Source organism: Pseudomonas sp. OV226, from assembly GCF_003148705.1.
Taxonomy (GTDB): domain Bacteria; phylum Pseudomonadota; class Gammaproteobacteria; order Pseudomonadales; family Pseudomonadaceae; genus Aquipseudomonas.
This window is the reverse complement of the sequence record NZ_QGGS01000008.1, coordinates 1-113267: the sequence shown is the minus strand read 5'-3', so window position 1 is coordinate 113267 and position 113267 is coordinate 1. Positions and strand designations below refer to the sequence as shown.

At 58.7% G+C, this 113267-nt stretch carries 105 protein-coding genes and 4 tRNA genes (1 of these 109 running past the window's edge); 59 read left to right on the top strand and 50 right to left on the bottom strand.

The window, feature by feature from the left end:
• Positions 1–101, top strand: the end of a protein-coding gene (locus C7534_RS15675) for a ferredoxin--NADP reductase (protein WP_046028606.1). The gene continues 676 nt to the left of window position 1, outside the view; only the last 101 of its 777 coding nucleotides appear in the window; its start codon lies off the left edge, out of view; it ends in the stop codon at positions 99–101.
• A gap of 46 nt (positions 102–147) precedes the next feature.
• Here the strand turns inward: C7534_RS15675 and mscL are convergent, their stop codons facing one another.
• On the bottom strand, positions 148–561 hold the full coding sequence (gene mscL, locus C7534_RS15670; RefSeq protein ID WP_077431233.1) for a large-conductance mechanosensitive channel protein MscL: 414 nt from the start codon (positions 559–561) through the stop codon (positions 148–150).
• Positions 562–846: 285 nt separating this feature from the next.
• Here mscL and katB point away from each other — a divergent pair, with 285 nt between their 5' ends.
• The 3 genes from katB to radA are packed head-to-tail and all read left to right on the top strand — an operon-like array spanning position 847 to position 4403.
• Positions 847–2388, top strand: coding sequence for a catalase KatB (katB, locus tag C7534_RS15665; RefSeq protein ID WP_109786313.1), 1542 nt, complete (start codon positions 847–849; stop codon positions 2386–2388).
• A 59-nt stretch (positions 2389–2447) separates the two neighbouring features.
• The gene (locus C7534_RS15660) at positions 2448–2990 is read left to right on the top strand and encodes an ankyrin repeat domain-containing protein (protein WP_109786312.1); all 543 of its coding nucleotides are present in this window, start codon (positions 2448–2450) and stop codon (positions 2988–2990) included.
• A gap of 45 nt (positions 2991–3035) precedes the next feature.
• Positions 3036–4403: a DNA repair protein RadA gene (radA, locus tag C7534_RS15655; RefSeq protein WP_008028888.1), complete on the top strand. Its 1368-nt coding sequence runs from the start codon at positions 3036–3038 to the stop codon at positions 4401–4403.
• Positions 4404–4434: 31 nt separating this feature from the next.
• On the opposite strand, the gene C7534_RS15650 is transcribed toward radA, so the two are convergent.
• On the bottom strand, positions 4435–4803 hold the full coding sequence (locus C7534_RS15650; RefSeq protein WP_046028598.1) for a PilZ domain-containing protein: 369 nt from the start codon (positions 4801–4803) through the stop codon (positions 4435–4437).
• A 160-nt stretch (positions 4804–4963) separates the two neighbouring features.
• Here C7534_RS15650 and C7534_RS15645 point away from each other — a divergent pair, with 160 nt between their 5' ends.
• The 3 genes from C7534_RS15645 (at position 4964) to yjiA (ending at position 8377) form a co-directional block, all read left to right on the top strand.
• The gene (locus C7534_RS15645) at positions 4964–7030 is read left to right on the top strand and encodes a carbon starvation CstA family protein (protein ID WP_046028595.1); all 2067 of its coding nucleotides are present in this window, start codon (positions 4964–4966) and stop codon (positions 7028–7030) included.
• A gap of 15 nt (positions 7031–7045) precedes the next feature.
• Positions 7046–7243: a YbdD/YjiX family protein gene (locus C7534_RS15640; protein WP_003228401.1), complete on the top strand. Its 198-nt coding sequence runs from the start codon at positions 7046–7048 to the stop codon at positions 7241–7243.
• Positions 7244–7405: 162 nt separating this feature from the next.
• Positions 7406–8377 carry a GTPase gene (yjiA, locus tag C7534_RS15630; protein WP_109786311.1) on the top strand — a complete coding sequence of 324 codons (972 nt, stop codon included), beginning with the start codon at positions 7406–7408 and terminating at the stop codon, positions 8375–8377.
• A 128-nt stretch (positions 8378–8505) separates the two neighbouring features.
• On the opposite strand, the gene C7534_RS32340 is transcribed toward yjiA, so the two are convergent.
• The 4 genes from C7534_RS32340 to C7534_RS15610 form a co-directional block, all read right to left on the bottom strand.
• Positions 8506–9072 carry a hypothetical protein gene (locus C7534_RS32340; protein WP_146206174.1) on the bottom strand — a complete coding sequence of 189 codons (567 nt, stop codon included), beginning with the start codon at positions 9070–9072 and terminating at the stop codon, positions 8506–8508.
• 78 nt (positions 9073–9150) lie between these two features.
• Complete coding sequence (locus C7534_RS15620) at positions 9151–9681, bottom strand: hypothetical protein (RefSeq protein ID WP_109786309.1); 531 nt, start codon at positions 9679–9681, stop codon at positions 9151–9153.
• A 217-nt stretch (positions 9682–9898) separates the two neighbouring features.
• Positions 9899–11152 (bottom strand): serine hydroxymethyltransferase, encoded by a 1254-nt coding sequence (gene glyA / locus C7534_RS15615; RefSeq protein ID WP_109786308.1) that lies wholly within the window; start codon positions 11150–11152, stop codon positions 9899–9901.
• 249 nt (positions 11153–11401) lie between these two features.
• A complete protein-coding gene (locus C7534_RS15610; RefSeq protein WP_109786307.1) occupies positions 11402–15250 on the bottom strand; it encodes a sensor domain-containing protein in 3849 nt (1282 codons plus the stop codon).
• A gap of 285 nt (positions 15251–15535) precedes the next feature.
• On the opposite strand from C7534_RS15610, the gene ettA reads away from it, so the two are divergent.
• Complete coding sequence (gene ettA / locus C7534_RS15605) at positions 15536–17200, top strand: energy-dependent translational throttle protein EttA (protein WP_046028585.1); 1665 nt, start codon at positions 15536–15538, stop codon at positions 17198–17200.
• Between the two features lie 368 nt (positions 17201–17568).
• Complete coding sequence (gdhA, locus tag C7534_RS15600; protein ID WP_109786306.1) at positions 17569–18906, top strand: NADP-specific glutamate dehydrogenase; 1338 nt, start codon at positions 17569–17571, stop codon at positions 18904–18906.
• Here the strand turns inward: gdhA and C7534_RS15595 are convergent.
• From C7534_RS15595 to C7534_RS15585, 3 genes are all read right to left on the bottom strand, one after another.
• Entirely contained in the window at positions 18903–19397 is a 495-nt protein-coding gene (locus tag C7534_RS15595; RefSeq protein WP_109786305.1) for a GreA/GreB family elongation factor, read from the bottom strand. The genes gdhA and C7534_RS15595 overlap by 4 nt on opposite strands.
• Before the next feature lie 180 nt (positions 19398–19577).
• Positions 19578–21431, bottom strand: a complete 1854-nt coding sequence (locus C7534_RS15590) for an Lnb N-terminal periplasmic domain-containing protein (RefSeq protein WP_109786304.1) — start codon at positions 21429–21431, stop codon at positions 19578–19580.
• Between the two features lie 92 nt (positions 21432–21523).
• On the bottom strand, positions 21524–22012 hold the full coding sequence (locus C7534_RS15585) for a DUF3015 domain-containing protein (protein ID WP_109786303.1): 489 nt from the start codon (positions 22010–22012) through the stop codon (positions 21524–21526).
• A gap of 278 nt (positions 22013–22290) precedes the next feature.
• On the opposite strand from C7534_RS15585, the gene C7534_RS15580 reads away from it, so the two are divergent.
• Positions 22291–24729, top strand: a complete 2439-nt coding sequence (locus tag C7534_RS15580) for a Lon protease family protein (RefSeq protein ID WP_109786302.1) — start codon at positions 22291–22293, stop codon at positions 24727–24729.
• A 323-nt stretch (positions 24730–25052) separates the two neighbouring features.
• The gene (locus C7534_RS15575; protein WP_046028575.1) at positions 25053–25394 is read left to right on the top strand and encodes a PA4575 family protein; all 342 of its coding nucleotides are present in this window, start codon (positions 25053–25055) and stop codon (positions 25392–25394) included.
• A 5-nt stretch (positions 25395–25399) separates the two neighbouring features.
• On the opposite strand, the gene C7534_RS15570 is transcribed toward C7534_RS15575, so the two are convergent.
• The gene (locus C7534_RS15570) at positions 25400–27229 is read right to left on the bottom strand and encodes a hypothetical protein (protein ID WP_109786301.1); all 1830 of its coding nucleotides are present in this window, start codon (positions 27227–27229) and stop codon (positions 25400–25402) included.
• A gap of 170 nt (positions 27230–27399) precedes the next feature.
• Here C7534_RS15570 and C7534_RS15565 point away from each other — a divergent pair, with 170 nt between their 5' ends.
• The 3 genes from C7534_RS15565 (at position 27400) to C7534_RS15555 (ending at position 29148) form a co-directional block, all read left to right on the top strand.
• Positions 27400–27888, top strand: coding sequence for a TIGR00645 family protein (locus C7534_RS15565; protein ID WP_046028571.1), 489 nt, complete (start codon positions 27400–27402; stop codon positions 27886–27888).
• Positions 27889–28098: 210 nt separating this feature from the next.
• A complete protein-coding gene (locus C7534_RS15560) occupies positions 28099–28410 on the top strand; it encodes a DUF6482 family protein (protein WP_046028569.1) in 312 nt (103 codons plus the stop codon).
• A 120-nt stretch (positions 28411–28530) separates the two neighbouring features.
• Positions 28531–29148 carry an FKBP-type peptidyl-prolyl cis-trans isomerase gene (locus tag C7534_RS15555; protein WP_008028844.1) on the top strand — a complete coding sequence of 206 codons (618 nt, stop codon included), beginning with the start codon at positions 28531–28533 and terminating at the stop codon, positions 29146–29148.
• A 113-nt stretch (positions 29149–29261) separates the two neighbouring features.
• On the opposite strand, the gene C7534_RS15550 is transcribed toward C7534_RS15555, so the two are convergent.
• The 3 genes from C7534_RS15550 to C7534_RS15540 all read right to left on the bottom strand — a co-directional run bounded on the left by C7534_RS15550 (position 29262) and on the right by C7534_RS15540 (position 31226).
• Positions 29262–29519, bottom strand: coding sequence for a PA4570 family protein (locus tag C7534_RS15550; protein ID WP_046028565.1), 258 nt, complete (start codon positions 29517–29519; stop codon positions 29262–29264).
• Positions 29520–29724: 205 nt separating this feature from the next.
• On the bottom strand, positions 29725–30066 hold the full coding sequence (locus tag C7534_RS15545; protein WP_046028563.1) for a zinc ribbon domain-containing protein YjdM: 342 nt from the start codon (positions 30064–30066) through the stop codon (positions 29725–29727).
• A gap of 191 nt (positions 30067–30257) precedes the next feature.
• The gene (locus C7534_RS15540; RefSeq protein ID WP_046028560.1) at positions 30258–31226 is read right to left on the bottom strand and encodes a polyprenyl synthetase family protein; all 969 of its coding nucleotides are present in this window, start codon (positions 31224–31226) and stop codon (positions 30258–30260) included.
• A gap of 240 nt (positions 31227–31466) precedes the next feature.
• Between C7534_RS15540 and rplU the strand changes: the two genes are divergently transcribed.
• From rplU to C7534_RS15515, 5 genes are all read left to right on the top strand, one after another.
• Entirely contained in the window at positions 31467–31781 is a 315-nt protein-coding gene (gene rplU, locus C7534_RS15535) for a 50S ribosomal protein L21 (protein WP_003176051.1), read from the top strand.
• Positions 31782–31815: 34 nt separating this feature from the next.
• Positions 31816–32091 carry a 50S ribosomal protein L27 gene (gene rpmA / locus C7534_RS15530; RefSeq protein WP_007943982.1) on the top strand — a complete coding sequence of 92 codons (276 nt, stop codon included), beginning with the start codon at positions 31816–31818 and terminating at the stop codon, positions 32089–32091.
• Between the two features lie 194 nt (positions 32092–32285).
• Positions 32286–33509, top strand: coding sequence for an Obg family GTPase CgtA (gene cgtA, locus C7534_RS15525; RefSeq protein WP_027924200.1), 1224 nt, complete (start codon positions 32286–32288; stop codon positions 33507–33509).
• A 201-nt stretch (positions 33510–33710) separates the two neighbouring features.
• A complete protein-coding gene (gene proB / locus C7534_RS15520) occupies positions 33711–34829 on the top strand; it encodes a glutamate 5-kinase (protein ID WP_109786300.1) in 1119 nt (372 codons plus the stop codon).
• 12 nt (positions 34830–34841) lie between these two features.
• Positions 34842–35306 (top strand): CreA family protein, encoded by a 465-nt coding sequence (locus C7534_RS15515; protein WP_046028557.1) that lies wholly within the window; start codon positions 34842–34844, stop codon positions 35304–35306.
• Between the two features lie 183 nt (positions 35307–35489).
• On the opposite strand, the gene rpsT is transcribed toward C7534_RS15515, so the two are convergent.
• Positions 35490–35768 carry a 30S ribosomal protein S20 gene (gene rpsT, locus C7534_RS15510; RefSeq protein ID WP_007942340.1) on the bottom strand — a complete coding sequence of 93 codons (279 nt, stop codon included), beginning with the start codon at positions 35766–35768 and terminating at the stop codon, positions 35490–35492.
• Between the two features lie 252 nt (positions 35769–36020).
• Between rpsT and murJ the strand changes: the two genes are divergently transcribed.
• The 6 genes from murJ (at position 36021) to ispH (ending at position 43517) form a co-directional block, all read left to right on the top strand.
• Positions 36021–37559 carry a murein biosynthesis integral membrane protein MurJ gene (gene murJ / locus C7534_RS15500; RefSeq protein WP_046028555.1) on the top strand — a complete coding sequence of 513 codons (1539 nt, stop codon included), beginning with the start codon at positions 36021–36023 and terminating at the stop codon, positions 37557–37559.
• 128 nt (positions 37560–37687) lie between these two features.
• Positions 37688–38638 carry a bifunctional riboflavin kinase/FAD synthetase gene (gene ribF, locus C7534_RS15495; protein WP_046028554.1) on the top strand — a complete coding sequence of 317 codons (951 nt, stop codon included), beginning with the start codon at positions 37688–37690 and terminating at the stop codon, positions 38636–38638.
• Positions 38639–41470, top strand: a complete 2832-nt coding sequence (gene ileS / locus C7534_RS15490) for an isoleucine--tRNA ligase (protein WP_109786299.1) — start codon at positions 38639–38641, stop codon at positions 41468–41470.
• Complete coding sequence (lspA, locus tag C7534_RS15485) at positions 41463–41975, top strand: signal peptidase II (protein ID WP_046028552.1); 513 nt, start codon at positions 41463–41465, stop codon at positions 41973–41975. The genes ileS and lspA overlap by 8 nt, the downstream gene beginning before the upstream one ends.
• A gap of 7 nt (positions 41976–41982) precedes the next feature.
• Positions 41983–42420, top strand: coding sequence for an FKBP-type peptidyl-prolyl cis-trans isomerase (gene fkpB / locus C7534_RS15480; RefSeq protein WP_175649033.1), 438 nt, complete (start codon positions 41983–41985; stop codon positions 42418–42420).
• 149 nt (positions 42421–42569) lie between these two features.
• The gene (gene ispH, locus C7534_RS15475) at positions 42570–43517 is read left to right on the top strand and encodes a 4-hydroxy-3-methylbut-2-enyl diphosphate reductase (protein ID WP_046028548.1); all 948 of its coding nucleotides are present in this window, start codon (positions 42570–42572) and stop codon (positions 43515–43517) included.
• Here ispH and C7534_RS15470 read toward each other — a convergent pair.
• A complete protein-coding gene (locus C7534_RS15470) occupies positions 43486–44043 on the bottom strand; it encodes a GspH/FimT family pseudopilin (protein ID WP_109786298.1) in 558 nt (185 codons plus the stop codon). The genes ispH and C7534_RS15470 overlap by 32 nt on opposite strands.
• A 130-nt stretch (positions 44044–44173) precedes the next feature.
• Between C7534_RS15470 and C7534_RS15465 the strand changes: the two genes are divergently transcribed.
• From C7534_RS15465 to thiO, 7 genes are read left to right on the top strand one after another with little or no spacing between them, the layout of a single operon-like run.
• The gene (locus C7534_RS15465) at positions 44174–44647 is read left to right on the top strand and encodes a GspH/FimT family pseudopilin (protein ID WP_109786297.1); all 474 of its coding nucleotides are present in this window, start codon (positions 44174–44176) and stop codon (positions 44645–44647) included.
• Positions 44644–45093: a type IV pilus modification protein PilV gene (gene pilV / locus C7534_RS15460; protein ID WP_046028543.1), complete on the top strand. Its 450-nt coding sequence runs from the start codon at positions 44644–44646 to the stop codon at positions 45091–45093. Before C7534_RS15465 ends, pilV begins: the two co-directional genes overlap by 4 nt.
• Entirely contained in the window at positions 45090–45803 is a 714-nt protein-coding gene (locus tag C7534_RS15455) for a prepilin-type N-terminal cleavage/methylation domain-containing protein (RefSeq protein WP_109786296.1), read from the top strand. Before pilV ends, C7534_RS15455 begins: the two co-directional genes overlap by 4 nt.
• On the top strand, positions 45800–46270 hold the full coding sequence (locus C7534_RS15450; protein WP_109786295.1) for a pilus assembly PilX family protein: 471 nt from the start codon (positions 45800–45802) through the stop codon (positions 46268–46270). The genes C7534_RS15455 and C7534_RS15450 overlap by 4 nt, the downstream gene beginning before the upstream one ends.
• Complete coding sequence (locus C7534_RS15445; RefSeq protein WP_109786294.1) at positions 46257–49349, top strand: pilus assembly protein; 3093 nt, start codon at positions 46257–46259, stop codon at positions 49347–49349. Before C7534_RS15450 ends, C7534_RS15445 begins: the two co-directional genes overlap by 14 nt.
• A gap of 14 nt (positions 49350–49363) precedes the next feature.
• Complete coding sequence (locus tag C7534_RS15440; RefSeq protein ID WP_109786293.1) at positions 49364–49765, top strand: type IV pilin protein; 402 nt, start codon at positions 49364–49366, stop codon at positions 49763–49765.
• A gap of 56 nt (positions 49766–49821) precedes the next feature.
• Positions 49822–50922: a glycine oxidase ThiO gene (gene thiO / locus C7534_RS15435; protein ID WP_109786292.1), complete on the top strand. Its 1101-nt coding sequence runs from the start codon at positions 49822–49824 to the stop codon at positions 50920–50922.
• Positions 50923–50943: 21 nt separating this feature from the next.
• Here the strand turns inward: thiO and C7534_RS15430 are convergent, their stop codons facing one another.
• The 4 genes from C7534_RS15430 to C7534_RS15415 all read right to left on the bottom strand — a co-directional run bounded on the left by C7534_RS15430 (position 50944) and on the right by C7534_RS15415 (position 55243).
• A complete protein-coding gene (locus C7534_RS15430; RefSeq protein ID WP_109786291.1) occupies positions 50944–52284 on the bottom strand; it encodes a sigma-54-dependent transcriptional regulator in 1341 nt (446 codons plus the stop codon).
• A 2-nt stretch (positions 52285–52286) separates the two neighbouring features.
• Positions 52287–53876 (bottom strand): sensor histidine kinase, encoded by a 1590-nt coding sequence (locus C7534_RS15425; RefSeq protein ID WP_109786290.1) that lies wholly within the window; start codon positions 53874–53876, stop codon positions 52287–52289.
• Positions 53866–54099, bottom strand: coding sequence for a PP0621 family protein (locus C7534_RS15420; RefSeq protein ID WP_046028530.1), 234 nt, complete (start codon positions 54097–54099; stop codon positions 53866–53868). The genes C7534_RS15425 and C7534_RS15420 overlap by 11 nt, the downstream gene beginning before the upstream one ends.
• Before the next feature lie 121 nt (positions 54100–54220).
• The gene (locus C7534_RS15415) at positions 54221–55243 is read right to left on the bottom strand and encodes an outer membrane protein assembly factor BamD (protein WP_046028529.1); all 1023 of its coding nucleotides are present in this window, start codon (positions 55241–55243) and stop codon (positions 54221–54223) included.
• Positions 55244–55394: 151 nt separating this feature from the next.
• Between C7534_RS15415 and rluD the strand changes: the two genes are divergently transcribed.
• The 8 genes from rluD (at position 55395) to C7534_RS15375 (ending at position 62287) form a co-directional block, all read left to right on the top strand.
• Positions 55395–56357 (top strand): 23S rRNA pseudouridine(1911/1915/1917) synthase RluD, encoded by a 963-nt coding sequence (gene rluD / locus C7534_RS15410; protein ID WP_046028527.1) that lies wholly within the window; start codon positions 55395–55397, stop codon positions 56355–56357.
• Positions 56354–57079 (top strand): peptidoglycan editing factor PgeF, encoded by a 726-nt coding sequence (gene pgeF / locus C7534_RS15405; RefSeq protein WP_109786289.1) that lies wholly within the window; start codon positions 56354–56356, stop codon positions 57077–57079. The genes rluD and pgeF overlap by 4 nt, the downstream gene beginning before the upstream one ends.
• A gap of 130 nt (positions 57080–57209) precedes the next feature.
• Positions 57210–59774, top strand: coding sequence for an ATP-dependent chaperone ClpB (gene clpB, locus C7534_RS15400; protein ID WP_109786288.1), 2565 nt, complete (start codon positions 57210–57212; stop codon positions 59772–59774).
• 299 nt (positions 59775–60073) lie between these two features.
• Positions 60074–60149, top strand: a tRNA-Asn gene (locus tag C7534_RS15395).
• Positions 60150–60158: 9 nt separating this feature from the next.
• A tRNA-Pro gene (locus tag C7534_RS15390) sits at positions 60159–60235 on the top strand.
• A 5-nt stretch (positions 60236–60240) separates the two neighbouring features.
• Positions 60241–60316: transfer RNA gene (locus tag C7534_RS15385), tRNA-Lys, on the top strand.
• Positions 60317–60412: 96 nt separating this feature from the next.
• Positions 60413–60489, top strand: a tRNA-Pro gene (locus tag C7534_RS15380).
• A gap of 172 nt (positions 60490–60661) precedes the next feature.
• Complete coding sequence (locus C7534_RS15375) at positions 60662–62287, top strand: methyl-accepting chemotaxis protein (protein WP_109786287.1); 1626 nt, start codon at positions 60662–60664, stop codon at positions 62285–62287.
• A gap of 59 nt (positions 62288–62346) precedes the next feature.
• On the opposite strand, the gene C7534_RS15370 is transcribed toward C7534_RS15375, so the two are convergent.
• The 5 genes from C7534_RS15370 to C7534_RS15350 all read right to left on the bottom strand — a co-directional run bounded on the left by C7534_RS15370 (position 62347) and on the right by C7534_RS15350 (position 65806).
• Positions 62347–62745: an HvfA family oxazolone/thioamide-modified RiPP metallophore gene (locus C7534_RS15370; RefSeq protein WP_077431244.1), complete on the bottom strand. Its 399-nt coding sequence runs from the start codon at positions 62743–62745 to the stop codon at positions 62347–62349.
• A 327-nt stretch (positions 62746–63072) separates the two neighbouring features.
• A complete protein-coding gene (locus C7534_RS15365; protein WP_046028521.1) occupies positions 63073–64371 on the bottom strand; it encodes an NAD(P)/FAD-dependent oxidoreductase in 1299 nt (432 codons plus the stop codon).
• Between the two features lie 60 nt (positions 64372–64431).
• Positions 64432–64605, bottom strand: coding sequence for a DUF3094 domain-containing protein (locus C7534_RS15360; RefSeq protein WP_032830895.1), 174 nt, complete (start codon positions 64603–64605; stop codon positions 64432–64434).
• 50 nt (positions 64606–64655) lie between these two features.
• Positions 64656–65183, bottom strand: coding sequence for an MOSC domain-containing protein (locus C7534_RS15355; RefSeq protein WP_109786286.1), 528 nt, complete (start codon positions 65181–65183; stop codon positions 64656–64658).
• A complete protein-coding gene (locus C7534_RS15350) occupies positions 65180–65806 on the bottom strand; it encodes a DUF1780 domain-containing protein (RefSeq protein ID WP_109786285.1) in 627 nt (208 codons plus the stop codon). Before C7534_RS15350 ends, C7534_RS15355 begins: the two co-directional genes overlap by 4 nt.
• 129 nt (positions 65807–65935) lie before the next feature.
• Between C7534_RS15350 and C7534_RS15345 the strand changes: the two genes are divergently transcribed.
• The 3 genes from C7534_RS15345 (at position 65936) to C7534_RS15335 (ending at position 67374) form a co-directional block, all read left to right on the top strand.
• On the top strand, positions 65936–66409 hold the full coding sequence (locus tag C7534_RS15345) for an FAD/FMN-containing dehydrogenase (protein WP_077432188.1): 474 nt from the start codon (positions 65936–65938) through the stop codon (positions 66407–66409).
• Positions 66406–67095 (top strand): energy-coupling factor ABC transporter permease, encoded by a 690-nt coding sequence (locus tag C7534_RS15340; RefSeq protein WP_077431246.1) that lies wholly within the window; start codon positions 66406–66408, stop codon positions 67093–67095. Before C7534_RS15345 ends, C7534_RS15340 begins: the two co-directional genes overlap by 4 nt.
• Before the next feature lie 63 nt (positions 67096–67158).
• Positions 67159–67374: a hypothetical protein gene (locus tag C7534_RS15335; RefSeq protein WP_046028516.1), complete on the top strand. Its 216-nt coding sequence runs from the start codon at positions 67159–67161 to the stop codon at positions 67372–67374.
• A gap of 3 nt (positions 67375–67377) precedes the next feature.
• Here the strand turns inward: C7534_RS15335 and yacG are convergent, their stop codons facing one another.
• The 5 genes from yacG to pilB are packed head-to-tail and all read right to left on the bottom strand — an operon-like array spanning position 67378 to position 71989.
• A complete protein-coding gene (gene yacG, locus C7534_RS15330) occupies positions 67378–67578 on the bottom strand; it encodes a DNA gyrase inhibitor YacG (RefSeq protein WP_046028515.1) in 201 nt (66 codons plus the stop codon).
• Complete coding sequence (gene coaE / locus C7534_RS15325) at positions 67575–68198, bottom strand: dephospho-CoA kinase (protein ID WP_046028514.1); 624 nt, start codon at positions 68196–68198, stop codon at positions 67575–67577. The genes yacG and coaE overlap by 4 nt, the downstream gene beginning before the upstream one ends.
• Positions 68195–69067 carry a prepilin peptidase gene (locus C7534_RS15320; protein WP_109786284.1) on the bottom strand — a complete coding sequence of 291 codons (873 nt, stop codon included), beginning with the start codon at positions 69065–69067 and terminating at the stop codon, positions 68195–68197. Before C7534_RS15320 ends, coaE begins: the two co-directional genes overlap by 4 nt.
• A 1-nt stretch (position 69068) precedes the next feature.
• Positions 69069–70286: a type II secretion system F family protein gene (locus C7534_RS15315; protein ID WP_109786283.1), complete on the bottom strand. Its 1218-nt coding sequence runs from the start codon at positions 70284–70286 to the stop codon at positions 69069–69071.
• A gap of 2 nt (positions 70287–70288) precedes the next feature.
• Positions 70289–71989 carry a type IV-A pilus assembly ATPase PilB gene (pilB, locus tag C7534_RS15310; protein ID WP_046028511.1) on the bottom strand — a complete coding sequence of 567 codons (1701 nt, stop codon included), beginning with the start codon at positions 71987–71989 and terminating at the stop codon, positions 70289–70291.
• 225 nt (positions 71990–72214) lie between these two features.
• Between pilB and C7534_RS15305 the strand changes: the two genes are divergently transcribed.
• A complete protein-coding gene (locus tag C7534_RS15305) occupies positions 72215–72637 on the top strand; it encodes a pilin (RefSeq protein ID WP_109786282.1) in 423 nt (140 codons plus the stop codon).
• Between the two features lie 308 nt (positions 72638–72945).
• A complete protein-coding gene (locus C7534_RS15300; protein ID WP_109786281.1) occupies positions 72946–73299 on the top strand; it encodes a BON domain-containing protein in 354 nt (117 codons plus the stop codon).
• Positions 73300–73450: 151 nt separating this feature from the next.
• Here C7534_RS15300 and C7534_RS15295 read toward each other — a convergent pair whose 3' ends face one another.
• The 16 genes from C7534_RS15295 to dksA form a co-directional block, all read right to left on the bottom strand.
• The gene (locus C7534_RS15295; RefSeq protein ID WP_109786361.1) at positions 73451–73711 is read right to left on the bottom strand and encodes a DUF2845 domain-containing protein; all 261 of its coding nucleotides are present in this window, start codon (positions 73709–73711) and stop codon (positions 73451–73453) included.
• Between the two features lie 35 nt (positions 73712–73746).
• A complete protein-coding gene (locus C7534_RS15290) occupies positions 73747–76731 on the bottom strand; it encodes a DUF748 domain-containing protein (protein ID WP_109786280.1) in 2985 nt (994 codons plus the stop codon).
• Between the two features lie 60 nt (positions 76732–76791).
• Positions 76792–77808 (bottom strand): class I SAM-dependent rRNA methyltransferase, encoded by a 1017-nt coding sequence (locus C7534_RS15285; RefSeq protein ID WP_109786279.1) that lies wholly within the window; start codon positions 77806–77808, stop codon positions 76792–76794.
• A gap of 104 nt (positions 77809–77912) precedes the next feature.
• On the bottom strand, positions 77913–78785 hold the full coding sequence (locus C7534_RS15280; RefSeq protein ID WP_046028506.1) for an oxygenase MpaB family protein: 873 nt from the start codon (positions 78783–78785) through the stop codon (positions 77913–77915).
• A 65-nt stretch (positions 78786–78850) separates the two neighbouring features.
• Positions 78851–80788 carry an acetate--CoA ligase gene (gene acs / locus C7534_RS15275; RefSeq protein ID WP_109786278.1) on the bottom strand — a complete coding sequence of 646 codons (1938 nt, stop codon included), beginning with the start codon at positions 80786–80788 and terminating at the stop codon, positions 78851–78853.
• Between the two features lie 179 nt (positions 80789–80967).
• A complete protein-coding gene (gene pgi, locus C7534_RS15270) occupies positions 80968–82632 on the bottom strand; it encodes a glucose-6-phosphate isomerase (RefSeq protein WP_109786277.1) in 1665 nt (554 codons plus the stop codon).
• Positions 82633–82863: 231 nt separating this feature from the next.
• The gene (gene panD, locus C7534_RS15265) at positions 82864–83244 is read right to left on the bottom strand and encodes an aspartate 1-decarboxylase (RefSeq protein WP_003228271.1); all 381 of its coding nucleotides are present in this window, start codon (positions 83242–83244) and stop codon (positions 82864–82866) included.
• A 207-nt stretch (positions 83245–83451) separates the two neighbouring features.
• Positions 83452–84312, bottom strand: a complete 861-nt coding sequence (gene panC, locus C7534_RS15260) for a pantoate--beta-alanine ligase (protein ID WP_109786276.1) — start codon at positions 84310–84312, stop codon at positions 83452–83454.
• Positions 84309–85109 (bottom strand): 3-methyl-2-oxobutanoate hydroxymethyltransferase, encoded by an 801-nt coding sequence (panB, locus tag C7534_RS15255; RefSeq protein ID WP_109786275.1) that lies wholly within the window; start codon positions 85107–85109, stop codon positions 84309–84311. Before panB ends, panC begins: the two co-directional genes overlap by 4 nt.
• Positions 85110–85473: 364 nt before the next feature.
• Complete coding sequence (gene folK, locus C7534_RS15250) at positions 85474–85959, bottom strand: 2-amino-4-hydroxy-6-hydroxymethyldihydropteridine diphosphokinase (RefSeq protein ID WP_109786274.1); 486 nt, start codon at positions 85957–85959, stop codon at positions 85474–85476.
• Between the two features lie 4 nt (positions 85960–85963).
• A complete protein-coding gene (locus tag C7534_RS15245; protein WP_177412245.1) occupies positions 85964–87364 on the bottom strand; it encodes a polynucleotide adenylyltransferase PcnB in 1401 nt (466 codons plus the stop codon).
• Between the two features lie 852 nt (positions 87365–88216).
• Positions 88217–89653: a sigma-54-dependent transcriptional regulator gene (locus C7534_RS15235; protein ID WP_046028497.1), complete on the bottom strand. Its 1437-nt coding sequence runs from the start codon at positions 89651–89653 to the stop codon at positions 88217–88219.
• Positions 89654–89675: 22 nt separating this feature from the next.
• Complete coding sequence (locus tag C7534_RS15230) at positions 89676–92630, bottom strand: sensor histidine kinase (RefSeq protein ID WP_175648970.1); 2955 nt, start codon at positions 92628–92630, stop codon at positions 89676–89678.
• Positions 92614–92790, bottom strand: coding sequence for a hypothetical protein (locus tag C7534_RS15225; RefSeq protein ID WP_003176118.1), 177 nt, complete (start codon positions 92788–92790; stop codon positions 92614–92616). The genes C7534_RS15230 and C7534_RS15225 overlap by 17 nt, the downstream gene beginning before the upstream one ends.
• A 77-nt stretch (positions 92791–92867) precedes the next feature.
• Positions 92868–93764 (bottom strand): tRNA glutamyl-Q(34) synthetase GluQRS, encoded by an 897-nt coding sequence (gluQRS, locus tag C7534_RS15220; protein ID WP_109786271.1) that lies wholly within the window; start codon positions 93762–93764, stop codon positions 92868–92870.
• Between the two features lie 201 nt (positions 93765–93965).
• The gene (gene dksA / locus C7534_RS15215; RefSeq protein WP_046028491.1) at positions 93966–94409 is read right to left on the bottom strand and encodes an RNA polymerase-binding protein DksA; all 444 of its coding nucleotides are present in this window, start codon (positions 94407–94409) and stop codon (positions 93966–93968) included.
• Between the two features lie 335 nt (positions 94410–94744).
• Here dksA and C7534_RS15210 point away from each other — a divergent pair, with 335 nt between their 5' ends.
• Entirely contained in the window at positions 94745–95917 is a 1173-nt protein-coding gene (locus C7534_RS15210) for a pyridoxal phosphate-dependent aminotransferase (RefSeq protein ID WP_109786270.1), read from the top strand.
• Positions 95917–96630 carry a DNA/RNA nuclease SfsA gene (gene sfsA, locus C7534_RS15205; RefSeq protein ID WP_046028488.1) on the top strand — a complete coding sequence of 238 codons (714 nt, stop codon included), beginning with the start codon at positions 95917–95919 and terminating at the stop codon, positions 96628–96630. The genes C7534_RS15210 and sfsA overlap by 1 nt, the downstream gene beginning before the upstream one ends.
• Here sfsA and C7534_RS15200 read toward each other — a convergent pair.
• Positions 96627–96944 carry a Rieske (2Fe-2S) protein gene (locus tag C7534_RS15200; protein WP_109786269.1) on the bottom strand — a complete coding sequence of 106 codons (318 nt, stop codon included), beginning with the start codon at positions 96942–96944 and terminating at the stop codon, positions 96627–96629. The genes sfsA and C7534_RS15200 overlap by 4 nt on opposite strands.
• A 165-nt stretch (positions 96945–97109) precedes the next feature.
• On the opposite strand from C7534_RS15200, the gene C7534_RS15195 reads away from it, so the two are divergent.
• Genes C7534_RS15195 through C7534_RS15185 form a run of 3 tightly spaced genes read left to right on the top strand, consistent with a single transcriptional unit; the run spans position 97110 to position 99783 of the window.
• Positions 97110–97982, top strand: coding sequence for a heme/hemin ABC transporter substrate-binding protein (locus C7534_RS15195; RefSeq protein WP_109786268.1), 873 nt, complete (start codon positions 97110–97112; stop codon positions 97980–97982).
• A 50-nt stretch (positions 97983–98032) separates the two neighbouring features.
• A complete protein-coding gene (locus C7534_RS15190; RefSeq protein WP_175649034.1) occupies positions 98033–99016 on the top strand; it encodes a FecCD family ABC transporter permease in 984 nt (327 codons plus the stop codon).
• Entirely contained in the window at positions 99016–99783 is a 768-nt protein-coding gene (locus C7534_RS15185; RefSeq protein WP_109786267.1) for a heme ABC transporter ATP-binding protein, read from the top strand. The genes C7534_RS15190 and C7534_RS15185 overlap by 1 nt, the downstream gene beginning before the upstream one ends.
• Before the next feature lie 251 nt (positions 99784–100034).
• Here the strand turns inward: C7534_RS15185 and C7534_RS15180 are convergent, their stop codons facing one another.
• The 3 genes from C7534_RS15180 to C7534_RS15170 all read right to left on the bottom strand — a co-directional run bounded on the left by C7534_RS15180 (position 100035) and on the right by C7534_RS15170 (position 102542).
• Positions 100035–100307: a TfoX/Sxy family protein gene (locus C7534_RS15180; protein ID WP_007948654.1), complete on the bottom strand. Its 273-nt coding sequence runs from the start codon at positions 100305–100307 to the stop codon at positions 100035–100037.
• 243 nt (positions 100308–100550) lie between these two features.
• Positions 100551–100895 carry a pentapeptide repeat-containing protein gene (locus tag C7534_RS15175; protein ID WP_046028469.1) on the bottom strand — a complete coding sequence of 115 codons (345 nt, stop codon included), beginning with the start codon at positions 100893–100895 and terminating at the stop codon, positions 100551–100553.
• Between the two features lie 90 nt (positions 100896–100985).
• Positions 100986–102542 (bottom strand): bifunctional aminoglycoside phosphotransferase/ATP-binding protein, encoded by a 1557-nt coding sequence (locus tag C7534_RS15170; protein WP_109786266.1) that lies wholly within the window; start codon positions 102540–102542, stop codon positions 100986–100988.
• A 118-nt stretch (positions 102543–102660) separates the two neighbouring features.
• Between C7534_RS15170 and mrcB the strand changes: the two genes are divergently transcribed.
• Genes mrcB through C7534_RS15155 form a run of 3 tightly spaced genes read left to right on the top strand, consistent with a single transcriptional unit; the run spans position 102661 to position 106077 of the window.
• Entirely contained in the window at positions 102661–104985 is a 2325-nt protein-coding gene (mrcB, locus tag C7534_RS15165) for a penicillin-binding protein 1B (RefSeq protein WP_109786265.1), read from the top strand.
• A 16-nt stretch (positions 104986–105001) separates the two neighbouring features.
• Positions 105002–105742, top strand: a complete 741-nt coding sequence (locus C7534_RS15160; RefSeq protein ID WP_046028464.1) for a tetratricopeptide repeat protein — start codon at positions 105002–105004, stop codon at positions 105740–105742.
• Positions 105742–106077, top strand: coding sequence for a YqcC family protein (locus C7534_RS15155; protein WP_046028462.1), 336 nt, complete (start codon positions 105742–105744; stop codon positions 106075–106077). Before C7534_RS15160 ends, C7534_RS15155 begins: the two co-directional genes overlap by 1 nt.
• Positions 106078–106198: 121 nt before the next feature.
• Here the strand turns inward: C7534_RS15155 and C7534_RS15150 are convergent, their stop codons facing one another.
• Entirely contained in the window at positions 106199–106615 is a 417-nt protein-coding gene (locus C7534_RS15150) for a DUF4124 domain-containing protein (protein WP_109786264.1), read from the bottom strand.
• Positions 106616–107015: 400 nt separating this feature from the next.
• Here C7534_RS15150 and C7534_RS15145 point away from each other — a divergent pair, with 400 nt between their 5' ends.
• The 6 genes from C7534_RS15145 (at position 107016) to msrQ (ending at position 113000) form a co-directional block, all read left to right on the top strand.
• A complete protein-coding gene (locus C7534_RS15145; protein ID WP_109786360.1) occupies positions 107016–108740 on the top strand; it encodes an acetolactate synthase 3 large subunit in 1725 nt (574 codons plus the stop codon).
• A 2-nt stretch (positions 108741–108742) separates the two neighbouring features.
• Positions 108743–109234: an acetolactate synthase small subunit gene (ilvN, locus tag C7534_RS15140; protein ID WP_003176102.1), complete on the top strand. Its 492-nt coding sequence runs from the start codon at positions 108743–108745 to the stop codon at positions 109232–109234.
• A gap of 48 nt (positions 109235–109282) precedes the next feature.
• On the top strand, positions 109283–110299 hold the full coding sequence (gene ilvC, locus C7534_RS15135; protein WP_007948647.1) for a ketol-acid reductoisomerase: 1017 nt from the start codon (positions 109283–109285) through the stop codon (positions 110297–110299).
• Positions 110300–110445: 146 nt separating this feature from the next.
• Complete coding sequence (gene pssA / locus C7534_RS15130) at positions 110446–111303, top strand: CDP-diacylglycerol--serine O-phosphatidyltransferase (protein WP_007948646.1); 858 nt, start codon at positions 110446–110448, stop codon at positions 111301–111303.
• Between the two features lie 63 nt (positions 111304–111366).
• The gene (msrP, locus tag C7534_RS15125) at positions 111367–112380 is read left to right on the top strand and encodes a protein-methionine-sulfoxide reductase catalytic subunit MsrP (protein ID WP_109786263.1); all 1014 of its coding nucleotides are present in this window, start codon (positions 111367–111369) and stop codon (positions 112378–112380) included.
• Entirely contained in the window at positions 112380–113000 is a 621-nt protein-coding gene (gene msrQ / locus C7534_RS15120) for a protein-methionine-sulfoxide reductase heme-binding subunit MsrQ (RefSeq protein WP_109786262.1), read from the top strand. The genes msrP and msrQ overlap by 1 nt, the downstream gene beginning before the upstream one ends.
• The last annotated feature ends 267 nt before the right edge of the window (positions 113001–113267 follow it).

The following is a 113267-nucleotide window of genomic DNA, read 5'->3' as shown; positions in this document are numbered from 1 at the left end:
CGCAGATGATCGATGACACGCGTAAATTGCTCAAACAGCGTGACATGCACTTGAGCCTCAGTCGACGACCCGGCCAAGTGGCAGTGGAAAACTTCTGGTAAAAAAAACGGCGCCCCAAAGGCGCCGTTTCTTGTTGCAGCCAGCCTGTCAGGGCCGATTGTTCTGGGCTTTGAGAAGGTCGCGGATTTCGCTCAACAACTCTTCTTCCTTGCTCGGAACCGGCGGCAGTGTCGGGGCGGCGGCCTCTTCGCGCTTCAGTTGGTTGATCGCTTTGATCCCCATGAAAATCGCGAGCGCGACAATGACGAAGTCAATCATGCTCTGGATAAATTTGCCGTAGGCCATCACCACGGCCGGGGCGTTGCCTTCGGCGGCCTTAAGCGTAATGGCCAGATCACTGAAGTCGACCCCGCCGATCAACAGGCCAATGGGCGGCATGACCACGTCACCGACAAACGACGTAACGATCTTGCCGAAGGCCGCGCCGACGATGATACCGACCGCCATGTCGATCACATTACCTTTGACCGCGAAGGCCTTGAACTCACTTATCACGCCCATAGGTTATTTCCTTGTTACAGATGAGGTTGGTGAACGCAGTGTAAATCAGCAAAACGACTCGTGCTCGAAACACCTAATTACAATGCTCGATGTAATTGACCTGTTTGCCGGCAATTAAAAGGCAAAGTGCCAGCAATCGCGCGCAAAATACGCGTTAAGTAACTGATTGGCGACATAAAATTCTGAATCGTCACGTTGCGATATTTCTATTTAAGTTTTACCGCTTCGGTCCCTAGCCTCTGGTCCACGCACTGGGAGTGCGTCTTGAAAACAGAGGAACCTGATATGACTTCGACCATCGGCCTGGGGACTTTTTCCCATCGGCGTACCTTTGGCGTTTTAACCGCCACTCTACTGTCCTTCTCCGTCCATGCTGCAACACTGACCCGCGATAACGGTGCTGCCGTGGGGGATAACCAGAACTCACAAACCGCGGGTGCCACTGGCCCGGTGCTGTTGCAGGACGTGCAACTGATCCAGAAGCTGCAGCGCTTTGACCGTGAGCGCATTCCTGAGCGTGTGGTGCATGCTCGTGGCACCGGGGCCCATGGCACGTTCACCGTGACCAATGACCTGAGCGACCTGACCAAGGCGAAAGTGTTTGCTGGTGGCCAGAGCACACCGGTGTTCGTGCGTTTCTCCGCCGTTGTTCATGGCAACCATTCGCCGGAAACCCTGCGCGACCCTCGCGGTTTCGCCACCAAGTTCTACACCGCCGACGGCAACTGGGACCTGGTGGGCAACAATTTTCCGACCTTCTTCATCCGTGACGCGATCAAGTTTCCAGACATGGTCCATGCGTTTAAACCAGACCCTCGCACCAACCTCGACGATGATTCGCGGCGTTTCGACTTCTTCTCCCATGTCCCGGAAGCCACTCGCACCCTGACCGAGTTGTATTCCAACTCTGGTACTCCCGCCAGTTATCGGGAAATGGATGGCAACGGTGTGCACGCCTACAAGTTAGTTAACGCCAAAGGCGATGTGCACTACGTGAAGTTTCACTGGAAGAGTTTGCAGGGGATTAATAATCTCGATCCAAAGTCCGTGACAGAAGTTCAAGGTAAAGATTACAGTCATATGACAAATGACTTGGTTGCGCATATTAACAAGGGCGACTTTCCGAAGTGGGACTTGTACGTTCAGGTTGTAAAATCACAAGATCTGTACAAGTTTGATTTCGATCCATTGGACGCGACCAAGATCTGGCCGGGAGTTCCTGAGCGAAAAGTTGGACAAATGGTCTTGAATCGTAATCCTTCGAATGTCTTCCAGGAAACCGAACAAGTTGCCATGGCCCCCGCCAATCTTGTTCCCGGTATCGAGCCTTCGGAAGATCGCTTATTGCAAGGGCGAGTGTTTTCCTACGCCGATACGCAACTCTATCGTCTGGGCGCCAATGCGCTGCAGTTGCCGATCAATGCGCCAAAAGTTGCCGTGAATAACGGTAATCAGGACGGCGCGATGAACATCGGTCAAAGCAGTACAGGCGTGAATTATCAGCCGAGTCGTCTAATGCCCCGCGAAGAACCGCAAGCCGCGCGCTACAGCCAATCGGCGCTGACGGGCAGCACCCAGCAGGCGAAGATCCAGCGCGAGCAAAACTTCAAGCAGGCTGGTGATCTGTATCGCTCCTTCAGCAAAAAAGAGCGAAATGACCTGATCGAGAGTTTTGGCGGTTCGCTCGCGACAACCGATGACGAGAGCAAGCACATCATCCTGTCGTTCCTCTACAAGGCCGACCCGGAATACGGGACGGGCGTGACCAAGGTGGCCAAGGGTGACCTGAGCCGGGTCAAGGCGCTGGCGGCCAACCTGGTCGACTGACCGCGTTTGCCTGAAAAGCGGGACCTCGGGTGAGGTCCCGTCGAGCCAAGGAGATTGCGATGCGTGATTATCTGTTTCTGGTGCTGGCGTTGCTTTCGACCAGTGCCTTTTCCTCCACAAGTGACGATGCGGCCGAGCTGTCTGCTCAATTGCAGGATTACTACTTCGACGCCGCCCGCCGTGGTGATGTGCCAATGCTCGACACGTTCATCGAGGCTGGATACTCGCTCGATACCCGCGATGGCAAGGGTTATACCGCGTTGATACTGGCGGCCTATCACGGCCAGACCGGCGCAGTCGATCGCTTGCTCGCCGCCGGCGCGGATGCCTGTGCTCAGGACCAGCGAGGCAACACGGCATTGATGGGGGCGATTTTCAAAGGCGAAGTGCAAATCGCCCGGACCTTGTTGTCGGCCGGTTGCAGTCCGGACCAGCGCAACGGCGCGGGGCAGACTGCGGCGATGTACGCCGGATTGTTCAAACGTGCCGAGCTGCTCGATGCACTCAAGGCCAAAGGCGCGGACCTGAACGCCGAAGATCCGTTAGGCAACAGCGCCACGCGTCTGGCCAGCGGCGAAATCCGTACCGCCGCGCCGCGCTGATCGGTGTCAGCTGAGCTATCATCGCGGTTTTTGCCGGGAGTTCAGATGGCCAAGGCCAAGCGCATGTACGGCTGCACCGAGTGTGGCTCAACCTTCCCCAAGTGGGCCGGCCAATGCGGCGAGTGCGGGGCCTGGAACACGCTGACCGAAACCATGGTGGAAAGCGGTGGCGCCGCCGCCCCGAGCGGTCGCACTGGCTGGACCGGTCAGCAGGCCCAGATCAAGACACTGGCCGAAGTCAGTGTCGAAGAAATACCGCGGTTTTCCACAGCCTCCAGTGAACTCGATCGGGTGCTGGGCGGTGGCCTGGTCGACGGTTCGGTAGTGCTGATCGGCGGTGACCCTGGCATCGGTAAGTCGACCATCCTGTTGCAAACCTTGTGCAACCTCGCCAAAAGCATGCCGGCGCTGTACGTCACCGGCGAAGAATCGCAGCAACAAGTGGCCATGCGCGCCCGCCGGCTGGGTTTGCCGCAGGACCAACTGCGGGTGATGACCGAAACCTGCATCGAAACCATCATCGCCACGGCCCGGGTGGAAAAACCCAAGGTCATGGTGATCGACTCGATCCAGACGATCTTCACCGAACAACTGCAATCGGCACCGGGCGGTGTCTCGCAGGTTCGCGAGAGCGCAGCGCTGCTGGTGCGTTATGCCAAGCAGAGCGGCACGGCGATTTTCCTGGTCGGCCACGTGACCAAAGAAGGTGCTCTGGCCGGTCCGCGCGTGCTGGAGCACATGGTCGACACCGTTTTGTATTTCGAAGGCGAATCCGATGGGCGTCTGCGTTTACTGCGGGCGGTGAAAAACCGTTTTGGCGCAGTTAACGAATTGGGTGTGTTCGGCATGACCGACAAGGGCTTGAAAGAAGTCTCCAATCCCTCGGCGATTTTTCTCACCCGCGCTCAGGAAGAAGTTCCGGGCAGTGTGGTCATGGCGACGTGGGAAGGCACACGACCGATGCTGGTGGAAGTCCAGGCCTTGGTGGACGACAGTCATTTGGCCAACCCGCGCCGGGTAACACTGGGGCTGGATCAGAATCGCCTGGCGATGCTGCTCGCGGTTTTACACCGTCATGGCGGCATTCCGACCCACGATCAGGACGTATTCCTCAATGTGGTGGGCGGGGTGAAGGTGCTGGAAACAGCATCAGACCTGGCGTTGATGGCGGCCGTCATGTCCAGTTTGCGTAACCGGCCACTGCCGCATGATCTGTTGGTGTTTGGCGAAGTCGGCCTGTCGGGCGAAGTGCGCCCGGTGCCAAGCGGTCAGGAACGCCTGAAAGAAGCCGCCAAGCACGGCTTCAAGCGCGCCATCGTGCCCAAGGGCAATGCGCCGAAAGAATCACCGCCGGGGTTGCAGATAATTGCAGTGACCCGTCTGGAACAGGCACTGGACGCGTTGTTCGAGTAACCCGCAATTCCTGTAGGAGCCGGGGGTGAATTCAGATCTCGATCAACGCCCCCAGCTCACGTTCCAGCTCTTGCGAGTCTCCCACGTTGAGTTCAATCAACCGCCGCAGGCGTTCAATCGATTCCAGGCTGATGTGTTTGCAGACGAAGCCAAGCTGGCCATGATCATCGTGGGTCAGTTGCACATCCATCTTGATGGCAACGTCATCGGTGAGGTGAATATCGACCAGGAAATGCCACTCTCGATTACCCAGCCACGGCTCGGGCTTCTCGATCAGCAGTCCCTTGAGCGACAGGTCGATCAGCTTCACCGGCCAGATGTATTCCCCTTGGCTCAACTCGGTTTTGGCATCGAACGCGATACGTTTGAAGCGGCGGCGATCGGCGGCGTGCTCGCTCATGGCGTAATCCTCGAAAAGGTACGCTGACTATAGACCCGCAATATCAAAGCCTGCCAGCGCAGACAGGCGTTTAGACCAATGTTGGGGTATGGCCTTTGCCGTCAGGAGAGCTAAACTCGGGGTGGCTTTCTTTCTTGTCCACTCTGGCTGGAATCATAAAATGAAAAATAATAATAGCCTGCTAAGCCACTTACCCTGGCTGCTGCTGGCAATCGTCGGTGCGTGCGCACTTGGGGTAGTGGCACTGCGCCGCGGAGAGGCAATCAACGCCTTGTGGATTGTGGTCGCGGCGGTGGCCATATATCTGGTTGCGTATCGCTACTACAGTCTGTTCATCGCTAACAATGTGATGCAACTCGACCCGCGACGGGCGACCCCCGCCGTACTCAATAATGATGGTCTGGACTATGTGCCGACCAACAAACACATTCTTTTCGGCCACCACTTCGCGGCCATCGCTGGCGCTGGTCCTCTGGTCGGTCCGGTATTGGCGGCGCAGATGGGTTACCTGCCGGGTACTCTGTGGATAATCGCGGGCGTGGTACTGGCCGGTTCTGTTCAGGACTTCATGGTGTTGTTCATGTCGACCCGCCGCAACGGTCGGTCCCTGGGCGACATGGTCCGTGAAGAAATGGGCCGCATCCCGGGCACCATCGCACTGTTTGGCTGCTTCCTGATCATGATCATCATCCTCGCGGTGCTGGCACTGATCGTCGTGAAAGCCCTGGCTGAAAGCCCTTGGGGCATTTTCACGGTGATGGCGACCATCCCGATCGCGATGTTCATGGGCATCTATATGCGCTACATCCGCCCGGGCCGCATCGGTGAAATCTCCGTGGTCGGCGTGTTGCTGCTGCTCGGTTCGATCTGGCTGGGCGGGCAGATTGCCGCTGACCCGGTCTGGGCCAAGGCGTTCAGCTTCACCGGCATCCAGATTACCTGGATGTTGATCGGCTACGGTTTTGTGGCCGCCGTGTTACCGGTGTGGCTGATTCTGGCCCCGCGTGACTACCTGTCGACCTTCCTGAAAATCGGCACCATCGTCGCCCTCGCGATCGGCATTCTGGTGACCATGCCCGAGCTGAAAATGCCCGCGCTGACCCAGTTCATCGACGGCACCGGCCCGGTGTGGAAGGGCGGTCTGTTCCCGTTCCTGTTCATCACCATCGCCTGTGGCGCGGTCTCGGGTTTCCACGCGCTGATCTCTTCCGGCACCACGCCAAAACTGCTGGATAACGAAACCAACGCCCGTTACATCGGTTACGGCGGCATGCTGATGGAGTCCTTCGTGGCGATCATGGCCATGGTTGCCGCCTCGGTGATCGAACCAGGCGTGTACTTCGCGATGAACAGTCCGGCGGCCGTGGTCGGCGGTGATGTGGTAGCGGTGGCGCAAGCGGTCAGCGGCTGGGGTTTTGCCATTACCCCGGAAGCCCTGCAAGCCGTGGCCCATGACATCGGCGAAACCACCATCCTGGCCCGTGCCGGTGGTGCGCCGACCCTGGCGGTCGGTATCGCGCAGATCCTGCACAGTGTCCTGCCGGGTGAAAACACCATGGCGTTCTGGTACCACTTTGCGATCCTGTTCGAAGCGCTGTTCATCCTGACGGCTGTCGACGCCGGTACCCGTGCCGGTCGTTTCATGCTTCAGGATTTGCTGGGCTCTTTCGTGCCGGCGCTGAAACGTACGGAATCCTGGACCGCCAACCTGATCGCCACCGCCGGTTGTGTAGCGATGTGGGGTTGGTTGCTGTATCAGGGCGTCATCGATCCGTTGGGTGGCATCAACACCTTGTGGCCGCTGTTCGGCATCTCCAACCAGATGCTGGCCGGTATCGCGCTGATGCTCGGCACCGTTGTGCTGATCAAAATGAAACGCCAGCGCTACATCTGGGTGACGTTGGTGCCAGCGGTCTGGCTGCTGATCTGCACCACCACCGCAGGCTTCATCAAGCTGTTCGACGCCAACCCGGCGATCGGCTTTCTGTCGCTGGCCAAGAAGTACAGCGATGCGCTGGCCAACGGTCAGATCCTCGCCCCGGCCAAGGACATCACGCAGATGCAGCACGTGATCTTCAATGCCTACACCAACGCTACGCTGACGGCGCTGTTCCTGTTCGTGGTCTTCAGCATCCTGTTCTATGCACTCAAGGTCGGCATTGCCTCCTGGGGTAAAAAAGAGCGCACGGATAAAGAATCACCATTCCACGCCCTGCCTGACGCGTAATCGAGGATTGCAAACATGTTCAATGACCTGAGTCGCCTCGGTAAATACCTCGGTCAGGCCGCGCGCCTGATGGTCGGCATGCCCGACTACGACACCTACGTCGAGCATATGCAAACCAAACACCCGGACAAACCGGTGATGAGCTACGAAATGTTCTTCCGCGAACGTCAGGAAGCGCGTTACGGTGGCAAGGGTGGGCCGAAGTGCTGTTGATCCGACAGCCAGATTGATGCAACCCCTGTGGGAGCGGGCTTGCCCGCGATGACGGACTATCAGTCAGCATTGATGTTGAATGGTAAATCGCTATCGCGGGCAAGCCCGCTCCCACATTTGTTTTTGTGTTCACTTTTTATTTTATGAAGCAGGAGATTCAGTTTGTCCTCTCCCATCCCCGTCACGATCCTCAGCGGCTTCCTTGGCGCCGGCAAGACCACGCTGTTGCGTCACCTGTTGAAAGCAGAGCACGGCCTGAAAATAGCCGTGATCGAAAACGAATTCAGTGATGCCGGTATCGATACCCAACTGTTGGGCGACGAGCCGGTACAAGTCATGACGCTGTCCAACGGCTGCGTCTGCTGCACCATCCACACCGACCTGACCAAGGCGCTGTACCTGTTGCTCGAACGCCTGGACAGCGGCGACATCGCCTTCGATCGCCTGGTGATCGAATGCACTGGCCTGGCGGACCCGGCTCCGGTGGCGCAAACGTTCTTCATCGACGAAGAACTGCGTGAACGCTACCTCCTCGACGGCATCATCACCCTGGTCGACGCGGCGCATGCCGACACGCACCTGGCTCAAACCATTGCCCAGGCGCAAATCGGTTTCGCAGACCGCTTGCTGGTGAGCAAGCGCGATCTGGTGGATGAGCCGACGTTCATCGCATTGAGTGAACGGCTGACCCGTATCAACCGGCGTGCGCCGATCCGCGTGGTCGATCACGGCCAGATCGATCTGGCCGAATTGCTCGACGTGCGCGGTTTCAATCTGAATGCCGACCTTGGCGGTGGCGTGAGTCTGCGTCCGGTAAGCAAGGCGCCATCCATCGACCGTATCTCCAGCCTGGTGCTGCGCACCGACAAACCGCTGGATATCGACAAGCTCAGCGAGTTCATGAATGAATTGCTCGAAGAGCATGGCAAGCAACTGCTGCGCTACAAAGGTGTATTGAACATCCTCGGTGAGTCTCGGCGCATGGTGTTTCAGGGGGTGCTGAAACTGTATGGTTTCGATTGGGATACCGAGTGGGCAGACGATGAGGCCCGCGAAAGCGTGATCGTGTTTATTGCCGATGACTTGCCGCAAGAGAAGATTCGCGAAGGATTTGCACGGGTGGCAGCGCAGTAGTGTGCAGAATTTGGGTTGTTTTCAGGTGAGGCGGCGGTGATCACCGCCTCACCCCGACTATGCCCCTCCCGGTTTTGAGTCGGGAGGGGACGTCCGCCGCGGCTCAGCGGTATTGAATGCCTGGATCGTCAGACCTCATCGGGGCTGCTGACGTAAGGGGCATTTCTTTCCAGGATGTGCAGATTGAAAGCCAAGGGGGAACCCCCTTTGTCTGCGACATAAAGATAGGTTGAATCATGCTCTTTGTGTTGATGTAGAAGTCCAGACTCCTTCGGCTGCAGATAAATACTGAGCGATTCACTTTTTATAGTATCAAGGGTCAGCATGTTTCCGCGTTCGTCTCTCAGCGCAAAGATGTTCGAGTCATCAGAAGGGAATGCCCCAAGTAATCCGTTGTCACTCATGCTGAGACATTTTCCATAATAATCTCCTGCTGTTCGGACATAGAGCCTGTAATGACGTTGCGTATGTCTGAAATAAAGCTGTAGGCGAGGTTTGGCGTCTACCGGGACATCGGGGCGAAAACCAATTAAGTGTGAATCATCCCGGCTTTGACGCTTTCCGGTGAAAAATCCACCGCTGGCAAGTCCTGAGTTGACTATTGCCCGTTTGCCAAGTGCGATCTCCAGGAAATTCAATAACGTTGTTTCTGTGCCAAAGGTTGCGGTGAAAGATAGTTGTCGGTCGGTTTTCATTTCAGGCAGTCCATGCTTGATTTTAGTTCGTCCATGTTGATTTTTTTGCATTCAATATTGGCAAGTCGGGAGAATGACTCAGAGAGTGCCTCGGGTCAGTATTTCAAGTTTGAAGTCCAGAGGCTGTGCTGTGACTTTGCCTGTGCAAACCAGGCCGCCTACCGCTGTATTGCCCCGTACGCTGAGCGTCCGGCCGCCCCGCGTCTGAATCCTGAGTGTCGGAGTGTCGTTGTCGATCTGGTCGAGGGTTATGATGTTTCCGTTTTTATCTAGCAAGTTAAAGGTTGTCTGGTCATGGTCAGGGCGGAAGGCGCTGATGAAGTCTTTGTCTTCATTACTCAGTGCATACCGGTGATACGGGCCGTCAGTGATCAGATAAATGGAGTAATAGTCGTCGATGCAATGAAACTCGAATTTTAGCTGCTTGGGTGCAGTGTTTGCTTTAACGCAAAGATAACTGGATACGTCCATGTTGGCTTCAAAAGACCATGTGTCAAAATCAAGTTTTTTGATGCGTGTTGTTTTACCGTGGGTGATACCTGGTAAATGCAAGTTGCCATGGCTGGTTGTCATTGTGGCAATAAAGGACCGCTCTTTGTTTTGGCTCATGTTGTTCATTCCCTGTGTGTGGTTTTAATTTGTAAAGTTGGCCGAAGTTGTCGGCTGGTTATTAAGCTAACAGTCGAGGGACGAGAATGAGTAGTTGTTTTTGGACTTTGATGTTTCAGTAGTTTTCAATTAAAGAAGTGTCGAAGTTTGCAGGGGTGCAAAAATAACAGGCAAAAAAAACCCGGCTGTCAGGCCGGGTTTATTCAAGCTGCTGCTATCAAGCGCCGTAAACCGGCAACTTCTTGCAGATGGCCTTGACCTTCTCACGAACGGCGTCGATCACCGCTTCGTTGTTCAGGTCAGCCAGGATGTCGCAGATCCAGCCGGCCAGTTCCTTGCACTCGGCTTCCTTGAAGCCGCGAGTGGTCACAGCCGGAGTGCCGAAGCGCAGGCCGGAGGTGACGAACGGGGAGCGTGGATCATTTGGTACGGAGTTCTTGTTCACGGTAATGAATGCTTTGCCCAGAGCGGCGTCGGCGTCTTTACCGGAGATTTCCTGCTTGATCAGTGACAGCAGGAACAGGTGGTTTTCAGTACCGCCGGAAACGACGTCGAAACCGCGTTCGATGAACACGCCGGCCATGGCCTTGGCGTTTTTCACCACTTGTTGCTGGTAGGTCTTGAACTCAGGCTGCAGTGCTTCCTTGAAGCAGATCGCTTTAGCGGCGATCACGTGCTCCAGCGGGCCACCCTGGGCGCCCGGGAATACCGCGGAGTTCAGCTTCTTCTCGATGTCGGCATTGGCGCGAGCCAGGATCAGGCCGCCACGTGGACCGCGCAGGGTCTTGTGCGTGGTGGTGGTCACGACGTCAGCGAATGGCACCGGGTTCGGGTAGACGCCAGCGGCGACCAGACCGGCCACGTGGGCCATGTCGACGAACAAGTAGGCGCCAACCTTGTCGGCGATTGCACGGAAGCGCGGGAAGTCGAGGATCTGCGAGTAAGCAGAGAAACCGGCCACGATCATTTTCGGCTTGTGCTCAACTGCCAGGCGCTCGACTTCGTCGTAGTCGATCAGGCCGTTGGCGTCGATGCCGTACTGGATGGCGTTGTACAGCTTGCCGGAGGACGAAACGCTGGCGCCGTGGGTCAGGTGACCACCGTGGGCCAGGCTCATGCCCAGGATGGTGTCGCCGGCTTGCAGCAGTGCCAGGTAAACCGCGCTGTTGGCTTGCGAACCGGCGTGTGGCTGAACGTTGGCGTAATCGGCGCCGAACAGTTCCTTGGCACGATCGATGGCCAGCTGCTCAACGACGTCGACGTACTCGCAACCACCGTAGTAGCGCTTGCCCGGGTAGCCTTCGGCGTACTTGTTGGTCAGAACCGAGCCTTGAGCCTCCATCACCGCTGGGCTGGTGTAGTTTTCCGAAGCGATCAGCTCGATGTGTTCTTCCTGGCGCTGAGCTTCTTGCTCCATGGCGGCAAAAAGATCGGCGTCGTACTTGGCAATAGTCAAATCACGGCTGAACATGGCGGTCCTCAAGGATCGGGGGCAGAAAAGGGGGGCATTCTAACCCAACGGGTTTTGGATGGCATATGAAACGACATCATGTCGCAGACAAGTGGGCTTCATGAAGGGATCAGCGGTGATCATGCAGGCCTCATCGCGGGCAAGCCCGCTCCCACAAGTTCTCGGGTGTACATAAAATGCGCGAACACTGAAGATCCACTGTGGGAGGGAGCTTGCTCGCGATGGGGTCATCAGCCTCTCAGCAGGACTTCAGTCGAGCATGAAGAGGGCATCATTGCTGAACTGTGCTTCAAAGCGGCTGGGTGGCATCGGCCGGCCGAACAGATAGCCCTGAACCTCATCGCAACCATGCTCGCGCAGGAAGTCGAGTTGCTCTTGGGTTTCCACGCCCTCGGCGATCACCGCCAGGTTCAGGCTGTGTGCCATGGCGATGATCGCCCGGGCAATTTGCGCATCCTGTTCACCGGACGGCAGGCCATCGACAAACGTGCGGTCGATTTTCAGAACGTCGATCGGGAACTGCTTGAGATAGTTGAGCGATGAGTAGCCGGTGCCGAAGTCATCGACCGCAATGCTCAGGCCGAGGTTTTTCAACCCGGCGAGAATCTGCATCGCCTCGCTGACTTCGCGCATCAGGATACTTTCGGTCAGCTCCAGCTCCAGGCACGCCGGCGGCAGGCCGGTTTCCTTGAGGATGGTGGCGATCCGCGTGCCCAACTGGCCGTCGGAGAACTGCCGCGCCGAGATGTTCACCGATACTTTTGGCACGCGGACTTTCGTCTGGTGCCAGGTCTTGAGCTGGCGGCACGCTTCGCCGATGACCCAGTCGCCGACATCCACCACCAGGCCGAGCTCTTCGAGCACCGGAATGAAATCCCCCGGCGGCACCAGCCCGCGTCGTGGATGACTCCAGCGCAACAGGGCTTCGGCACCGGTCAAGCGTTTGCCGTCGCCGCTGAATTGCGGCTGGTAATACAGCACGAATTCGTTCTGTTCCAGGGCGTGTCGCAGATCACTTTCCAGCTCCAGGCGTTCCAGTGCGCTGGCGTTCATGTCCGCCTGATAAAACTGGAAGTTGTTCTTGCCGCGTTCCTTGGCGTGGTACATCGCCGTGTCGGCATTTTTCATCAATTGGCTAAGTTCATTGCCGTCCTGCGGGCTCAGGGCGATGCCGATACTGGCCGTGACGAAGAACTCGCGGCCCTCCAGTACAAAGGGTTTCACCAGGCTGGCCAGAATCTGTTCCGCCACGTGGATCGCCCGGTTCAGCGCGATTTCGCGGTTGACCCGGGGTTGCAGCAGCAAGGTGAATTCGTCGCCACCCATGCGGGCCACGGTGTCGTCATCATCGACGCAGCCGAGCAGGCGCGTGGCCATTTCCTTGAGCATGCGGTCGCCGGCGGCGTGGCCGAGTGAATCGTTGATCGGCTTGAAACGGTCGAGGTCGAGGAACATCAGCACCACCCATGACTTCTGCCGGTCCGCCGATTGCAGCGCCGTGTGCAGGCGATCCTGGAACAGCGTGCGGTTGGGAAGATGAGTCAGGGCGTCGTAGTAGGCGAGGCGGTGAATCCGCTGTTCACTGGCCTTGCGCTCGCTGATGTCGCTGAAGAAGCACACATAACTGGCCAGGTCGCCTTCGTCGTCCAGCACCGCCGTGATTCCGACCCAGGCCGGGTAGTGTTCGCCGTTGCGGCGCTTGAGCCAGACTTCGCCTTCCCACGTACTGTTCTGATGCAGTTGCTTGAGCACGTAGCGCAGATGAGCGTCCTGCTGCTCGTCGACAGTCAGCATGTTCGGTAACTGGTCGAGCACTTGTTCCACGGCATAGCCGCTGACGCGACTGAACGCTTCGTTGGCCTGAACGATGTAACCGGCCGGGTCGGTGATCAGAATCGCCGAGGTCGAGTGTTCAAATACCGTGGCCGCCATGCGCAGGTCTTTCTCGGCGCGGCGTTGCTGGCTGATGTCACGACCGACCCCCAGCACGCCTTCAAACGCGCCGTGTTCGTCCCAGACCAGCACCAGTCGCAACTCGATGGGGATCTTGCGGCCATCGGCGCGCAGGCAATCGAACAGGAACAGTTGGGTCTGCACCTGGCTGCGCAACAGCGCCAGTTGCTCGGGTTTATCCAGCGCTTTGCTGACCCGGTCCATCAGGTGGAAGATGCCGGTCAATTGTTGCGGGTTGGCGACGATCGATTGCCAGCCGTTCTGGAAGATCCACTCTGCGTCATAACCCAGCACGGCTTGCACCGAGGGGCTGACGTAGTTGAGCGACAGTTTGCTGTCGGTGGAGAAAATCACGTCGCTGATGCTTTCGGCGAGCATCCGGTAACGCTGTTCGCTGTCGCGCAACGATTCACTGGCTTCGATCTGATCGGTGATGTCCTTCGCCACCCCGATGATGCGCGTGACCTGATTGTGCTTGTCCCGTGCCAGGGCCTGTTCACGAATCTCGAACCGCCGCCATTTGCCATCACGATGACGGAAGCGCAGTTGGCACTGCATCAATTGGCTGTAACCCGCCTGACGCTGGATCTGGCGCGAGCGATGGTAGAAATCGGCATCCTCGGGGTGCAGCAGGATTTCCCAGAAATACTCACCCATCTGATGCAGTTCGGTAGGGTCGTATCCGAGGGTCTGGCCGAGGTGGTGGTTGCTGAAAATCATCCGCTGGCTGATTACGTCCTGCACGTACAGGTGATCCGGCACGGTGCGCACCACATCGGACCAGAACCCTTCGCGTTCCAGCAGTGACAGCTCGATCAGCTTGCGGCTGGTGATGTCGGTAATGCTCAGGATCACCGCTTTATAGTCGTTCTGATCGACCGGCAGGCGCAGGACCAGCCACAAGTGCTGATCGCGGTCGTTGGCACCCTGCAGTTTGATTTCCAGCTCAAGCTGTCGCTGCTGGTTAAACACCGCTTCGAGCACTTGATTGCCAATGGCCGTGCCGTTCTGTGCATTGCCGTCGATCAACAGGTTCCAGGCCTGCCCGCAAGCGTTGACGTTGAGCAGTTGCAGGGCAACCTGGTTGACCTCGGTGATGCGCAACTCCTGAAGCAGTTGCCGGCGTTGTTCCGGGCGCTCAAGCCAGGCCTGCAATTGTTCGTTGCTCTGCAACTGCGCCTTGTCGAAAGCGCCCTTGAGCCCCGATACGTCGAGTACACAGAGTGCAACGCCGGTGCCTTCGAAAATGTCCTGGTAGCGTCGACGCCCCTCATTCAACTGGCGTTGGCGGCGGCGCATGTTCAGCAGCGCAATGAACGGTAGCAGCGAAAACGCCAGGCCCAGCAGGCATTTGCCAATGAACGCCGGCAGCAGCTCTTCGAGCACCCGTTGCCGATCGAACAACCCGCGCATTTGCCAGTCGCTGCTGCTCAACGGCACGGTCAGCACACTGCTGGCCAATTCATCCGGCGTCAGCACGGCTGGCGTGCTGGAGGGCACGGCATCATCGCGGCTGATGATCTGGCGATTAATGCGGTTTTCCACCAGCCACAGCGGACGGATGCCGGCCTCGCTCTGTTTGGTCAGCGTCGAGAAAAAGGTCGGTGTCAGGCGCAGGGCCCAATAGCCTCGGGAGCTGCCGCTGGCTTGATGCAGCAGTAGATGCACCACCGAACCGTCATCGGCGTTGCTGAAGTAGTGGGCCTGGGCATGACTGCGCCGGACCAGTTCACTCAGGTAGTCGGCGTCCTGACTGTCATCGGCGCTGTCGTTGAGGATTTTCCCGGAGGGGCTGAGCAACGCCAGGCTGCGTAGTTCCGGTAATGACTGTTGCAGCTTGCGCAGTAACGCCCGCTGTTCGTCGGCGCTTTGCGGTTGTTCGACGATCGGTAGCAGGTTGAGGGCGATTTGCGCGTTGAGCGCCATGTTCAGGCTGACTTGCGCGGCCAGGTCGGCGGTGTAATCGATGGTGTATTGGCGCTGGTGTTTCTGGGTTTCGCGAAGTTGATCCAGCAACTGCCAGAACAGCAGGGCGAGCAGCAACAGAACGAGTGTCGCCAGCGCGCCTTTCAGGGTTCCGCGCAGGGGCGAGCCGGTCGCAGGACTGGGAGCGCTCACGGAAGCTTGCGGAGTGGCATTAGACAAACTGGAATCCTGCGGTTTGACTGGACTGGCGCGACGTGCACTATAAGCCTGACGCCCGAAGGGCGGCTAGCATGCCTTGAGTTGTGGCTAAGTGCCAGCCCCTGTCGGCTGGACTGCCTTCCGTCAATCAGGTAGCTTTGCCGGTTACGCGGGAGCGTTCCAGCTCCTAGACTCAGACTTTTTCAGCGTGCACGTATTGATCGCCATCAATCGGACGACGCGCACAGTCTGGCCAGGCTTCGCCTGCGCTCCAATCATTCATCTGTCACTGACCCAAGGTTCTCCATGGCTCAATACGTCTTCACCATGCATCGGCTCGGCAAAGTTGTTCCGCCGAAGCGGGAAATCCTGAAAAACATTTCTCTGTCGTTCTTCCCTGGCGCCAAGATCGGCGTACTCGGCCTCAACGGTTCGGGTAAGTCCACGTTGCTGAAAATCATGGCCGGCGTCGACACCGAGTTCGAAGGCGAAGCCCGTCCGATGCCGGAACTGAACATCGGCTACCTGCCACAGGAACCGATCCTGGACCCGACCAAAACCGTGCGTGAAGTGGTTGAGGAAGCGGTCAGCGTGATCAAGAACGCCCAGGCGCGCCTGGACGAGGTCTACGCGGCTTACGCTGAAGAAGATGCCGACTTCGACAAGCTGGCGGCTGAACAGGCCAAGCTCGAAGCCATTCTGCAGGCAAGCGACGGTCACAACCTTGAGCGTCAACTGGAAGTCGCCGCCGATGCGCTGCGCCTGCCAGCATGGGACGCGAAAGTCGAATTCCTGTCCGGTGGTGAAAAGCGTCGCGTGGCCCTGTGCCGCCTGCTGCTGTCCGCTCCGGACATGCTGCTGCTCGACGAACCAACCAACCACCTGGACGCCGATTCCGTCGCCTGGCTGGAGCACTTCCTGCACGATTTCCCGGGTACCGTGGTTGCGATCACGCACGACCGTTACTTCCTGGACAACGTCGCCGGCTGGATTCTGGAACTCGACCGCGGTGCCGGCATCCCGTACGAAGGCAACTATTCGGGTTGGCTTGAAGCCAAGTCCAATCGTCTGGCTGCCGAATCCAAGCAGCAGTCGGCCCACGAAAAAGCCATGAAGGAAGAACTGGAGTGGGTGCGCCAAGGCGCCAAGGCCCGCCAGTCCAAATCCAAGGCTCGTCTGCAACGCTTCGAAGAAATGCAATCGCAGGAATTCCAGAAGCGCAGCGAAACCAACGAGATCTACATCCCGGCCGGTCCGCGCCTGGGCGACAAGGTCATCGAATTCAAGAACGTTTCCAAGGGGTATGGCGATCGCGTGCTGATCGACAACCTGTCGTTCTCCATGCCTAAAGGCGCCATCGTTGGCGTGATCGGTGGTAACGGTGCCGGTAAATCGACCCTGTTCCGCATGCTGATGGGCAAGGAAACACCGGATTCGGGCAGCATCGAAGTCGGCGAAACCGTGCAACTGGCGTGCGTCGATCAGAGCCGCGAAGACCTGGACGGCAGCAAGACTGTGTTCCAGCAAATCTCCGACGGTTCCGACCAGATCCGCATCGGCAACTACGAGATTCCGTCGCGTACCTACGTGGGGCGTTTCAACTTCAAGGGCGGCGATCAGCAGAAGTTCGTCAAGGACCTGTCCGGTGGTGAGCGCGGTCGCTTGCACCTGGCCCTGACCCTGAAGGAGGGCGGCAACGTCCTGCTGCTCGACGAACCGTCCAACGACCTCGACGTTGAAACCCTGCGTTCCCTGGAAGAAGCACTGCTCGACTTCCCGGGCGCCGCCATTGTGATCTCTCACGATCGGTGGTTCCTTGACCGCGTCGCGACTCACATCCTGGCGTACGAAGACGACTCGCAAGCGGTGTTCTTCGAAGGCAACTACACCGAATACGAAGCCGATCGCAAAAAGCGTCTCGGCGAAGCAGCTGCCCAGCCGCATCGTGTACGGCACAAAAAACTGGCCTGATACCGGGTCGGTTGCATGAAAAACGGAGCCTTCGGGGCTCCGTTTTTTTATGCGTTTTTCAGTGGGATCGCGGTGAATTCATCGCAGGAAAGCCCGCTCCCACGGGAATGTGGATTGCCCGGGATACGCAAAGCTTCACGGACACAGTGGGAGCGGGCTTGCCCGCGAAGACGGTGTACCTGATGGTGCAAGACTTGAGTTGTGAATCCCCATTCAGGTGCAAAAAAGCTAAAAAACCAGATTAATTTATATCCTGCGCACCATTTAATTTCATAAATGCGACGTTATGCGCTGTTCTCGTGCATGAATCGTTTGTTACAGTCCGGCTCAATCTCCTCCAACGACAATAAATTTGCCGAGACTTTTCCATGATCGAATCCGTCGAATCCTTCCTTGCGCGCCTGAAAAAACGCGACCCGGATCAACCCGAGTTTCACCAAGCGGTTGAAGAGGTCTTGCGTAGCCTGTGGCCGTTTCTCGAAGCCAATCCACACTATCTGACCTCCGGCATTCTGGAGCGTATTTGTGAGCCGGAGCGGGCGGTTGTTTTTCGGGTTTCCTGGGTCGACGATCAGGGCAAGGTGCAGGTCAATCGCGGGTTCCGCGTCCAGATGAACAGCGCGATCGGCCCGTACAAGGGTGGCTTGCGCTTCCATCCCTCGGTGAATCTGGGCGTGCTGAAGTTCCTCGCTTTCGAGCAGACGTTCAAAAACTCCCTGACTTCACTGCCAATGGGCGGTGGCAAGGGCGGTTCGGATTTCGACCCTAAGGGCAAAAGCGACGCCGAAGTCATGCGCTTCTGCCAGGCGTTCATGAGCGAGTTGTACCGCCACATCGGTGCCGATGTGGATGTGCCGGCCGGTGACATTGGTGTCGGCGCCCGGGAGATCGGCTTCCTGTTCGGCCAGTACAAGCGCCTGAGTAACCAGTTCACCAGCGTGCTGACCGGTAAAGGCCCGAGCTATGGCGGCAGTCTGATTCGCCCGGAAGCCACCGGTTTTGGTTGTGTCTACTTCGCCGAAGAGATGCTCAAGCGTCGCGGACTGACGGTCGAGGGCAAACGCGTGGCGATCTCCGGCTCCGGCAATGTCGCGCAATACGCTGCACGCAAGGTGATGGACCTTGGGGGCAAGGTTATTTCGCTGTCTGATTCCGAAGGCACGCTGTACTGCGAAAGCGGTTTGACCGAAGAGCAGTGGCTGGCCGCGCTGGAGCTGAAAAACGTCCAGCGCGGTCGTATCCGCGAACTGGCCAGCCGTTTTGGTCTGGAATTCCGTGGCGGCGAACTCCCGTGGTCCCTGAGCTGTGACATCGCACTGCCGTGCGCGACACAAAACGAGCTCGATGCCGAGGCCGCTCGCACCTTGTTGCGTAACGGCTGCATGTGCGTGGCGGAAGGCGCGAACATGCCGACGACCCTTGAGGCCGTGGACGTGTTCATTGAAGCAGACATTTTGTTCGCGCCAGGCAAGGCGTCGAATGCCGGCGGCGTTGCCGTGAGCGGGCTGGAAATGTCGCAGAACGCCATGCGCCTGTTGTGGACCGGCGGTGAAGTGGACAACAAGCTCCACGCGATCATGCAGTCGATCCATCACGCCTGCGTGCATTACGGCGAAGAGAACGGGCGGGTCAATTACGTAAAAGGTGCGAACATCGCCGGCTTCGTTAAAGTCGCCGACGCCATGCTTGCCCAAGGCGTGGTTTAAGCCGGTTCGATGCGGATAACTTCAATGAATTGATCTCCGGCGGGGCGTTGCCACAGCACTTCATCTTGCAGTGGTGCACCCAGCAACGCGCGCCCCAGTGGCGAGTCCCAATTGATCAGGCCATGCGCGGCATCGGCCTGATCCTCGCCGACCAATTGCACACGGTGTTCGGTGTCGTGTTCGTCGGCGTAAGTGACCCAGCTGCCGATCTGCACTTTTACCGTCGAGGTGGCGAGCGGCACGACTTGAGCGCTGCTCAGGCGTTGTTTGAAGTAGCGCAGGTCCCGTTCCAGATCTGCCACGCGCTGTTTGTCGGCCTGTTCGCCCTTGGCGGACTGCTCGGCATGCAGGGCTTGCAGTACAGCGACCTTGCCCTGTAACAGGCTCAAGCCTTGGGGCGTGACGTAATTGGGCTGCGCACTGACCTGCCGTTCGACCGGCTGATCGGCTTGCGCGGCAGCGTTATCTTCGTTGACGAATGCGCGGCTCATGGTGATCTCCCGTTATAGGGTTTGGGCCATGGTTGCAGGCTTTTAGTTTCGGTGGATGTCTGCGTACGACTCATGGCGAGCGATGGGCGCGGACGAGGCTGTTCAATGGGCTATCAGTCAGTATTGATGATGAATGGTAAATCGCTATCGCGGGCAAGCCCGCTCTCACAGGGATTTACGTCAATAGTGATACCACTTCACCTCTAGCATCACTTCATTCTCGGGTGTGGCGAGGTGACTGAAGTCGCGCTGGGCACTCAGGCGCAGGCCCAGGTTACGCGACAGTTCCCACTGCTGATTCAGGCTAATGTTTCGGCGCACTTCGCCATTGGTGAAGAAGTCGCCTTTGGTCTCCAGGCTGAAATTGCCCAGCGGGTTGTTCCACAGTACACCGGTGTTGAAGCCCGCCGCCGGGGCGATGAAAGCGGCGAAGTCGTTATTGTGTTCAACGCGCACGGTGCCCAAGGCAAAGCCGAGCAGGTCGTCACCCAGTTGCCAGGTGCCGCCGCCACCGCCATTGACGTGGCTGACCAGGGTTTCGTCGTCATGCTTGCCCGGCACGCGCTCCAGACCGCCGGTCACCTGCCACGACAGCGGTTGCAGCAGCTCGTTGCGCGGGGTCAGTGAGCGAATCGTTGCCAGGTCTAGCTGCTGAAACTGCCATTGATTGCCTTCGTACTGGCGCAGTTTCATTTGCAGGATTTCGATCTGTGCGCCGAGCGGGAAGCTTTCGGCGTTGTCGTTGAGATCGTGATAGGCCATGCGCAGGCCGTACTCGCCAAATGCTTTATCGCCCCGGGTGCCGATGCCGGCCTGCCAGGTGCGCGATTCATGGCCGTCCTCGGGCAGGCCGGGTCGCGGGATGTCCAGTTCCGGTGCGGGGTTCTGGTTGATCGCCCGCAGCAGTTCGAAACTGCGTTGCGCCCGCGCCGGGTCGCGTTCCTGGCCGTTGGCGCGGTAGCGTTCCAAGCGATAAGCGGCGTCGATGATCAGCGCCTGGCGGTCTTTGGGTTGAGCCTTGAAGGCGGGGGCCTGCAACTGTTTCTGATCCGCGCTGACGTTCAGCACCCATTGCTGTTCATCAGCGTTCAGCGGTTCGGCGCGACTCAACAATTCACGCTCGCGGGACGGGCGATACGTTATCGACTCGACCAGCCCGGCTTCCTTGACCGCTTTGACGGTGTCGGTGGGGATGGCGGTCAGCGGGAATTGCTCGGTCAGGCGCAGGCTCGGTCGCGCCACCTGCAGCAATTCGAGCAGGCGATAGGAGCAGTTTTCGTCGAAGAAGAAGTAATCGAACTTGATCTGTTTCAACTCCCAGACGTGCTCGACCATGCGTGCGGTTTCTGGCTGGGTCAGGTTCAGCCGGTATTCCCACAGGTCGCGGTTCTCCAGACTGCGGTATTCCGAGAGCTTCTCCTGATACGGCACCAGCGCAAACAGGCCCGGGTAACCGCCCATCAAGCCTTTCCAGGCGTAAAGGATGCTGTTGTCCGAACCTTCGATGTAGGCACCAAAATTGATGGCATAACTGAGCAGGGCGGTATGGTCGCTCTGCACGTCTTTCTGGTCGATGCGCAATAATGTGTGGCCAAACATTGAAGACGGACTGTTCAAGTACGCCGCCGGGAAAATCATCACCGCGCTGTCGGGCGAGACGTCCTTGAACCATTGCTTGAACTCGGCGCAGTCCAGTGTCGGCAGGTCCGTCAGATTGAGCTGGGCTTTCAACCAGCGGGTGCGGGCCGGGTAAACGCATTGGGCGTGTTGTTCGCCGGCACTGGCCGGGGCGTACAGCGCTTGCACGGTCGCGGCCAGTTCATGGTCGGGATGTTCGTTGCCATCAGGCGCAAGAAAGAACTTCTGGTCGCTGACATAGCTGCGCCAGCCGCCAAGCTTGGCGGTTTCGTAGTGGCCCAGGGAAATCCAGAAGGGGTCATTGGCCAGTTGCTGCAAACGTTGATTGTCCAGATGTGGCGCGGCGGACAACGGGGCACAGACACAGAGCGCCAGCCAGGCAAGGCGTTTGAGCATAGTGAGCAACTTAAAGTCGAAAAAAACAAAGACCCAAAGAGGGGCGGGCCAAAAAATAAATCCGCTCCCCGAAAGGAGCGGGCGGTTCGAGCTTAAGCTTGAGTGGCGTACTTGGCCAGACGCGGATCGCTCTTCAGAACGGCCAGGGTGTTGGTATGCACGTCTTCAGCGGTCACGTCAGCCTTGCTGAAAATTTGCTGGAAGTGTTCGTGAGTCACCGCAGCGAAATGCGCACGGTCTTCCGGCGCCACGCCCAGTACCACCGCGTAAGTGGTCAGCGCTTCGCCCTGACCTTTGGCCATGTCTTCGGACAGCTCGTTCATCATGCCATTCATGGCAATCCAGGATTTACCGCCGTAGGTCAGCGATGCATTCGTTGCGCAGCCGTTGGTGCCGGAGGTCATACCGAAGGTTGCGTTGCCGGAGGTGCCGTTGGTGGTGGAGGCCATGAAGTGAGCCGGGGTGCCACGCTGACCTTCGAACAGCATGTTGCCCCAACCGCAATCCGGGCCGCCTGGAGCTTGCGCCATGGCGTTGAGGGATACAGCGGTGAAGAGAGTACCGAGAAGAATCCGTTTCATAGCTATGTTCTCTTTGTGTGCATACCGATGGACTAGGGGGTTCTGGCCCATTCTGGCGCCAGTGGGCCGGTTATTTATCCAGCCGCGCAGTTTGGAGTTTAGGCAGGATCACGGGGTTCCGTGATTTTTTGCAAAACATTCGTTGAAATCATTGGTTTAGCCCCGGCCCGCCTGGGGATGGCCCTTTGACTATGCTTTGGCTGGAGGTGCGCCTTGCAAGTGAGGTATGGGCAGCGCCAGAATGCCGCTATCTGCCCCGCCTGATGTAAGGAAGCCCGATGCCTGATCCTGTTGCTGCCAGCTTGCGTCTAGCGCCTGAAGCGCTGACCCGTCCGTTTTCCGCTGAACAGTTCAGCTTCTCTACCACCAATGATCTGGAGCCCTTTCGCGGTGTGCTTGGCCAGGAACGTGCGGTTGAAGCCTTGCAGTTCGGTGTGGCCATGCCACGCCCCGGTTACAACGTCTTTGTCATGGGCGAGCCCGGTACCGGCCGGTTTTCTTTCGTCAAACGCTACCTGAAGGCCGAAGGCAAACGCCTGCAGACCCCGGCGGACTGGGTCTACGTCAACAATTTTGATGAGCCGCGCGAGCCGCGCGCCCTGGAATTGCCGTCGGGCACCGCGGGTGCTTTCATCGGCGACATCAACGGCTTGATCGATAACTTGCTGGCGACCTTTCCGGCGGTGTTCGAACACCCGTCCTACCAGCAGAAGAAAAGCGCCATCGACCGCGCCTTCAATCAGCGCTATGACAAGGCTCTGGATGTCATCGAGCGCCTGGCCCTGGAAAAAGAAGTCGCCCTGTATCGCGACGCCAGCAACATCGCGTTTACCCCGATGAGCGAAGGCAAGGCGCTGGATGAAGCGGAATTCGCCCAGTTGCCGGAAGCCGATCGCGAACGTTTCCACGAAGATATTTCCGTCCTGGAGGAGCGCCTGAACGAGGAACTCGCCAGCCTGCCGCAATGGAAGCGTGAGTCGAGCAATCAACTGCGCCACCTCAACGAAGAAACCATCACCCTGGCCTTGCAGCCGCTGTTGTCGCCGTTGTCGGAGAAGTACGCCGAGAACGCGGCGGTGTGCGGTTACCTGCAAGCGATGCAGGTTTATTTGCTGAAAACGGTTGTCGAGCAACTGGTCGACGACAGCAAAACCGACGCCATTGCCCGCAAGTTGCTGGAAGAGCAGTACGCGCCAAGCCTGGTGGTCGGGCATTCGGCCAGCGGCGGTGCGCCGGTGGTGTTCGAGCCGCACCCGACGTACGAAAACCTGTTTGGCCGGATTGAATACAGCACCGATCAGGGCGCGCTGTACACCACCTATCGGCAGCTGCGTCCGGGTGCCTTGCACCGGGCCAACGGCGGCTTCCTGATCCTTGAAGCGGAAAAAATGCTCAGTGAGCCGTTCGTGTGGGATGCGCTAAAGCGCGCCCTGCAATCGCGCAAGCTGAAAATGGAATCGCCGCTGGGTGAGCTGGGTCGACTGGCCACCGTGACCCTGACGCCGCAACACATTCCGTTGGCGGTCAAAGTCGTCATCATCGGTGCCCGCCAGCTGTATTACACGCTGCAAGACCTCGATCCGGACTTCCAGGAGATGTTCCGCGTCCTGGTGGACTTCGACGAAGACATCCCGATGGTCGACGAGAGCCTGGAGCAGTTTGCCCAGTTGCTCAAAACCCGCACCTCCGAAGAAGGCATGGCCCCATTGACGGCCGATGCGGTGGCTCGCCTGGCCACGTACAGCGCACGCCTGGCCGAGCATCAGGGGCGTTTGTCGGCGCGTATCGGTGATCTGTTCCAACTGGTCAGCGAGGCGGACTTCATTCGCCACCTGGCCGGCGATGAAATGACCGACGCCGGGCACATAGAGCGTGCGCTCAAGGCCAAGGCCACGCGTACCGGGCGCGTTTCAGCGCGGATTCTCGACGACATGCTGGCCGGTATCATCCTGATCGACACCGATGGCGCGGCGGTCGGCAAGTGCAACGGGCTGACGGTGCTGGAAGTCGGCGACTCGGCCTTCGGTGTGCCCGCGCGGATTTCCGCCACGGTGTATCCAGGTGGCAGTGGCATCGTCGACATCGAGCGCGAAGTTAACCTCGGCCAGCCGATTCACTCAAAAGGCGTGATGATCCTCACCGGGTATCTGGGCAGTCGTTACGCCCAGGAGTTCCCGCTGGCCATTTCCGCGAGCATCGCCCTGGAACAGTCCTACGGGTATGTCGATGGTGACAGTGCGTCGCTGGGCGAGGCGTGCACGCTGATTTCGGCCTTGTCGAAAACACCGCTCAAGCAGTGCTTTGCGATCACCGGGTCCATCAACCAGTTCGGCGAAGTGCAGGCCGTGGGCGGGGTCAACGAGAAGATCGAAGGTTTCTTCCGGCTTTGCGAAGCGCGCGGGCTGACCGGCCATCAAGGGGCGATCATTCCGCAGGCGAACGTTGCCACGCTGATGCTCGACGAGAAAGTGCTGGCCGCCGTGCGCGCGGGGCAGTTCCATGTCTACGCGGTGCGTCAGGCGGACGAAGCCTTGAGCCTGTTGGTGGGCGAACCGGCAGGTGCGCCGGATGAAAATGGCGAATTCCCTGAGGGCAGCGTCAATGCGCGGGTGGTGGAGCGTCTGCGGGTGATTGCCGAGATGATCAGCGAGGAAGACCTCAAGGAAGCCGAGAAAGAGATGGCGCAGGAGGCGCTGGCCGAAACAAAACCAGCGTGACGCGGTTTTGAGCTGAGTTCATAGACCTCCTGTGGGAGCCGAGCTTGCTCGCGATGAGGCACTGACATTCAACATCTTTGTTGGTTGAAAGTCCGCTATCGCGAGCAAGCTCGGCTCCCACAATTTTTTGTGGTGTATGCCGAAAGTGCCATCACTCTGGCGTCAATCTTCACACAATGACCATTCGGCGCCTTCTGGTCTCGCCTGGCGTGCTAGTCAAACTTTTCTTCTATTCTCTGGTTCAGGGATATCGACAGTAATCACAGGATCGAGACAGCCTTCCCGTGGGGGGCTGAATACCGGATCTACCGAGGGTCGCCGCCATGTCGCGCAACCTCTGCCTTACCCGTCAATGCCTGGGCCTTGTCACCCGTATCGAATGTGCTATCCGCCCTCTGGCGGGAGATACGGGCATGTGGACCCTGCTCTTCGCCGCCGGAATGGCTGGCGAGCAACCCTCGGCCATCAAGGCGCAAGGCCCGTTTCATGGCCCTTTCGTGGCTGAATCCATCCTCGACACCATCGTTGAAAGCCTGACCCTGCACGGCTACGAACTGGCCGACGATCCACAAATCTGGTGCCTGCACCTGCAAGCCCAACTGCGGGAAATCAATGGTGGCCGTTGCCGCAATCTCGGCGGGTTCGAGTATCGGCCCGATCACTGAGCGGCTTATTGATCAAGCTGGCTCATATCAGCCTTGGCCAGTTTGACTTCGAAACCGTACTGCACGGTGGCGAGGTCGGTTCGCTGATAACTTTCCAGTTGTGTGGGCTGGCCATAGAAGTAGTGCACGTCAAATAACGCCGGGCCATCGGCACTGGCGTCGTGCGTGACCGCAAGAATCTCCTTCAGGTAGTTCCCGCTGTCATCCTTGGTGAAAAATCGCCAGTCCTGCGCAGGAAACAACTTCACATCCACCATCAGCGCATTGCCTTTGAGCTCCAGGCCCTTGGGTAATTTGCGGGTGTCGAGCGTCTGTTTGTCGACGGTGGCCAGAAACAACGGCATGGAGCCCACTGCGAAGGCCGGTGTTTGCGTAAACAGGTTCAGGTCATAGGTGATCGTGCCGCGCAGAGGGTCGACCTGGTAAGCCTCTGGTGGCAGTTCGATCGGTTCATCGCGTTTGCCGTTACTGTCCGCGGTAAAAAAACTGACCGGGCTATCGCCGGGGCTGAAAGAGTTGCCAAGCAATTCGTCATTGAAGCTTCTAGGGTGAGTGAACTCGATACGCGCTGCGCTCGGGTCCTCCACCGACTGATTGACGTTGATGCTTTTTTTCAGCTGTTCCTCACTCAGTGTCGCGCCCTTGAGCCAGTTCGGTACCTGATCGTCGTACACCACCACCGGCAAGGTCAGCGGCTGAATGGTTTTTGCCGTGGTATGCGTGTCGAAGCTCAGTACCGTCAGCTTCAGGTCCTTGCGGGTTACGGTGACGCTCGAGAAGTCCAGCAGGCTGACTTCAAGGGTCTCGATCGGCCCGTTGAAATACACCTTGGAATAGTGCCGGCCCTGCTGCTTCTCGAACGTGCGCTGTTCTTCATCGAGCTGATGTTCGAACGCCTCGCTCCAGGCCTTTTGTTGCTGCATTTTCGCCAGTTGTTTTTGATAGAAGGCAATTTGCGTGGCGGTTTCGTTGATCGAGCCGGCCCGCGAGAGAAATTGCCCGGTGGTGTCTTTGGCCTGGACAATCAGGGGGTTCAGCGGCGTTTCACCGACTTCGGGGGCCACTGGCGCGCTGTTGGTGTATTCGATCTCGGCGTAGTTCTTTTCAAGCTTCAACAGGGTCACGCTGAGGTTGTCGTTGGTGCGGGTCTGGCCAACGTCCTTTTTGCTCAGGTCGAAGCTATAGAGCCGGTGCGGTGCGATCACTTCGACTTTGCCTTGCAGGCTCACCGGTTGCGGCTGGTTTTTTTTGTCGACATCCAGGCCTTCGATGAAAGGGTAAGTCACCGTCAGGTCATCGGGGTTGGTCAGGTTGGAACTCGACGGGCTGAGTTGAATGCCGGGATCGGTTTCCGACCATTCGGGCTGGAAGGGGATGACTCGTTTGTTGCTCAGTGTCACCGACTGCCATTCCAGGCCATGGGGGAACAGGAACGCTGCCGGAATACTGAAATTGAAGGGGAACACCGGTTGCAGGTCGGTCAGGTAATCGGAGCTGGAATCCTTGTGCAGCACAAACAGGCCATTGATGTAGGTGTCGACCAGGGCCTGGGGCGTGGGGTAGTGCTTGAGCACGGCGAGGGCATCTTCGCCGTATTCGGTTTCCACCGGTTTGCTGTCGAGTTTGAGCTGCGCACGTTCAAGCAGCAGGAGTGAACCGCCGAGTTCGGAGACCGCGTCCTTGAGTTTCGGGTCCTGGATCTGATCCAGTGACTGCTCGAACTGCGCGGTTTTTTCCTCGAGGCTGACCTGATGCTTATCCTCGCCGGGCGAGCAGCCGCTCATCAGCAGAATCAGGCAGATACCGGCACTCGATAAAGGCAATCGCACATCCATTTTCCAGTCTTCCTGTCCGATGTCGCTGAGCGGTCAATAGTCTGGACACTAGCAGAAAAACTTTGTGACACACGCGCAGGTGGCGGATTTCTCGACGGTTTCTGGCTGCTTCTGGGTATAGACAGGTGGCTGATATACTCGCCGCCATTTCCAACCCTGTGTGAGATTCAATGGAACGCTTTATCGAAAACGCAATGTACGCCTCCCGCTGGCTGCTGGCGCCAATCTACTTCGGACTGTCCCTCGGGCTACTGGCTCTGGCGCTGAAGTTCTTTCAGGAAGTTTTCCACGTTATCCCTAACGTATTCTCGATGGCGGAGTCGGATCTGATTCTGGTGCTGCTGTCGCTGATCGACATGGCGCTGGTGGGCGGTTTGCTGGTGATGGTGATGATTTCCGGTTACGAGAACTTCGTCTCTGAACTGGACATCGACGAACACAAGGAAAAGCTCAACTGGCTGGGCACCATGGATTCATCTTCACTGAAGATGAAAGTGGCGGCTTCTATCGTGGCGATTTCCTCTATCCACCTGCTGCGGATCTTCATGGATGCCAAGAACGTCGATCCCGAGCATTTGAAGTGGTACGTGATCATTCACATGACGTTCGTGATATCGGCGTTCGCCATGGGCTACCTGGACAAGCTGACCAAGCACTGATTCGCCCAACCCCTGTAGGAGCAAGGCTTGCCTGCGATGGCTACACCTCGGTCTGACGATAAACAGCGGTGATGCCATCGCGGGCAAGCCATGCTCCTACAAGGGTTATTCGGTCGAACCGGACGGGCGGTGTTGTTTCTGGCTTGTACTTTGATGCGCCGAAGCCTATCCCTGTAAGTAGTCTCGGCTCGTCACTGTAGGGGTGCCTCCATGAACCTTGTTGAATTACGTGCTTATGCCATCGCAGGGAAAATCGATGAGCTGAACCTGATCTCCATGGAAGGCGGGATCTACTTGCTGGAAGCACGCATGCATGGCGCAGCGTATCCCTTGAGTGATGCCCATGACCAAATGTTCAATCTGCGTTCGGTCGAGCATGCGCGTCAGATACTCCATGACTTCCCCACATTGCCATTCAACCTTGTGCATACCCTGGTTCATGATGAAATGTGCGGGCTTGTTTCCAATGCAGAGGAAAACCTGAAGGTGCAACTCGCCTTCCAGAGCGCATGGCACCACTGAGGTCCTAATCAACGCTACGGCATCTGTGCTAGTCTGCTGGCCCTTTTGGTTCCGGGCGCTCCGGGACGCGCTGTGCACGCACGGCAAGTTCCCGAGCCGTCCGCACAGCGGAGCAGTGTCATGTCCGAAGTAAATCTGTCCACCGACGAAACCCGCGTCAGCTACGGTATTGGCCGTCAGCTGGGCGACCAACTGCGCGACAACCCGCCACCGGGCGTTAGCCTGGACGCGATCCTGGCTGGCCTGACCGATGCCTTCGCCGGCAAGGAAAGCCGTGTTGGCCAGGAAGAAATGTCCGCGAGCTTCAAGGTGATCCGCGAAATCATGCAGGCCGAAGCGGCTGCCAAAGCTGAAGCGGCTGCTGGCGAAGGCCTGGCTTTCCTGGCTGAAAACGCCAAGCGTGATGGCATCACCACCCTGGCTTCCGGCCTGCAATTCGAAGTATTGACTGCCGGTGAAGGCGCCAAGCCAACCCGTGAAGATCAAGTGCGTACTCACTACCACGGCACCCTGATCGACGGCACTGTGTTCGACAGCTCCTACGAGCGCGGCCAGCCTGCAGAGTTCCCGGTTGGCGGCGTGATCGCTGGCTGGACCGAAGCCCTGCAACTGATGAACGCCGGTAGCAAATGGCGTCTGTACGTGCCGAGCGAACTGGCTTACGGCGCTCAAGGCGTTGGCAGCATTCCGCCGCACAGCGTACTGGTATTCGACGTCGAACTGCTCGACGTTCTGTAATCCCCCCTGTAGGAGCATGGCTTGCCCGCGATGGCATCAACTCGTTTTCAAGGCGAAACCAAATCGTCTGTATCGCGAGCAAGCTTTGCTCCTACAAGGATTTTCGGACTTTTTCATATCTCGATCCTGTGGTGCAGTTCACTGCTGGGGCGCAACGCCCGGGCATAGCAGAACAGAAACAGATTACGCACCAGTTCCTTGAGCACCAGTGGCTCGCTGGAACTCAGGCCATTGACGTCCAGGTCACCCTGATCCTGCAGTTCATTCAGCGCTTCTTCTTCAAGTACCGCACAGACTTCCCCGGTTTCCCGATGCAGGATCCTGAGGTAAGGGTGTGGGCGGTCGAGCCAGGCATCGATTAAGTAAGTCATGAGTCTCATCTCCATTGACGGATTTCAATGAGAATAATTCTTATTCATCAAATAGCAAGGGCCTATTGGCGGATCGGGATTTTTTCTGGGTAAAGACTGCGCAAGGTCAAACGGCTGGCGTTTGGCTATATCTCGTGTTTGCGGATTGAAACGGGGGAGGGCGAAGCACCATCCCACGCAGGGCGCGGGATGGAATACAGCAGGTTCAGACTTTTCTGACGAACTCGGATTTGAGCTTCATCGGGCCGATGCCGTCGATCTTGCAGTCGATGTCGTGGTCGCCATCGCACAGGCGGATGTTCTTGACCTTGGTGCCGACCTTGACCACCAGCGACGTGCCTTTGACCTTGAGGTCCTTGATCACGGTGATGGTGTCGCCGTCCTGCAGGACGTTGCCGACCGAATCCTTTTTCACCGTGTCATCGGACGCCACGTCAGCTTCACCGCTGGCAGACCATTCGTGCGCGCACTCGGGGCAGATCAGCTGTGCGCCGTCTTCATAGGTGTATTCGGAATTGCATTTTGGGCAGGGTGGCAACGTGCTCACTAAAGCTCCTTGGATTCAGGATCGCTAAAAAGCGCACATTATATAGGGTTTTTGGCGGATGGTGGGGCAGCGCGATCTTTGTAGGAGCCGGGCTTGCCCGCGATGGCATCACCACGGTTTATCGTTAGACCGGGTTGATGCCATCGCGGGCAAGCCAGGCTCCTACAGGAGCCGGGTTCTAACAGGTGGGATCAGTGCGTGCGGGCGACCGCAAATTCGCTCAATTCGACCAGTGCATCGCGGTATTCGCTGGCAGGCAGTGCGTCGAGGCACTTGATAGCCCGGGCCACGTAATCACGAGCCAGTTGCGCGGTATATTCCAGCGAACCAGACGCTTCTACCGCTTCGCGGATGCTTTCCAGGTCTTCGATGCCGCCTTTCTGGATCGCCTTGCGCACCAGCGCAGCTTGCTCTGGCGTGCCTTCGCGCATGGTGAAGATCAGCGGCAGGGTTGGCTTGCCTTCGGCCAGATCGTCACCGACGTTCTTGCCCAGGGTTTCGGCATCGCCCTTGTAGTCCAGCAGGTCGTCCACCAGCTGGAAAGCCACGCCCAGGTGGTCGCCAAAGGTGCGCAGTGCTTCAGCCTGTTCCGACGTGGCTTCGCAAAGAGCGGCGGCGCTGTGGGTCGACGCTTCGAAGAGCATCGCAGTCTTGCCGCGGATGACTTCCATGTAGGTTTCTTCAGTGGTGCTGGCGTCACGGACCTTCGACAGCTGCAACACTTCGCCTTCGGCGATGATGCGGGTCGCTTGCGAAAGGATCTTCATGACCGGCATGGAGCCCAGTTCGACCATCATTTCGAAGGAACGCGAATAGAGGAAGTCGCCAACCAGCACGCTCGGTGCGTTGCCCCACATGGCGTTTGCCGTCGAGCGGCCACGGCGCATGCCTGACATGTCGACCACGTCGTCGTGCAGCAGGGTCGCGGTGTGCAGGAATTCGATGGTTGCCGCCAGCAGGCGCAGGTCATCGCCTTCACGGCCCAGCGCCTTGCCACACAGCAACACTAATAAAGGACGAAGGCGTTTACCGCCAGCCGAGGTAATGTAATCGCCGATTTTCGATACCAACGGCACTCGGGAAGTCAGCTGCTTCTTGATGATGCCGTCGACGGCGCTAAAATCGTCCGCCACCGCGCGGTAGAAAGCTTGGGGTTGCATCAGCGACAGTTGCTCCAGAAGGGTTGCGCGGCATGCTAGGACCCACGTCGGCGGGTGTCAAGGCACGATAGACGGCCTCTTGCATCGCTCCGGCAGCTTGCGTACAATCGCGCACCCTGAACTTCCTGGGCAGCACCTGCCTTACGCAATTGCAAACAGGCCTTCCAGCCCTATGCAGCCATGCCAGCCAATACCTCTTCTTATAAAGAGCTGGGTGAGCAGGATTATCGGAGAAATACCATGTCGTACGCAGTAATTGTTACTGGTGGCAAGCAATACAAGGTCGCCCCAGGTGAATACCTGAAGATCGAAAAACTGGAAATCGCTACCGGCGAATCCGTTACTTTTGATCGCGTTCTGTTGGTCGCCAATGGCGATGACGTGAACATCGGCGCTCCAGTTGTTGCTGGCGCTACCGTTGTGGCTGAAGTGATCTCCCAAGGTCGTCACGATAAAGTCCGCATCATCAAGTTCCGTCGTCGTAAGCACCACATGAAGCGTATGGGCCACCGCCAGTGGTACACCGAGATCAAAATCACCGGTATTCAGGCTTAATTTCAGCCTAATTCCTCACTAGGAGAATTGACTCATGGCACACAAAAAAGCTGGTGGTAGTACCCGTAACGGTCGCGACTCAGAAGCCAAACGCCTTGGCGTGAAGATGTATGGCGGCCAGGTTATCATTCCGGGCAACATCATCGTGCGTCAGCGCGGCACCCAATTCCACGCCGGTTACGGTGTTGGCATGGGTAAAGATCACACTCTGTTCGCGAAAATCGACGGCGTGATCAAGTTTGAAGTAAAAGGCGCTTTCAACCGCCGTTACGTAAGCATTGTCCCGAAGACTGACGTCGTCGCGGCATAATTACGTGGTTGCTGGAAAAGCCCTGTCTTGCGACGGGGCTTTTTCGTTTGTGGGGTGAGTCTCTTGCAAAGCTGTTTGTGATGGGCTCCAGCGCAGGTTTTTGCGGTCGTTGAATGAGGTCGCTGCGCTCATTTTTGCAAGAGTCTTATGTCTAGATTTTTTCGGCTCGTCCGTATGGCGAGAGGCGTTTTGTTATGAAGTTTGTTGATGAAGTATCGATTCGAGTAAAGGCTGGTGACGGCGGTAACGGTTGCATGAGCTTCCGTCGCGAAAAATTCATTGAAAACGGCGGCCCGAACGGCGGTGATGGTGGTGATGGCGGCTCGGTCTACATGATCGCCGACGAAAACCTCAACACCCTGGTCGACTACCGTTACACCCGTCACTTCGATGCCGAGCGCGGTTCCAACGGTGGTAGCACCGACTGCACTGGCAAAAAAGGTGAAGAGCTGGTGCTGCGCGTACCGGTTGGCACCACTGTCATCGATGCGGCCACTCAAGAAGTGATCGGCGACCTGACCAAGGCTGGTCAGAAGCTGCTGGTGGCTCACGGTGGCTGGCACGGTCTGGGTAACACCCGTTTCAAATCCAGTACCAACCGCGCTCCGCGTCAGACCACTCCGGGTAAGCCGGGTGAGGCGCGTGATCTCAAGCTGGAAATGAAAGTACTGGCTGACGTCGGTCTGCTGGGCTTGCCGAATGCCGGTAAAAGTACCTTTATCCGCTCGGTATCGGCCGCCAAGCCGAAAGTCGCCGACTACCCGTTCACCACGTTGGTGCCGAACCTGGGTGTGGTCAGCGTCGATCGCTGGAAGAGCTTCGTGGTTGCGGACATTCCGGGGCTGATCGAAGGTGCTTCCGATGGCGCCGGCCTGGGGATTCGTTTCCTCAAGCACTTGTCGCGTACCCGTTTGCTGCTGCACCTCGTGGACATGGCGCCACTGGATGACACCAGTGCGCCGGATGCTGCTGAAGTAATCGTCAGCGAGTTGACCAAGTTCAGTCCGTCCCTGGCTGAGCGTGATCGCTGGCTGGTGCTGAACAAGTGCGACCAGATCCTTGAAGAAGAGCACGATGCTCGCGTCAAGGAAATCGTTGATCGCCTGGAGTGGACCGGTCCGGTTTACGTGATCTCGGCCATCTCCAAGCTGGGCACTGAGCGTCTGTGTCACGACATCATGCGTTATATGGAAGACCGTGCTGATCGCCTGGCTGCCGACCCGGCCTACAAGGAAGAGTTGGCTGAGCTCGATCAGCGCATCGAAGACGAAGCGCGTGCTCAATTGCAGGCCCTGGATGACCAGCGTGCCCTGCGTCGTAGCGGCGTGAAGTCGGTCCATGACATCGGCGACGATGATTGGGATGAAGAAGATGTGGATGACGAAGACGGTCCGGAAATCATTTACGTGCGTGACTGATTCGGTAGGAGCCGGGCTTGCCCGCGATGGCGGTTTATCTGTCTGATCGCGGTGTTATCATCGCTGGCAGACCGGCTCTCTAAGCGCCGCTCAATTGAGCGGCGTTTTAGTATCTGGAAATCGGTAGTTGGTCACGAATAGCCACGAATAACGTCACGGGCAGTGCCAGGTCGCGCTGTCCTCAAGCTAAGGTTGAAGATGATGCGGAGCAAGGTGACAGGTGCGCAGCGTTGGGTCGTGAAGATCGGCAGCGCTTTGCTGACGGCGGATGGCAAAGGCCTGGATCGCGCGGCAATGAGTGTCTGGGTCGAGCAGATGGTGGCGTTGCATGAGGCTGGCGTCGAACTGGTGTTGGTGTCTTCCGGGGCTGTGGCTGCCGGCATGAGCCGCCTGGGCTGGAGCGTACGACCCAGTGCGATGCATGAATTGCAGGCTGCCGCTGCCATCGGTCAGATGGGGTTGGTGCAGGCTTGGGAGTCGAGCTTTGCCGAGCATGGCCGGCACACCGCGCAGATTCTCCTGACACACGATGACTTGTCTGATCGCAAGCGCTACCTGAATGCCCGCAGCACCTTGCGTGCGTTGGTGGAGTTGAAGGTGATCCCGGTGATCAACGAAAACGACACCGTGGTGACGGACGAAATCCGTTTTGGCGACAACGACACACTGGCTGCGCTGGTTGCCAACCTGGTCGAGGCCGACTTGCTGGTGATCCTTACGGATCGCGATGGCATGTTCGATGCTGACCCGCGCAACAACCCTGATGCCAACCTGATTTACGAGGCGCGCGCCGATGATCCGGCGCTGGACGCGGTGGCTGGCGGTACCGGCGGCGCGTTGGGGCGTGGCGGCATGCAAACCAAGCTGCGTGCTGCGCGTCTGGCGGCTCGCTCCGGGGCGCATACCATCATCGTTGGCGGGCGCATTGAGCGCGTGCTGGATCGCTTGAAGGCGGGCGAGCGCATCGGCACCTTGCTATCGCCTGAGCGCGGCATGCTGGCGGCGCGCAAGCAGTGGCTGGCCGGACATTTGCAGACCCGCGGCACGCTGGTGTTGGATGCGGGTGCCGTGACGGCGCTGTCCAAGGGCAATAAAAGTTTGCTGCCGGTGGGCGTGAAGCTGGTGCAAGGCAGCTTCCGCCGTGGCGAAATGGTGGTGTGCGTGGCGCCGGACGGTCGTGAAATTGCTCGCGGCCTGGCCAATTACAGTGCCTTGGAGGCACAAAAAATTATCGGTCAGTCGTCTGAGGCGATTGTCGGTCTGTTGGGTTATATGGCTGAGCCGGAACTGGTTCACCGCGATAACCTGATTCTGGTCTGAAGGAATATCTGAATGCGCGTGGCAAAAGGATTATTGGGGCTGCTGCTGGCAATCCCGCTGCTGGCTTCGGCTGAGGAAATTGGCCAGGTGTCGACGGTGTTCAAATTCGTCGGCCCGAACGACCGCATCGTCGTCGAGGCGTTTGATGACCCCAAGGTTGAAGGCGTGACCTGCTACCTCTCGCGCGCCAAGACCGGCGGCGTGAAGGGTGGTCTGGGTTTGGCTGAAGACCGTGCGGAGGCGTCTATCGCTTGCCGTCAGGTCGGGCCCATCAGCTTCAAGGGTGAGCTGAAAGATGGTGATGAGGTGTTCAAGGAGCGCACATCGCTGGTGTTCAAGACCATGCAGGTGGTGCGTTTCCTCGACAAGAAGCGCAATACGCTGGTGTATCTGGTTTATAGCGATCGTTTGATCGAGGGTAGCCCCCAGAACGCGGTGACGGCGATTCCAATTCTGCCCTGGGCGCACGCTCAGTAAGCTAGCGAAGACCCAAATTGTGGGAGTGAGCCTGCTCGCGATAGCGGTGTAACAGTCGACATCAGTGTTGAATGTTGCACCGCTATCGCGAGCAGGCTCACTCCTGCTTTTTTGTGTTGTGTCTGCCATATCGCAGGCAATAAAAAACCGACCCTGAGGTCGGTTTTTCAACAAGCTTATCGCTTATGCGGCAACAGCAAGGTTCAGAGCCTTGACGTGACCGTTCAGGCGGCTCTTATGACGAGCAGCCTTGTTCTTGTGGATGATGCCTTTATCGGCCATACGGTCGATAACTGGCACGGCCAGAACGTAAGCAGCTTGAGCTTTAGCAGCGTCTTTTGCGTCGATGGCCTTAACTACATTCTTGATGTAGGTACGAACCATGGAACGCAGGCTGGCGTTGTGGCTGCGACGCTTCTCAGCCTGTTTTGCACGTTTTTTGGCGGAAGGTGTGTTGGCCACCGTCGAGCTCCTCGAAAGACTTTTTAGGAAATAGCAAACAAAATAGGCCGCGAATCATGCCGATGAGTTGATGTCTTGTCAAGGGCGGTTGAGACGTTCCGCTAAGTGGTAGGTGTAAAGAGGCGGGATATTTATTTCCGGCGCTTGACCTGTAAACTCGCGAGCTTTGGCTCTGTGCTGTTGCGGCGCGGAGTATCGCATAAGTAGGCGCTTTGTTCGCCTGCTGTTTATCGACAGGCACAAACTCTTTCAATGAATCTGCTCAAATCGTTGGCCGCCGTCAGCTCTATCACGATGATTTCCCGGGTTTTGGGGTTCGTTCGTGACACGCTCATCGCACGTATATTTGGTGCCGGGATGGCGACAGACGCCTTCTTTATCGCCTTCAAACTGCCCAACCTGCTGCGGCGGATCTTCGCCGAGGGGGCTTTTTCCCAGGCATTCGTGCCGATTCTGGCCGAATACAAAAGCCAGCAAGGTGAGGAGGCGACGCGAACGTTCATTGCCTACGTGTCGGGCCTGCTGACGCTGGTGCTGGCGCTGGTCACGGCGTTGGGCATGCTGGCTGCGCCCTGGGTGATCTGGGCGACCGCGCCGGGTTTTACCGATACACCGGAAAAATTCGAGCTGACGACCAGCCTGTTGCGGGTGACTTTTCCCTACATCCTGTTGATTTCCCTTTCGTCCCTGGCCGGGGCGATCCTCAATACCTACAACCGTTTTTCGGTGCCGGCCTTCGTGCCGACGCTGCTCAACGTCAGCATGATCGTCTTTTCAGTGTTCCTGACCCCGTACTTCGATCCGCCGGTCATGGCGCTGGGGTGGGCAGTTCTGGTGGGTGGTCTGGCGCAATTGCTCTATCAACTGCCGCACCTGAAAAAAATCGGTTTGCTGGTATTGCCACGCCTGAACCTGCGTGACAGTGGCGTCTGGCGGGTCATGAAACAAATGCTGCCCGCGATTCTCGGCGTATCGGTCAGCCAGATTTCGCTGATCATCAACACTATTTTCGCGTCGTTCCTGGTGGCCGGTTCCGTGTCCTGGATGTATTACGCCGACCGCTTGATGGAGTTGCCGTCCGGCGTTTTGGGTGTGGCGTTGGGCACGATTTTGCTGCCGACCCTGGCCAAAACCTACGCCAGCAAGGACCGTCACGAGTATTCGCGCATTCTCGACTGGGGCCTGCGCCTGTGCTTCGTACTGGTGTTGCCGTGTTCCCTGGCGTTGGGAATTCTTGCCGAGCCGCTGACCGTTTCCCTGTTCCAATACGGGCAGTTCAGCGCTTTCGATGCGTCCATGACGCAACGGGCGCTGATCGCCTACTCGGTCGGATTGCTCGGAATTATCGTGATTAAGGTGCTGGCACCGGGGTTTTATGCGCAACAAAACATCCGCACGCCGGTAAAAATCGCAATTTTCACCCTGGTGGTCACACAGCTGTTCAACCTGATGCTGATAGGTCCTCTGGCCCACGCCGGCTTGGCCCTCGCCATCAGCGCGGGTGCGTGTATCAACGCGAGTTTGTTGTTTTATCAACTGCGCAAGCAGCAGATGTACCAACCGCAGCCGGGCTGGGCGAAGTTCGGCTTCAAGCTGGTGATTGCCGTGCTGGTGATGTCTGCCGTGTTGTTGCTCGGCATGCATTTCATGCCAGCGTGGGATCAAGGGCATATGCTTGAGCGGTTCCTGCGCCTGGGCGCTTTGGTCGCGGCCGGCATCGTTAGCTATTTCGGGATGTTGCTTCTGATGGGCTTCCGTTTGCGCGACTTCAATCGCAAGGCGCTGAGCTGAGGTCGCGACCTCGATAAACACGGGCGAGCCGGCAGTTTTGTCGGCTCGATCACTTTGGTTACGGTGTTGCCTGTCGTCGGCCGCCGGGTGTGGTTATAATCGACCACTTTATGAGCAAGAAGCGCGTTATGCAGCTGGTTCGAGGCCTCCACAATCTGCGCCCCCAGCATCGGGGCTGTGTCGCCACTATTGGCAACTTTGACGGTGTTCACCGTGGTCACCAGGCTATCCTGGCAAGGCTGCGTGAGCGCGCGCTCGAGTTGGGCGTGCCCAGCTGCGTGGTGATTTTTGAGCCGCAGCCGCGAGAATTCTTCGCCCCGGACACGGCTCCGGCCCGTCTGGCCCGGCTGCGGGACAAACTGCAGCTGCTGGCCGACGAAGGTGTCGACCGCGTCCTGTGCCTGGCCTTCAATCAGCGGCTGAGCAAGCTCAGCGCCAGTGAATTCGTTGATACCATTCTGGTGGACGGCCTTGGCGTCCAGCACCTGGAAGTCGGCGACGACTTCCGGTTCGGCTGTGACCGGGTAGGGGACTTCGATTTCCTGCAACAAGCCGGCAGTGTTCAGGGCTTTACCGTCGAAGCGGCGCAAACCGTCGAGCTGGACGGCATTCGCGTCAGCAGCACCCAGGTCCGTAATGCCCTGGCCGCAGCTGATTTTGCCTTGGCCGAGCGACTGCTCGGGCGGCCGTTCCAGATTACCGGGCGGGTGCTGCACGGCCAGAAGCTGGCGCGCCAGTTGGGAACGCCCACGGCCAACATACAACTCAAGCGCCGTCGCGTTCCGCTTTCCGGGGTTTACCTGGTCAACGTCGACATCGACGGCAAGACCTGGCCAGGTGTCGCCAATATCGGCGTGCGGCCAACGGTTCAAGGTGATGGCAAGGCCCACCTCGAAGTGCATCTTTTAGATTTTGCCGGCGATCTGTATGACCGGCGTTTGACGGTGGTCTTCCACCACAAGCTGCGTGAAGAGCAGCGTTTCGCCTCTCTGGAGGCGCTTAAGACGGCGATCAATGCGGATGTCGCCGCCGCCCGTGCCCTGTCGCACCTAGCGCCAATCGCTAATGAAGAGCCTTAAATGACCGACTATAAAGCCACGCTAAACCTTCCGGACACCGCCTTCCCAATGAAGGCCGGCCTGCCACAGCGCGAACCGCAGATTCTGCAGCGTTGGGACAGTATTGGCCTGTACGGTAAGTTGCGCGAAATTGGCAAGGATCGTCCGAAGTTCGTCCTGCACGACGGTCCTCCGTACGCCAACGGCACGATTCACATCGGTCATGCGCTGAACAAGATTCTCAAGGACATGATCATTCGCTCGAAGACCCTGTCGGGTTTCGACGCACCTTATGTGCCGGGCTGGGACTGCCACGGTCTGCCGATCGAGCATAAAGTCGAAGTGACCCACGGCAAGAACCTGGGCGCGGACAAAACCCGCGAACTGTGCCGTGCCTACGCCACCGAGCAGATCGAAGGCCAGAAATCCGAATTCATCCGTCTGGGCGTGTTGGGCGACTTCGCCAACCCGTACAAGACCATGGACTTCAAGAACGAAGCCGGTGAAATCCGTGCCCTGGCAGAAATCGTCAAGGGCGGCTTCGTGTTCAAGGGCCTCAAGCCTGTGAACTGGTGCTTTGACTGCGGTTCGGCCCTGGCCGAAGCGGAAGTCGAGTACGAGAACAAGAAATCCTCGACCATCGACGTGGCCTTCCCGATTGCCGACGAAGCTGAGCTGGCTGCCGCGTTCGGCCTGCCGTCGCTGGCCAAACCGGCTTCGATCGTGATCTGGACCACCACCCCATGGACCATCCCGGCCAACCAGGCGCTGAACGTTCATCCAGAGTTCAATTACGCCCTGGTCGACGTCGGCGACAAACTGCTGGTGCTGGCTGAAGAGCTGGTCGAGTCGTGCCTGGCCCGTTACAGCCTGCAAGGCTCGGTCATCGCGACCACCACCGGCAAAGAGCTGGAACTGATCAATTTCCGTCACCCGTTCTACGACCGTTTGTCGCCAGTTTACCTGGCCGAATACGTTGAACTGGGCGCCGGCACCGGTGTGGTTCACTCCGCGCCAGCGTACGGCGTGGACGACTTCGTGACCTGCAAGAAGTACGGCATGGTCAACGACGACATCCTCAATCCGGTGCAGAGCAACGGTGTTTACGCGACCTCGCTGGAGTTTTTCGGCGGCCAGTTCATCTGGAAAGCCAACCCGGCCATCGTCGACAAACTGACTGAAGTCGGTGCGCTGCTGCACACCACCATCATCGAACACAGCTACATGCACTGCTGGCGTCACAAGACCCCGTTGATCTACCGCGCCACCGCGCAGTGGTTCATCGGCATGGACAAAGAGCCTGCGACCGGCGAGACCCTGCGCAAGCGGGCGATCAAAGCCATCGAAGACACCAAGTTTGTTCCGGCCTGGGGCCAGGCGCGCCTGCATTCAATGATCGCCAATCGTCCGGACTGGTGCATTTCCCGTCAGCGCAACTGGGGCGTGCCGATCCCGTTCTTCCTGAACAAGGAAAGCGGCGAGCTGCACCCACGTACCGCCGAGCTGATGGAAGAAGTCGCCAAGCGCGTCGAAGTCGAAGGCATCGAAGCCTGGTTCAAGATGGACGCCGCCGAGTTGCTCGGTGACGAAGCGCCGCAGTACGACAAGATCAGCGACACCCTGGACGTCTGGTTCGATTCGGGCACCACGCATTGGCACGTTCTGCGCGGTTCGCACCCGATGGGCCACGAAACTGGTCCACGTGCCGACCTGTATTTGGAAGGCTCGGACCAACACCGTGGCTGGTTCCACTCGTCCCTGCTGACCGGTTGCGCCATCGACAACCACGCGCCGTACCGCGAGCTGTTGACCCACGGCTTCACCGTCGATGAGTCCGGCCGCAAGATGTCCAAATCGCTGGGCAACGTGATCGCGCCGCAAAAGGTCAACGACACCCTGGGCGCCGACATCATGCGTCTGTGGGTGGCTTCCACCGACTACTCCGGTGAAATGGCGGTTTCCGAGCAGATTCTGCAACGCAGCGCGGACGCCTACCGGCGTATCCGTAACACCGCGCGCTTCCTGCTCTCCAACCTGACCGGTTTCAACCCGGCCACCGACATCCTGCCCGCTGAAGAAATGCTCGCGCTGGACCGTTGGGCCGTGGACCGCACCTTGCTGCTGCAACGCGAGTTGCAAGAGCACTATGGCGAATATCGCTTCTGGAACGTCTACTCCAAGATCCACAACTTCTGCGTGCAGGAGCTGGGCGGTTTCTACCTCGACATCATCAAGGACCGTCAGTACACCACTGGCGCCAACAGCAAGGCTCGCCGTTCGGCGCAAACCGCGCTGTATCACATCTCCGAAGCGCTGGTGCGCTGGATCGCACCGATCCTCGCCTTCACCGCTGACGAACTGTGGGAATACCTGCCGGGCGAGCGTAACGAATCGGTGATGCTCAACACCTGGTACGAAGGTTTGACCGAGTTGCCGGAAGGCTTCGAGCTGGGTCGCGCCTACTGGGATCGCATCATGGAAGTGAAGGTTGCAGTCAACAAGGAAATGGAAATCCAGCGCGCGGCCAAGGCCGTCGGTGGCAACCTGCAAGCCGAAGTGACGCTGTTCGCCGAAGAAGCGCTGAGCGCCGACCTGGCCAAGTTGAGCAACGAATTGCGCTTCGTATTGATTACTTCGACCGCCACCGTTGCGCCGTTTATCAAGGCACCAGGGGACGCGGTAGTCACCGACGTCAGCGGCTTGAAGCTGCAAGTGGTCAAGTCGAGCCACGCCAAGTGCGCCCGTTGCTGGCACTGCCGTGAAGACGTCGGCGTGAACCCGGAGCATCCGGAAATCTGCGGTCGTTGTGTCGACAACATCAGCGGCGATGGCGAGGTCCGTCACTATGCCTAATGCCGTTGGCCGCTTTGGGCGGCTGGGCTGGCTCTGGTTGAGTTTGCTGGTCCTGGTCATCGACCAGGCCAGCAAGTTCCACTTCGAAAGCTCGCTCACCATGTACCAGCAAATCGTGGTGATCCCCGATTATTTCAGCTGGACCCTGGCCTACAACACCGGTGCCGCGTTCAGCTTTCTGGCCGACAGCTCGGGTTGGCAGCGCTGGTTGTTTGCCCTGATCGCAGTGGTGGTCAGTGCGGTGTTGGTGGTGTGGCTCAAGCGTCTGGGGCGCAATGAAACCTGGCTGGCGATTGCGCTGGCCCTGGTTTTGGGTGGTGCGCTGGGCAACCTGTACGACCGCATTGCCTTGGGTCATGTGATCGATTTCATCCTGGTGCACTGGCAGAACCGCTGGTATTTCCCGGCGTTCAACTTTGCCGACAGCGCTATTACTGTCGGTGCCGTGATGCTGGCACTGGATATGTTCAAAAGTAAAAAGACCGGAGAAGCCGTTCATGACTGAACAGGTATTGGCTGAGCAACGCATCCGCCAGAACACGGAAGTCACCTTGCACTTTGCACTGCGCCTGGAGAATGGCGACACCGTCGACAGCACCTTCGACAAAGCCCCGGCGACCTTCAAGGTCGGCGACGGCAACCTGTTACCAGGTTTCGAAGCGGCACTGTTCGGCTTCAAGGCTGGCGACAAGCGCACGCTGACGATTGCGCCGGAAAACGCTTTCGGCCAGCCAAACCCGCAGAACGTACAGATCATTCCGCGTTCGCAGTTCAAGGACATGGATCTGTCGCCGGGTTTGCTGGTGATCTTCAACGATGCGGCGAATACTGAGTTACCCGGCGTGGTGCAGGAATTCGATGACGAGCAAGTGACCATCGACTTCAACCACCCGCTGGCCGGTAAGACATTGACGTTTGACGTAGAAATCATCAGCGTCAGATCGTTGTAACTGACCGAACACGGTCACCTGTAGGAGCAGAGCTTGCTCGCGAAGGCGTCACCACATTCAGCATCAATGTTGACTGACACACCGCTTTCGCGAGCAAGCTCAGCTCCTACAATGTTTTAATTTCTTGCGCGCAAGACACGAGGCACAGCATGCAAATCAAACTCGCCAACCCCCGTGGCTTCTGCGCCGGTGTGGACCGCGCAATCGAAATCGTCAACCGCGCCCTGGAAGTGTTCGGGCCGCCGATCTATGTGCGCCACGAAGTGGTTCACAACAAATTTGTCGTCGAAGACCTGCGTGCTCGTGGGGCGATCTTTGTCGAAGAGTTGGATCAGGTGCCGGACGACGTCATTGTGATCTTCAGTGCCCACGGCGTTTCCCAGGCCGTGCGTACCGAGGCTTCGGGCCGTGGATTGAAAGTATTCGATGCGACCTGTCCGCTGGTGACCAAAGTGCACATCGAAGTTGCGCGATACAGCCGTGATGGCCGTGAATGCATCCTCATCGGCCACGCCGGTCATCCGGAAGTCGAAGGGACCATGGGCCAGTACGATGGCAGCAATGGCGGCGCGATTTACCTGGTCGAAGACGAGAAAGACGTCGCCGCGTTGCAAGTGCACAACCCTGAAAAACTCGCCTTCGTGACCCAGACCACCCTGTCCATGGACGACACCAGCCGCGTGATCGACGCGTTGCGTGCGCGCTTCCCGGCGATCGGTGGTCCGCGCAAGGATGACATCTGCTACGCCACGCAAAACCGTCAGGACGCCGTGAAGCAACTGGCTGACGAGTGCGACGTGGTGCTGGTGGTCGGCAGCCCGAACAGTTCCAACTCCAATCGCTTGCGTGAACTGGCCGAGCGCATGGCCACTCCGGCTTACCTGATCGACGGTGCTGAAGACCTGCAAAAGAGCTGGTTTGACGGTGTCGAGCGTATCGGCATTACCGCTGGTGCCTCTGCTCCTGAAGTATTGGTGCGTGGTGTGATCCAGCAATTGCAGGCCTGGGGTGCGACCGGTGCCGATGAGCTGGCAGGTCGTGAAGAGAACATCACGTTCTCCATGCCTAAAGAGCTGCGCGTGCGTTCGGTGCTTTAAAACGCTTCCCTCCCGGACATAGCGCCTGCTCAGCCTTAACGCTGCGCAGGCTGATGCGACCTGTAGCCGCCAGCACCACCTGGAGCTGGCTGACCGGTTCGCGGGCTGCACAAACGTGCAATGTCCCCGCTTGAAAGGCCCGCCCGGGCATCTGTGGTTCGCCTGCCCCATTGAATCGAACGTATTGCCTGACCGGCCAATTGCCGACAATCGGCACCCGAGCGCCACTCTCGCGCTCAACCAGCAGCGGATTGCTGCTGTCCTCCGGCCCTTTGCCACTGATGTCCAGAATGATCCGCCAGCCTTGTCCCCAGTCCCCGTTGATCCCATGAACTATAACGGTCTGGTGGCGTGTGATGGCGATTGTCCTCGCGTTGCGTAGACCGCTGGCCAGCGCCTGTGCTGCCTGCTCCCGGTGGTTCGATTCAGTGAGTGATGCGAACGCCGGACTGACCAACAGCAGAACAATTGCGGCAATTGCCAGTCCCATAAACAGTTCGATCAGGCTGAAGCCCTGTTGATGCATGGCATTTCCCTCCCTGGAGCGTTGTGTACCGCGCATTCCTTGCGCGAGTCATAGCCAAACAACCTGCCTGCGCCGGTCGAATGTTCTAGCGTGTAGAGGCAGGTATAGCCGACGGCAACGGAGGGCATCGATGGATCATCGTACAAAAGGTTTCACGCTGATCGAGTTGTTGGTCACGCTCGCGGTGTTTCTGATCCTGGTGACCCTGGCCGTGCCCGCGTTTACCCGTTCGGTACAAACCACGAGGGCCGACACTGAGGTCGGCGACCTTCAACGGGGACTCAATTTCGCCCGACTGGAGGCCATCGACCGAGGCATCACCACCCGGGTTCGTCCAACGGCCGGCGGTAGCGTATGGACCGGTGAGTTGACGGTTTATGACGGTACCGGCACGCCAGCCAATGTATTGCGGGTTGTTCCAGCGATGAGCAGTGGCGCCACTCTGACGCTAACCTCAGGTGTGACCGCTCTGGACTTCAACAGTCTGGGCGGTTTGTCGACGCCGTCCACCGCCGTGGTCATCAACTATGTACTGGGGACGCAAAGCAGGACGCTGAACGTGTGTTTGAACGGACGAACTCTATTGGGTGGAAGTTGCGGATGAGGGTATGGAGCAAGCGTGCACAGGAGGGCATGACGCTGATCGAAGTCTTGGTTGCGTTGTTGATATTGACGGTGGGGCTACTGGGGGCGGCGGCGATTCAGCTCAATGCGTTGAAGTACACCGACAGTTCACGGATGACGAGTCAGGCCAGTTTTATCGCCTACGACATGATGGATCGCATCCGCGCCAACGCCGCTGCCGATTACACGGTCGCGCCACCGACCTCGGGCAACCTGAGTGTCGCGCGGGACCAGGACCTCTACGATTTCACCACCAACATCATCAATTTCGGCGGCCCGACGGCTACCGGCAGCGTGGCACTGAACCAGCGGGTCTACACCATCACCATCAATTGGGATGACTCGCGCGCCGCCAATTCCGCCAACTCGCGCCGCAGTTTCGTGCTGACCAGTCGCGCCACCGTCGACCCGGTTTCCACGCCATGAGCCGCTGCAGCCGAGGGTTCGGCCTGATCGAGTTGCTGATCGCGCTGGCATTGAGCCTGATCGTGGTACTGGGTGTGGCGCAGATTTTCATCGCAGCGAAAAATACCTACGTCAGCCAGAACGTCTCCGCCGGCATGCAGGAGGACGCGCGTTTTTTGTTGAGCAAAATGATTCAGGAAATCCGTATGGTCGGCATGTTCGGTTGCCTGGGCGCCATCACTGACGCCAGTTCGGCAGGTGATTTCAACGCGAGTCAGATAACCCCCATCAGTTGGGATAACGCGAGCCTCAAGCTGACCCTGGTGACGGCGGATGTCGGCGGCACGGGCGCAGTGCCGACCTGGACAGTGGTGTCTGACTGCCGAAACTCGGCGACCGCGTACACAGGCGTGCGGACACCTGCGACGGGGTTTCTGGCGTTTCCGATACGGCGATGGGTCTACAGCTTCAGCAATAACCAGATCCTGATGGGGACCGGCGCCGGCACGCCAACCCAGTTCGTGCTGGTGAACAACGTAAGTGCGTTTAACGTGAGCTTTGGCCTCGCCAGTTCGGCCGCCGATGTCGCGGCCTCCAGTTACAGCAGTAATCCGTCGGATCCGGCACGCATTCGCAGCGTGCGGCTAAGCCTGACCCTCACTGACCCGAACAACCGGGTGCGCAATCAAACCTTCAGCGTGGTTGCCGCCTTGCGCAACCGCTTGCCATGAGGGCCGCTGCCATGACGTCTTACGCTCAGCGCGGCATGGCGCTGCTGGTCAGCCTGGTGTTTCTGCTATTGCTGACGCTGATCGGCCTTTCTTCGATGCAGAACGCCACCCTGCAGGAGAAAATGGCCGGCAGCGTGAGTTTGCGCAACCAGTCGTTCCAGGGCGCCGAAGCGGCGTTGCGCGTGGGTGAAAGTGCAGTGCAACTCGACACCTATTCTCTGCCGGTTTGCAGCCAGTGCGCACCGCCGCCCGAGGCCACGGTCATCACTGCCGCCGGTCTCAACTCCAGCTCCGGGGTGACGTGGGTCGCTTCCGGCAGTGGTTTTTACGGGGTGCAAAACATTGGCACCACGCTCACCGCCGTCAATGTGCCGAGCAATACCTCCGCGACGCTTTACCGGGTGACCGCCGTCGGCATCGCGGGCAACTCGCGCAGCGTCGTGGAGAGTATTTATGCGAAGTACTGAAAGGCTTGCCAGGGTTTGGCGGCTGCTGTGTGGCGCAGTGTTCGGGTTGTATCTATCAGCCCCGGTCTACGCCTTCACGCCTTCGGATTCACCGCTGTTAAGCGCCGCGGCGGTCGCGCCGAACGTGATGTTGTTGATCGACGATTCGGGCAGCATGAACAGCATCATTTATGCCGCCGGGTTCGATCCCACGGTCACTGGACGGACCCCCGCCAGGCAGTGCAATTATTTCGCCGGGCTGTGTTCGAACGGGAGCGATATCGTCGGTGATTCAATCTTCCTTTCCAGCCTGCCGCAGTCCGGTTGTTCCGGTGGCGGCTACGCGTTTTACAACAACAGCGTGGCGCCGCTGTGCCTGAAGTTGCCCGACCCGGTCGGTAATGAAAATACTCGGTACTCCGACGATTACCTGTCTTATCTGGTGGGGCTGGCCAACGGCAGCAACCGCGACTTCACCACAGGCTCGATTCCCAACGATTACCGCATGAACGTGGCGCGAAATGTGTCCACAGCCCTGGTGAGCAGCAACCGCGGATTGCGCATGGGCCTGGCGACCTTCAATCCGGCCAATAACAACAACTCTGGCAATGGTGGTTTCATCGCCCGGTCGGTCAGCGACCTGTCGGTAGTGAGCGGCAGCGTCACGCAGTCTCAGGCCGATACCAATTACAACAACCTGATCGCCTCCATCAATGGTTTGAGTGCCGTGGCCAACACGCCATTGGCGGAAACCTATTACGAAGTCACCCGGTATTTCCGGGGGCTGGCGCCTTACTACAACTCGACGCCCACCACTTACACCAGCCCGATCCAGTACCGCTGCCAGAAAAACTACGGCGTAGTCATCACAGATGGCCTGCCGACATTTGATCGGACCTTTCCGGCCAACGACCCCTTGGCAAAAACTTCACTGCCGAACTGGGATGGCGTGAACAACGATGGCAACAACCCCGAAGGTGATCGCGAAGGGGACACCCTTTACCTCGACGACATCGCCAAGTTCGCTTTTGACATCGACATGCGCTCCACCGGCACCGACGCGGCGGGCAAGAGCTGGAACGCAGTGGATTTCCCGAAGCAGAACATGAATACCTACACCGTAGGTTTTACCGCCGCGAATCAGATGTTGTCGGACGCGGCCGGTTATGGGCAGGGCAAGTACTATCAGGCGACCGATAGCACAGGGCTCAACAGCGCCTTGTCGTCGGCATTGAGCGACATCACCTCCAAGGCCGGTTCCGGCGGTAGTGGTGTCTCCAGTGGCACGACCCTGGCCAGTGGTTCGAGCTACTTCCAGACCAGTTATGACCCGAAAGACTGGCGCGGCACCGTCAAGTCCTTCGGTTTTAATTCGGCGGGCGCGGTGAATACTTCGGCCGTGCTGTGGACAACTGACACGACCATCGTCCCGGGTGCCACGGCTCCCACCTACCAATCCTGGAACACCCTGAACAACGCTGCCGTCACGCTGACCTACAGCAGCTTTTCCCCGGCGCAGCAGACGTCGTTGAATCAAGGCTTGCCCACCGGCATCACCGGCAATGATCTGGTCGAGTGGAGCAAAGGCATCAACAAAACCGGGCTCAAGGTACGCAGCGTATTGCTCGGAGACATCATCAACTCACCTCTGGTGCTGGCGTCCCCGACGGAAAAAACCGCCTCCGATCTGGCGGGGGACACCACTTACAGCACTTACCTGAACACCAAGGCCACCACAATGAATGCCAGTCTGGTGGTGAACGCCAACGACGGCTTCGTGAATGTCATCAACTCGGCCACGGGTGCCCGGCGTTATGCCTACATGCCTTCCAGCGTTTTGCCATCGCTGCGTTACATCGCCGATCCGACTTATATCAACGGCGTGAGCCACAAGTTTCTGGTCGACGGTCAGGTCGGCGTGTTCGACGCCCAGCTCGGCGGCGCCTGGAAAACCCTGGCCATCGGCGGCACCGGGGCGGGCGGCAAAACCTTTTATGCCCTGCAATTGTTCGATGCAGCGGCGGGGAACGTCTTTAAAGCGCTGTGGGAAATGACTGCGCCTGCCATAGCCAGTACGGCGAACGTTTTCAATGATCTGGGTTATGCCTATGCGCGGCCGGAGGTGGCACGCTTGGCCGATGGTCGATGGGCGGCGTTTATTTCCAACGGCTACGGCAGCAACTCCGGAGTCGCGGCGCTGTACGTGGTGGATGTTCGTGACGGTTCGCTGATCAGGAAAGTCGTGGTCGACAGCAGCGAAACCAACAATGGCCTGTCTTCGGTGAAACTCCGGGTCAACTCGCAGAACGTGGTACAGGCCGCTTATGGCGGAGACTTGAAGGGGCGGCTGTGGAAATTCGATCTGAGTGCCACGGCGCCCGATAGCTGGGGCGTGGCCTTTTCAGGTAAGCCGCTGTTTACCACTGCGGGCGGCTCCACTCAGCCCATCACGGCGCAGCCATTGCTGGCGGACAATTCACTGGGCGGCAAGGAGGTGTTTTTTGGTACCGGAAAGTTCAACGAGACCGCCGACAAGACCAACAAGGATCTGCAGGCGTTTTATGCGGTGTGGGATGCGGACGGAGGATCGGGTCAAATCACTGTCTCCAGTTTGCAGGCCCAGGCGGTGACGGGGGTGTTCTCGGGCAGCACCGGTCAATTCATCACCACCACTCAGAACGACGTAACTTACCCGGCGGAGAAAGGCTGGTATTTGCCATTGGTGTACAACAACGCGCTGCTCGGCGAACGGGTGCTCAATCAGGCAAGCCTGGTGCTGGGACGAATCATTTTCACCACGGCAGGTGTCGATACCACGGACCCGTGCGCCAGTTTCGGTACCGGCAAACTGGTCGAGCTGGAGGCATTCAGCGGTAAGATGCTCAACTATGCGGTTCTCGATACCAATGGCGACGGCGTGGTAGACAGCACCGATGCGGTGTCGAGCGGGGTGATTTTTACCGGTGGCATTCCGACCCTGAACGCCATCGTCAACGGAGCAACCCGTAAAATCGTGAACGATTCCAGTGGCGGTATCACCACGCTGGTGGAAAAATCCGGCGGCGGCAGCCGTCGCATCATGTGGCGCCAAATACAGTAAGTGAGAATTGAGGCATGCGTAGATCCAACCGAGGTTTCACCCTGATCGAAATCATGATCGTGATTGCGATCATCGGCATCGTCATGACCTTCGCCGCACCGAGCATTACCGAGTACCTGAAGAAGGGCCGGCGCAGCGAAGTCGCCGGGCTGCTATCCGAACAGGCGCAGATCCTTGAACGGTTCTACTCCAAGAACAATGTCTACACCAATGCGACCGGCCTGAGCGCTGGAAACGACTACTACACCATCACCCCGACCCTTGCCGATCAGACTTTCCTGCTGACAGCGGTGCGCAAGGCTGGTACCAGCATGGCAACCGACAAGTGCGGGGATTTCACCCTCACCAATACCGGTGTCAGGAGCATGGTCAATGCGACGGCCGGCTTGACCACCAAGGATTGCTGGGGTCGTTGAATTCCTCTTTCGGGTGCCTTTTGCGCCCTCTGTCTATTTAACGGTTGGATCTGAACATGACCAGGCAACAGCAAGTGGTGATTGTCGGCGGCGGCGTAATTGGGCTGCTGACGGCGTTCAATCTCGCGTCCGAAGTACACAGTGTCGTGCTGCTGGATCGCTCGAACGTCGGGCAGGAGTCTTCATGGGCGGGGGGCGGGATTGTTTCGCCACTGTACCCGTGGCGCTACAGCCCGGCGGTCACGGCGTTGGCGCATTGGTCACAGGATTTTTATCCACAGCTTGGTGAGAGACTGTTCGCCGCGACGGGTGTTGATCCTGAAGTTCATATCACCGGCCTGTACTGGCTCGATCTGGATGACGAGGCCGAGGCACTGGCGTGGGCCTGGCGCGAGAATCGTCCGCTGCGTGCTGTGGATATCTCGGCCGTGCACGACGCGGTGCCGGTGATGGGCGCAGGTTTTTCGCGGGCAATCCATATGGCCGATGTGGCCAATGTGCGCAATCCGAGGCTGGTGAAGTCGTTGAAGGCTGCATTGCAGGCACTGCCGAATGTGACGATTCATGAACAGTGCGAAGTCAGCGGGTTTATCCGTGACGGCGATAAAGTCGTCGGAGTGCAGAGTTCGGCGGGCGCGATTCGCGGTGATCAGGTGGTCCTGACGGCGGGTGCCTGGAGTGGTGATCTGCTGAAAAGTCTTGGGCTGGTGCTGCCGGTCGAGCCGGTGAAAGGGCAGATGATTCTCTACAAGTGCGCGGCGGATTTCCTGCCGAGCATGGTGCTGGCCAAGGGGCGCTATGCCATTCCCCGGCGCGACGGTCATATCTTGATTGGCAGCACGCTGGAGCATGAAGGCTACGACAAGACACCGACAGAGGCAGCATTGGAAAGCCTGAAAGCGTCAGCAGTCGAGTTGATTCCTGCGCTGGCGGACGCTGAGATCGTAGGGCATTGGGCCGGATTACGGCCAGGCTCGCCTGAAGGCATTCCCTACATCGGTCGGGTGCCAGGGCTCGATGGGCTCTGGCTCAATTGTGGGCATTACCGCAATGGCCTGGTGCTGGCGCCGGCGTCGTGTCAGTTGTTGGCCGATGTGATGCTGGATCGCAAGCCGATCATTGATCCTGAGCCCTATGCTCCCATCGGGCGGATTTAATCGCGGCCGATGAAGAGGCCCTCAATCCAGTCCGAATTTCTTCAGTCGGTAACGCATCGACCGAAATGACAGGCTCAACCGCTGAGCCGCCGCCGTGCGGTTCCAGCGGGTTTCCTCCAGCGCCTGGAGGATGAGTTTGCGTTCGACGTTTTCCAGATAGTGTTCAAGATTATCGATCTGCGTCAGGTCCGGCACGCCGGTCTCTGCCGTGCAATTGCCTTCGGCCAGGCGCAGGTCGCTGGCTTCGATCTGCTTGTTTTCACACAGGGTGTAAGCCCGTTCGAGCACGTTCTCCAGTTCCCGCACGTTACCCGGGAATCGGTAGCTTTTCAGTGCCTCCAGGGCCAGAGGGTGGAGCTTTGCGGCAGGTTGGCCGCTGCTGGCTGCCAAGCGCTTGAGCACGTGGCTGGCCAGTGGTTCGATGTCGTCACGGCGTTCGCGCAAGGGCGGAACCGGCAGCTCGATCACGTTGAGCCGGTAATACAAATCCTGACGAAAACGTTCTGCAAAGACTTCGGCATCAAGGTCTTTGTGGGTGGCGCAAAGGATGCGCACATCGACCACCGTTTCCTGTGATTCGCCGATGCTGCGAACCGCTTTCTCCTGAATCGCGCGCAGCAGTTTGACCTGCATCGCCAAAGGTAGATCCGCGACTTCGTCGAGAAACAACGTTCCGCCATGGGCTGCCTGGAACAACCCTCGCTTGTCTTCGATGGCGCCACTGAAACTGCCTTTGCGATGGCCGAAGAACTCGCTCTCCATCAGCTCTGACGGAATCGCCCCGCAGTTGACCGGGACAAATGGATGATGGGCTCGCGGTCCTTGCTCGTGAATCAGCCGTGCGACCAACTCCTTGCCACTGCCGGATTCGCCGCTGATGTACACCGGTGCCTGGCTGCGGGCGAGTTTGTCGATGTGTTTGCGCAGACTGCGCATAGGCAGTGAGTCACCCAGCAGGCGACGATCACTGGCCGTACTGGCTCCGCCCGGTGCAGGCAGGCGCAGGGCACTGGTGACCAGTTCCCGCAGGCGAGTGAGGTCGACCGGTTTCGTCAGGAAGTCGAAGGCGCCAGCCTTGAGCGCGTTGATCGCAGTTTCGAGACTGCCGTAGGCGGTGATCATCGCCACCGGCACTTGCGGATAACGCTGCTGGATATGCTGCACCAGTTCGAGGCCGGTGCCGTCAGGCAAGCGCATGTCGGTCAGGCACAGGTCGAATGTTTCCCGGGCCAGCAAGGCTTGGGCATCGCCCACGTTACGGGCACTGAAGGTATCGAGTTTCATCCGTCCGAGGGTGATTTCGAGGAGTTCGCGGATATCGGGTTCGTCGTCGACGATCAGGACTTTTGGCCGTGGGCTCATGTTCAACTTTGTTTCCGTCCGTGAGCAAAAGTGATGCGAAAGCAGCCGCCGCCTTGGCGTGGTTGGAAGTCTAGGCGGGCCTGGTTGCTTTCGCACAGCTCACGGGACAGATAGAGCCCCAGGCCTGTGCCTTGGCTACTGGTGGTAAAGAACGGTTCGAACAAATGCACCTGCTGGTCCGGTGCCACGCCGGGCCCATCGTCCAGCACTTCCAGTATGGGCAACTGGCTGTCGACATCGACAAACAGCTCAAGCCAGACCTGGGCTTCGTCGTGATTGAGGGCGCTATGGCGCCAGGCATTGCGCAACAAATTGTCCAGAATCTGGGTGAGCTGGTTCGGGTCCATCAAGGTGTTGAAGTCGCCTGGCCCGGTACGCAGGTGAATGTGCTGACCCAGAGGGGCACCCTCACGGGTTTCGGTGACGAATCGTTCCAGCCACGGCTTCAGATCGAGCCGTTGCGGTACGGTTTGCTGGCGGCGGGACAGTTGCAGGACGTTTTCGATAACCCGATTCATTCGCGCTGAGTGATCTTGAATAATCTGGGTCAGACGCCGATCCACGCCATTGAGTTCCTCGGATTCGCGCAGCAATTGCGCGGCATGACTGATGGCACCCAGTGGGTTGCGGATTTCATGGGCAATACCTGCCGTCAGTCGACCGAGGGCGGCGAGTTTCAACTGCTGTGCCTGTTGTGCGACCTGAGCGAGGTCCTCGAGAAACACCAGGGTCTGATGGTTTGGGCTCTGGTCCAGAGCGATGAAACTGGGTTGCAGTTCCAGGCCACTGCTGGCGTTTTTCAGGCTTTGCGGGCGCAACGTCGGATTGTTGAGCCAGAGCTGAAGACGTTCGACCAGTGCGGGTGAAAAGTCGTCGATCCGATGTCCATCGAGTGCTTTATGCCCCAGCAAGGTCAAGGCGCTGTGATTGGCCAGTTGCACACGTCGTTGTTCATCCAGCACCAGAATGCCGGTGCGCATGCGTTGCAGGATCAGCGCATTGAGTGCTTCGAGGCCTACCACTTCGCTGGCTCGCTGTTCGGCGAGGTGTTCGCTGACCTCCAGTCGCCTGGTCAAGCCTTGTACCAACAATGCTGCGGCAAAGCACAGTGCGCCGAGCGTGCTGACTTGCAGGTAGTCGTTGGGGCTGGTCGGGTGGCTGAAGCTCAGGAGGAAACTCAAGCCGACGATCCCCAGTGCGCCGGCAGCGGCTATCAACAGGCCGGTACGTCCACGCAGCAGGGCATTGCTGATGGCCACCGACACGATCAATAGATTGCCAATGGCGCTGGCCACGCCGCCTGCGGCGTAGAACAAACCACAGAGCAGCAAGACGTCGACCAGTGCCAGACTGAAGAGCTGTGCTGGTTTTTGGGTGTTTTCCAGAAACACCACCAGCAGAATATTCAGCACCAGGTACAACCAGCTGCCATTGCGCAGCAGGTCGTCTCTGGCGAACGTCAATAACTGGTTGTCCAGGTTGCTGGTAGTCAGCAACACCAAGGTGATGCCGACGCTTAAGCGATAGAGGTGATAAAGGCGCAGCAGCCGCTGAGCCTGTTTGCCGCCGGGACTGGACGTCTCAGCGACCACTCGGGCCCGGGCCTTGCTCAAGGTGAGCCTGGCTGCAATACCATTGCTGTTGAAGACTCAGCGCACGGTCGCGAGGCAGGTGCACGCCACAATGGGCGCAGCGGACCATGGGGGCGGCCTCCAGCTCAGGGGAGGACTTGGGGGCGGAAGCCGAGCCCTTGAATTTGCGCCAGAACCATACCGCAGCGGCAATCAGGGCGATCCAGAACAGTAAACGAAGCATGATGAGCTGCTATTTGGCGAGTGATTCAGCAGTTTAGCCAAGGACATGCCGAGCGCACAGCCTAATAATCACGCCCACAAAAAAGGAGCCTCGCAAGGCTCCTTTTGTACAACCTGAGGTGTCAGTCGAACACGCCAAAGGTCATGTAGCTGAACCAGGAACGGTCGCTGTTGTTGCCTTCGGCCTCGTGATTCTCTTCTTCGATCGCGTCGCCATTTCCGTCTTTAGGCTTCAGCTCGCTCGGAATTGCGTCCTTGGCGTCCTGGAACTGTCGCTGCACGTCCTGGTTGGCGCGGGTTTCGCCCGGCGGCAGCGGTGGGCTGGATTCGATCAGGCCCAGCGTGGCCTTGCTCAACCACGAACGGTTGTCGGCTTCGGCGACCGAAGGCTTGAACTGACCGTCTTCCAGGCTTGGGTGGTTCGGGTAGTTGAGCTTCAGGGTTTCAAGGCTGGTGGCCGCCAGCTCGTCCAGGTGCATGCGCATGTAGGCTTCAGTCATGACCGCCAGGCCGTCACCGACCGAAGGCGTCTCCTGGAAGTTTTCTACCACGTAACGGCCACGGTTTGCGGCGGCGACATAGGCCTGACGGGTCAGGTAATAGTCGGCAACGTGAATCTCGTAGGCCGCCAGCAGGTTACGCAGGTAAATCATGCGCTGCTTGGCGTCTGGCGAGTAACGGCTGTTCGGGAAGCGGCTGGTCAGCTGGGCGAACTCGTTGTAGGAGTCGCGGGCAGCGCCCGGGTCACGCTTGGTCATGTCCAGCGGCAGGAAACGCGACAGCAGGCCAACGTCCTGATCAAAGGAAGTCAGACCTTTCAGGTAGTAGGCGTAATCCACGTTCGGGTGCTGCGGGTGCAGACGAATGAAACGCTCGGCAGCAGACTTTGCAGCTTCTGGCTCGGTGTTCTTGTAGTTGGCGTAGATGAGCTCGAGTTGAGCCTGATCAGCGTAGCGACCGAACGGATAACGCGATTCCAGAGCCTTCAGCTTCGCGATGGCGCTGGTATAGCTACTATTGTCGAGATCTTGCTGAGCCTGCTGGTACAGCTCGACTTCGCTAAGGTTTTCGTCTACGACTTCCTTCGATGAGCAAGCAGCGGTCAATGCGAGGATGGCGATCAGCAGCAGGTGTTTCACTTGCATGGCGGCTTGCGTCCCTATGACGGCCGCTGTCTTGGGCGAGGCCGTCCTGTTATGATGAGCGCCCCGTTGAATAGCCTCGGGGCAAAAGACGCCGTATTTAACCACAAGCGCGCAGCCGAAACCAAAGGCTGTGCCGACGCCTAGTCTGAGCATGTCCGATAAAATTGAACTTCGCGCAGAGGTGCCGTCCGAATTGGGCGGCCAACGCCTCGATCAAGTCGCCGCACAATTATTCGCTGAGCACTCGCGCTCGCGCCTTTCCGCCTGGATCAAAGACGGCCGCCTGACTGTGGATGGGGCGGTTATCCGCCCGCGAGACATCGTTCACGGTGGCGCCATTCTTGAACTGACTGCCGAGCAGGAAGCTCAGGGCGAATGGATCGCTCAAGACATCGAGCTGGACATCGTCTATGAAGATGACGACATCCTGGTGATCAACAAGCCTGCGGGCCTGGTGGTGCATCCGGCTGCCGGTCACGCTGATGGCACCTTGCTCAACGCCTTGCTGCACCACGTGCCGGACATTATCAATGTGCCCCGCGCCGGTATCGTGCATCGCCTGGACAAGGACACCACCGGTCTGATGGTGGTGGCCAAGACCATTCAAGCGCAGACACAGCTTGTCACGCAATTGCAGAGCCGCAGCGTAAGCCGGATCTACGAATGCATCGTGATCGGTGTGGTGACGGCGGGTGGCAAGATCAACGCGCCCATCGGTCGTCACGGTCAGCAACGCCAGCGCATGGCCGTGATGGAAGGGGGCAAGCAAGCCGTCAGCCATTACCGCGTGCTCGAGCGTTTCCGCTCCCACACCCACGTTCGGGTGAAGCTGGAAACCGGTCGTACCCACCAGATTCGTGTGCACATGGCTCACATCAACTTCCCGTTGGTCGGAGACCCTGCCTACGGCGGTCGCTTCCGCATCCCGCCGGCAGCTAACCCGACCATGGTCGAATCGTTGAAGGCGTTCCCGCGCCAGGCCCTGCATGCACGGTTCCTGGAGCTGGATCACCCGACTACTGGCGTGCGCATGAGCTGGGAATCGCCACTGCCGGACGATTTCGTCTGGTTGCTGACCCTGCTCAAGCAAGACCGTGAGGCGTTCATCGGATGAGTGACTGGCTGATTCCCGACTGGCCTGCGCCTGCCGGGGTGAAAGCCTGTGTGACCACCCGTGCGGGCGGCGTCAGTCTGGCGCCGTTCGACAGCCTCAATCTCGGCGATCACGTCGATGACAGCCCTGAAGCTGTTGCCGAAAATCGCCGTCGCCTGACCGATCACTTCTCTATTCAACCGGCCTGGTTGCAGCAGGTTCACGGCATCGTCGTGGCTCATGCAGACCCAAGCCAGGTCGCCACGGCTGACGCCAGCTGGACGGCAACACCCGGCATCGCCTGCACGGCGATGACCGCCGACTGTTTACCTGCGCTGTTTTGCGACCGCGCCGGCACTCGCGTGGCGGCGGCCCATGCCGGTTGGCGTGGATTGGCGGCGGGTGTGCTCGAAGCGACGCTCGACAGCCTGGACGTGCCGCCCGCCGACGTACTGGTCTGGCTTGGCCCGGCCATCGGCCCGCAAGCCTTTGAAGTCGGCCCGGAAGTGCGCGAAACCTTCGTTGAGCAATTGCCGGAAGCCGCCAAAGCCTTTGTGCCGAGCGCCAATGCTGGCAAGTTCATGGCCGATATCTACGAACTGGCGCGTTTGCGTCTGGCGGCCCGTGGTGTCACCGCTGTCTACGGTGGCGGTTTCTGCACCGTGACCGATCCGCGCTTCTTTTCTTATCGTCGCAGTCCTCGCACGGGTCGCTTTGCCTCCCTTATCTGGCTCGAACGCTAGACTTCTCTGATCTGCATCAACGTCACGACGCTTGAAACTCCCAGAATCGACCGCATCTATAACGGTATCTGGCAGGTTTCTTCATTCAGGATGTTTTATAGGTCCGGCCTGCTCAAAAGGAAGGTGACCCATGCGTATAGATCGTTTAACCAGCAAATTGCAGTTAGCACTATCCGACGCCCAATCTCTGGCCGTCGGCCTTGACCATTCCGGCATTGAACCGGCGCACTTGATGCAAGCCATGCTTGAACAGCAGGGTGGTTCGATCAAACCCCTGCTGATGCAGGTCGGTTTCGACGTCAACAGTTTGCGCAAAGAGCTGACCAAAGAGCTCGATCAACTGCCGAAAATCCAGAACCCGACCGGCGACGTGAACATGTCGCAGGACTTGGCGCGCCTGCTCAATCAGGCTGATCGCCTGGCCCAACAGAAGGGCGATCAGTTCATCTCCAGCGAACTGGTGCTGCTGGCCGCCATGGACGAGAACAGCAAGCTCGGCAAATTGCTGCTGGGTCAGGGCGTGAGCAAGAAAGCCCTGGAAAACGCGATCAACAACCTGCGTGGTGGCGAAGCGGTCAACGATGCCAACCACGAGGAATCGCGCCAGGCGCTGGATAAGTACACCGTCGACCTGACCAAGCGCGCCGAAGAAGGCAAGCTCGACCCAGTGATCGGCCGAGACGACGAAATTCGCCGGACCATTCAGGTCCTGCAACGTCGCACCAAGAACAACCCGGTACTGATCGGTGAACCTGGCGTGGGTAAAACCGCCATTGCCGAAGGTCTGGCCCAGCGCATCATTAATGGTGAAGTGCCGGATGGCCTGAAGGGCAAGCGCCTGCTGTCCCTCGACATGGGGGCGCTGATTGCCGGTGCCAAGTATCGCGGTGAGTTTGAAGAGCGCCTGAAATCGCTGCTCAACGAGCTGTCGAAGCAGGAAGGGCAGATCATTCTGTTCATCGACGAACTGCACACCATGGTCGGCGCCGGTAAAGGCGAAGGCTCGATGGATGCGGGCAATATGCTCAAGCCTGCGCTGGCTCGCGGTGAACTGCATTGCGTCGGTGCGACCACGCTCAATGAGTACCGCCAATATATAGAGAAGGACGCAGCCCTTGAGCGGCGCTTCCAGAAAGTACTGGTGGACGAACCGAGCGAGGAAGACACCATCGCCATTCTGCGTGGCCTGAAAGAGCGTTACGAGGTTCACCACAAAGTGGCGATTACCGACGGCGCGATCATCGCTGCGGCCAAGCTCAGTCATCGCTACATCACCGACCGCCAGTTGCCGGACAAGGCCATCGACCTGATCGACGAAGCGGCCAGCCGTATTCGTATGGAGATCGACTCCAAGCCGGAAGTACTGGATCGTCTGGAGCGTCGCCTGATTCAGTTGAAGGTGGAATCCCAGGCGCTGAAAAAAGAAAGCGATGAAGCGGCGATGAAACGCCTGGAAAAACTCCAGGAAGAAATCGCGCGTCATGAGCGTGAATACTCGGACCTCGAAGAAATCTGGAACTCGGAAAAAGCCGAAGTCCAGGGCTCTGCGCAGATCCAGCAGAAAATCGAACAGTCCCGTCAGGAACTGGAAGCCGCGCGCCGTAAAGGTGACCTGAACCGCATGGCCGAGCTGCAGTACGGGGTGATCCCGGACCTGGAGCGCAGCCTGCAAATGGTCGATCAGCACGGTAAAAGCGAGAACCAGTTGCTGCGCAGCAAGGTGACCGAAGAAGAGATCGCTGAAGTCGTGTCGAAGTGGACCGGCATTCCGGTGTCGAAAATGCTCGAAGGCGAGCGCGACAAGCTGATGAAGATGGAAAGCCTGTTGCACCAGCGTGTGATCGGTCAGGACGAAGCCGTGGTCGCGGTCTCCAACGCCGTGCGGCGTTCCCGGGCCGGGTTGTCCGACCCGAATCGCCCGAGCGGTTCGTTCATGTTCCTCGGCCCGACCGGTGTCGGTAAAACCGAGCTGTGCAAGGCGTTGGCCGAGTTCCTCTTTGATACGGAAGAGGCCATGGTGCGAATCGACATGTCCGAGTTCATGGAGAAACATTCCGTGGCCCGACTGATCGGTGCGCCACCAGGATACGTAGGCTACGAGGAGGGCGGTTACCTGACCGAGGCGGTGCGTCGCAAGCCTTACTCGGTGATCCTCCTGGATGAGGTCGAGAAGGCCCACCCGGATGTGTTCAACATCTTGCTGCAAGTGCTGGAAGATGGTCGCTTGACCGACAGCCATGGCCGCACGGTGGACTTCAAGAATACCGTGATCGTCATGACCTCCAACCTGGGCTCGGTGCAGATCCAGGAACTGGTCGGTGATCGTGAGGCGCAGCGTGCGGCGGTGATGGATGCGATTTCCAGCCACTTCCGGCCGGAGTTCATTAACCGGGTCGACGAAGTGGTGATCTTCGAGCCACTGGCGCGGGATCAGATCGCGGGCATTACCGAGATCCAGTTGGGTCGCCTGCGCAGTCGCCTGACCGAGCGCGAGCTCAAGCTTGAACTGAGCCCTGAGGCCATGGATAAGCTGATCGCGGTGGGTTACGACCCTGTGTACGGCGCACGTCCGCTCAAACGAGCGATTCAGCGCTGGATCGAGAACCCGCTGGCTCAGTTGATTCTGTCGGGTCGCTTCATGCCCGGCGATACCGCCAAGGGTGTGGTGGAAAACGACGAAATCGTATTCGTCTGATCCATCCTGGCAACAAAACTGACGAGGCCTCGCATTGCGAGGCCTTTTTTTCGCCAGGCTGTTGAACTCTAAGGAAAAGGCTTGTAAAGTGCGCCCCGCAGTAAGTCACCCGGAAGGGTTTCTGCTCCCCAAGCGGAAATCTGAAATAAGTTGCAAATCATTAACTTGAAAGCAATTTAGGGGGTTGACAGAGGTGCTTAAGATTGTAGAATAGCGCGCCTCAGACACACGAACGCAGCGATGCGAACGGGTCGAAGAGAACGCAAAAAGCTTCACCGTTGTAAATTGAAATATGTAGTTCCGTGATAGCTCAGTCGGTAGAGCAAATGACTGTTAATCATTGGGTCCCAGGTTCGAGTCCTGGTCACGGAGCCAATTTCAAACCGGGGTATAGCGCAGTCCGGTAGCGCGCCTGCTTTGGGAGCAGGATGTCAGGAGTTCGAATCCCCTTACCCCGACCATTTTTGGGTCGTTAGCTCAGTTGGTAGAGCAGTTGGCTTTTAACCAATTGGTCGTAGGTTCGAATCCCACACGACCCACCATTTTTGAAACCAGTTAACGCTGGAATCGAATCTTAAGATCAGAGGCCAAAAGCGCTGATCGAAGAAGGCGACTTGCAAAGGTCGCCTTTTTTTTACCGGGGTATAGCGCAGTCCGGTAGCGCGCCTGCTTTGGGAGCAGGATGTCAGGAGTTCGAATCCCCTTACCCCGACCATATTAAAAATCCTCGTATCGAAAGATACGGGGATTTTTTTTGTCTGCCGTTTTTTTGTCTGCCGAAAATGCAATTCCCTTCAAGTCATCGTACAACTTGCCGATAGCCAAGCGACGGGGTCCTGCCGTAACTGCCCCTTATCCAAGTCATTACAAGAAAAAGGGCGTTCGTTATGTTGCTTCGTCAGTTGAATATTGCTCCTCGAGCAGCGCTGGGGTTTGCCCTGATCGCTGTGTTGGTCGCTTTGCTCGGCGTATTTGCGCTGGGGCAGATGTCGAGCATTCGCGACAGTGAGGTGGCAGTGGAGAAGCAATGGCTGCCGAGTATTCGTGGTGGGGACGAGATCCGCGAGTTGATGCTGCGCATTCGTACCATTTCGTTGCGCATGGCCCTGGACCAAGACCCGAAAAACATTCCGGTCTACCGCGGACAAATGGACACCCGAGACAAAGAACTGAGCGAGAAAATCGCGACTTACGACAAGTTGGTCGACACCCCCGAAGGCCAGGCCTTGTATGACCAGTTCAAAACCACTTTCGCGGCCTATCGCACAGGCATTGCCCAGTCTTTCACCCTTGCCGAGCAAGGTCGCCATGACGAACTGACCAAACTGTTGTTGATCGACATGAAAACCGTGGTCGACGGCTCCGGCAAGCAGCTTAATGACTTGGCCGACCTGTTCGCCAAACAAGTTGCAACTGAGAGTGAGAAGTCCGCAGCGCATTACGACACGTCGCGAACGATCGTCAGCCTGTTCATCGCATTGGCGGCGCTGGCCACCGTCGGCCTGGCCATGTTGCTGACCCGCAGCATCGTCCGTCCATTGAACGAAGCCCTGACCGCAGCGGAAAGTGTGGCACGAGGCGATCTGACCCGGCCTATCGAAACCCATGGCAATGACGAAGTCAGCCGCTTGCTCAAAGCCCTGGCGTCGATGCAGCGCAATTTGCGCGAAACCCTGCAAGCCATCAGCGGTTCGGCCACGCAACTGGCCACCGCGGCGGATGAGTTGAACGCCGTCACGCTTGATAGCACTCAAGGTCTGCAACAACAGAACAACGAGATTGAGCAGGCCGCCACAGCGGTCAATCAAATGACCATCGCCGTGGAGGAAGTCGCGCGCAACGCGGTGTCGACCTCCGATGCCACCCGTCAGTCCAGCGAATCGGCGCATCTGGGGCAGGAGCGGGTCAGCGAAACCGCGAGTGCCATCAGCGCCTTGGCCAATGACGTGCAGCATACCGGTGAGTTGGTGCAGTCCTTGGCCAACCAGTCTCAGGACATCGGCAAAGTGCTGGATGTGATTCGGGCTATCGCCGAGCAAACCAACCTGTTGGCGCTCAACGCGGCGATTGAGGCGGCGCGCGCGGGTGAAAGCGGACGCGGTTTTGCGGTCGTGGCCGATGAAGTGCGTGCGCTGGCGCATCGCACGCAGCAATCGACCCAGGAAATCGAGCAAATGGTCCAAGGCATGCGCAATGGTTCGAGCCTGGCGCTGGACTCGATGAACGCCAGTGCTTCCCGTGCTGCCAGCACGCGGGTCCTGGCGGAGCGGGCAGGTGACGCGCTGCAGACCATCACTGCCTCGGTCCATGAAATTCACGAACGTAATCTGGTGATCGCCAGCGCCGCCGAAGAACAAGCGCAAGTGGCCCGCGAAGTGGACCGCAACCTGGTGAACATTCGTGATCTGTCGGTGCGTTCCGCCACCGGCGCCGATCAGACCAGCGCCTCCAGTCATGAGTTGTCAAAATTGGCCAACGCTCTGCAGGGCTTGGTACAGCGCTTCCAGGTGTAAATCCGCCAGACAAAAAAGCCCCGCTTCTCGTTGGAGAGCGGGGCTGGGTACTCGAAGGCTTAGGCGCCGTCTTGGTCTTTCAGGTGCTCGAACAAGCCTTTTGGCATTTTCTTGCCGTTCGCTTCGAAGTTGGCTTTCACGTTGTCGTAAGCCTCTTTCTCGTCGATGAAGCCATCGTGGTTGGTGTCGATCTTGTCGAAGTTGGACTTCGGCGCAACTTTCTGGAATTCCGCGCGGGATACCTTGCCGTCGCCATCGGTGTCGGTCTTGGCCATCGACGCATCGCCACACTTGCCTTCACCACATTTGCCCTCAGGGGTTTTCACCACCTGTTCGGCCGAAGCCAGCAGATAGCCTTGAGTCAGCGGCTGCGAAGCGAATACGGTGCCGGTCAACATCATGCCACCGGCCAAAACAGCGCCAAGCAAACCGATAGTGTTTTTGGTGGTACGGGACATTTCAAATCTCCTGGGTTGCGCGACACAACCGTTCGATAAAGGACGCCACGTGAGTGCGGCGATAACCAGTGCAGGCGGGGTGCCTTGCTCGGGTGTGGCCATTTAGCGGGATGGGTGTATCGCTACTGTGTCGCGCAAGGGGGGAGTTTGTAAGCGAAGGGGCAAATCGCGGGGGCAGATACAGTGAGACACAGAAGTGTTCGCCGGTTAGACCGAGGCGCCTGCATCGCGGGTAAGCCGCGCTCCTACATTGGATCTGCGTCGTGCACAGATCCAATGTGGGAGCGTGGCTTGCCCGCGATGAGGCCCTGGCTGACGCCGGAAACTTTAGTGCAGCTTGAGCCGAGGCTCAGTCCCGCGACCAATCTTGCTGCCCAGCATCAGCATCGCTGTGCGGAACGCGCCATACAGCGCCATCTGGTGCATGCGGTACAGCGACACGTAAAACATCCGCGCCAGCCAGCCTTCCAGCATCACGCTGCCGGTCAGGTTACCCATCAAGTTACCCACAGCCGAAAAACGCGACAGCGAGATCAATGAGCCGTAATCGGTGTACTTGTACGTCGGCAATGCCTTGCCTTCGATACGCAGCTTCAGCGATTTGGCCAGCAACGAAGCTTGCTGGTGCGCTGCCTGTGCTCGCGGCGGCACATTACGGTCAGTGCCCGGTTGCGGGCAGGCCGCGCAGTCACCGAAGGCGAAGATGTTCTCGTCGCGCGTGGTTTGCAGGGTCGGCAGTACCTGCAGTTGATTGATGCGGTTGGTTTCCAGGCCGTCGATGTCCTTGAGGAAACCCGGTGCGCGAATGCCCGCCGCCCAGACTTTCAGGCTGGCGTTGATCACTTTGCCATCGGCGGTGATCAGGCTGTCGGCCGTCACTTCACTGACCGCCGCATTGGTCATCACATTGACCCCGAGTTTCTCCAGGGTTTTATGCACAGGCCCACCGATACGTTCCGGCAGGGCGGGCAACACCCGTGGGCCGGCTTCGATCAGGGTGATGTGCATGTTTTCCGGTTTGATCCGGTCCAGGCCATAAGCGGCCAGCTCGTGAGCGGCGTTGTGCAGCTCGGCGGCCAGTTCCACGCCCGTGGCACCGGCGCCGACGATGGCCACGCTGATCTGTTCGACCTTGTCGGTTTGCCCGGCATGGGCACGCAGATAGTGGTTAAGCAGTTGCTGGTGGAAACGTTCGGCCTGTTTTCGGGTATCGAGGAACAGGCAGTGCTGCGCCGCGCCCTGAGTGCCGAAATCGTTGGTGGTGCTGCCGACGGAGATCACCAGCGAGTCGTAGGGCACTTCGCGGGCCGGGACCAATTCCAGGCCGGCCTCGTCATAGGTGGCGGCCAGCTGGATTTTTTTCTGCGTGCGGTCAAGCCCGCTCATGCGCCCCAGCTGGAACTCGAAGTGGTTCCATTTTGCCTGGGCAACATAATTGAGTTCGTCTTCGGAAGAGTTCAGCGACCCGGCCGCCACTTCATGCAGTAACGGCTTCCAGATGTGGGTCAGGTTCGCGTCGACCAGCATCACACTGGCCGTGCCACGCTTGCCCAGAGTCTTACCCAGACGGGTAGCCAACTCCAGACCGCCGGCGCCGCCGCCGACAATAACAATACGATGGGACATGGGGATAACTCGCAAGGCTAAAAGAAATCGGTGCAATTACCCGAGCGAGCGCGATGCGGCTCATAGCGTCAGGTAACTGATAAGTCGGCTCAAAAGGCCCAGACCAATGGTCACTGCCAACACCACCACCAGGAGCATCCACGGCCGGAAAGGCCGGCGCTCGACTCGGTGCTGGGACAGGTGCAGGTACTCTTCGACATGCTTCTGGTCGTCTGGGTTCAAGCGGCTGGTCATATAGGCCTCGTCAGTAGACGTTGCTGAATGTGTAGAAGCTACAGGCTGAGTTAACGAACGTTGAACGGAGCATAGCCGCTGTCCGGGATGGGCTCGACGCTCACCGTGTCGTCCAGTCGAATGATGCCACTTTGTAACACTCGGGCGGTGATTCCGCCATGGCCGCGCACGGCCTGAAAGGTCCCGGGGCCGAGGTTGTGTTCAAGCCGCGCGCAGGGCTGGCACCAACCAGTGGTTTCAAAAACGGCTTGGCCGATTTTGAAGCGTCGGCCCTTGAGGCTGAACAGGTTGATGCCGCTGACCACCAGGTTGCGCCGTAGGTCCTGCGGCAATCCCGGTTGATCGTCGGGCCGGCCCATCAGCGAACTGATGGCGGCCAGGTGTTCCCATTGAATCAACGTCACCTGCCGCGCATTGCGCGCTCCGGGCCGGGCGTGATCGCCGGTCAAACCGGCTTCAAACCGCGCCTCCACAGCATCGAGTGCGATCATCGGCGAGCGTGATTGCGGGCGCACGCCGATCCAGCGTACGCGGCCGGTTTGCGGGACCTGCGCGATCAATTCCTGCAGTGGGCTCACAGGCTGATGCCGACATCGAAGACGATGCTGCGACCCAGGTTGCTGCGCAGGAAATCCGGGGCTTCGGGGTGCGCGAACAGCACCCGGGCGAATGTCGGGCCGACCAGCGATAACGAGCGCCAGCCTTGGCGCAAATATTCGGTCGGGGGTGGAAAGTGGCTATTGAGGTCCAGCACTTCGCGCTTGAGGCTGGCGAAGGCGATGATGTCGAGCTCCCCCAGGTCCATGCCACGTTCTTTGTAGTTGTGCGCTTTTTTGCGCAAGGTCGGCGCCAGTCTCAGCAAAAATTCATTGGCGGGGATGCGTTTGGGTTTGGCTTCACGTCGTACTAACTGACTCAACGAAAACGCGCTGCGGCGACGTTGCAACTCGTCGCGCCATTCGTCGTTCAGGCGCCGGCCCTCATCGAGCACGAAGAACACTTCGAAATTCGCCTCGCGAAACAGCACGTCCGGCGGCTCGCCGGCCGGGGCGAATTCGTCGGCGCGGTAGGGAATGTTCAAGCCTTGCAGCAGGCGCTGGCATACCCAACGCTCCCGCTCCCATTTGCGGGCATTGGAGAGGAACGCGTTGGCTTGCTCGGCCGCGATGGTCAGCAGGCGTAAATAATCTGAGTCATCCATAGGCCCAAGCTTAGCGTTCAAATGCGACAAGCAGAAAGCGTTTACCGGCAATGGACGTCACTGGGCAGTCTGAAAGGGCGGTGTAGACTGATGGCCATCATGCAGAAGCGATAGGACAAGGGGATGAATGTGAAATATTGGCCGGTGTTGCTGCTCGGATTTCTGCCCTTGTGGGCCCAGGCGCTGGAAGTGGGCGAGCGGCTGGCGCCCTGGACCTTGCTCGATCAGTACGACCAGGCGTTTACACTGGATAATCAGACCAAGACTCAGACGCTGCTGGTGGCGCGAAGTATGGATGCCGCCAAACTGGTAGAGGCTGCGCTGCAAGGCCAGCCAAAAGGCTATCTGGAGGCGCGGCACGTCGTATTTTTAGCGGACATTCAGCGCATGCCACGGTTGATCGCGAAGATGGTTGCCATTCCGGCCATGCGTGATTACTCCTACCGGGTAATGCTGGACCGTGAGGGGCGTGTGGCGCCGCGCTACCCTGGGGCTGAGGACAAAGTACTGTGGTTGCAACTCAAGGACGGCCAATTGTTGGCACAACACGAATATGCCACGGCCGCGCAACTGCATGAGGCGCTAGAGAAGGCCCGGCCATGATCGGCGCCGAGCTGCTGTCACCCGAAACGCTGACAGTCGGCTGGCTGATCTTTGTGCCCATCGTGCTCTGGGCCATCTGGCGTGCGCCTTGGGTTGAGCTGTTCACCGACAGCCGCCGCCAGCATTTGCTGTTTGGCACCGTGTTCGCGCTGTTTATGCTGTGGCTGGTGCGACGGGATTTCGACACCGGCGTGTCTTATCACTTCATCGGCATGACGGCCGTGACCTTGTTGCTGGATTGGCCGTTGGCAATCGTCGGCGGCTTGATTGCGCAGTTCGGACTGGTGCTGCTCGGACGTCAGGACCTGGTCGCTATCGGCGTAAACGGGGCGTTGCTGATTTTGCTGCCCGTGTGGGTTACCGAGTGCATCGCCATCCTGGTGGAGCGCGCACAACCGCGTAATCCCTTTGTGTATATCTTCTGTTCCGGTTTTTTTGCCGCCGCGCTGTCGGCGTTGTTGTGCCTGCTGCTGGCGCTGTTTGTGTTGTGGTACGACGAACGCTTTGCCATGCCGTATTGGCTGGAAGATTTTGTCGGCTATCTGTGGCTGCTGATTTTTCCGGAAGCGTTCATCAACGGCATGCTGGTCAGCGCACTGGTGGTGTTTTGCCCCGAGTGGCTGGAGACGTTCAACCGCACACGCTATCTTTCAGCACCCTGGAATGACGACGATCCGAAGTCTTGATCCGCATCAAATCTTTCTGACGCGGGTGAACTCATGCTCGGCAAAACCTTCAGGAGCATGGGCATGAGTGTTTACGAATGGGCACGGCAGGAGTTGCGTCAGAGTCTGGATGGGGCGCAGGAGGTGGGATTTGATCCGGGCTTGAGCTTGCGCGCCCTGCTCAGTGCCGTGGTGCAGCAGAGTAAAGCGGTGCGCAGTGCCGAAGACCTGGCCGACGAGTTGCGTTTTCTCGCGGAAAACCTCGATGACGGCCAGGACTACGGTTTTACGCGGCCTTGAACATCAGTGGCGCGGTTCGAAATCTTCGCTGAACATTTCGTCTTCGGCGTCCGGGCTGACGGGAATCTTGTGTTCTTCCGATGCCCACGCCCCGAGGTCGATCAGTTTGCAGCGATCCGAGCAGAACGGCCGGAAGGTGCTCTCGGCACTCCATTCAACAGGAGCGCCACAGGTTGGGCATTGGACGGTTGGGGTCTGGCTCATGACTGGCCTCCACGCAAAGTAAGGTAAAAGTGATGCAGGCGTTCGACCTCGCTGTGCAGCCAGGCGAGGTCACGGTCGTTGACCACGACGTCGTCGGCATGGCTCACGCGGTCCTGGCGGCTGGACTGGGCCTTGAGGATCGCCTGGACCTGTTGCTCGCTGGTCTGGTCACGCTGCAAGGTGCGTTCGATCTGTAGTTTTTCAGGGGCATCGATCACCAGGACACGTTGGGTCATGGCGTACTGCCCGGATTCGATCAGCAGCGGTGAAACCAGAATCGCGTAAGGCGATTGTGCCTTGGCTAGATTGTGAGCAATTTCTTCACCGATCAACGGATGCAACAAGCCTTCGAGCCACCGGCGTTCCTCCGGCACTTCAAAAATCAAGCTGCGCAGAGCCGCGCGATCCAGTTGCCCGTCGGCTTGCAGCACACCGGGGCCGAAGTGTTCGGCGATGGCGGCCAGCGCCGGGCGACCCGGTTCCACCACCCAGCGCGCCGCGTGATCGGCGTCCACGACATGGATGCCCAGGTCGATGAAGTGCTGGGCAGCGGCGCTTTTGCCGCTGCCGATGCCGCCGGTCAGGCCAAGAATCCAGGGTTTTTCCACAGGGGTATTCATTTCAAACCGACAAACTGCCAATAGAAGTCGGTTATTTGACCACCCCAGAGCAAGGCAATCCAGCCGGCAATCGCCAGATAGGGGCCGAAGGGGATCGGCGTCGATGTATTCGCATTGCGCAAGCGCAGCAAAATCACGCCGACGAATGCCCCCGCGAGCGATGACAGCAGAATCGTCAGAGGCAAAATCTGCCAGCCGCCCCAGGCCCCCAGCATGGCCAGCAACTTGAAATCACCGTGGCCAATCCCGTCTTTGCCGGTGAGCAGCTTGAACAGCCAGTACACCGTCCACAACACCATGTACCCGGCCACTGCTCCCCACAGGGCTTCATGCAATGACACGAAAACCCCGAAGCTGTTGACGATCAACCCGAGCCACAACAGCGGCAGCACCAACACGTCCGGCAGCAATTGGTGCTCGGCGTCGATCAGGCTCATCGCCAGCAATCCCCAACTCAGGACCAGTACCGTGCCGGCCTGCCAACCGAAACCGAAATGCCAGACGATAAACGCCGAGAGCAGGCCGCAGGCCAGTTCAGTCAGCGGGTAGCGCTTGCTGATCGGTGCGCTGCAGTTTGAACACCGCCCCCTTAAAAACAGGTAACTGAGCACCGGAACGTTTTCCCATGGGCGAATTCGATGGTCGCAATGCGGGCAATGGGAATGGGGCAGCATCAAATTGTAGGGCGGGCCTGGTGCTTCGGCGGGGACACCGAGCACGTCATGGGCCTGCAACCGCCATTCGCGGTTGAGCATTTTCGGCAGGCGCCAGACCACCACATTGAGGAAACTGCCCACCAGCAGACCTACAACCAGTGCGATGGCCACGAACGCCAGCGGATAAACAGTCAGGATTTCATTCAAGGGCATGTCAGATCGCTGAGCCGAGTTGGAAGATGGGCAGGTACATTGCAACCACCAGGCCTCCGACGATAACACCGAGCACGACCATGATGAACGGCTCCATCAGGCTGGTGAGGTTATCGACCATGTTGTCCACTTCGTCCTCATAGAAACTCGCGACTTTGTCGAGCATGTCATCCAGTGCGCCGGACTCTTCGCCAATCGCTGTCATCTGAATCGCCATGTTGGGGAAGATGCCCGAGGTGCGCATGGAGAAATTCAACTGCATGCCGGTCGACACGTCCTGCCGGATCCGCAGCACCGCACGCTTGAACACAATGTTGCCAGTGGCGCCGGCCACGGACTCCAGCGCTTCGACCAGCGGGACACCTGCGGCAAAGGTGGTCGACAGCGTACGGGCGTAACGGGCCACGGCAGATTTGTACATCAGCGTGCCAATCAGCGGCAGCTTCAACAGCCAGGTGTCCGTCCAGTCGCGAAACCCGGGGGACTTCCTGAAAGCGTGGCGCACACCGAAAATGCCCGCGATCAACCCGCCGAGCAGCGCCCACCACCACTGCTGCATGAACGCCGAAAGGCCGATGACCATCACGGTGAACGCCGGCAGTTCAGCGCCAAACCCTTTGAACACCGACTCGAACTGGGGCACCACCTTGACCAGCAGAATCCCCGTGACAATGATCGCGACAAACACCACCGCGAGCGGGTAGGTCATGGCTTTCTTGATCTTGGCCTTGAGGCTTTCGCTCTTTTCCTTGTAGGTGGCCACCCGTTCCAACAGGGTATCGAGAGCGCCAGCCTGCTCGCCGGCGTCCACCAGGTTGCAGTAGAGCTCATCGAAATACTGCGGCTTCTTGCGCAGGGACGCGGCGAAGCTGTTACCGGCCGCGACTTCCTGTTTCACCTCGTCCACCAGTTTGCGCATGGCCGGGTTATCGAAGCCTTCGCCGATAATGTCGAATGACTGCAGCAGCGGCACGCCCGCTTTCATCATGGTCGCCATCTGCCGGGTGAACAGGGCAATATCCTGGGTCTTGATGCGTTTGCCGACGCTGAAAATCGAGGCGGATTTCTTGCGTACCTTGCCGGGATTGATGCCTTGCTTGCGCAGTTGGGCCTTGATCAACGCCGGGTTCTGGCCGCTCAACTCGCCTGTCATTCGGGTGCCTTTGCGGTCTGTGCCTTCCCAGGCATAGACGCTGATTTTTGCTGCTTTGACCGCCATGTTCAGTCCTTGGTGACCCGGTTGATTTCTTCAAGGCTAGTGACGCCTTGCATGGCCTTGAGCAGGCCCGAGGTGCGCAAGTCGTTGAAACCGTCCTTGCGCATCTGGCTGTCGATTTGCAGTGAGTTGCCCTCGGCCATGATCAGCCGTTGCAGGTCCTTGGTGTTCTTCACCACTTCATAAATCCCGACGCGCCCTTTGTAGCCGTTGTTGCACTGATCGCAACCGACCGGCTCATAGATCGCGAATGAGCCGATGCGTTCCTCGGGAAAACCTTCCTTGAGCAGCGTTTCACGAGGGACGTCGATGGATTGCTTGCAGTGGTTGCACAATTTGCGCGCCAGACGCTGGGCGATGATCAGGGTGACCGAGGTGGCGATGTTGAAGCCCTGAATGCCCATGTTATGCAGACGGGTCAAGGTTTCGGCGGCGCTGTTGGTGTGCAGGGTGGACAGCACCAGATGCCCGGTCTGCGCGGCTTTGATGGCGATTTCGGCGGTTTCCAGATCGCGGATTTCGCCCACCATGATCACGTCCGGGTCCTGGCGCAGGAACGAACGCAGCGCCTGGGCGAAATCCAGCCCCTGCTTGGGATTGACGTTGACCTGGTTGATGCCTTCCATGTTGATCTCCACCGGGTCTTCGGCGGTGGAAATATTGATGTCCACGGTGTTGAGGATATTCAAGCCGGTGTAGAGCGACACGGTCTTGCCCGAGCCGGTGGGCCCGGTGACCAGAATCATGCCCTGTGGCTGCTTCAGGGCGGCCATGTACAAGTCTTTCTGGTCGGACTCGTAGCCGAGGGCATCAATGCCCATTTGCGCGCTGGACGGGTCGAGGATCCGGATCACCACTTTCTCGCCCCATAGCGTCGGCAGGGTATTGACCCGGAAATCAATCGACTTGCTCTTGGACAGGCGCATTTTTATCCGCCCGTCCTGAGGTTTGCGGCGCTCGGAAATGTCGAGGCTGGCCATGACTTTGAGCCGCGCCGCAATGCGGTTGGCCAATTGAGTGGGCGGCTTGGCCACTTCGCGCAACATGCCGTCGGTGCGCATCCGCACCCGGTATGTTTTTTCATAGGGCTCGAAGTGCAGGTCGGACGAGCCGCTCTTGATCGCGTCGAGCAGCATTTTGTGGACGAAACGCACGACGGGCGCATCGTCGGCATCCTGCCCGGCGATAGCGTCCTTTTTGTTGTCATCGACCGACTCGATGTCCAGCCCGTCGAGATCGACATCTGCCATGTCTTCCAGGCCGCTGGCATGGCTGTCGAAGAATTTCTCGATGGCATCGCTGAGCTTGTCGTCCTCCACCAGGATGGCTTCGGTGTTCAGCCCGGTGCTGAACTGGATGTCATTGATCGCCTGATGATTGGTCGGGTCGGAAACCCCCACGAACAACTTGTTGCCGCGTCGCCAGAGAGGCAGCGCATGGTGCTGGCGGATCAGCTTTTCGCTGACCAGTCCTTTGGGCTGGGTTTCCTTGTCCAGGCAATAGAGGTCCAGCAGCGCCATGCCGAAATGTTCCGAGGCGATCTCGGCGATTTGTCGACTCTTCGCCAGATTGTTCTGTACCAGGTAACTGACCAGGGAAATCTTGTTGCGTTGGGCTTGCTGATACGCCTGTTGCGCGCTTTTGTCAGTGAGCAGCTCGGCCAGGACCAATTGCTTGGCCAGACCGCTTAGGGCGATGTCGTTCATGGGGATACCGGACACAGACAGTTCAAGACTTATAGCCTAGTCAAGGCGCTGAACCAAACCAGCGGCGTTGAGGTGACAAAAAGTGTCAGATAGTGCGGTTGCAGGGGGCTCGAAAGCCCTTCGGCTCGACTTCGCCCCCCGCCAGCAGGGGCTCTGGCGCTTGGCATGGGCTGTGCTGATGCTCTTGCAGATCATGAGATTTCAACTCATGCATGGAGCGTGTCTATGAAGACTCAGAAAGGTTTTACCCTGATCGAACTGCTGATCGTGGTGGCGATCATCGGGATTCTGGCGACGTTTGCGTTGCCGATGTATTCCAAATATCAGGCTCGGGCGAAAGTGACGGCAGGCTTGGCCGAGATTTCCGCCATGAAGGTTCCGTATGAAGATGTGATCAACCAGGGGACTGCGCCAACGGTGGCCAACGTGGCGCCGGCGGGCAATGCCACCACCAGCAATTGCACGGTCGCAGTGACAGGTACGGTTGCCACGGGTGCCGGCACCATCACGTGCACGATCTTGAATGCACCGGGGCCTGTGTTGAGCAAGACCATCACATTGACCCGTGATGCCACTAATGGCTGGGCGTGTACCAGCACTGCTCAACAAGACTATGTGCCGAAAGGCTGCACGGGTTCCGCTACGTAAACGCTGAGATCCAGCACAGCCCCGCTTCTAAGGACACGGGGCTTTTTTTGCTTGCGAATGTCTTGCAGACACAGAAAAAAAGCCAAAAAATTCAGCGTGTTAGGAACTTTGTGAAAACCCGCATGTTGCATGCAGAGATTTACCAGGTCATGCATTTTGCATGATTTCGAAAATGGGTCGAATTTATAAGTTATTGATTTATAAGAATTTGTTAGTTGTTTCAAAGTTGGCACAGCGTTCGCAATATCCCCAGTAACCCTGCTGAGAAGACAACCAGCAGACTTTCTAGAAAAACAGGAGTTACTCGTATGAAGAAGTTCGCTATCGCTGCCGCTACTGCTACCGCGCTGACCCTGACCCTGGCCAACGCAGCATTCGCGCAGACCACCACCACTCAAGCCCCTTTGACATTGGCTTCTGGTGAGGCTGCCAAGGTCGAGGAAGCTACTTCCGATACCTGGATCACCACCAAAGTTAAAAGCGACCTGCTGACTGAAAAAGGTATTCCTGGCACCGACATCAAAGTCGAAACCAACAAAGGTGTTGTGTCCCTGTCGTCCACGGTTGCCGTGACTGATTCTCAGAAAGCCACCGCTGTGGCGATCACCAAGAAAATCAAAGGCGTCAAAGCGGTCTCCGCTGACGGCCTGAAAGCCCAATAAGGCTTAACGCGCTCAAGGAGTTCATGCGAACGACCACAAGGATGTGGTCACTACAGGCCCCGGCATTTATGTCGGGGCCTGTTTTATGTGGGTGGAAAAAACTACGGTGGGAGCGAGCCTTTATGCCAAGGGAGCACGCTCCCTCACCACATCAGTTGCCGCGTTTGCTGGTGATTTGGGTCAGGCGATTGCCTTCAAAACGCAGGAACTGGTACATCCCGCCGTTGGGCCCGTAGGTCCATTCCTCCACCTGGAACTCTTCACGTCGATTGGCACTGCGTTTGTACCCGAGCAAATCGCGGCTGACAGGTTCTCCACACTTTTGCAGCACTTCGCTGGACCTGTCGCCGACGCTGATCAATTGACTGCCACAGCGCAAGGTGTCGGCCGCGGAGACTTGGCTGGCGCCCATCACCAGCACCAGGCCTGAGAGCAATCGCCTGACCTTCACTCGGCGTCCAGATGCATCGGCGTCACCACCCGGCCATCACTTTCTGCTTCGCCAAGGCTGGCGTCGATGAAGTACACGCGGTCATCGGCCAACTGGCCCTTGTCGACCAGATAATCCTTGATGCTGCTGGCGCGGTCCTGACCCAACTGACGCAACAGCACATCGCTGGTACTCCAGAACTTGATCACGTCCGCACGCATTTTCGCGGTGCGATCTTCCTTGCCCAGGTCCTTCCATTCGGCGGGTGGCTGGGTCTTCAGGCGGGTGCGGTAGATGCCTTCCAGCAGCGGGCCTTTCTCGTTGTCCGGAACATCCAGCAATGAGGCCTGTGCTGGCACCTTGTCGCCACGACGCTGGAGCATTTTGTAGTAGTTGTACTGGTATTCCCGCTCCAGGCGTTGCTCGGCGATCAGCGGGCCATCGCTGCTCGCCGCCGCCGTGCCTTCGATTTCCAGGCGCAGGGCCGGGCGTTCCTTCAGGGCGTTGGACAGTTTGACCAATGCCGCTTCGGCATCCTTGCCCAGGTCGCTTGAACCCGGCGCGAATGACACGCTGCCCAAGTCTTCGGAACCGCCGCCACTGACCAGCCCGCCAATCATTTTGAACGGCGCAGCGGCTGCCTTGACGATCAGGTTGCGCAGGGTTTGCCAGATAATCGGCATGACACTGAACTGCGGATTATTGAGGTCACCGGTGACGGGCAATTCGATGGAAATCTTGCCGTCGACATCCTTGAGCAAAGCGATCGCCAGCTTCAGTGGCAGGCTCACGGCATCCGGGCTGTCGACTTTTTCCCCTAGCTGCAATTGCTCGACCACCACTTTGTTTTCGGCCTTGAGCTGACCTTTGGTAATCAGGTAATGCACGTCGAGATTGAGCCGGCCCTTGCGGATGCGATACCCGGCAAATTTGCCGGAGTAAGGGGTGAGCGTGGTCAGCTCAACGCGTTTGAAACTGGTGGCGATGTCGAGGCTGGCCATCGGGTCGAATGGATTGACTGCGCCCTTGATCGTCACGGGTGCATAACGATCTACCTTGCCTTTCACATCAACGCTGGCCGGTTTTGGCTGGCGGCTGTCGATGGTGCCGATCTGCCCGTTGAGCTGTTGCACAGCGGTGGCGAAGTTCGGGGTCAGGCTGAAGTCGGCGAAGTTGGCCGAACCGTCATTGATGGCAATGCCGCCGATGTGGATGCCCAGTGGTTTGCCGTTGCCGGCCGGTTTGGCCGCGGTGGTTTTCGCGCCGGTGTCGGGCGGTTGCGGGATCAACAAGTCATCAATGTTGGTGGTGCGATCTTCATTGATCATGAAGCGCACATAGGGCTGGAACAGGTTGACCTTGTCGATCGACAGGCTGTCACCGTGTTGATAGTTCAGGCCTTCGACCACCACCTGCTGCCACTTGAGAAAGTCCCGGGTTTTCAGGGTGTCGAGGGTGTGCAACTGATCGACCTGAGCGCGACCGGTGACGCTGAACGCCAGAGGCTCGGTGCTTTTCAGATCGACTGCCAGATCACTGCCGAGCATGCCGCTGCGCAGTTCCAGGCGAATGAACGGGGTGATGTATGACTGGGCGACACGCAGGTCGATGTCTTTGGTCTGCACCTTCAGTTTGGCGCTGATCGGGGCGAGATTGACCACGCCGTCTGCCAACACCTTGCCCTGCTTGCCCAGGCCGGTGTCGAGCTTGAGATTGAAAGGCGAGCCATTGAGGCTGTCGAAGTTCTGCAGGTCCAGGTTCAACGGGCCCACTTCCAGCGCGACGGCGGGTTGCGCCTTGCGGTCGGCCAGGTGCACCTGGTAATCGCGCAGTTGCACGTCTTTGAGCAGCACTTGCCACGGTTTGCTCGGTGGCGCAGGTTCCGGTTTCGGTGAGTCGGCAGCCGCGGGTGTAGTGGCCGGTTCGGCCTTGGCTTTGGCAGCGGGTTTGGATGGCTGGCTGGCGAACAGTTTTTGCCAGTCAAGTTGCCCGTCGGCTTCGAGGGCGGCCCAGGTTTCCAGTTTGTGGCTGCGGACTTTGCCGACCACCACTTGTTGCTTGGCCAGGTCCACGGTGGTGTCGCTGATGTCCAATCGTTCGAGCTTCACCAGCGGCCGCCCGTCGGGGGCCTTGATCGCGAAAGGCGCGACGCTGACAGCGACATTGCTCAACAGCAGTTCGGTTTCCTTGGACAGATTGAGCTTGTAGTCGGTGCTGAGGCTCATGATGCCGCTTTCGAGGTCCAGGGGGACTGCGTCGCGGACATAGGGCCAGAAGGCTTTCATCTTGCCATCGGTGATTTTCAGCTTACCTTCGGAGGCGAGCGGGATCAGGCTGAAGTTGCCGGTCCAGTCGATCTGTCCGCCGTTGGGGCCGATGGCCACCAAGGTCATGTCGGCGCTGTCTTCGGGCAGGGTGCTGAGGTTTTTCAGCTCGAAGTCGAGTTTGTCGTAGAGAAACTCGATGGGTTCGCTGGGCCGGGCATCTTCAAAGTGCAAGGCGCCGCCCGCCAGCTGGATCCGCTCGATGCGCAGTGGAAACGGCTTGGCATCCGGGTCGGCGGGGGTGGGTTCGCTTGCTGGCAGTTTGAACAGCCCAAGCAGATTGAGCTTGCCGTCCTTGCCGAAGAGGATTTCAGTCTTGAGTTTGTCCAGTTCGATATCGGACAGATGCACGGCCTTGGTCCAGAGGCTGTCGATTTGCAGGTTGGCGTACAGGCGTTCGAAGCCGATCTGTTCCTTGCCCGGCTCGCCGATGACCAGGCCCCAAAGGGTCACTTCAAGGCTGAACGGGTTGAGTTCGATACGCTGGAGGTGGGCGGGCACCGTGGCGTAGTTGGCCAATTGTTGGTTGGCAACCCGCAAGGCGATGCCCGGTAAAATCAGAAACCCCAGCAAGCTGTAGAGAGCCAGAGCAGTCAACAAGGCGCCGATAGCGCGAATCAATCCTTTGGGCATGTGCGGCTTCATCTGTCTGAATCGGAGTGCCTTGGAGTATGGCATGCGATTGCAGTTCCGAAGTAACCACGCTTTGCAGGATTTGTCTGAAATGCTGCCTGGGTTTCAGAGCTGCAGGATCAATGTTTTTAGCGGTGGTTGCTGATCCATCGACGGGAAATCAGCGCCCGGTGTCATCACTGTCCATTCGCGCACCGGTCGCCCGGCTTTCTCGGCGCAACGCAATACCTGTTCACGCCAGTCGTCCATGGTGACCTTTGCCAGGTTGTTGCAGCAGATCAGCACGCCATTGTCGGCGGTGGTCTGCAGTGCGGGTTTGAGCAGGCTCTGGTAGTCGCGCAGCAGGTCGACGGTGCCGAAGGCGCTCTTGGCCCAGGCGGGCGGGTCGAGCAGCACCAGGTCGTATTGACGCTGTTCCAGGCGTTGATAACTCGGCAACTTCTGCCCACGGCGTTGACTGATCGGCAGCCCTGCCAGTTGGCGGATCGCCGGGAAGTAATCGGACTGGATGAATTGCATGGCTGGCAGCTGCGGATTGAGCAGCCCGTTCTCACGGCCGACTGCCAGGTTACCCTCGGCGAAATCCAGGTTGCACACCTCGCGGGCACCACCGGCCGCTGCACTCAGCCCCACGCCACAGGTGTAGGCAAACAGGTTGAGCACGCTTTTGTTCTGGCTGTGTGCTTTGACCCAGCCACGGGTGTTGCGTAGGTCGAGGAATAGCAAAGGGTCCTGGCCGGCATGGCGCCCGCGAACCCGGTAGTTCAGGCCCCACTCGTGGCCGACCAGATCCTGAAGCGCGGCTTCATCGGCCTGGTAGACGGTGTCTTCGCGGTCGATGCGCGAATTGCCACGGGAGCGGTCGTTGTAGACCAACAGGGTTTCCAGGCCCAGGTGTTGATTTATGGCGTCGTGCAATTGCAGCAGGGCGTCGCGTTCCAGAGACTGGTGAAAGCTTTGCACCAGCAGTTGCGGACCATAGCGGTCGATGGTCAGGCCACCGGCGCCTTCCTGGCTGCCGTGGAACAGGCGATAGCAATCGGTGCCTTGCTGATGCAGTTCGGCAAGCAGGTCCTGGCGATGTTCGAGGGCGGCACGCAGCGCCTGATTCAAGGAAGACATGCTGGGCGCCTTGCAGGAGGGAATTTGGCGCGGGAGTTTAACAGCATTGCACCTGATCCCGAGCCACTGATCGTTCCCACGCGGAGCGTTGGAACGATCAATCGTCAGGTCAACAGCCCCATCCGCCGCTTCGCCCGCTGCACCGAGCCATTGCGCACTGCCCAGCGCAGCATCGGTGCACTGCGGTTAACGCTGGCGCGGATCAGTTTGCGTTGCAGTGGATTCTGGCTGACGCCGAGCATGGCACTGGCCCAGTCCGGTAGCAGATCGATACCCGCCTGCATCATCAAACCGCCAAAAGGCTTGGCCAAACGGCTGGGGGAGGGCGCGCTCAGCAGCAACCGCAACACTTCCCGGCTGCGTTCGTCGCACAGCAACTGAGGGCGAATGCGCGCAAGGTAATCGGCAATGGCCTGTCGCGAGCGGGGTACATCGCGGGCACCCAGGCGTTCGGCAACGATGGCGATTTCTGCGTAGTAGCGATCCTGATCGGCCAGCGACAGCGCCGGATTGCGGTAACGCAAATGCGCGGCGAGAAAGTTGCTGACCTCGGCCACATGCACCCAGGTCAGCAAGTCTGGATCACTGGCGGCGTAGGGGCGTCCGTCCGGTGCCGTACCGGTGACTTGCAGGTGGATGGTGCGGACTTTCTCGATCAGCCAGTCGGCATCCTTTCGCGAACCAAACGTGGTGCCAGAGATGAACTGCCCGGTGCGGCGCAGTCGGCCGAGCATGTCCTCGCGAAAATTCGAATGATCCCAGACCCCGGCCAGCGCCAGTGGATGCAAGGCTTGCAGCATCAGGGCGCTGATGCCGCCAATGAGCATGCTGCTGAAATCGCCGTGCACTTGCCAACTCACCGAGTCGGGGCCGAACAGGCCGGGATCACCTTTGGGATTTTCCAGATCGAGCTTGCCCAGTGACAGACCGCTCAGGCTCATGATTTGGGTTTCGATGCGGGTACGGATGAATTCCATGGCGACTCAGTGGCGAAAAAAAGGCGCGACCATCGCTGGCCGCGCGGGTGGGATGCAACAACAAATCATTGGTTCAGGCGTTTGTCGATCAAGCCCTGAACGACACTCGGATCGGCCAGGGTCGAGGTGTCGCCCAGGCTGTCCAGCTCATTGCAGGCGATCTTGCGCAGAATACGCCGCATGATCTTGCCCGACCGGGTTTTAGGCAAGGCCGGAGCCCACTGGATCAAGTCCGGTTTGGCGAAGCTGCCGATGTCCTTGCTGACGTGGTCGAGCAATTCCTTCTTCAGTTCGTCATTGGGGTCGGTGCCGTTCATGGGCGTGACGAAGGCGTAGATGCCCTGGCCTTTGACGTCGTGGGGATAACCGACCACGGCGGCTTCGGCGATGCTGTCGTGCAGCACCAGGGCGCTTTCCACTTCGGCAGTGCCGATGCGGTGGCCGGAGACGTTGATCACGTCGTCGATGCGCCCGGTGATCCAGTAATCGCCGTCCTCATCGCGTCGCGCGCCGTCGCCGGTGAAGTAATAACCGGGGTAGGGCTTGAAGTAGGTGTCGATCATCCGTTGCGGGTCGCCGTAGACACTGCGGATCTGTGCCGGCCAACTGGACTTGATCGCCAGCACGCCGCTGCCGGCGCCTTTGATTTCCTTGCCCGTTTCATCGAGCAACACCGGTTGTACACCAAACATCGGTTGCGTGGCGCAGCCGGGTTTGATCCGTTGCGCGCTGACCAGCGGACTGAGCATGATGCCGCCGGTTTCGGTCTGCCACCAGGTATCGACGATGGGGCAACGCTGCTCGCCGACCACATTGAAGTACCAATCCCACGCCTCCGGATTGATCGGCTCACCAACAGTGCCGAGTAATCTGAGGCTTGCGCGGGACGTTTCCTGCAACGGTTCGCGGCCTTCACGCATCAAGGCGCGCAGGGCGGTGGGCGCGGTGTAGAAGATGTTGACGTGGTGCTTGTCGATGACTTGCCAGAAACGCGAGGTGCTGGGGTAACTCGGTACGCCTTCGAAGATCAGCGTGGTCGCGCCGTTGGCCAACGGGCCGTAGACGATGTAGCTGTGACCGGTGACCCAGCCGACATCGGCGGTGCACCAGAACACTTCGTCATCACGGTAGTCGAGCACGTATTTGAAGGTCATCGCTGCTTGCAGCAGGTAGCCGCCAGTGGTGTGCAACACGCCTTTGGGTTTGCCGGTGCTGCCGGAGGTGTAGAGGATGAACAGCGGATCTTCGGCGTCCATCGGTTCCGGCGGGCAGTCGTCGCTGACATCACGCAAGGCCTGGTGATACCAGAGATCGCGGCCTTCAACCCAGTTCACATCGCCCTGGGTGCGCTCGACGACGATGACCGTGCTGACGTTCGGGCAGCTCTGAAGGGCCTTGTCGACGTTGTGTTTGAGTGGCACGAATTTACCGCCACGCACGCCTTCATCGGCGGTGATTACCGTGCGGCAGTCAGCGTCGAGAATCCGGTCGCGCAGGGAGTCCGGCGAGAAACCCCCAAACACCACCGAATGCACCGCTCCGATGCGTGTACAGGCGAGCATGGCGTAAGCGGCTTCGGGGATCATCGGCATGTAAATGCAGACGCGATCGCCTTTCTTCACGCCGCGGCTCTTGAGCACGTTGGCCAGGCGACAGACGTTGTGATGGAGTTTTTTGTAGGTGATTTGCGCGGATTCGGCGGGATCGTCGCCTTCCCAGATGATCGCGATTTGATCGCCGCGTTGTTTCAAATGACGGTCGATGCAGTTGTAACTGACGTTCAACTGACCGCCGGCAAACCAGCTCGCTTCACCGGTTTTCAGGTTATAGCGCTGGACGGTGTCCCACGGCGTACTCCAGTCGAGAAAGCGCGTGGCTTGTTCGGCCCAGAACGTACTGGGGTGTTCGATGGATTCGCGATACAGGCGCTGGTAGTCGTCTTGACTCAAATGCGCAGCCCGGCGGACGGCATCGGCTTTGGGGAACGTGCTGATATCGAACATGACGGTTCCTTATGCTTGTTTTGCGACAAGGATAAAGATGCGCCGAGTAGCGAGTGGGTTCAAGCCTTGCACCGCCCCTGTAAGAGCCGAGCTTGCTGGCGATGCAGACGCCGCGGTGGATCAGATACACCGCGTCATCGTTCATCGCGAGCAAGCCCGGCTCCTACGGGAGTGGGGTGTTAACCGCGGTGACGACCGCGGAAGTAGTTGATCAGGCCTTGGGTCGAAGCATCGTCAGCCGGGGTTTCTTCGCTGCCGACGAGGCGGTTGTAGACGCCTTTGCCCAACTCTTTACCCAGTTCCACGCCCCACTGGTCGAAGGCGTTGATGCCCCAGACCACGCTTTGCACGAAGACTTTGTGTTCGTACATGGCCACCAATGCACCGAGACGACGCGGGCTGATGCGCTCGACCACCAGGGTGTTGCTCGGGCGGTTGCCCGGGATCACCTTGTGCGGTGCGAGTTTCTGCACATCGGCTTCGCTCATGCCTTTGTCACGCAGTTCGGCTTCGGCCTCGCTGAGGGTCTTGCCGAGCATCAGCGCCTGGCTTTGCGACAGGCAGTTGGCGTACAGCCACTGGTGGTGGTCGGACACCGGGTTGAAGCTGACGATCGGCACGATGAAGTCAGCCGGGATCAGTTGGGTGCCTTGGTGCAGCAACTGGTGATAGGCGTGTTGGCCGTTGCAGCCGACGCCACCCCAGATCACCGGACCGGTGTCGGTGGACACTGGCGTGCCATCCTGACGCACGCTCTTGCCGTTGGATTCCATGTCCAGCTGTTGCAAGTGCTTGGTGATGTTCCGCAAGTAGTGGTCATACGGCAGGATGGCGTGGCTTTGTGCACCCCAGAAATTGCCGTACCACACGCCGAGCAAGGCCAGCAGTACCGGCATGTTCTGCTCGAACGGCGCGGTCTGGAAATGCTGGTCCATGGTGTAGGCACCGGACAGCAGTTCCTTGAAGTTGGACATGCCGATGGCCAGGGCAATCGGCAAACCGATGGCCGACCACAGCGAGTAACGACCGCCGACCCAGTCCCACATCGGGAAGATGTTTTCTTCACGAATGCCGAAGGCCACGGCCGCTGCATTGTTGCTGGAAACGGCGATGAAGTGGCGATACAGCTCGGCTTCCGAGCCGCCCTGAGCCAGGTACCAGGCGCGTGCGGCCTGGGCGTTTTTCAGGGTTTCGAGGGTGTTGAAAGATTTCGACGAGACGATGAACAGCGTGGTCTCGGCGCGCAGCTTCATGGCCAGTTCGTGGAATTCGCTGCCGTCGATGTTTGCCAAATAGTGGCAACGCACGCCTTTCTGGGCGTAGGACAGCAAGGCTTCGGACACCAGTTCCGGGCCGAGGAACGAGCCACCGATGCCGATGTTCACCACGTCAGTGATCGGCTTCTCGGTGTAACCGCGCCACAAGCCGTCGTGGATGCGGCCCACGAGGTCGGTGATCTGGTTCAGTACTTTGTGCACTTCCGGCATCACGTTGACGCCATTGACCGACAGCTTGTCGCCAACCGGGCGGCGCAGTGCGGTGTGCAGGGCCGGACGACCTTCGGACGCATTGACGATTTCGCCTTCGAACAGCGATTTGATCGCGCCCTTGAGGTCGACTTCGTTGGCCAGACCCACCAGCAGATTGCGGGTCTCGGTGGTGATCAGGTTCTTCGAGTAATCGAGAAACAGACCGCAGCTGCTAAGGGTGAATTGAGTGAAACGCTGCGGGTCGGCATTGAAGGCCTCGCGCATGCTGAAATCCTGCATGGCTTGGCGGTGATCATTCAACGCTTGCCAGGCGGGCAGAGCGGTAACGTCGTGAGGGGTGCGGTAGTACGCCATCGCTGCGGGTTTCCTTTTTACTTGAACGGCCTTTTGAACACTAAAAATCCCGGAGCGCCTGGGGTGGCGCGTCCGGTCAACTGCGTCGACACGATCTCATGGCGCAGGGCGACTACAGTAAACCCCGCGCCTTGATCTGTCTTGACTTTGTCTGACCTGTTTCCTGTACTTTTTTAACATCGAAGTCAGGAACAACCCGACAAACGGAGGGTCGGCAGCGCTTCGGTGCGATCAGGCGACCTGAACCGGAATGGCGTTACTGGTGTGGCTCAGCTCATTGCCCGGCGCCATGTAGAGCATGCGCGGTTTGAAGTTGAGCAATTCGGCTTCGCTGTAATGGGCGTAAGCACAGATGATCACGCGATCACCGACCTTGGCCTTGTGGGCTGCGGCACCATTGACCGAGATCATGCGCGAACCTTCTTCGCCACGAATGGCGTAGGTGGTGAAGCGTTCGCCGTTGTCGACGTTATAGATCTGGATCTGCTCGTATTCACGGATGCCGGACAAGTCCAGCCATTCGCCGTCGATGGCGCAGGAACCTTCGTAATCGAGGACAGCGTGGGTGACTTCGGCGCGATGCAGCTTGGCCTTGAGCATGATGGCGTGCATGAGTGTTTCCCCAGGTCGGAATCGAACGGCGGGCAGTTTGCCCGAAGGGTTTGTGGGCGGCAATACAGCTGAAATGCAATCTTCAGAGCCACCAAAAAACCTGTGGGAGCCAAGCTTGCTCGCGATGAGGCCCGCACATTCAACATCATTGTTGAATACCAGATCGCTATCGCGAGCAAGCTCGGCTCCCACAGGGTTTGGTGGTGTTTAGACGGGGGCGTCGAGGTTCAGGTGCAGGTTGTCGATCAACCGCGTGGTGCCGAGGAACGCGGCCACCAGAATCACCAGGTCGCGATCTTCTGGCGTCGCCGGGCGCAAGGTCAGCGCCTGGCGGATTTCCAGATAGTCGGGACGCAAACCGGCGGTTTCAAGTTGTTTGATCTGTGCGTCGATCAGCGCCGGGAAATCCCGCTCACCTTGCTTGATTACCTCGGCAATCGAACTCAGCGTGCGATAGACCACGGGCGCCACGGCACGCTGTTCTTCGCTGAGAAAGCCATTGCGCGATGACAGCGCCAGGCCATCGGCTGCACGGACAGTCGGTTCGCCAATGATCTGGATCGGCATGTTCAGGTCATGCACCAGGGATTTGATCACCGCCAGTTGCTGGAAGTCTTTCTGGCCGAAGATCGCCAGGTCTGGCTGGACCATGTTGAACAACTTGCTGACCACCGTCGCCACACCTTCAAAATGCCCAGGACGGCTGGCGCCGCACAGGCCTTCAGACAGCAGTGGAACGCTGACGCGAGTCTGGCCGGCCATGCCGTCCGGGTACATTTCTTCAACGGCTGGCGCGAACAGCAAGTGGCAACCGGCCTGGAGCAGCTTCTCCTGGTCGGCAGCGAGGGTGCGCGGGTATTTGTCGAGGTCTTCGCCAGCGCCGAATTGCAGCGGGTTGACGAAGATGCTCGCGACCACGAAATCCACCCGCTGGGAGGCTTTGGTAATCAGTGCAATATGACCGCTGTGCAGGTTGCCCATGGTCGGCACGAAGCCGATGCGCTTGCCTTCGCTGCGGGCACGGGCCACGGCGGCCCGCAGTTCGCGTACGGTTTTTACGGTGTTCATGCAGAGAATCCGTGTTCGATGCCTGGGAAAGTCGCCGCTTTGACTTCGGTCACGTAAGCACTCAGGGCTGCTTGAATGGTGTTCTGGCCAGTCATGAAGTTCTTCACGAACTTTGGCACACGACCGGTAATCGACAAGCCCAGCATGTCGTGCAGGACCAGGACCTGGCCGTCAGTGCCGCTGCCGGCGCCGATCCCGATGACCGGAATCTTCACGGCCTGGGTGATTTCTTCAGCCAGTTCGCTGGGCACGCATTCGAGCAGCAACATGGCGGCGCCAGCCTGTTCCAGTGAGATGGCATCGGCGCGCATCTGCCTGGCCTGGTTTTCGTTACGCCCCTGGACTTTGTAACCGCCCAGGATGTTCACCGATTGCGGTGTCAGCCCCAGGTGCGCGCACACCGGGATACCGCGTTCGGCCAGCAGGCGGATCGAGTCCGCCAGCCACAGTGCGCCTTCTACCTTGACCATGTGTGCACCGGCCTGCATCAACAGGGCACTGTTGGTCATGGCTTGTTCGGTGGTGGCGTAGGCCATGAACGGCAAGTCGGCGAGGATCAACGCATCGGTGTTGCCGCGTTTGACCGCTGCGACGTGGTAAGCCATTTCGGCGGTCGTCACGGGCAGGGTACTGTCGTGACCTTGCAAAACCATGCCGAGGGAGTCGCCCACCAGCAACACTTCGACACCAGCCTCATTGCAGGCGTGGGCGAAGGTCGCGTCATAGCAGGTCAGCATGGTGATTTTTTCACCTTTTTGCTTGAGACCTTGCAGCGTGGTCAGGGTGATGGCTGGCATGAAAAGTTCCTCATTCAGGCGCTGTGGAAACTACTGCGAGTAACGCGCGTGATTCTTCGTTAAATACAGGCGCACGGTCTGTTGTCGTGCTTTTACGGCCTGGATTGCGCCCTTCAACGCCGTGTTGGCGGCAGCGGGACGCCTATAGTCGTGAGGAGAACTCGGGAAGTCAATTGCATGTGTTACCGCATTGTTACGACAGGGGTGTTACCGGGGTAACTGATGCGATTCAGCAACTATCGATCTCATGCCAGACACCAAACCAATGTGTGCGAGCCTGCTCGCGAATGCGGTGGATCAGTCAACTTTAAGTTTAATGACACACCGCATTCGCGAGCAGGCTCGCTCCCACAGGGGATTTGCGTCAACTTTTGGGGAGGCGTTCCAGGCCGACGAACGGGCAGGCTGCGACTAGATCCTTCAGATTGCGGCCATCGGCCAGGCGCAAATCCGCAGGCGCCAGTTCGGCCAGTGGATACAGGACAAAGGCCCGTTCCTGCAGGTGGTAATGCGGAACCTTGAGGCGCGGCTCATCGATCAGTCGATCGCCAAACAGCACGATGTCCAGATCCAGCGTACGAGGGCCCCAACGCTCCAGGCGCTCACGACCCTGTCCGTTCTCGATGGCTTGCAGCGCATCGAGCAGTTCCAGCGGGGCGAGTGTGCTGTCGAGGGCGGCGACCGCGTTGGTGTAACGCGGTTGGCCGGGTAGCAGCGAATCGCTTTGATAGAAAGCGGACACATCGACCAGCTCGGTCTGCGGTAAACGCGCCAGCGCTTCGACGGCGCTGCGCAATTGTTCGGCGGGGGCAGCCAGATTGCTGCCCATGCCGATGTAGATGCGTTCCATGGATTTACTCGCCCGAGACGCTCGGTGCACCGGCGGCGCGTTTGCGCTTGGCGCCACCGCTGCGGCGACGTTTGCGGGGGGCGCCGGTGCCGTCGTCCTTGCTGCTGAGGTCGCGGATCATGTCGCGACGTTCGCTGTCATTGGCGTCCTGATAGTCCGTCCACCATTCGCCCAGGCCATCGGTCTGCTCGCCGGCGCTTTCGCGCAGCAGCAAGAAGTCGTAACCGGCTCGGAAGCGTGGGTTGTCCAGCAACAGGTCGGCACGCTTGCCGCTGCGGCGTGGCAGGCGCTCTTGCATGTCCCAGATCTCACGGATCGGCATGGTGAAGCGTTTTGGAATCGCAATACGCTGGCACTGTTCGGCAATCAGCTCGTGAGCCGCTTCCTGCATGGCCGGAATCGGCGGCATGCCGCGTTCTTGCAGGCGCAATACGCGAGCCGGCAGGGCAGGCCACAACAGGGCGGCAAACAGGAACGCCGGGGTCACCGGTTTGTTCTGCTTGATCCGCAGGTCCGTGTTGATCAGCGCTTCGCTGATGAGGGTGTGGGTATACGTCGGGTTGTATTCGAGCGCCTCGGCACTGGCCGGGAACAGCGGATCGAACAGTTGCAAGTCGACCAGCATCTCGAAGGTGTCCGCGGCGTGGCCGGAGAGGAACAGCTTGAGCACTTCTTCGAACAGACGGGCCGACGGGATCTCGCGCAGCATCGGTGCCAGTTCGCGAATCGGCAGGGCACTGTGTTTTTCGATACCGAAATTCAACTTGGCGGCAAAACGCACGGCCCGCAGCATCCGCACCGGGTCTTCCTGGTAGCGCTGCTTCGGATCGCCGATCAAGCGGATCAGGTGATTGCGGATGTCGTGTACGCCGTTGGCGTAGTCGAGGATGCGCTCGCTGACCGGATCGTAGTAGAGGGCGTTGATGGTGAAGTCGCGGCGTTGCGCGTCTTCTTCCAGCGTGCCATAGACGTTGTCGCGCAAGATGCGCCCGCTTTCATTACGGGAAGACTGGTTGCTGTCTTCTTCCTCGTCGTTTTGCGGGTGATTGGCGCGGAAGGTCGCGACTTCGATGATTTCTCGACCGAAGTGGATGTGCACCAGTTTGAATCGACGGCCGATGATCCGCGCGTTGCGGAATTCGGCACGCACCTGTTCAGGTGTGGCGCTGGTGGCAACGTCAAAGTCTTTGGGCGTGATGCCGAGCAGCATGTCACGCACGCAGCCGCCGACCAGGTAAGCCTGATAACCGGCGTTCTGCAGGCGTTCGACGATATTCACCGCGTAACGGCTGAATTGCGCCTTTTGCAGCGAGTGTTGGCCGCTGTTGAGCACTTCAGGCGTACTGCGAATGTGTTGCGTATGACGCTTGGGAGAACGGAATGACTGGAACAGCTTCTTCAGCATGGGATGCACTGTTTGAAGGAATGTTCGGCCATAACAGAAGAATGACCGCATGATGGGCGGGGATTCTAGCATTTAGTCGAGGGATGGTGTAGGAAGCTGCGCAAGCAGCTGAAGGGGATATCTGGCAGACGCTATCCGTGTAGCCGGTGACGAGCAACACGAGGCTGCGTCCGGCGGCGAAGCCGTCGTCATTGCGGTGTTTCAGATGAAACCGGTTGCCTGTATTGCGACTGCTGGGCAGTCGGACGCAGCCTCGCGTTGCTCGACAGCTGCTACAAGCCAGAAACTACAAGGGGAGCCGAAGCTCCCCAAGAAGTAGTTGCATGCTCTATTTTTATTATTGGTTTCGGGCTTTTTGTTTTTGTTAAGTGCCCTCGCCATGAAGATTTTCCTTCATGACCCTCCCAATCGGGAGCCAAGAGCAAACGGATTGCTTTGGTCGCTGTGCTGCAGTGATCTTGCGATCCAACCAATTCAGGCACTGTCTGAGTGACAGTTTTTTATTATTCTCGGCCTGGTCGTGGGGCAAGCCCCAAATACAACGCCTCTCCAAAAGAATCAGTTAGCTGCGCCTCTCGCCGTCTTGTTTTTATTGTGCGTGAGTCGATTCGTCTTATTTTTATTGTCTTTTGCATTGCTTGTTATTGTTCTTGTACTAAACATATAGCAGGGTGCGTGCCAACTTTTGCGAACCCCAATAAAACAAGGGGTTAGGTCGGTCGGTGGGGTTTTTCAGGGGCAAAAAAAACCGGGGCTTCGTTACCGTAAGCCCCGGCTTCTGTTACGTGATAAATCTGAGGTAACAGTTTTTTCAGCGTGTCACGTGTTACCCACGCCTCAGACAGGTGACGTTCAGCTCTCGCTGGCGACCCCGGTCTTGCGCCGTGGGATGCCCAGGCGCTGACGCCGCTCCCACAGGCATTTGCGGCTGACCCCGAGTTTGCGGGCCAGCTCGGTTTCGGTCATGTGGTCCTGGTGCTCGAGAACAAAGTGCTGGAAATAGTCTTCCAGTGACAAGTCTTCGGTTGGCTCATGACTGGAATTACCGCCGTTGTTGCCCTGCTGCGGCGCCAGGCCGATGAACTCGTCCTCTTCCAGATCGCTCAGCTCGATGTCGATACCCAGCAGTTCAGCAGAGATTTCCGGGCTCTCGCACAGGATGACCGCGCGCTCGACCGCGTTTTCCAGCTCGCGAACGTTACCGGGCCAGGAATAATGACGAATCGCTTGCTCGGCATCCGGGGCGAATTTCAGGTCGGTGCGGTTGATCCGCGCGCTCTGTCGCGCCAGGAACGCATTGGCGATTTCGTTCACGTCCGCACCGCGCTCGCGCAAGGCTGGCAGCTTCAGGGCGATCACATGGAGGCGGTAATACAAGTCTTCGCGGAACTGGCCGATTTTTGCCAGGCTCTTGAGGTCGCGGTGAGTCGCCGCGATCAGGCGCACGTCAACCTTCTGCGATTGCACCGAACCCACACGGCGAATTTCGCCTTCCTGCAACACGCGCAGCAGGCGAGCCTGGGCTTCGAGTGGCAGTTCGCCGATTTCGTCGAGGAACAGGGTGCCGCCGTCCGCCGCTTCCACCAGACCGGCACGCCCGGCGCTGGCGCCGGTGAATGCGCCTTTTTCGTGGCCGAACAGCTCGGACTCGATCAGGCTTTCCGGAATGGCCGCGCAGTTCACCGAAATCATCGGCGCCTTGGCGCGGCGGGACAGGTTGTGCAGGGCGCGCGCCACCAGTTCTTTACCGGTACCGGATTCGCCCTGGATCAGGACGTTGGAATCGGTCGGGGCGACTTTGCGAATTTTGCTGTACAGGTCTTGCATCGGCGGACACGAGCCAATGATGCCGATTTCGCCGTTGCTGTTGTCGGCACCCGCTTTCGCGGCGCCATTGCCGGCTTTACCCGCAGCAGGTTCACCGTTGGCTGGCAGCGATTGTCGGTCACGCAGGATCCGGGCGACGGCCTGGAGCATTTCGTCGTGATCGAAAGGCTTGGCGATGTAATCCACCGCGCCCATCTTCATTGAGTCGACCGCCGAACGCAGGCTGGCGTAGCTGGTCATGATCAGCACCGGGGTGCCTTGGCCGAGTTTGATCAACTCGGTGCCAGGTGCGCCGGGCAGGCGCAGGTCACTGACGATCAGGTCGAACGTGGGAATGGTGAAGCGTTCTTGTGCTTCCTGCACTGAACCGGCTTCGCTGACCTGGTACTGGTTGCGTTCCAGCAGGCGGCGCAAGGCGGAGCGGATAATTGTTTCGTCTTCGACGATCAAAATGTGCGGCATTGATTCGATACTCTCGACGGTCTCAGTTCACAGCGGACGTCGCTTCGACATGACGCGGCAAGGTCACCCTGATACGGGTGCCGCGTTGGCTTTGAACATCAGCCGGGCTGTCGATGGTGATTTGTCCATAATGCTCTTCAACGATGGAATAGACCAGTGCAAGGCCCAGACCGGTGCCTTCGCCAGGATCCTTGGTGGTGAAGAAAGGTTCGAACAATCGGTCCATGATGTTCTTCGGAATACCGCTGCCTTCGTCTTCCACGATCAGGTCGACCGTGTGTTCGCCGGCTTCGCTTTTAACCCGCACGGCGCTACCCGCAGGCGAGGCGTCGCGGGCGTTTGAGAGCAGATTGATGAGTACTTGGGCGAGTCGCTGCGGATCGCCTTCGACCCAGTGATCGGGGTCGCACAGATTATAGAACTGCACTTCGAAATTGCGTCGGTTCAAGGCCAGCAGGCCGATGGCATCTTGAGCCACTTCGGCCAGACAGACGGGTTCGTCGCTGTGCTGGTGACTGCCGGCGTGGGCGAAGCTCATCAGCGATTGAACGATGCGTGAGACGCGTTTGGTCTGTTCGAGGATCTGCCCGCTGATTTCCTTCAGCTCGCCATCGTCTTCGCGCTCTTCGCGCAGGTTCTGCGCCAGGCACGCAATGCCGGTAATCGGGTTGCCGATTTCATGGGCCACACCTGCCGCGAGTCGGCCGATGCTGGCCAGGCGCTCGGAATGCACCAGCTTGTCTTCGAGCATCTGGGTTTCGGTCAAGTCTTCCACCAGCAACACCAAACCGCTGTTACCCGGCGCCAGCGGTTCATCGATCGCCGCTTTGTGCAGGTTCAGCCAGCGAGTCTGGCCATCAAGGGCCAGGTGCTGCTTGTGCAAATGCTCGTCGGGCAGGTTGATGAAGCCTTGCAGCAGTTCTTTCCACGGATCGGCAATGGTGCTCAGGCGCGAACCGACCACACGCTGCGCGGCAATACCCGTCAGTTCCTCCATGGCTTTGTTCCACATGAGGATTTCCTGATCCTTGGCCAGCGAGCAAACGCCCATCGGCAGTTCTTGCAGGGTCTGGCGGTGATAGCGGCGCAGGGCATCGAGTTCGGCGGCCAGGCCGGTCAGCCGTGAGTGGTAATCCTCAAGGCGACTTTCGATGAAGTGAATGTCCTCGGTGACGTAGTTCTCGCCACCCGCCTTATAAGGCAGGAACGTCTCGACCATGTCTTGGGCAACGCTGGGGCCCATCAAGCCGGACAGGTTGGCTTCGATACGATCACGCAAACGGCGCAAGGCGTAAGGCCGGCGCTCGTCGAACGGCAGATAGAGATCGCGCAGCGCCTGTTCGACTTCCTTCTGTGCAGCCTTGGCGCCCAAGGGTTTTGCCAGCTGCGTGGCGAATTCCTGGGGTGACGCGGCGTGCAGTTCGCGACGTTGCGGGCGACGTACATTGTCCACGGCGCAGGCTTCGGCGGCGCTGGCCTCTTCGGGGCTGGCGTTGGTAAACAGCGAGATCAGGGTGAACATCAGCACGTTGGCCGCCAGCGATGCGATGGCCGCCATGTGCCAGCTAGTGTCGTCCAGCACGTAGATCATGTTCAGCAGGGGAATGTAGAAGCCCTGCAGGTTGCCCACCAGTGGCAACAGCATGGTCACCAGCCACACCAGAATCCCTGCCAGCAAACCGGCAATGAAGCCCCGGCGGTTGGCGGTCGGCCAGTACAGAACCGAGAGAACGCCTGGCAAGAACTGCAATGTGGCGACAAACGCGACGATGCCGAGATTGGCCAGATCCTGCTCCACGCCCAGCAGCAAGTAGAAACCGTAGCCGGCCATGATGATCGCAACGATCAGCGCCCGACGAGTCCACTTCAGCCAGCGGTAGATATTGCCTTCGGCCGGTGGTTGATAGAGCGGCAGCACCAGGTGGTTCAGTGCCATCCCGGACAGCGCCAGGGTGGTGACGATGATCAGGCCGCTCGCTGCCGACAAACCGCCGACATACGCCAGCAGCGCCAAGGCTTTGCTGTTGGCGGCGATGCCGATGCCAAGAGTGAAATACTCAGGATTAGTCGTGGCGCCGAGTTTCAGCCCGGCCCAGAGAATCAGCGGCACCGCCAGGCTCATCAGCAGCAGAAACAGCGGCAAACCCCAGCTGGCACTGACCAGCGAGCGCGGGTTGAGGTTTTCGGTAAACGTCATGTGATACATGTGCGGCATCACGATTGCCGAAGCAAAAAACACCAGCAGCAGCGTGCGCCACGGACCTTCTTGCAGCGGGGTGTGCAAGGCGGCGAGGGCGGTCTGGTTTTGCAGCAGCCACAGTTCAAGCTGTTGCGGGCCGTCGAACACGCCGTACAGCGCATACAGGCCGACGCCGCCAATGGCGATCAGTTTGATGACCGATTCGAAGGCAATCGCGAACACCAGGCCTTCATGTTTTTCTCGGGTGGCGATGTGGCGCGAGCCGAAGAAAATCGTAAACAGCGTAATCAGGGCGCAGAAACTCAGGGCCACGCGATGTTGAACCGGTTCGCGAGTAAGGATGCCGATGGAGTCGGCCACGGCCTGAATCTGCAACGCCAATAACGGCAGGACGCCGATCAGCATGAAAATCGTCGTCAGCGCGCCGGCCCAGGTGCTACGGAAACGGAACGCGAACAGGTCGGCCAGGGACGACAACTGATAAGTGCGAGTGATTTTCAGGATTGGGTACAGCAACACCGGCGCCAGCAGAAATGCGCCGGATACCCCCAGGTAGCTGGACAGAAAGCCGTAACCGTACTGGTAGGCCAGGCCGACCGTGCCGTAAAAAGCCCAGGCGCTGGCGTAGACGCCCAGCGACAGGGTGTACGTCAGCGGGTGGCGAATGATCGCCCGGGGGATCATGCCCCGTTCACTGACCCAGGCCACGCCGAACAGCACCGCCAGGTACGCGGCGCTGATCAGGATCATCTGGGTCAGGCTAAAGCTCATCGGCATCTTTTTGGCTCTGCAGGATGAAGGTCACAACGATCAGGATCAGCCAGAGCAAATAAGGGCGATACCAGGCGCCAGTGGCGTCGATCCACCAATCCATGATGGCCGGGGAGAACAGATAAATCCCCACTACCAGGAGCAGGACCAAGCGATAGATGTACATCCCGGCCTCTCTTTTTTATGCGTGTGCCCGAAAACGTGCGGCGATGGTAACGGATGGGCGCGCCACTGCAAGTGCGATCACTGCAGTTGCGCCTCGGGCAGGTTCAGTGTGCGCGGGATCAGCGACGCATCCCAGTGGGCAATGCCCCAGTCCAACACTTCCCGTGGGGTGGCGTAAGCCAGTTCGGTACCGGGTTTTTGCCCAAGTGCGCGTAAGGCACGCAACAACAAAGGTGTCGCCTGATCTTCGGCCAACGGCGGCGATCGGTAGGATTTGCCGAGTTTGTTGCCATCGGGCTGGGTAATCAGCGGGATGTGCAGATAACGCGGTTGGCGCAGGCCGAGCAGTTCTTGCAGATAGAGCTGGCGCGGCGTGGAGTCCAGCAGGTCGGCACCCCGCACGATATCGGTGATGCCTTGCCAGGCGTCATCCAGGACGACGGCCAGTTGATAGGCATACAGCCCGTCGCGGCGGCGAATCACAAAATCGCCCACCTCGCGACCCAGGTGCTGACGGTATTCGCCCTGGACGCGGTCGGTGAAGTGGTATTCCAGTTCGGGGACACGCAGGCGAATCGCGGCGTCTTCGGTGCCATGGCCGGCATTGCGGCACAGGCCCGGATAAATGCCGTGATAAGGCTCCAGCTGTTTTCGCGAGCAGGTACAGGCGTAAGCCAGGCCATGGTTGAACAGGCTGTTGAGCACTTCGGCGTAGGCGTCGTGCCGTTCACTCTGGCGGACCATCTCGCCGTCCCATTCAAAGCCATAGCTTTCCAGGGCATTGAGGATCGCCGCTTGAGCGCCGGGTTCTTCCCGTGGCGGGTCAAGGTCTTCCATGCGCATCAGCCAGCGGCCCCCCACCGAGCGGGCGTCGAGGTATGAAGCGAGTGCGGCGACCAGCGAACCGAAATGCAGGTGGCCGCTGGGCGTGGGGGCGAAGCGCCCGATGTAAGCGGAAGAGGTGATGGCAGTCATGAGGGCGGTTACGTTGTCTGGTCGTATTGAGCATGGCTTGAAGCCGTCATCGCGAGCAAGCTCGGCTCCTGCAGGAAGTCGCGCCAGCCTTTGTAGGAGCCGAGCTTGCTCGCGATGGCGATTTTAAAGACAGCAGGTATCATCAAATACCAGAAACAAAAACGGAGCGTTCGCACGCTCCGTTTTTCGTTCAAGTCGATGTTACTTGCCGACTTGCTTTTCCTTGATTTCCGCCAGGGTCTTGCAGTCAACGCACATGTCGGCGGTAGGGCGGGCTTCCAGTCGCTTGACGCCAATTTCGACGCCGCAGGACTCGCACCAGCCATATTCTTCGTCTTCAATCAACTGAAGGGTTTTGTCGATCTTCTTGATCAACTTGCGCTCGCGGTCGCGGGCGCGCAGTTCGAGGGCGAACTCTTCTTCCTGGCTGGCACGGTCTGCCGGATCCGGGAAGTTGGCTGCCTCGTCCTTCATGTGATCAACCGTGCGGTCGACTTCCTGCATCAAATCCTGTTTCCACTTGTTCAGGACCTTGGTGAAGTGCGCGCGCATGGGCTTGCCCATGTACTCCTCGCCCTTCACTTCTTTGTAGGGTTCGAAGCCGCTGATCGTCGGGCTCGGTTGTTGCTTTGCTTGGGTGGACATGAAATAGACCGCCTCTACTCTTGTAATCCATCTGCGCAGGATTGCTCCATCACCGACACCTGCCGGCCCCGCGGCTGCAAGCGGGCGAACTTACCAGATCAAATCGGACCGCGCTACTCCCGGATGTCGAGGTAGTGGCCCGCAGGCCTTGCAAATCATTGCAAAGCCTTGTCTGGTGGTGCTGGAGACCTGATCAAATATTGATTTTAGTCAAACTTGAGGTACTCGTTTGGGTCGTTTGTGGCCGGGCTTATTAACGGTTGTGACCGCTTTAGGTTCTCGCTCGTTCCTGTGCTTGGGTAGAATTGATTTTTTTCTCTGTTGAAGGAAGGCTAATGGCTCAGTCCTACAGTGCCCGCAGTCGCGCGATCGAACCTTTTCACGTCATGGCGTTGCTGGCACGGGCCAATGAGCTGCAAGCCGCCGGTCACGACGTGATCCACCTGGAAATCGGCGAGCCGGACTTCACCACCGCCGAACCGATCATTCAGGCCGGCCAGGCCGCGTTGACGGCGGGGAAGACCCGTTACACCGCCGCACGGGGCATTCCCGAGCTGCGAGACGCCATCTCCGGTTTCTATCAGCAGCGGTATGGGTTGAACATCGACCCTCAACGAATCCTCATCACCCCCGGCGGTTCGGGTGCTTTGTTGCTGGCCAGCGCCTTGCTGGTGGACCCGGGCAAGCACTGGCTGCTGGCGGACCCCGGCTACCCGTGCAATCGCCACTTCCTGAGATTGGTGGAAGGCGCGGCGCAGCTTGTTCCAGTAGGTCCTGAGGTGCGTTATCAACTGACCCCTGATCTGGTGGCGCGTCATTGGGACCACGACAGTGTCGGCGCATTGGTAGCGTCCCCGGCCAACCCGACCGGGACGATCCTGACCCGTGACGAGCTGGCGGGGTTATCGCAGGCGATCAAGGTTCGCCATGGTCATCTGGTGGTGGACGAGATCTATCACGGCCTGACCTATGGCACCGATGCGGCCAGCGTGCTGGAAGTCGATGACAACGCCTTTGTGCTGAACAGTTTTTCCAAGTACTTCGGCATGACCGGTTGGCGGCTCGGCTGGCTGGTGGCGCCGGAAGCGGCAGTCGGCGAGCTGGAAAAACTCGCGCAAAATCTCTATATCAGCGCGCCGAGCATGGCCCAGTATGCCGCTCTGGCTTGCTTTGAACCGGCGACCATCAGCATTCTCGAAGAGCGTCGCGCCGAGTTTGGTCGTCGTCGCGATTTCCTGCTGCCGGCCCTGCGTGAATTGGGATTCGGCATTGCCGTGGAGCCTGAGGGCGCGTTCTATTTGTATGCGGATATCAGCAAGTTCGGCGGAGATGCCTTCGCGTTCTGCCGGCACTTCCTCGAAACCGAGCATGTGGCATTTACTCCGGGGCTGGATTTCGGGCGATATCAGGCTGGGCACCATGTGCGTTTTGCCTACACCCAAAGCCTGCCGCGCCTGGAAGAAGCGGTCGAGCGGATCGCTCGTGGATTGAAGAGTTGGCAAGGCTGATGCGTTTTCATCCTCCCCTCGAAAAAGGGCGACTTATCCGCCGTTACAAGCGTTTTCTTGCCGATATCGAAACCGTTAGCGGCGAGTTGCTGACCATTCATTGTCCCAATACGGGCTCGATGCTCAATTGCCAGGTCGAAGGCGGGCAGGTCTGGTTCAGCCGCTCCAATGACCCGAAGCGCAAGTTGCCCGGTACCTGGGAGGTTGGCGAAACCCCGCAAGGGCGCCTGTTTTGCGTTAACACCGGGCGAGCCAATGGTTTGATCGAAGAGGCGCTGCGCGGCGGTGTCATCAGCGAGTTGAACGGTTTTACCGAACTGAAGCGCGAAGTCGCCTACGGTCAGGAAAGAAGCCGAATCGATTTCCGCCTCGATTACCCCGGCGGTCCTGCTTATATAGAAGTCAAAAGCGTCACCCTGGGTTTTGACGGCTCATCGGTAGCTGCGTTTCCCGACGCCGTTACCCAGCGCGGGGCCAAACATTTGCGCGAATTAGCGCATCTGGCCCGTGACGGGATTCGCGCGGTTCAGTTGTATTGCGTCAACCTGACCGGCATCGACGCGGTACGTCCAGCAGAGGAAATCGATTCGGCCTACGCGGTGGCCTTGCGTGAGGCGGTCGCGTGCGGGGTCGAGGTGCTGGCCTATGGTGTGCGGTTGACCCATGAAGAGATGGTGGTCGATCGGCGTCTGGACGTGCTGCTCAACGGCTAAAGGCTGACCCAGATGCCTTGCGCGTCTTCGCGGCAGGGCACGGTGGTCAATGATTGGCCCGCGCAGGGGCCGGAAACGCACTCGCCGTCTTCAATCAGAAACAGTGCGCCGTGGGTGGCGCACTGGATCAGGCTGTTGCTGGGGTCGAGAAAGCTGTCTGGCGTCCACTCCAGGCCAACGCCACGGTGCGGGCAGCGATTGATGTAGACGTAGACCTGGCCAGCCCGGCGTACGGCGAAGAGCTTCTGGCCGTCGATGTCGAAACCGCGACTGCTGGCGTCAGCCAATTCGGCGCCGGTGCAAAGAAACTTCATGTCTATCCTCAAGTCCTGCGTCTCGTGACCAGATATGTCCGAGCTTGACGTTCAAATGCAAACAATTATCAAATGGCCGCCTTGCCCGTCGGGCGCAGGTGCCAGTGGCCGAGAATACTTGGCCTGCCATCTCGATGCCTGGGAAAACTTTAAAGGAAGCTGTTTATGCGCCTGAGTACCCGCGTTGCTGCGCTCTGTGTCGGACTTCTCGTCAGCCACCACGGCGCAGCGGCCGAGTTGCCACAACGTTGGGTCAGTGCCGGTGGCGCATTGTCCGAGTGGGTGAGCGCGCTGGGGGGCGAATCGAAGCTGGTCGGCGTCGACACTACCAGTCAGCATCCTGAAAGCCTCAAGTCGCTGCCAAGCATTGGCTATCAGCGGCAGTTGTCGGCGGAGGGTATCTTGAGCTTAAGCCCGCAGATACTGATCGGCACCGAAGAAATGGGTCCGCCGCCCGTGCTGTCGCAGATTCGTAATGCCGGGGTGCAGGTCGAATTGTTCTCGGCGCAGCCGGATTTGCCGACATTGCAGGGTAACTTGCAGCACCTGGGCCAGTTGCTTGGGGCTGAAGATCAGGCTGCGCAGGCGTTCCAGCGTTATCAGGAGCAACTTGAACAACAAAAAGTCCGGGTGACCAAGGTGCAGCTGACGAAAAAATCACCGGGCGTGTTGGTGTTGCTCGGTCATGCAGGCGGCAAGCCGCTCATCGCAGGCAAGGACACCGCGGCCGATTGGATACTGCGACAGGCCGGCGGCCACAACCTGGCAACGCATACTGGTTACAAACCTTTTTCAGTCGAGTCGCTGGTCAGCCTGGACCCGGAGGTGCTGGTGTTTGCTGACCGGGCACTGACCGGTGATGCGGCGCGGGCCGCGCTGTTCAAGGAAAACCCGATGCTGTCCTCGACCCGTGCGGCGAAGGACGGTCGAGTCATGGAGCTGGATCCGACGTTGTTGGTGGGCGGGTTGGGGCCGCGGCTGCCGGAAAGCCTGAAAAAACTGTCTGACGGGTTCTTCCCGGGCACCGTCGGCCAATGACTCTCCTGATTAAACCTCGTGCGTTGTTCATTGGCCTGAGCCTTTTGTGTTTGCTGGCGATCTGGCTGTCATTGGCGCTGGGTCCGGTCAGCTTGCCGTTGCTCGATACCGCGCACGCAGTGCTGCGCCTGGCCGGATTGCCGATTGCACCGCAAGGCCTTGAGCAAGCCGAATTGATCGTGGGGCAGATCCGTCTGCCGCGAACCTTGCTGGGGTTGGCGGTGGGGGGCGTGCTGGCGCTCTCCGGTGTGGCCATGCAGGGCCTGTTTCGTAACCCGTTGGCCGATCCGGGATTGGTGGGGGTGTCCAGCGGCGCCGCATTGGGTGCGGCCATCGCGATTGTGGGCGGGTCGATGTTTGGCGGCCTGCCTGAGTCGTTCGGGCCTTACCTGTTGTCGGTGTGTGCGTTTCTCGGTGGGTTGGGTGTGACAGCACTGGTGTATCGGCTCGGTCGACGCAACGGTCAGACCAACGTCGCAACCATGTTGCTGGCCGGTATCGCCTTGACCGCTCTGGCGGGCTCGGCGGTGGGGTTGTTCACCTACCTGGCGGACGACGCGACCCTGCGTACGCTGACGTTCTGGAATCTGGGCAGCCTTAACGGCGCCAGTTACGCGCGTCTCTGGCCATTGCTGCTGGTGAGCACGGGCGTGGCGCTCTGGCTGCCGCGTCGAGCCAAAGCCTTGAATGCATTGTTGCTGGGGGAGTCGGAAGCCGGCCATTTGGGCATCAACGTTGAAGGGCTCAAGCGCGAATTGGTGTTCTGTACCGCCTTGGGTGTCGGCGCGGCGGTGGCGGCGGCGGGGATGATCGGGTTTGTCGGCCTGGTGGTGCCGCACCTCGTGCGCTTGCTGGCCGGTCCTGATCATCGGGTGTTGCTGCCTGCCTCGGTGCTCGCCGGTGCCAGTCTTCTGCTGTTCGCCGATCTGGTGGCGCGCCTGGCGTTGGCGCCCGCCGAATTGCCGATCGGTATCGTCACGGCCTTTATCGGTGCGCCGTTTTTTCTGTTTTTACTGCTCCGGAGTCGCGCCTGATGTTGCGCACGCAAAACCTGCAAATCCGTCGGGGCAGCAAGACTGTACTGGCGGACATCACGCTCGAACTTCGGCCAGGTGAAGTGCTTGGTGTGCTCGGCCCTAATGGCGCCGGCAAAAGTACCTTGCTCGGTGCCTTGTGCGGGGAGTTGCACGCCGACCAAGGCAGTGTCTGGCTCGATGATCGCGAATTGAATCACTGGGCCGCACCGCTGCGCGCACAGCGGCTGGCGGTACTGCCGCAGGTGTCGACGCTGGACTTTGCCTTTCGTGTTGAAGAAGTCGTGGGTATGGGGCGTTTGCCCCATCAAAGCGGTCGAGTGCGCGATGACGAGATCGTTGCCTGCGCCCTGCGCGCCGCTGATGCCGGGCACCTGAGTGGTCGCAGCTATCTGGCCTTGTCCGGCGGCGAGCGTCAGCGCGTGCATCTGGCGCGGGTGCTGGCGCAGCTCTGGCCGGGCGAGGCGGGCCAGACGCTGCTGCTCGATGAGCCGACATCGATGCTCGACCCGCTGCATCAACACACCACCTTACAAGCGGTGCGCGAGTTTGCCGATCACGGCGCGGCGGTGCTGGTCATCCTGCATGATCTGAATCTGGCGGCGCGTTACTGTGATCGTCTGTTGCTGCTTGAAGGCGGGCGCCCGGTTGCGCTGGATACGCCGCAGCACGTCCTGAAGCCTGAGTCGCTCAAAGCAGTGTTCGGGCTGGAAGTGTTGGTGCAGCAGCACCCGGAGCGCGGGCATCCGTTGATCATCGCCCGCTGAAAAATATATCGGGTTGAACATGCCTCTGGTGCCGGTTTTTCACAGGCAAAAAAAGACCCGGCAAGAGCCGGGTCAAATAACCGTGATTAGCCTGATGAGGAGATATCTGAGAGTCCGAACCAAGGGCTGTTCAAATATCGACCAGTCTCGCGACCAGTTGGTGGTAATCATAGCGATTCTCATTACCATGTCAACCGCTGTTTTTCAGTTTCTTTGAGATGCCTCGTCAATTCGGTTCAAAGCCAATGATTTCAAGCCTTGTGGCGCGAGGAAATCGCCTCTAGCTGTTTGTTCAAGGCTTCTTTGCGCTCGGCGGGAATGTCATTCCAATGCACGTCCATCAGTGCGCCTTCGATCGCATACAACAACACCTTGGACGCCCGAAAACCGCGCGTACGCACGGCCCGATAAGCATCCACCGCCCCGAGGCGACGCAAGTCCGACGCACTGTGGATGCCCACGGCATGCAGCCACTGTGCTGACGTCTTGCCAAGATTCTTCAGGTGTTGCAGTTCATCATTCATCAAGCCTCCTTGCGACGGCCGAACGGTGCGTGGGCGAGCCTATCAGGAGTGTAGCCATCAGTAGGAAAAGCGTGATTGTTTGGTCGTTTTCGACGCAAAAGCTTCTAAGAGGAAGACACCAGTCATTGAGTGAAAAGCATTGCGAATGCAGTGGGGGCGGGTGTCGGAAGTCGAACCTGGGGCAGTCCACACGGCATCCAGCGCAAAGCGGGGGCGCTGGATTTGTTGGGTAGAGCGTCGTTTTTAGCGGGTGCGATAACGCAGGCGAGTGCCGAAGTTCATCGACATAAGAATCTCGTCTGCACTCAGCTCTGGCGGGAAATAGGCACCGGAGATTTGAGCATGTGCCAGGCTGGCACCTTCCAGTGAGGCGTTGCGAAAATCGATGCCGCGCAAATCGGCGGAGCGAAAATAGGCATCGGTGAAGTCGACACCATCAGCGTTCAGCTCGCGCAAGTCCAGGCCTCGGAAATCGCCACCGACCATGTCGACAGTTCCGTAGTTGGCGCGTTCGGCGTTGAAGCCTGCGATGTCATCTTTGTGCAGCAAGGCATACAGCGGGGTGTCGAGAAGTTTGGGCTGGCTCATGTCGCATCACCTGATGGTTTTATGACGCCAGTATAGTGCCACTATTTGGCAGCCGTGAAGCCAGCGGAGGCCTCACGGCTGAAATAGTTTTTACAGACCTGGCATGCGTTGACGAATTTGCGCGACGACCGTGTCGAGCGTCCCGCTTTCATTGGTCTGAACGCGTTTGCTGTACAGAATCTCTGCTGGCGTCAGCGGTTCGCGATTGGCTTGCTGGGCTGCGATAACGGTCAGGTTGGCGTCAGACGGATCCTTTTTGTCTGCCTGGCGCAGGGCCAACCAACTCTCGATCACGGCTTGCGGTGCATGGCAATCAAGGATCAGGAACGGAGCGCCAGTGGCTTCGGCGACTTTTGCCGCGTTTTCGCGCTGGTCGTGCTTGAGGTAAGTGGCATCGATCACCACCGGAAAACCGGCGCGCAGGATGACCGCAGCAATCTCGTGAAGACGGCTGTAGGTGGTGGCGCTGGCGTCGGCGCTATAAATGCCGGCCTGCGGGTCATTCGCGACGGTTTGTTCGCCGAACAGACGCTTGCGCTCTACATCCGAGCGAAGACGAATGGCGCCCAACGCTTCTACCAGGCGCATTGCTACGTGGCTCTTGCCGACAGCGGACACGCCGTGGGTGATGGCCATGAAACGCGAGGGAATGGTGCTATAGCTTTCCGCGAGGTTGGCGTAGTTGCGGTATTGGCGCAGGGTCGTGGCGCGTTGTACCGGGTCGGCTTCGGCCGGCATGCTGAACAGGCTCACCTTGGCGCGAACCAGTGCGCGATAGGCTTTATAGAAGTTCAGCAGCTCAAGGCCCTGGTAGTCGCCGGTCAGCTCCAGGTACTGGCTGACGAAACGGCGCGCGAGGCATTTCAAGCCACGGTCTTCCAGGTCCATCGCCAGGAAGCCGGTGTCGGCATAAACGTCGGTGAAGCGGAACGGTTCGTTGAACTCGATGCAGTCGAAGATCACGACCTTGCCATCGATTACTGTCGCGTTGCCGAGGTGGATATCACCGTGGCATTCACGAATGAAACCTTCGGCCTTGCGCTGGGCGAACAGCGGCTTTAGGCGTTCGAAGCTGCTTTCGGCCCAGGCTTGCAGGGCGTCCAGTTGTACCAGGTCGGCCTTGTCGCTGAGGAATGGACGGATCTGTTCAAAGTTCTGGCGTACGGGTGCCATAACGCTGTCGGGGGTGCCGGCTTCGTGTTCGGCAGGCACTTTCGGTGCGTTGAGGTGGAAATGAGCAATCTGCGCGGCCATCTCGTCGATGTGGGCGGTAGTCAGTTCGCCATTGGCCTGCAGGGTGCTGAGCAATTGGCTCTGTGGGAACTGACGCATTTTCAGCGCGAAATCGACTACAGGGCCGTCGCCACCGAACTGCGGTGCTTCGGCGCTGCCGGTGATCGGCAACACTTGCAGGTACAAGTCGTCGGTCAGGCGCTGGTTGAGGCGCAGTTCTTCACCGCAGAAATGCTCACGTGCATCCAGGCTGGTGAAGTCGAGGAAACCGAAATTCACGGGTTTCTTCACTTTATAAGCAAAGGGGCCTGTGAGGATGACCCAGGAAATATGGGTCTCGATGACCTGGAAACCGTCTACCGGGTGCGGGTAGAGGGCCGGGTTTTGCAGGGCAGCAATCAGGGACTGGCTCACAGGCGATCCTTCAGAGTCTGGGAAAAATTCAAGGCCGCCATTATGGCCGCAAGTCCGCCTGACGCAAACCTCGGAGGGCTCCTGTTGAGTATTAATAAAGTGCGTATAATCCGCCGCCATGACTCGTACTCGATCCCCCCGCACTCCAAAAAAACCACCTTCCCGGGGCCTGCACCCGTGGCTGGGCTGGGCCCTTAAACTCAGTCTGGTCGGCCTTGTGGTGCTCGCCGGATTTGCGGTTTACCTCGACGCTATCGTCCAGGAAAAGTTCTCCGGCAAACGCTGGACCATTCCGGCCAAGGTGTATGCACGCCCGCTGGAGCTGTTCACTGGCCAGAAGCTGAGTAAGGAAGACTTTCTCACCGAACTCGACGCCTTGGGCTACCGGCGCGAAAGCGTGAGCAATGGCCCTGGTGCGGCGTCGGTCAACGGCAATACCGTCGATCTGAACACCCGTGGCTTCCAGTTCTATGAAGGCCTGGAGAAACCTCAGCCCGTGCGCGTGCGTTTCTCCGGCGACTATGTTGCTGAACTCTCGGCGACCAACGGTTCGAAGCTTTCCGTGGTGCGCCTTGAACCGCTGATGATCGGCGGTATTTACCCGAAAAATCTGGAAGACCGCATCCTGATCAAGATTGATCAGGTCCCGCCGTATCTGCTGGAGACCTTGGTCGCCGTGGAAGACCGGGATTTCTATAGCCACTGGGGCGTGTCACCCAAGTCGATTGCACGCGCTGTCTGGGTCAACACGTCTGGCGGCAAGATGACCCAGGGCGGCAGTACGCTGACGCAACAGTTGGTCAAGAACTTCTATCTGACCAGTGAGCGCAGCCTGACCCGTAAACTCACCGAAGCCATGATGGCGATGTTGCTTGAGCTGCATTACGACAAACCGGAGATTCTTGAGGCTTACCTCAATGAAGTGTTCGTCGGTCAGGACGGCCAGCGCGCGGTGCACGGTTTCGGTCTGGCCAGTCAGTTCTTCTTCGGGCAGCCGTTGTCCGAATTGAAACTGCATCAAGTTGCCTTGCTGGTGGGGATGGTCAAGGGGCCGTCCTATTACAACCCGCGTCGCAATCCTGAGCGAGCGCTTGAGCGGCGCAATCTGGTGCTCGATGTCCTCCAGGAACAAGGCGTCGCCACCGCCGAGCAGGTCGAAGCTGCAAAAAAAATGCCGCTGGGTGTAACGACACGCGGCAAGCTGGCCGACAGCTCGTTCCCGGGCTTTATCGACCTGGTCAAGCGCCAGTTGCGCGAAGACTACCGCGACGAAGACTTGACCGAAGAAGGCCTGCGGATCTTCACCAGTTTCGACCCGATTCTGCAGATGAAAGCCGAAGCTTCCGTCAACGACACCTTCAAGCGACTGTCCGGTCGCAAGGGTTCCGATGACGTCGAAGCGGCCATGGTCGTGACCAACCCGGAAACCGGTGAAGTCCAGGCCATGATCGGCAGCCGCCAGGCCAGTTTTGCAGGCTTCAACCGTGCGCTGGATGCGGTGCGCCCCATCGGCTCATTGATCAAACCGGCGGTTTATCTGACGGCGCTTGAGAAGCCTACCCAGTACACGCTGACCAGTTGGCTGTCGGACGAATCCTTCTCGGTCAAGGGCGCGGACGGTCAGGTCTGGAAACCGCAGAACTATGATCGCCGTTCCCACGGTACAGTGTTCCTGTATCAGGGGCTGGCGCATTCCTACAACCTGTCGACTGCGCGTCTCGGATTGGCAGTGGGTGTACCGAATGTCCTCAAGACCCTGGCGCGCCTGGGGGTAACTCGCGAGTTCCCGGCATTCCCGTCGATGTTGCTGGGGGCCGGTGGCATGACGCCAATTGAAGTGGCGACCATGTACCAGACGCTGGCCAATGGTGGTTTCAACACGCCGATGCGCGGGATTCGCAGCGTATTGACCGCCGAAGGCGAACCGCTCAAGCGCTATCCGTTCCAGATCGAACAGCGTTTTGATCCGGCTTCTATCTACCTGATCCAGAGCGCCATGCAGCGAGTCATGCGTGAAGGTACCGGCAGTTCGGTTTATAACGTGTTGCCAAAGACCCTGACCCTGGCCGGCAAGACCGGTACCAGTAACGACTCGCGGGACAGTTGGTTCGCAGGTTTCAGTCAGGACCTGCTGGCGGTGGTCTGGCTGGGTCGTGATGACAACGGCAAGACGCCGTTCACCGGTGCTACCGGTGCCTTGCAGGTCTGGACCAGCTTCATGCGTAAAGCCGATCCATTGCCACTGGACATGCCGCAGCCGGATAACGTTGTTCAGGCGTGGGTCGATTCGCATACCGGACAAGGCTCCGATGCCAACTGCCCGGGCGCCGTGCAGATGCCGTATATTCGCGGCAGCGAACCACCTCCCGGTGCAGCTTGCGGTGGCGAAGGCCCTGCTTCCGGCGAAACGGTGATGGATTGGGTCAAGGGCTGGATGAATTAAGCAAAGAGGGATTCACGTGAACAAGTGGTTGATACCAGCGGTTGCCGCCGTGGCATTGCTCAGCGGTTGCTCCACCGTACAACGCGGTTCGATTCCGGTTGAGGATTCCGGTACGGCTGTGTCCAACAGCGAGCGGATCTCGGCGAATGGCGGTTTCCGCAAGACGACAGTGAAGCGTCCTGTGCAAGCCCAGACCCAAACCCAGGCGATTCCGCAGGGCGACACCGGTGTGGTGGTGATGGTCCCGGGTGGCGGCGCCGTCACTTCGGCCCCGATCAGTACCTCGCCGATCACCCCAGGCCCGATTACTCCGGGGCCGATCGATACGTCGCCGGTCCAGTCGGCACCGATCAATCAGGGCAGCTACAGCATGCCGTCGACACCGAGCGGGATTCCTTCGGCCAGCGCCGGTGGCCTGTCGGCCGATGAGCAACTGGATGGCCCGGTGCTCGCGCTGTTGACCACGGCTCAGCAGCAACAGGCCAGCGGCGACCTCAACGGTGCTTCGTCCAGTCTCGAGCGCGCCCAGCGTGTCGCGCCGCGTGAGCCACAAGTGCTTTATCGCCTTGCTCAGGTGCGCATGGCTCAAGGTGATGCCGCGCAGGCTGAACAATTCGCTCGTCGTGGGCTGACGTTCGCCAATGGTCGTCCGGATCTTCAGGCCAGCCTGTGGGAATTGATCGCCCAGGCACGCGAGAAACAGGGTGATTCCAGCGGCGCTACGCTGGCCCGCCAGAAGGCCAAGGTTTCGCTGTGATGGATGCCCGCTTTCCGAAGATTGCCGAGCAGTTGCTGCTGATCGAGCGTGAATTGCGGGTGCAGGGGTGGTGGGATGAAGTCCCACCCTCCGCTGAAGCGCTTGCCAGTGTCGAGCCGTTTTCGGTCGATACGCTGGATTTTGAACAGTGGCTGCAATGGATTTTCTTGCCTCGCATGAAGATCATCCTCGAACAGGATTTGCCGCTGCCTAACGCTTCGGGCATTCAGGAGATGGCCGAAATGGTCTTCGCCGGGCGCAATGTCCAGGGCAAGGACCGGCAGCTACAAGTGCTGCTCAAAGAGTTCGATCTACTGATCACCGCCTCCCGCTAACACCGATCTCTGTAGGAGCCGAGCTTGCTCCGGGCGGCGTTCCGACGATAGCGGTGCAACATTCAACAGGCCGGTTGGGTGTTTCGCCCTCATCGCGAGCAAGCTCTGCTCCTACAGGTACTTACTGGCAGTTATCCGTAATCTGTTTCTGTGTTTCGCTGATGCGCTCCTGACGTTGTTGATCGGTCAGGCGGCGCATCTCGCCGTCCACATCTTCCCGAAGTCGCGGATTGTTCTGCAGTTGCGCCAGATTCGTTCGCGCCTGCATGCAAAATGTCTTCAACTGAGCTTGCTGCTCGGCGACCTGCTTTTTTACGTTGTTGTCGATGACCTGTTGATCGCCTATGGCGTTGCTGCGTGGCAGCGTCTGCGGATTGCTGGCAGAAGAGGAGGGCGGCAGCACGGTGGTGGCCTCCTGTCCTTGGGGCGGTTGTGAATCAAAGTGCGTTACGCCTTGGGCATCGACCCATTTGTAGATCTGACCCGCCATGCATAAAGGGCTGATCAGCAGGCAGACCATGAAGAATGTCGTTCGCATGCCATTTCCTTGTCATTAGTTGCGCAATCCAAGCTAACACAGTGGCTGTTTAGCGATTTTTTCTTGCTTTCTCATGTGCTTACTTCAATAAAGCACATACACGACTTGACTTGCAGGGGACGAAACAGAAGAATCCAAAGTCCGCTGTAGAGGGACTGCCAGAAGCAGACCCACTCGGCAGATCATGAGGCGCACATCCGCGCCGACCTGTTACACCCGCAACGCGTTACCTCGCGCTGGGTGGGAAAAGCCCGCAACACTTGGGACGATCCCAATACTTGCTCAGTCAGTGCTGACGTAGTCGGCGACCACCGTCGCTCATGCTCTGCTGAGAAGTAAACCTATTAAGACCCGTCCCTGTTTATGTGGGCGGTATTCTGGCGTTTTAGAGGTGAACAACGTGGAGCTTTTATCTGGCGGTGAGATGCTCGTCCGCTTCTTGCGTGACGAAGGCGTCAAATATATCTACGGGTACCCGGGTGGTGCTCTTCTTCATGTCTACGATGCCCTGTTCAAAGAACCGGAAGTGACCCACATCCTGGTTCGTCACGAACAAGCGGCTACCCATATGGCTGACGGCTATGCCCGTGCCACCGGTAAAGCCGGCGTGGTACTGGTGACTTCCGGTCCTGGCGCAACCAATGCCATCACCGGTATCGCCACGGCTTATATGGACTCCATTCCGATGGTGGTTATTTCCGGCCAGGTGCCTAGCACCATGGTGGGTACCGATGCGTTCCAGGAAACCGACATGATCGGTATCTCCCGGCCGATCGTGAAGCACAGCTTCATGATCAAGCACGCGTCGGAAATTCCGGAAGTCATGAAGAAGGCCTTCTACCTGGCGCAATCCGGTCGTCCTGGTCCGGTCGTTGTCGATATCCCGAAAGACATGACCAACCCGGCCGAGAAGTACGAATACGTATTCCCGAAAAAAGCCAAGCTGCGTTCCTACAGCCCGGCCGTTCGTGGTCACTCTGGGCAAATCCGCAAGGCGGCAGAAATGCTCCTGGCGGCCAAGCGTCCTGTGATGTACGCAGGCGGCGGCGTGATTCTCGGTGGTGGCTCCGCGCCGCTGACCGAATTGGCGAAGATGCTCAACCTGCCAGTGACCAATACCCTGATGGGTCTGGGTGCCTACCCTGGCACCGACCGTCAGTTCATCGGCATGCTCGGTATGCACGGCAGCTACACCGCCAACCTGGCGATGCACCATGCCGACGTGATCCTTGCGGTCGGCGCTCGTTTCGATGACCGCGTGATCAATGGCCCGGCCAAGTTCTGCCCGAATGCCAAGATCATTCACATCGACATCGACCCGGCTTCTATTTCCAAGACCATCAAGGCTGACGTGCCTATCGTTGGTCCGGTCGAGAGCGTCCTGACCGAAATGGTCGCGATCCTCAAGGAAATCGGCGAGACCCCGAACAAGGAGTCCGTTGCCAGCTGGTGGAAGCAAGTTGACGAGTGGCGTGGTGATCGCGGCCTGTTCCCTTACGACAAGGGCGACGGCAGCGTGATCAAGCCGCAGACCGTGATCGAAACCCTGTGCGAAGTGACCAATGGCGATGCCTATGTCGCTTCGGATGTAGGGCAGCACCAGATGTTTGCTGCGCAGTACTACAAGTTCAACAAGCCGAACCGCTGGATCAACTCCGGTGGCCTGGGCACCATGGGCTTCGGTTTTCCGGCAGCCATGGGCATTAAGTTGAGCTTCCCGGAAGACGATGTCGTCTGTGTCACCGGCGAAGGCAGCATCCAGATGAACATTCAGGAACTGTCGACCTGTCTGCAATATGGTTTGCCGGTAAAAATCCTGATCCTGAATAACGGTGTGCTGGGTATGGTTCGCCAGTGGCAGGACATGAGCTATGGCAGCCGTCATTCTCATTCCTACATGGAATCGTTGCCTGACTTCGTCAAACTGGCAGAAGCTTACGGCCACATTGGCGTGCGCATCACCGATTCGAAAGATTTGAAGTCGAAGATGGAAGAGGCGTTTGCCATGAAAGATCGCCTGGTGGTGATCGATGTTTCGGTCGACACCAGCGAGCACGTCTACCCGATGCAGATCAAAGACGGCTCCATGCGCGATATGTGGTTGAGCAAGACGGAGCGTACTTAATCATGCGGCACATTATTTCCTTGCTTCTGGAAAACGAACCCGGCGCTTTGTCTCGCGTAGTCGGCCTGTTCTCGCAGCGCAACTACAACATCGAAAGTCTGACCGTGGCGCCAACCGAAGACCCGACCCTGTCGCGTCTGACGCTGACCACTGTCGGTCACGATGAGGTCATCGAGCAGATCACCAAGAACCTGAACAAGCTGATCGAAGTGGTAAAACTGGTCGACCTGTCGGAAAGTGCTCACATCGAGCGCGAACTGATGCTGGTCAAGGTCAAGGCCACCGGCGCCCAGCGCGCCGAGATCAAGCGCACTACCGATATTTACCGTGGGCAGATCGTCGATGTCAGCGCCAGCGTGTATACCGTTCAATTGACCGGTACCAGCGACAAGCTCGACAGCTTCATTCAGTCCATCGGCACTGCGTCGATTCTGGAGACCGTCCGTAGCGGCGTGACCGGTATTGCTCGCGGCGACAAAGTACTCAGCATCTAAACCAAATTAGCGAATGGCCTGAACGGCCTGGATATATAGGGGAATTTCATGAAAGTTTATTACGAAAAAGACTGCGACCTGTCCATCATCCAGGGCAAGAAAGTTGCCATCATCGGTTACGGCTCCCAGGGCCACGCTCAAGCGTGCAACCTGAAAGATTCCGGCGTTGACGTGACTGTTGGTCTGCGTAAAGGCTCGGCCACCGTTGCCAAAGCTGAAGCTCACGGCCTGAAAGTGACTGACGTTGCTTCCGCTGTTGCTGCCGCCGACCTGGTCATGATCCTGACCCCGGACGAGTTCCAGTCTGCCCTGTACAAGAACGAAATCGAGCCGAACATCAAGAAGGGCGCCACCCTGGCCTTCTCCCACGGCTTCGCGATTCACTACAACCAGGTTGTTCCGCGCGCTGACCTCGACGTGATCATGATCGCGCCGAAGGCTCCGGGCCACACCGTACGTTCCGAGTTCGTGAAGGGCGGCGGTATCCCTGACCTGATCGCTATCTACCAGGACGCATCGGGCAACGCCAAAAACGTTGCACTGTCCTACGCTGCTGGCGTTGGTGGTGGTCGTACCGGCATCATCGAAACCACCTTCAAGGACGAGACTGAAACCGACCTGTTCGGCGAACAAGCCGTTCTGTGCGGCGGTACCGTTGAACTGGTCAAAGCCGGTTTCGAAACCCTGGTTGAAGCTGGCTATGCGCCGGAAATGGCCTACTTCGAATGCCTGCACGAACTGAAGCTGATCGTTGACCTCATGTACGAAGGCGGTATCGCCAACATGAACTACTCGATCTCCAACAACGCCGAATACGGCGAGTACGTGACCGGCCCGGAAGTAATCAACGCCGAATCCCGTCAGGCCATGCGCAACGCCCTGAAACGTATTCAGGATGGCGAATACGCCAAAATGTTCATCAGCGAAGGCGCAACCGGCTACCCTTCGATGACCGCCAAGCGTCGTAACAACGCCGCTCACGGTATCGAGATCATCGGCGAGCAACTGCGCTCCATGATGCCGTGGATCGGTGCCAACAAGATCGTCGACAAAGCTAAAAACTAAGTCACGCGCTTGTACGGAAAACGCGGCCTAGGCCGCGTTTTTTCGTTTGAGTTCGCCGGTTCTGGTATAAAGCTGCATCGTTTGTGGCCGAACCGTCGCCCCAGACACCTGTCGAAAACTTTCCACCCTGTTGCAAGGTAATGTCCATGAGCGAACGCCCCGAAGAGCCAAACCAGGCTTCTGACGCCGAAAGCCTGCTGCCCATCGATGAGCACATCGAAGAAGGGCATGACGCTGAAGGCCGTAAAGTCCGGCATCGTGGTATCTATCTTCTGCCGAACCTGTTCACCACTGCGAACCTGTTCGCAGGGTTTTATTCCATCATCAACTCGATGAGTGCCCAGGCCGCGTTGAGCGCCGGTGATTCGGTCAATGCGAGCAAGTACTTTGCTTTTGCGGCGATTGCGATTTTTGTCGCGATGGTGCTTGATGGTCTCGATGGTCGTGTGGCCCGGATGACCAATACCCAGAGCGCATTTGGTGCCGAGTACGACTCGCTGTCAGATATGGTCGCCTTTGGCGTCGCGCCGGCATTATTGGCGTTTGGCTGGGCCTTGGGTGATATGGGCAAGGTCGGCTGGATGGTTGCCTTCATCTATGTGGCGGGTGCGGCTTTGCGTTTGGCGCGCTTCAACACCCAGGTCGGCACTGCGGATAAACGCTACTTCATCGGTCTGGCCAGTCCGGCGGCGGCGGGTGTGGTTGCCGGGATTGTCTGGGCGTTCAGCGACTACGGCATCCAGGGTTCCAAGATGTCCTTCCTGGTTGCGCTGATGGTGGCGGCTGCCGGTATGCTGATGGTCAGCAATATCAAGTACAACAGCTTCAAGGAGCTCGACTTGAAAGGGCGCGTGCCTTTTGTGGCGATCCTGGCGGTGGTGTTGGTGTTTGCTGTGGTATTCAGCGATCCACCACGCATCCTGCTGCTGGTTTTCCTTGCTTACGCGGCCTCCGGTCCGGTGCAGTACTTGTTGCGTCTTCGTCGGCACAAAAACGCCGAGTGATGTAATTTCCCTCATACTCCGCAGTCTATGGGTGCATCTGTCCTCCAAAGCTGCGGAGTTGTCATGCTGATCAAAGTCCCCAAAGCGTCTGACTGCCATGAGTCGGACGTCACATCTGAAGCCTTCTATCTATCCCGTCGAAAAGTTCTTGGTGCTGCCGTTGCGGGCTTGGCGATAAGCAGCCTGCCTCGTTGGGCGTCGGCCGAAGATGTTGCTCGTTATGCAGACGTCGAGCCTGGCAAGGCACCTACCTGGTTTACTGAAAAGCTTCCCTCTACCAAATGGGGGGCGGTCAACGTCAAGGATGAGTCGATTACGCCATTCAAGGACGCGACCCATTACAACAACTTCTACGAGTTCGGCACTGATAAAGGTGACCCGGCTGCCAATGCCGGCGCACTGAAGACCGAGCCGTGGAGCGTTGTAGTGGATGGCGAAGTGGGCAAGCCTGGACGCTATGCGCTTGAAGACTTCATGAAGCCTTATCAGTTGGAAGAGCGCATCTACCGTCTTCGCTGCGTAGAGGCTTGGTCGATGGTCATTCCGTGGATTGGTTTTCCCATTTCGGCATTACTCAAGCAAGTGGAGCCAACCTCCAAGGCGAAGTACATTCGCTTCGAAACCCTCGAGGATCCCAAGAGTATGCCGGGGCAGCGTTCCGGCTTTGCCTTGATCGACTGGCCCTATGTAGAAGGGTTGCGTCTGGATGAGGCGATGAACCCGTTGGCGATTCTTGCGATCGGCATGTATGGGCGTGAGTTGCCCAATCAGAATGGAGCGCCGTTGCGTTTGGTGGTGCCCTGGAAGTATGGATTCAAAAGCATCAAATCCATTGTGCGTATCAGTCTGGTCAGCGAGCAGCCGAAAACAACATGGCAGAGCATTGCAGCGGATGAGTATGGTTTCTACGCGAATGTGAATCCTGCGGTTGATCATCCGCGTTGGACTCAGGCGCGGGAGCGCCGTTTGCCCAGTGGTTTGTTCAAGCCCAATGTGCGCGACACACAGATGTTCAACGGCTACGCGGATGAAGTCGCCTCTCTTTATACAGGGCTCGATTTGCGGAAGAACTACTGATGCGTTTTCCGGTTTGGCGTCTTGGCGTTTTTATAGTGGCAGCGGTGTGGCCGCTGCTTTGGCTGTATCAGGCCTGGACGGATGTGTTGGGCCCGGACCCAGGCAAAATTCTGGTTGATCGGCTTGGGTTGGGCACGCTTGTTTTGCTACTCATTACGCTCAGTATGACGCCCCTGCAAAAACTCACCGGGTGGGCAGGGTGGGTGGCTGTGCGAAGGCAGTTGGGGTTGTGGTGCTTTGCTTATGTGGTTCTGCATTTGAGTGGCTATACGGCGTTCATTCTAGGATTTGACTGGTCGCAGCTGGGTGTTGAGTTGCGCAAGCGGCCATACATTATCGTCGGTACGCTGGCGTTTCTGTGTTTGCTGGCGTTGGCGGTGACTTCTAATCGTTACAGTCAGCGGCGTTTGGGCGCACGCTGGAAGAAGCTGCATCGGCTCGCCTATGTGATTCTCGGGCTTGGGTTGCTGCATATGTTGTGGATCGTGCGTGCTGATCTGAAGGAGTGGACGGTATACGCCTCGATAGGGGCGTTGCTGTTAGTGCTGCGTGTGCCAGCAGTTGCCCGGCGAATCCCGCGGTTTGTGGCTAAAAAGGTACCGTCTGCACGAAAGGTGTAATTAAGTGTTGACGGCAGATTCAGGATGTCTATAATTCGCCCCACTTCCGGCGCAGTCGAAACGGGAAACTCCTTGGTAAACAAAGAGTTACGCAGTTTTCGGCAGTGAGTGGCTTCAGTTCATCGAAGTCCGAAAGGAGTTGAAAAAGAGGTGTTGACAGCAGCGTGTAACGCTGTAGAATTCGCCTCCCGCTACCGAGTGATCGGAAGCGCAAGTGGTTGAAGTTGTTAAAGATTTCCAAGCGAAACTTTGAAAACTTCTGAAAAT

Excerpts from the sequence above, each read along its gene's own strand:
- C7534_RS15225 (WP_003176118.1), bottom strand. The coding sequence starts at position 92,790 with ATGTACATCTATCGCTTGGTCCTGCTCCTGGTAGTGGGGATTTATCTG.
- C7534_RS15200 (WP_109786269.1), bottom strand. The coding sequence starts at position 96,944 with ATGAAGTTTCTTTGCACCGGCGCCGAATTGGCTGACGCCAGCAGTCGC.
- pgi (WP_109786277.1), bottom strand. The coding sequence starts at position 82,632 with ATGGCGTACTACCGCACCCCTCACGACGTTACCGCTCTGCCCGCCTGG.
- C7534_RS15595 (WP_109786305.1), bottom strand. The coding sequence starts at position 19,397 with ATGAGCCGCGCATTCGTCAACGAAGATAACGCTGCCGCGCAAGCCGAT.
- C7534_RS15415 (WP_046028529.1), bottom strand. The coding sequence starts at position 55,243 with ATGCAAGTGAAACACCTGCTGCTGATCGCCATCCTCGCATTGACCGCT.
- katB (WP_109786313.1), top strand. The coding sequence starts at position 847 with ATGACTTCGACCATCGGCCTGGGGACTTTTTCCCATCGGCGTACCTTT.
- C7534_RS15370 (WP_077431244.1), bottom strand. The coding sequence starts at position 62,745 with ATGTCCCGTACCACCAAAAACACTATCGGTTTGCTTGGCGCTGTTTTG.
- rpmA (WP_007943982.1), top strand. The coding sequence starts at position 31,816 with ATGGCACACAAAAAAGCTGGTGGTAGTACCCGTAACGGTCGCGACTCA.
- gdhA (WP_109786306.1), top strand. The coding sequence starts at position 17,569 with ATGATCGAATCCGTCGAATCCTTCCTTGCGCGCCTGAAAAAACGCGAC.
- ilvC (WP_007948647.1), top strand. The coding sequence starts at position 109,283 with ATGAAAGTTTATTACGAAAAAGACTGCGACCTGTCCATCATCCAGGGC.
- C7534_RS15210 (WP_109786270.1), top strand. The coding sequence starts at position 94,745 with ATGGCTCAGTCCTACAGTGCCCGCAGTCGCGCGATCGAACCTTTTCAC.
- thiO (WP_109786292.1), top strand. The coding sequence starts at position 49,822 with ATGACCAGGCAACAGCAAGTGGTGATTGTCGGCGGCGGCGTAATTGGG.
- C7534_RS15660 (WP_109786312.1), top strand. The coding sequence starts at position 2,448 with ATGCGTGATTATCTGTTTCTGGTGCTGGCGTTGCTTTCGACCAGTGCC.
- murJ (WP_046028555.1), top strand. The coding sequence starts at position 36,021 with ATGAATCTGCTCAAATCGTTGGCCGCCGTCAGCTCTATCACGATGATT.
- C7534_RS15470 (WP_109786298.1), bottom strand. The coding sequence starts at position 44,043 with ATGCATCAACAGGGCTTCAGCCTGATCGAACTGTTTATGGGACTGGCA.
- C7534_RS15365 (WP_046028521.1), bottom strand. The coding sequence starts at position 64,371 with ATGTCCCATCGTATTGTTATTGTCGGCGGCGGCGCCGGCGGTCTGGAG.
- C7534_RS15375 (WP_109786287.1), top strand. The coding sequence starts at position 60,662 with ATGTTGCTTCGTCAGTTGAATATTGCTCCTCGAGCAGCGCTGGGGTTT.
- C7534_RS15590 (WP_109786304.1), bottom strand. The coding sequence starts at position 21,431 with ATGCTCAAACGCCTTGCCTGGCTGGCGCTCTGTGTCTGTGCCCCGTTG.
- C7534_RS15585 (WP_109786303.1), bottom strand. The coding sequence starts at position 22,012 with ATGAAACGGATTCTTCTCGGTACTCTCTTCACCGCTGTATCCCTCAAC.
- C7534_RS15235 (WP_046028497.1), bottom strand. The coding sequence starts at position 89,653 with ATGCCGCACATTTTGATCGTCGAAGACGAAACAATTATCCGCTCCGCC.
- C7534_RS15175 (WP_046028469.1), bottom strand. The coding sequence starts at position 100,895 with ATGAGCCAGCCCAAACTTCTCGACACCCCGCTGTATGCCTTGCTGCAC.
- msrP (WP_109786263.1), top strand. The coding sequence starts at position 111,367 with ATGCTGATCAAAGTCCCCAAAGCGTCTGACTGCCATGAGTCGGACGTC.
- C7534_RS15580 (WP_109786302.1), top strand. The coding sequence starts at position 22,291 with ATGCCTGATCCTGTTGCTGCCAGCTTGCGTCTAGCGCCTGAAGCGCTG.
- ispH (WP_046028548.1), top strand. The coding sequence starts at position 42,570 with ATGCAAATCAAACTCGCCAACCCCCGTGGCTTCTGCGCCGGTGTGGAC.
- C7534_RS15360 (WP_032830895.1), bottom strand. The coding sequence starts at position 64,605 with ATGACCAGCCGCTTGAACCCAGACGACCAGAAGCATGTCGAAGAGTAC.
- C7534_RS15565 (WP_046028571.1), top strand. The coding sequence starts at position 27,400 with ATGGAACGCTTTATCGAAAACGCAATGTACGCCTCCCGCTGGCTGCTG.
- panC (WP_109786276.1), bottom strand. The coding sequence starts at position 84,312 with ATGAACACCGTAAAAACCGTACGCGAACTGCGGGCCGCCGTGGCCCGT.
- yacG (WP_046028515.1), bottom strand. The coding sequence starts at position 67,578 with ATGAGCCAGACCCCAACCGTCCAATGCCCAACCTGTGGCGCTCCTGTT.
- C7534_RS15560 (WP_046028569.1), top strand. The coding sequence starts at position 28,099 with ATGAACCTTGTTGAATTACGTGCTTATGCCATCGCAGGGAAAATCGAT.
- C7534_RS15455 (WP_109786296.1), top strand. The coding sequence starts at position 45,090 with ATGAGCCGCTGCAGCCGAGGGTTCGGCCTGATCGAGTTGCTGATCGCG.
- C7534_RS15570 (WP_109786301.1), bottom strand. The coding sequence starts at position 27,229 with ATGGATGTGCGATTGCCTTTATCGAGTGCCGGTATCTGCCTGATTCTG.
- panD (WP_003228271.1), bottom strand. The coding sequence starts at position 83,244 with ATGCACGCCATCATGCTCAAGGCCAAGCTGCATCGCGCCGAAGTCACC.
- C7534_RS15180 (WP_007948654.1), bottom strand. The coding sequence starts at position 100,307 with ATGAATGATGAACTGCAACACCTGAAGAATCTTGGCAAGACGTCAGCA.
- C7534_RS15290 (WP_109786280.1), bottom strand. The coding sequence starts at position 76,731 with ATGCCATACTCCAAGGCACTCCGATTCAGACAGATGAAGCCGCACATG.
- radA (WP_008028888.1), top strand. The coding sequence starts at position 3,036 with ATGGCCAAGGCCAAGCGCATGTACGGCTGCACCGAGTGTGGCTCAACC.
- mscL (WP_077431233.1), bottom strand. The coding sequence starts at position 561 with ATGGGCGTGATAAGTGAGTTCAAGGCCTTCGCGGTCAAAGGTAATGTG.
- C7534_RS15195 (WP_109786268.1), top strand. The coding sequence starts at position 97,110 with ATGCGCCTGAGTACCCGCGTTGCTGCGCTCTGTGTCGGACTTCTCGTC.
- C7534_RS15445 (WP_109786294.1), top strand. The coding sequence starts at position 46,257 with ATGCGAAGTACTGAAAGGCTTGCCAGGGTTTGGCGGCTGCTGTGTGGC.
- C7534_RS15295 (WP_109786361.1), bottom strand. The coding sequence starts at position 73,711 with ATGGGCGCCAGCCAAGTCTCCGCGGCCGACACCTTGCGCTGTGGCAGT.
- pilV (WP_046028543.1), top strand. The coding sequence starts at position 44,644 with ATGAGGGTATGGAGCAAGCGTGCACAGGAGGGCATGACGCTGATCGAA.
- rluD (WP_046028527.1), top strand. The coding sequence starts at position 55,395 with ATGTCCGATAAAATTGAACTTCGCGCAGAGGTGCCGTCCGAATTGGGC.
- C7534_RS15430 (WP_109786291.1), bottom strand. The coding sequence starts at position 52,284 with ATGAGCCCACGGCCAAAAGTCCTGATCGTCGACGACGAACCCGATATC.
- proB (WP_109786300.1), top strand. The coding sequence starts at position 33,711 with ATGCGGAGCAAGGTGACAGGTGCGCAGCGTTGGGTCGTGAAGATCGGC.
- coaE (WP_046028514.1), bottom strand. The coding sequence starts at position 68,198 with ATGAATACCCCTGTGGAAAAACCCTGGATTCTTGGCCTGACCGGCGGC.
- glyA (WP_109786308.1), bottom strand. The coding sequence starts at position 11,152 with ATGTTCAGCCGTGATTTGACTATTGCCAAGTACGACGCCGATCTTTTT.
- acs (WP_109786278.1), bottom strand. The coding sequence starts at position 80,788 with ATGTTCGATATCAGCACGTTCCCCAAAGCCGATGCCGTCCGCCGGGCT.
- pssA (WP_007948646.1), top strand. The coding sequence starts at position 110,446 with ATGAGCGAACGCCCCGAAGAGCCAAACCAGGCTTCTGACGCCGAAAGC.
- C7534_RS15650 (WP_046028598.1), bottom strand. The coding sequence starts at position 4,803 with ATGAGCGAGCACGCCGCCGATCGCCGCCGCTTCAAACGTATCGCGTTC.
- C7534_RS15515 (WP_046028557.1), top strand. The coding sequence starts at position 34,842 with ATGCGCGTGGCAAAAGGATTATTGGGGCTGCTGCTGGCAATCCCGCTG.
- C7534_RS15450 (WP_109786295.1), top strand. The coding sequence starts at position 45,800 with ATGAGGGCCGCTGCCATGACGTCTTACGCTCAGCGCGGCATGGCGCTG.
- C7534_RS15350 (WP_109786285.1), bottom strand. The coding sequence starts at position 65,806 with ATGGATGACTCAGATTATTTACGCCTGCTGACCATCGCGGCCGAGCAA.
- gluQRS (WP_109786271.1), bottom strand. The coding sequence starts at position 93,764 with ATGACTGCCATCACCTCTTCCGCTTACATCGGGCGCTTCGCCCCCACG.
- C7534_RS15245 (WP_177412245.1), bottom strand. The coding sequence starts at position 87,364 with ATGCTGAAGAAGCTGTTCCAGTCATTCCGTTCTCCCAAGCGTCATACG.
- sfsA (WP_046028488.1), top strand. The coding sequence starts at position 95,917 with ATGCGTTTTCATCCTCCCCTCGAAAAAGGGCGACTTATCCGCCGTTAC.
- lspA (WP_046028552.1), top strand. The coding sequence starts at position 41,463 with ATGCCTAATGCCGTTGGCCGCTTTGGGCGGCTGGGCTGGCTCTGGTTG.
- C7534_RS15305 (WP_109786282.1), top strand. The coding sequence starts at position 72,215 with ATGAAGACTCAGAAAGGTTTTACCCTGATCGAACTGCTGATCGTGGTG.
- mrcB (WP_109786265.1), top strand. The coding sequence starts at position 102,661 with ATGACTCGTACTCGATCCCCCCGCACTCCAAAAAAACCACCTTCCCGG.
- C7534_RS15645 (WP_046028595.1), top strand. The coding sequence starts at position 4,964 with ATGAAAAATAATAATAGCCTGCTAAGCCACTTACCCTGGCTGCTGCTG.
- C7534_RS15285 (WP_109786279.1), bottom strand. The coding sequence starts at position 77,808 with ATGTCTTCCTTGAATCAGGCGCTGCGTGCCGCCCTCGAACATCGCCAG.
- ribF (WP_046028554.1), top strand. The coding sequence starts at position 37,688 with ATGCAGCTGGTTCGAGGCCTCCACAATCTGCGCCCCCAGCATCGGGGC.
- ettA (WP_046028585.1), top strand. The coding sequence starts at position 15,536 with ATGGCTCAATACGTCTTCACCATGCATCGGCTCGGCAAAGTTGTTCCG.
- C7534_RS15465 (WP_109786297.1), top strand. The coding sequence starts at position 44,174 with ATGGATCATCGTACAAAAGGTTTCACGCTGATCGAGTTGTTGGTCACG.
- C7534_RS15440 (WP_109786293.1), top strand. The coding sequence starts at position 49,364 with ATGCGTAGATCCAACCGAGGTTTCACCCTGATCGAAATCATGATCGTG.
- C7534_RS15155 (WP_046028462.1), top strand. The coding sequence starts at position 105,742 with ATGGATGCCCGCTTTCCGAAGATTGCCGAGCAGTTGCTGCTGATCGAG.
- clpB (WP_109786288.1), top strand. The coding sequence starts at position 57,210 with ATGCGTATAGATCGTTTAACCAGCAAATTGCAGTTAGCACTATCCGAC.
- C7534_RS15575 (WP_046028575.1), top strand. The coding sequence starts at position 25,053 with ATGTCGCGCAACCTCTGCCTTACCCGTCAATGCCTGGGCCTTGTCACC.
- C7534_RS15185 (WP_109786267.1), top strand. The coding sequence starts at position 99,016 with ATGTTGCGCACGCAAAACCTGCAAATCCGTCGGGGCAGCAAGACTGTA.
- C7534_RS15420 (WP_046028530.1), bottom strand. The coding sequence starts at position 54,099 with ATGCTTCGTTTACTGTTCTGGATCGCCCTGATTGCCGCTGCGGTATGG.
- C7534_RS15280 (WP_046028506.1), bottom strand. The coding sequence starts at position 78,785 with ATGGAATTCATCCGTACCCGCATCGAAACCCAAATCATGAGCCTGAGC.
- C7534_RS15300 (WP_109786281.1), top strand. The coding sequence starts at position 72,946 with ATGAAGAAGTTCGCTATCGCTGCCGCTACTGCTACCGCGCTGACCCTG.
- pilB (WP_046028511.1), bottom strand. The coding sequence starts at position 71,989 with ATGAACGACATCGCCCTAAGCGGTCTGGCCAAGCAATTGGTCCTGGCC.
- C7534_RS15640 (WP_003228401.1), top strand. The coding sequence starts at position 7,046 with ATGTTCAATGACCTGAGTCGCCTCGGTAAATACCTCGGTCAGGCCGCG.
- C7534_RS15335 (WP_046028516.1), top strand. The coding sequence starts at position 67,159 with ATGAGTGTTTACGAATGGGCACGGCAGGAGTTGCGTCAGAGTCTGGAT.
- ilvN (WP_003176102.1), top strand. The coding sequence starts at position 108,743 with ATGCGGCACATTATTTCCTTGCTTCTGGAAAACGAACCCGGCGCTTTG.
- panB (WP_109786275.1), bottom strand. The coding sequence starts at position 85,109 with ATGCCAGCCATCACCCTGACCACGCTGCAAGGTCTCAAGCAAAAAGGT.
- C7534_RS32340 (WP_146206174.1), bottom strand. The coding sequence starts at position 9,072 with ATGAAAACCGACCGACAACTATCTTTCACCGCAACCTTTGGCACAGAA.
- C7534_RS15150 (WP_109786264.1), bottom strand. The coding sequence starts at position 106,615 with ATGCGAACGACATTCTTCATGGTCTGCCTGCTGATCAGCCCTTTATGC.
- ileS (WP_109786299.1), top strand. The coding sequence starts at position 38,639 with ATGACCGACTATAAAGCCACGCTAAACCTTCCGGACACCGCCTTCCCA.
- cgtA (WP_027924200.1), top strand. The coding sequence starts at position 32,286 with ATGAAGTTTGTTGATGAAGTATCGATTCGAGTAAAGGCTGGTGACGGC.
- rplU (WP_003176051.1), top strand. The coding sequence starts at position 31,467 with ATGTCGTACGCAGTAATTGTTACTGGTGGCAAGCAATACAAGGTCGCC.
- C7534_RS15555 (WP_008028844.1), top strand. The coding sequence starts at position 28,531 with ATGTCCGAAGTAAATCTGTCCACCGACGAAACCCGCGTCAGCTACGGT.
- dksA (WP_046028491.1), bottom strand. The coding sequence starts at position 94,409 with ATGTCCACCCAAGCAAAGCAACAACCGAGCCCGACGATCAGCGGCTTC.
- msrQ (WP_109786262.1), top strand. The coding sequence starts at position 112,380 with ATGCGTTTTCCGGTTTGGCGTCTTGGCGTTTTTATAGTGGCAGCGGTG.
- C7534_RS15320 (WP_109786284.1), bottom strand. The coding sequence starts at position 69,067 with ATGCCCTTGAATGAAATCCTGACTGTTTATCCGCTGGCGTTCGTGGCC.
- C7534_RS15550 (WP_046028565.1), bottom strand. The coding sequence starts at position 29,519 with ATGACTTACTTAATCGATGCCTGGCTCGACCGCCCACACCCTTACCTC.
- C7534_RS15340 (WP_077431246.1), top strand. The coding sequence starts at position 66,406 with ATGATCGGCGCCGAGCTGCTGTCACCCGAAACGCTGACAGTCGGCTGG.
- C7534_RS15620 (WP_109786309.1), bottom strand. The coding sequence starts at position 9,681 with ATGAGCCAAAACAAAGAGCGGTCCTTTATTGCCACAATGACAACCAGC.
- C7534_RS15540 (WP_046028560.1), bottom strand. The coding sequence starts at position 31,226 with ATGCAACCCCAAGCTTTCTACCGCGCGGTGGCGGACGATTTTAGCGCC.
- C7534_RS15230 (WP_175648970.1), bottom strand. The coding sequence starts at position 92,630 with ATGCCGATGAGCTTTAGCCTGACCCAGATGATCCTGATCAGCGCCGCG.
- folK (WP_109786274.1), bottom strand. The coding sequence starts at position 85,959 with ATGGAACGCATCTACATCGGCATGGGCAGCAATCTGGCTGCCCCCGCC.
- pgeF (WP_109786289.1), top strand. The coding sequence starts at position 56,354 with ATGAGTGACTGGCTGATTCCCGACTGGCCTGCGCCTGCCGGGGTGAAA.
- C7534_RS15315 (WP_109786283.1), bottom strand. The coding sequence starts at position 70,286 with ATGGCGGTCAAAGCAGCAAAAATCAGCGTCTATGCCTGGGAAGGCACA.